The sequence below is a fragment of the Aquabacterium sp. genome (assembly GCF_036279675.1).
Classification (GTDB): domain Bacteria; phylum Pseudomonadota; class Gammaproteobacteria; order Burkholderiales; family Burkholderiaceae_C; genus Aquabacterium.
In genome coordinates this window covers 1-88786 of record NZ_DASUIS010000095.1, presented here as the reverse complement: position 1 = coordinate 88786, position 88786 = coordinate 1, and the positions used below count along the sequence as shown (strand labels likewise).

The following is an 88786-nucleotide window of genomic DNA, read 5'->3' as shown; positions in this document are numbered from 1 at the left end:
AAGCTGACCGCCACTACCGCTTCATGGAGTTCTGCGGCGGGCACACCCACGCGCTGGCACGCTATGGCGTGCTGGACCTGCTGCCGCCACAGGTGCAGATGATCCACGGCCCCGGCTGCCCGGTGTGCGTGCTGCCCATTGGCCGCATCGACATGGCCATCGCACTGACGCAAAGGCCGGGCCTCATCCTGGCCAGCTATGGCGACACCTTGCGCGTGCCGGCATCCAAGGGCCTGAGCCTGATGAAGGCGCGCGCCCTGGGTGCAGATGTGCGCGTGGTCTATGCCGTGGACGATGCCTTGCAACTGGCCCGCCAACACCCTGAACGCGAGGTGGTGTTCTTCGCCATTGGTTTCGAGACCACGACCCCGGCCACGGCCGTCGCGATACAGATCGCCCAGCAGGAAGGCCTGCGCAACTTCAGCGTGTTGTGCAACCACGTGCTCACCCCTGCAGCCATGCACGCCATCCTCGATCAGCCAGAGCCGGTGGCGCTCGATGGCCTGGTGGGGCCGGCCCATGTGTCCACCATCATCGGCTCACAGCCTTACGAGGTCTTTGCCGAGCGTCATCATTTGCCCGTGGTCGTCGCCGGTTTCGAGCCGCTGGACGTGATGCAGGCCATCCTCATGCTGATCAGGCAGATCAACGAGGGCCGCGCCCAGGTCGAGAACCAGTTCACCCGGGCCGTTCGGCGTGAGGGCAATCTGAAAGCCATGCGCCTGGTCAATGAGGTGTTCACCGTGCGCGAGGCCTTCGACTGGCGCGGGTTGGGTGCCATACCGCACAGTGCACTGGCGCTGCGTGAAGCCTTTGCCAGCCTGGATGCCGAACGGCGCTTTGATCTGACGCCCTTGTCGGTGCCTGATCATCCCAAGTGCGAGTGCGGGCCCATCCTGCGAGGGCACAAACGCCCACAGGACTGTGTGCTGTTCGGCAATGTGTGCACGCCGGAACAACCCGTAGGCGCCTGCATGGTGAGCTCGGAAGGCGCCTGCGCGGCGCATTACCAGTATGGGCGCCATCGAATCGCGTACCAGCAGGCCACAGCCAAGGTGACTGCATGAGCGGCAGCAAGCCTGGCTACATTCGCCCGCTCGACTTGCGCCATGGTCGAGTCGACCTCACCCACGGCGCAGGCGGACGCGCCAGCCACCAGTTGATCGAGGCCGTGTTCAAGTCGGCCTTTGCACGCACCTTGCCCGCGGGTCTGCCAGCAGCAAGCGATGACGGCACCGTGCTGCCCAACCCCTTGGCCGCCATGCCAGAGGGCAGACTGGTGATGTCCACCGATGCGCATGTGGTGTCGCCGCTGTTCTTTCCCGGTGGCGACATCGGTTCGCTGGCGGTACATGGCACGGTCAATGATCTGGCCATGATGGGGGCCACGCCGCTGCACCTGAGCGTGAGCTTCATTCTGGAAGAAGGCTTGCCCCTGGCCGACCTGGTGCAGCTGGTGCAGTCGATGACGCAAGCGGCCATGGCGGCCCGTGTGGCCATCGTCACCGGTGACACCAAGGTGGTCGAGCGAGGCAAAGCCGATGGCCTCTACATCAGCACCGCTGGGCTGGGTGTGGCGCCGCCCGGCCTGCACCTGTCCGGCCAGTTGGCCCGCCCAGGCGATGCGATCCTGCTGTCAGGCAGCATCGGCGAGCACGGCATGGCGGTGCTCAGCCAGCGCGAAGGTCTGCGCTTTGAAGCCTCCATCGTGTCCGACTGTGCGGCGCTCAATGGGCTGGTGGCCGACATGCTGGCCACCGGTGCCAGGCTGCGCGTACTGCGCGACCCCACGCGCGGCGGCCTGGCCACCACGCTCAACGAGATCGCCTCGGCATCGCAGGTGGGCATGCAGATCGACGAAGACGCCATTGCTGTACAGCCAGCAGTGGCAGCGGCTTGTGAATTCATGGGGCTGGATCCGCTCTACCTGGCCAACGAAGGCAAGCTCATGGCCATCTGCGACGCAGCCGATGCACCAGCGCTGTTGCAGGCCATGCAGGCCCATCCGCTGGGTCGGCAGGCCAGCCGCATTGGTACGGTGACGGATGACGGCCATGGCTTCGTGCAGATGCGCACCCGCTTTGGTGGCCAACGCATGCTCGATTGGCTGATGGGCGACCCTCTGCCCCGGATTTGTTGACTTGCATCATATTCACGCAGGCCAACGACCTTCAAGCAACACATCAACCGTCACATGAACTCGATACTCTGAAGCATGGACTCCCGCGACGACATCAGCGACATCCTCCAACGCTACCAGGCCGGCCCTGGGGCCTTGCTGCAGGTGCTGCGGCAGATTCAGTCGCGGTTTCAGCACGTGCCCGCCAGCGCCATCGCCACGCTGGTGCAGCAATGGGGCCTGAGCTACGCCGCCGTGCGCAGCGTGGTGAGCTTCTACCATTTCCTGAGTTTCGAGCCCCGCGGCCGCTACACGCTCTACCTGAGCGACAGCGTCACGGACCGCATGCTGGGCAGCGAAGCCGTGCTGCTTCAGCTCTGCCAGCGCCTTGGCGTCGCCATGGAAGAGACGCGACCTGACGGTCTGGTATCGCTCCACCGCACGTCGTGCACCGGCCTGTGTGACCAGGGCCCCGCCGGCCTCCTCAACGGCCGCCCCTTGACGCGCCTGACCTTGCGCCGCGCCGATGAAGTCGCCGATCTGATCCTGGCCGGCTCACCACTGGATCAATGGCCGGCAGACTTCTTCGAAGTCAACAACCCCGTCTGGCGACACCAGCTCACGCTCAGCCACCCGATTGCACCCGGGCAGGCCCTGGCACGCCTGAAGGCCATCGGCCCGGATGCCTTGCTCGGTACGCTGCGCGAAGCAGGCCTGCGCGGCCGTGGTGGCGCGGGCTTTGCAACCTGGCAAAAGTGGGAGGCATGCCGCCAGGCAGCGGGCCCGCGCGCCATCACCTGCAATGCCGATGAAGGCGAGCCCGGCACCTTCAAGGACCGGATGCTCCTGATGCAATGGGCCCATGAAGTGATCGAAGGCATGACGCTGGCCGCCTTGACGGTCGGTGCCGAACAGGGCTTTCTGTATGTGCGGGGCGAGTACGAATTCATCGAGCCCCATCTGCATGAGGTGCTGCAAGCCCGCCGCGTGCAAGGGTTGCTGGGGGCCGATGTACTGGGCACAGGGCAGCGCTTCGATGTCGAGTTGCACATGGGTGCTGGCGCCTATGTGTGCGGCGAAGAGACCGCCTTGATCGAATCGGTGGAAGGCAAACGCGGCATCCCGCGCACGCGCCCGCCTTTCCCTGTTGACCGTGGCTATCTGGGCTTGCCCACCGTGAACAACAACGTCGAGACCTTCGTGCAAGTGGCCCAGATCGCCCTGCATGGGGCCGACTGGTTCAAGGCGCAAGGCACCAGCGCCTCCTGCGGCACCCGCATCCTCAGCGTGGCGGGTGATGTCGCCCGGCCCGGCCTGTATGAAGTACCCTGGGGCGTGACCGTGGCCGAGGTCTTGCGCGACTGCGGTGCGCTTGACGTGCAGGCCGTGCTGGTGGGAGGCCCTTCCGGCAAGCTGATTGACGCCGCGCAGCTGCAACGCCAGATCAGCTTTGAAGACCTGCCCACTGGCGGCGCCTTCACGGTGTTCAACCAGACACGCGACATGGTCGACGTGGCCCGTCAGTACACCCGTTTCTTCGCCCATGAATCCTGCGGTTTCTGTACGCCCTGCCGCGTGGGCTGCGGGCAATTGGTGGAGACGGCCGAGCGGCTCGTTCAAGGCCATGCCAGCCAGCGCGATATCGAGCGTCTGAAGGAAACGGCCGAGCTGATGCGCCACCTGAGCCACTGCGGTCTGGGCCAGACCGCCGCCCACCCCTTGATGGACGTGATCGCCCACTTCCCCGACCAGGTAAACCAGAGACTGGTGCCCGACGAACAAGCCTTCGATCTGAATGACGCCGTGGTTGACATGCACGCCCTCACCCTGCACACGAGCCCGACATGAGTGCGCCCCCCACCTTCAAGCTCGATGGCCGCGAAATCCCCTTCCAGCCTGGGCAGACCATCATGCAGGCCGCGCAGGACGCTGGCGCCTACATCCCGCATCTGTGCCATCACCGGGACTTTGCCCCCATCGGCAGCTGCAAGGTCTGCAGCGTACGCATCAAGGGGCGTACCGTCACCTCGTGCACCATGCCGGCCAGCGAGGGCCTGGAGGTCGAATCGGAAGCCCCCGACATCAACGCCGATCGCCAGCGCCTGATCCAGATGCTGTTCGTGGAAGGCAACCACCACTGCCCTTTCTGCGAAAAAAGCGGCAACTGCCACCTGCAGGCCCTGGGCTACCACCTGGGCATGCACGACACGCACTTCGTGCACGAGTACCCGCAGCACGTGGTCGATGCTTCGCACCCCGATGTGCTGCTGGACCGCAGCCGCTGTGTGCTGTGCGAGTTGTGCGTGCGTGCCAGCCGCGAGGTGGATGGCAAGAACGTGTTCGCCATCGGTGGGCGCGGCCTGAAAACCGAACTGATGATCAACAGCCCCAGCGGGCAACTCAAGGACAGCGCGGTCGCCGCCACTGACCGCGCCGTGTCCATCTGCCCCGTGGGCGCCTTGATGCCCAAGCGACACGGCTTTGTCATCCCCATCGGCCAGCGCCCATACGACCACGCCGACATCGCCCAGAAGCCGGAGGACAGCTGATGAGCGCTGACCAGCAAGAGACAAGCAAGAAGCTGCGCATCGCCACCTGTTCGCTGGCCGGCTGCTTTGGATGCCACATGTCCTTTCTGGATGTGGACGAGGCCCTGGCCGATCTGATCGACCACATCGAGTTCGACCGCAGCCCGCTCACCGACATCAAGCACGTGAGCGAACATGGCGTGGACATCGGCCTGATTGAGGGCGGCCTGTGCAACAGTGAGAACGTCGAGACGCTGCATGAATTCCGCCAGCGCTGCAAGGTATTGGTGGCGGTGGGCGCCTGTGCCATGTATGGTGGTGTGCCGGCCTTGCGCAATGGCATCCCCGTGAGTGAACTCGTCGCCGAGGCCTATCTGGGTGCCGATCTGTACAACCCGCAGGTCCCGCAGGATCCCGAGTTACCCCCCTTGCTCAAAAAGGTGCTGCCTTTGCACGAAGTGGTGGCGATCGACTACACCCTGGCAGGTTGCCCGCCCCCCGCCGAAGCCTTTCGTGAACTCATCATGGCCATGCTGGAAGGCCGCCCGCCCGTTCTGCCCGCCGAGAACCGCCGATTCGATTGAGCCCTGCCTTGCCACCGCGAGCCACCATGCCTCACCCACTTGAAACCGCACCCGACCCCAACGGCCTGAGCCGCGTGGTGATCGAGCCCATGAGCCGCGTGGAAGGCCACGGCAAGGTCACGCTCCTGCTGGATGAACAACGGCGCGTCAAACAGGCCCGCCTGCACATCGTTGAATTCCGCGGCTTCGAGCGTTTCATCCAAGGCCGCCCTTATTGGGAGGTACCGACCCTGGTGCAACGCCTGTGCGGCATCTGCCCGGTGAGCCACCTGCTGGCAGCCAGCAAGGCCTGCGATGCCTTCGTCATTGGCAACGGCAGGGTCACACCCACGGCGGACAAACTGCGGCGCTTGTTGCACCACGCCCAGGTCCTGCAATCCAACGCCCTGCACTTCTTCCACCTGGCCTCACCCGATCTGCTGTTCGGGTTTGATGATGCCGTCGCCCATCGCAACATCGTGGGCGTCTTGCAGGATCAGCGCGAACTCGGCCTGCAAGGCATCCGTATCCGCAAGTACGGCCAGGAGGTGATCCGGCTGCTCACGGGCAAGCGTGTGCATGGCACGGGCTCGGTGCCTGGTGGCTTCAACAAGACCTTGTCTGCCGCTGATCGCAGCGTGATGCTGCAGGACATCGGCCAGATCACCGACTGGTGCGCCAGCGCACTGGTGCTCGCTCGCGACCTGTTTCTGGCGGGGCAGCCTGAACAAGGCGCCTTTGCCAACTTCCCCTCGATGTTCATGTCCCTGGTGAGGCCGGATGGCGCAGGAGATCTGTACGACGGCGCCCTGCGCATCAACGATGAACATGGTGTGCACGTGAAGGACCAGGTGGATGTGCACGACTACCAGCAACTGCTGGGTGAAGAGGTCAAGCCCTGGACGTATATGAAGTTCCCCTTCCTGCGCAGCATCGGCCCCGAACAGGGCTGGTACCGCGTCGGGCCGCTGGCTCGCATCAACAATGCCAGCTACCTGGACACCCCCCGTGCAGAAGCCGCCCGCGAGGAGTTCAAGGCCTGGAACCACGGCAAGCCTGTGGGCGCCTCGCTGGCGCAGCACTGGGCGCGCATGATCGACATGCTGCACTGTGCCGAAACCATCGAGCGCCTGTTGAACGACCCCGACATCATCGGCACCGACCTCATGGCCAAAGGCACCCCCTTGCGTGAAGGCATTGGCGTGATCGAAGCCCCGCGTGGCACGCTCATGCACCACTACCGCATCGGCGAAGACGAGCTCATCAGCTACGCCAACCTGATTGTGTCCACCACGCACAACAACACCGCCATGAACGAGGCCGTGCGCAGGGTGGCCGCGCAGTACTTTGATGGCCGAGAACTCAGCGAAGGCCTGCTCAACCACATCGAGGTGGCGATCCGTGCGTACGACCCCTGCCTGTCGTGTGCCACGCATGCGGTGGGTAAGATGCCATTGAAGCTGGAGTTGCTCGATGCGCAAGGCCAGGCCGTGGGCCTGCTGCTCAAGCACGAAGACGGCCAGATCGAACGCCCTACGCTGCCGGCGTCCGGCCAGGCGAGCAACTGGCCATGAACAAAGCCCCCATCCTGGTACTGGCCGTCGGCAACCCGAGCCGGGGCGATGATGCATTCGGCCCCATGCTGGCCGATCAACTGCTCTCGTGGCTGGACTCGCAAGCCGAAGACGTGCAGGCCTGTGTCGAGCTGATTGCCGATCAGCAACTGATGGTGGAGCACGTGATGGACCTGTCCGAGCGCGAGCAGATCCTGTTTGTGGATGCGGCCATGCAAAGCGATGACGCTGTATCACTGACCAGGCTGGAAGCACTGCCCACCGAACAAGCCGCACAAGCGGTGAACAGCCACAGCTGCACGCCCACCCAATTGCTGGGCCTGTATCAGGCCATGTTGCTTCAACGCCCTCCACCCGCCCAGTTGCTGAGCCTGAGAGGCCACCGTTTCGAGCTGGGCGAGCCCTTGTCACCCCAGGCCCGCGCCCACCTGCCACAGGCCGTGGCCCTCATGCATCAATGGCTGAACGATGCGCTGAACAAGGTGGCGCCCACGATCACGGGGCGCGACCATGCATGAGCTGTCGCTCGCGGTAGAGGTCGTTCACCTGCTGGAAACCCATGCGCACGAACTCCGGCGCATCACCCGCCTGACGCTGGACATCGGCACCCTGAGTTGCGTCGACGAACAGGCCTTGCGCACGGCGCTTGAAACAGCCATGGCAGGCACCCTGGCCGAAGGCGCCGACATCGAGATCCAGACCGTCGAAGCCCTGGCCCGTTGCCAGGACTGCGACCAGACCTTCCACCCGCCAGACCGCATCGAGCCCTGCCCGCATTGCGGCTCGTTCAAAAAGACCTGGCTCAAGGGTGAAGACTTCAAATTGCGCAGTGTGGAAGGCATCCCGGCCTGATCTTTACGGCTTTTTTATGCCGCACATGCCAGAATTTTCGCAAGAGAGATGCGAGGCTGACTAAGCTGAGTCATCCCGGCTTCGATCCAGCCCATGTCCAACCTGAACAGTCCCTCCCCAGCCGTGGTCCATCGTGCCACCTGGCGTGATTACCTGCTGGCCATCACGGCCTGTGGTGCCACCACCGTGCTGACCATCCCGTTGCACGACTGGCTGGAACTCGTCAACACGGTCATGCTGTTCCTGCTGGTTGTCGTGCTGGTTGCGGCACGTCTTGGACGTGGCCCGGCGGTGCTGGCCTCCTTCCTCAGCGTGGGGCTGTTCGATTTCTTCTACGTGCCCCCTCGCTGGTCCTTCGCGGTCAGTGACGCGCAGTACGTGCTGACATTCGCCGTGATGCTGATCGTGGCGCTCATCATCAGCCACCTCACCATCGGCCTGCGCGTGCGGGCGCAGGAAGCGCAGCAGGCTGCAGAACGGTCCAACGCCTTGTACGCCCTGGCCAGCCAGTTGGCTGGCGCGCTGACCATCGAACAGGTGTGCGATGCCACCGAGCACTTTGCACAACGCCAGCTCGGCGCACATGCCAGGCTGCTGCTGCCAGCGCATCAGGATACAGAGGCCACCCCATCTCACGAATCCCTGGTCCCCGCCAGGCCAGAACAATCGCCGCTGGAGCGCACCATCACCCTGCTGGCGCAGACCGCCTTCCAGGCACCAAGAAACCACGGCATGCAACAGGTCGGTGACGACGGCCACTTGTACGCGGTGCTGCCACTGGCAGGTTCCACCCGCTCCCGAGGCGTGCTGATCCTGTCATCCCATCAATCCGGCGCCCGTGAACTTGACGGCCACCGCAGCCTGCTGGACGCACTCGCCACCTTGGTGGCCACCGCACTGGAGCGCCTGCATTTCGTCAACGTCGCCCATCAGGCCCAGCTGGAGATGAACGACGAGCGTCTGCGTGGTTCCATCCTGTCTGCCTTGTCGCACGACATCCGCACGCCGCTGACCTCGCTGTTCGGTCTGGCCGACACCCTGACCCTGATGCAACCGCCCCTGCCCGAGCAAGCCAAGGAGATGGCCGGCGCCATCCGCGACCAGGCCATGCGCCTGCACCGCATGGTCAGCAACCTCCTGGACATGGCCCGGCTTCAGACCGGACAGCAAGCCGGGCAGCTGCCGCTTCGCCTGGAATGGCAACCCATTGAAGAGGTCATCGGCGCCAGCATCCAGTTGCTTGGCCACAGCCTGGACGATCACCCCGTCAAGGTGCACCTGGATGCCGACCTGCCCCTGCTGTCGATCGATGCCGTTCTGATGGAGCGCGTCTTTGGCAACCTGCTGGAAAACGCCGCCAAATACGCCCCACCTCATACCGAGATCCACATCAGCGCTTCACCAGAAGGCTCGCACATGCTGATCAGCGTGCGCAATGAGGGCACAGGCTTTCCGGCCGATCGGCTGCCCAACATCTTCGGCGTGTTCGAAAGAGGGGCCCCTGAATCCAGCATTCCAGGCGTGGGGCTGGGCCTGTCCATCTGCCGCGCCATCGTCTGGGCCCATGGCGGGCGCATCGAGGCCTTGAATCCACCCACCGGCGGTGCAGAAGTACGTTTCATGCTGCCGCTGGGCACGCCCCCCACCATCGAGCCTGAACCCGAGTCAGGTACCAGCCCGGAGGGCCGATCATGAGCGCGAACACCGCCATCCTGGCCCCTACCATCCTGCTGGTTGAAGACGACCCGCACATCCGCCGCTTCGTGCGCTCGGCCCTGGAAGGCGACGGCTGCAAGGTCGCCGAGAGTGACACCATGCAGCAAGGCCTGATCGAAGCAGGCACGCGCAAGCCCGACATGGTGATCCTGGATCTGGGCCTGCCCGACGGTGACGGCGGCCAGTTCGTCAAGGATCTGCGGACCTGGTCCACCATGCCCGTGCTGGTGCTGTCGGCGCGCGCCGCCGAGGTCGACAAGATCGACGTGCTGGATGCCGGCGCAGACGATTACCTGACCAAGCCCTTCTCCGTCGGTGAGTTGCTGGCCCGCGTGCGCGCCATGCTGCGCCGTGCCCGTCGCGGCACCGACATCGAACAACCGATCTGCCTGTTCGGCAACATCGAGGTGGACCTGATCCACCGACAGGTCACCCGTGGCGGCCTGCCCGTGCACCTGACACCGATCGAATACAGGCTGCTGTGCGTCTTGCTCGCCCACACGGGCAAGGTCATGACGCACCGCCAGCTTCTGCGTGAAGTGTGGGGGCCGTCGTATGCCGACAGCAGCCACTACCTGCGCATCTATGTGGGTCATCTCCGCCAGAAGCTGGAAGACGACCCGGCGCAACCCCGCTACTTTCTGACCGAGGTCGGCGTGGGCTATCGCTTTCAACCGGGAAACTGAAGGGATCACGACAATATGTCATCCGACCATCAAGGTGCATCACGTCTGGGTCCACTGACCCTGGCGGCACTGGGTATTGTTTTTGGCGACATCGGCACCAGCCCCTTGTACGCTTTCAAGGAAGCCTTCAATGGCCCGCACGCCCTGGCCATCTCGCCGGAGAACGTGCTGGCGACGTTATCTGCCTTGCTTTGGGCCGTGCTGGTCATCGTGTCCATCAAATATGTGTGGATCGTGCTCAAGTACGACAACGACGGGGAAGGCGGTGTGCTGGCCCTGACGGCACTCGCCCACCGCCTGACGCACGATGCACCGCGGCGCTCCCTGCTCGTGGTCAGCGCCGGCGTCTTTGCCGCCGCGCTGTTTTATGGCGATGCCATCATCACGCCGGCCATCTCGGTCTTGTCTGCGGTGGAGGGCATCAGCGTGGCCACGCCGCGGTTCGAGCATTTCATCGAACCCATCACCATCGGCATCCTGATCGGGCTGTTCTTCATCCAGAAGAAGGGCACAGGCAGCGTGGGCACGCTCTTCGGGCCCATCACGGTGGTGTGGTTCCTCACACTGGGTGCGCTGGGCTTGCACAGCATCGCCCAGACACCCATGGTGCTGCAGGCCATCAACCCCATGCATGCCCTGAACTTCACGATCGACCATCCGGGCAGCGCCTTCATCCTGCTGTCGGCCGTCTTCCTGGCGCTGACCGGTGGCGAGGCCTTGTATGCCGACATGGGCCATTTTGGCGCCAAGGCCGTCCGTCTGGGTTGGTACGGGCTGGTCTTCCCCTGCCTGATCATCAACTACTTCGGCCAGGGTGCCCTGGTATTGCGTGATGCCAGCATGGCAGCCAATCCCTTCTTCCTGATGGCACCACAAGCCCTGCTGATCCCCTTGGTGATCCTGGCCACGGCGGCCACAGTCATCGCCTCACAGGCCACGATTTCCGGCGCCTACTCGATGACCCTGCAGGCCAGCCGCCTGGGCTACCTGCCGCGCGTGCGCATCCTGCACACCTCCGACAAGGAAAAGGGCCAGATCTACATACCCAGCGTGAACTGGCTGATGTTGCTGGCGGTGATCGCGCTGGTGCTGGCCTTCAAGTCCTCCGGTGCGCTGGCCGCTGCGTACGGCATCGCCGTATCGGGCACGATGATCATCACGACCTTGCTGACGGCCTTCGTGACACGCATTCAGGCCCGCACATTGCGTCGCCCCACCCTGATCGCCTTGGGGGCCTTCACGCTGCTGGAGATGGGCTTCTTCATGTCGAACCTGAGCAAACTGGGCGAAGGTGGCTGGTTCCCGCTCACGCTGGGCGCCGCCATCTTCCTGATGCTGACCACCTGGAAGGAAGGCTCCGGCCTGGTGGCCGATCAGCGCCGCAAGATCGACATCCCCATGGATGACTTCATCCACAGCCCACGGCCCGATGTGCCCATGGTGTTCGGCACAGCCGTGTACCTCACCTCGGATCCGACCATCGTGCCCAGCGCGCTGTTCCACAACCTCAAGCACTACAAGGTCATGCACCAGCAGACCGTGTTCCTGCACGTGCTCAATGACAACGCGCCATATATCCACAAGGATGAGCGCGTGACCGTGTCAGAGCTGTCATCGGGGGCCTTCCGTGTCTCGGTGCGCTTTGGCTTCCGCGAAGAGCCAGACATTCCCGAAGCGCTGAAGTTGATCAAGCACCCCACACTGTCGCTGGAGCCCATGAGCACCACCTTCTTCGTGGCCCGCTCCAGCATCGTGGATGGCCCCGGCGCCATGCCAGCCTGGCGCTGCGCGCTCTATGGCTGGATGACGCGGCAAGCGGAAGGTGCCGCCACGTACTACCGCCTGCCTGCCAACCAGGTGGTGGAACTGGGCACGCAAGTGATGCTGTGATGCACGCGATGCGCGATCAGGCTGCGCTCAATCTGCACGCAGCCTGACGCGCATCTTCAAACCGACCGGCACCATGGTCAGCGCCATGTGCTCATCCGCATCCCGGCCATCGGGCGTGTCCACGCCGACGATGTCGAATTGCTGCAGCAGCATGGCCGCCACCAGCTTGATCTCCAGCAAGGCCAGATAGCGCCCCGGGCAGATGCGCGGGCCGGCCCCAAAGGGCATGGAGACCCGCTTGGCATGGTGTGGTGCCAGCTGCGTGGCCTCGTCCAGCCAGCGCTCCGGCATGAAGCGGTTCGCCTGCGGGAAGGTCTCGTCGCTCAAGGTGTCGTGGCGCATGACCATGACCACGGACGTACCGGCCCGGATCTGCACATCCCCCACCACCGTATCCTTGAGGGCCTGCACCACGTTGAAAGGCCCCACCGGCTTGATGCGCATGCTTTCGTGGATGCAGGCTTCGAGGTAATCCAGCTTGCCCAGGTCGTCTGCCGTCCAGTCATTCAGATCGCCCAGGCAGCTGTCCACCTCCTGCCGTGCACGCTGCAGGGTATGCGGGTTGCGGCTCATCAGGTAGATCATCCACGACAGGCTGGTGGCCGTGGTGTCCTCACCCGCCAGCAGCATGGTGAACACATTGCCCACCACATCGTCGTCGCTCATGCCACTGCCAGGCTCGTCGGCGGCCACGATCATGGCTTCGAGCAGGTTGTGCGGAGCGGCCCGCCTGGATGGATCCTGCAATCGCACGCGCGCTTCGGCCATGAAACCACGTATGGCGACGTTCACGGCTTTCACGCTGCGGTCCAGGCGCCGATCGCGCGGCAGCTTGAACCACTTCCAGTAGCGCACGATGGCGTGGGAGCGGCGCCAGATGGTCGGGAAGATCTGGTCCAGATGCCGCTGGATGACGTCGTCGTTGGACTCGATCGTGTTCACCTCCATGCCAAAAGCCAGGCCAGAGATCGCATCCACGGTGAAGCGCATCAGATCGGCCTGCAGATCGATGGGTTGCCTCTGTTCGGCAGCCTGCTCGAAACGATGGCGCAAACGCGCGGCCACCCTCAGCAAGGCAGGCAGGTAGGCCCGCACCTGCCCTGGCGCAAAGCTGGCCATGACCATGCGACGCTGTTTGGCCCAGTGCTCGCCTTCGGCCACGAACACGCCGTCCTGGATGCCCATCTCGGACATGATCTCCTGCATGCGCGAGGGGCGGCGAAAGCCCTCCGGCCGGTCACGCAGCAGCGAGGCGATCACCTCGTGATCGGACACCACCAGCAAGGGAAAGCCGCCCAGGCGCACGTGGATCATGGGCCCGTAGCGCTTGACCCATGACTCGACGTTCTGATGCACCTTGCTCAATTGCACCTGCAAAGCGTTGCCCACCACCGGCCACTGCGGCGGCCCGGGCAGGTCGCGCAAGCGGCGAACACGAGGCGCCGCACCCGGTTCAGGTGGCACGGACTGACGCGAGTGAGGCAGGAATGACAGCTTCATGTGCCGAACTGTGGCCACTTCTGGCCGCCCTGTCATTGACGGCAAACACCAATGGATTGACCCGCGCGCGCAGTGTCGGATGCGGCCCCCGGCAGGTGTCCACTAAACTGGCACCCCGTTTCAGCCATTCAAAGGACTCCCGCCATGGGCGCGCAGTGGAAAGCAAAACACAAGGATCTGGCCGCCAACATCAAAGGCAGGGTGTTCGGCAAGCTGGCCAAGGAAATCATGATCGCGGCGCGCAATGGTGCGGACCCGGCCGCCAACGCGCGCCTGCGCCTGGTGGTAGAACAGGCCCGCAAGGCCTCCATGCCCAAGGACACGCTGGAGCGCGCCATCAAGAAGGGTGCAGGCCTCACGGGTGAGGCGGTGCACTTCGACCACGTGATCTACGAGGGCTTCGCGCCGCACCGCGTGCCGGTCATGGTCGAGTGCCTGACCGACAACGTGAACCGCACGGCCTCGGACATGCGCGTGCTGTTCCGCAAAGGGCAGCAAGGCACATCGGGCTCGGTATCCTGGGATTTCGACCACGTCGGCATGATCGAGGCAGAACCTGCCACGCCTGACGCCGACGCCGAGATGGCGGCCATCGAGGCCGGTGCGCAAGATCTGGAAGCCGGTGACGAGGGTGTCACGCTCTTCCTGACGGACCCGACCGACCTGGATCTGGTCAGCCGCGCCCTGCCCGCGCAAGGCTTCACCGTGCTGTCGGCCAAACTGGGCTACAAGCCCAAAAACCCGGTGGACCCGGCCAGCCTCAGCGCCGAAGCGCTGGAAGAGGTCGAAACCTTCCTGGCGGCCATGGACGCCAACGAAGACGTGCAGAACGTGTTTGCCGGATTGGCAGGTTGAGCTTGAACGACGCCACCAGGGCTGAAGCCCCCGAATTCGAACCCGTGTACGAAGCACGCCTGTGGCGCGACAACGGCTGGACGGCCAAGGTCGTCAAGAACGAGGACGATGACGGCTGGGCCGTCGAGATGATCAGGGATGGCGAGCCCGAACCCGCCCTGGTGGGCCCCTGGACCATGGGCCGCGACAAGAAGAACCCCAAGCCCTTGGACACGGGCGCCTTCAACACCCTGGTCAAGACCGCCTCCGAGGTGATCCGCCGCCACGAGCAGCAGCTGCACGCCATGCTCCACAAGAGCGTGGTGGTGAGCGGGGCATCAGGGCAGATCACCGTCGCGCTGGACATCGTGCCCGATGAGGATGATCCGTATGCGCTGCTGTCCGCAACGGACCAGGCGGGCGATCAGATCGTCCAGGTGCGCGTGGCGCCCCATTTCAAGTTGAACCTCGGCAGCGCCGAAGCCTGGATCGCATCCGACTTCGTCAAGCCCGGTCGGTGACCCTCCCCCCCATGAACCTGCCCACCCCAACCTTGCTCGCCTGGCACTACACGCTGGGCGTGCACCTGCTTCGCATTCTTGAAAACGGCTACATCCTGCCGCAGGACACGCCTGACACGCCCGCCGTGGAATGCCCCGTCGCCTGGTTCTCGCTGAACCAGCAGCACGACCCATCCGCCCTCAAATCCGTCCTCGTCAATGGCGTGGCGCAGCCGCCCACCCTGGCGGTGATGAAGCAGTTGGGCAACGGCGTGTACCGACTTGGCATCAGCCCCCGCAGCCTGCTGGGCGGCGAAGCCTTGCGACGCGAAGCCCGCATCAGCAAGGCGCGCTGGGCCGAGCTGAACAAACAGGCCAAGGCCTGCGGCGCCAACGCAGCGCAATGGTTTGGCGCCATCGACCCCGTTCCCGCATCCGACTGCGTGATCGAGGTGCTCGGGGACGATGGGCAGTGGAAGCGGGTCGCCTCCTGAGCCAGGCGGGGCTCAGTCCTTGAACGTGGGCGTCTGCTTGGCCATGCCGGCCATCATGGCGGCCGTCAGGTCATTGGACATGAGCATGGCGGCGTTCCAGGTGGCGATGTAGTTCAGGCCGTCGGCCACGGAGTGATCACGGCTGTAATTCAGCATTTCCTTGGTGCCACGGATGGACAGTGGCGACTTGGCGGCGATCTGCGCGGCCAGTTCGCGCACACCCGCCTGCAAGGCTTCACGCGAGTCGTACACCTTGTTGACCAGGCCGAGCGACAGCGCCTCGGCGGCATCCACCTTGCGGCCGGTGTAGGCCAGTTCACGCACGATGCCCTGGTTGCCGATGAGCTTGGGCAGGCGCTGCAAGGTGCCGACGTCGGCGGTCATGCCGATGTCGATTTCCTTGATCGTGAAGTAGGCATCGGCCGAGCAATAGCGCATGTCGGTGCAGCAGACCAGGTCCACCCCACCGCCCACGCAGCCGCCGTGGATGGCGGCCAGCACAGGCTTGCGGCAACGCTCCATGCTGGTCAGCGTGTCCTGCATGTCCAGGATGACGCGGCGCAGGTTCTCGCGGGTGCGGCCTTCGCAGTCGTTCTTGATCTGGGGCAGCAGGCCCATCATCATCTGCAGGTCGATGCCGGAGGTGAAGTGCTTGCCTTCACCTTCGATGATGGCCACGCGGGCTTCCACGTTTTCATCGATCCACGTGAAGGCCTTGCGGATGTCCTGCCACATGGTGGCGTTCATCGCGTTGGCTTTCTCGGGGCGGTTCAGGCGAACCACGGCCACATGGTTGTCCAGGCTGACGGTGACGGTGTCGAGTTGCATGATGTGTCTCCTCGGTATCTCTTATTGGTTGTGGTTGGCCTTGTAGGCGGGCAGATAGGCCGCCAGGCGTGCCCCCATCTCGGCGCCCAGTGCCTGCAATGCGTTGAAGGGGCGGACCATGACTTCGAAGTCCACGATCTTGCCCTCTTCATCGAAGCGGATCATGTCGATGCCCTTGAGCGACTTGTCGCCCACGCTGGCGCTGAACTCCAGCACCACGTTGAGCCCATCCTCCGACACCAGCGTGCGGTGGTATTCAAACTGCGTGAAGACCTTCGACACGGTATTGAGGATGAGGTTGACGGCCGCGGCGCTCACATACGGCTTGAAGGCCATGGGCGAGCGGAACACGGCGCCGTCATGCAGGATGGTGGGCAGCCTGCCCAGATCCTGCAGCGACACCATCTCGTGCCACAAAGCCAGCGAGGCCGCCGCAGCGGGCTTGAGTACAGAGGTCGAACTCATGGTGTCACTCCAGGGTTGATCAACGCCAGATCACAACAGGATCAAACAAGCATCACAAGGCCGCGGCCACTTCAGTGCCTTGCTTGATGGCGCGCTTGGCATCCAGCTCGGCCGCCACGTCGGCACCGCCAATCAGGGTCACCTTCTTGCCGGCGGCTTCCAGGCCTGCCTGCAGCGCACGGAAAGGCTCCTGGCCGGCGCACAACACCACGTTGTCCACCGGCAGCACCACGTCCTTGCCACCCACGGTGATATGCAGGCCGGCATCGTCGATCTTGTTGTAGCTGGCGCCCGCAATCATCTCGACATTGCGGTTCTTCAAGGAGGTGCGGTGGATCCACCCCGTGGTCTTGCCCAGGCCATCACCCACCTTGCTGGTCTTGCGCTGCAGCAGGTAGATCTGGCGAGGGGCCTTGTCCAGGTGCGGCTGCTTGATGCCACCGCGCTCGGCGTAGGTCGAGTCGATGCCCCACTCGGCATTGAACTTGGCCAGGTTCAGCGCGGGGCTGTCGCCTTCGTGCGTCAGGAACTCCGACACGTCAAAACCGATGCCACCGGCACCGATCACGGCCACGCTCTTGCCCACGGGCTTCTTGTCGCGCAGCACATCGAGGTAGCTCAGCACCTTGGGGTGGTCCACGCCATCGATGGCGGGGGTACGCGGTGTCACGCCCGTGGCCAGCAGCACTTCGTCGAACTCGCCCTTGACCAGGTCTTCAGCGGTCACGCGTGTGTTGAACTGGGCCTTCACGCCGGTCAGCTTGATCTGGTTGCGGAAGTAGCGCAGGGTTTCATAGAACTCTTCCTTGCCCGGGATCTGCTTGGCGATGTTGAACTGGCCACCCACATCGTCAGCCGCTTCGAACAGGGTCACATCGTGGCCACGTTGTGCGGCGGTGGTGGCAGCAGCCAGGCCAGCGGGGCCTGCGCCGACCACGGCGATGCGCTTCCTGGCGGTGGCGGGTTCGATCTTCAGCTCGGTCTCGTGGCAGGCACGTGGGTTGACCAGGCAGGAGGTGATCTTGCCGCTGAAGGTGTGATCCAGGCAGGCCTGGTTGCAGCCGATACAGGTGTTGATCTGATCGGCCTTGCCGGCGGCCGCCTTGTTGACGAAGTCAGGATCGGCCAGCAGAGGGCGCGCCATGGAGACCATGTCGGCGCAGCCATCGGCCAGGATCTTTTCGCCCACTTCAGGCGTGTTGATGCGGTTGGTCGTGATCAGCGGGATCTTGACCTTGCCCTTCATCTTCTGGGTCACCCACGCAAAGGCACCGCGCGGCACGCTGGTGGCGATCGTGGGGATGCGGGCTTCGTGCCAGCCAATGCCCGTGTTGATGATCGTGGCGCCAGCGGCCTCCACAGCCTGGGCCAGTTGCACCACTTCGTCAAACGTGGAGCCACCTTCCACCAGGTCCAGCATGGACAGGCGGTAGATGATGATGAAGTTGCTGCCCACGCGTTCGCGCACGCGGCGCACGATTTCCACCGGGAAGCGCATGCGGTTCTCGTAAGAACCACCCCACTCGTCGGTACGCTGATTGGTGCGTGCGGCAATGAACTCGTTGATCAGGTAGCCCTCGGAGCCCATCACTTCCACGCCGTCGTAGCCGGCCTTCTGGGCCATGGCGGCGCAGTTCGCGAAGTCTTCAATGGTCTGCTCGACTTCCGCCGTCGTCAGCTCCCGCGGCGGCATGGGCGAGATCGGAGCCTTGATGGGGCTGGGGCCGACCAGGCCGGGGTGGTAGGCGTAGCGGCCAAAGTGCAGGATCTGCATGGCGATCTTGCCGCCGGCTGCATGCACGGCATCGGTCACGATCTTGTGCTGAGCGGCTTCTTCTTCCGTGGCCAGACGGGCACCACCGGGATAGGGGCGGCCAGCGTCGTTCGGGGCAATGCCGCCGGTCACCATCAGGGCCACGCCACCACGTGCACGCTCGGCATAGAAAGCGGCCATGCGCTCGAAGCCATTCTTGGCTTCTTCCAGGCCCACGTGCATCGAGCCCATCAGGACGCGATTGCGCAATGTGGTAAAGCCCAGGTCCAGCGGTTGCAGCAGGTGAGGATAGGCGCTCATAGATGTCTCTCTCGGTGAAGTCGATGGGATCGGCAAGCTGGCGACTATGCAACCAGTTGCATGAACGGAGCGGATATTAGGAGAACTTTGTCGTTTATGCAACTGGTTGCATAGTTGAATGCCACCCCTTAGACTCGGCGCATGTCTTTATCCCATGCCTTGATGACGTCCCTGCTGGAAAAGTCGTCGTCAGGCTACGACCTCGCGCGCCGTTTCGACAAGTCCATCGGCTTCTTCTGGCGCGCCACCCACCAGCAGATCTATCGCGAGCTGGCCCGCATGGAAAAGGCTGGCTGGATCACGTCCGAGGCCGCACCAGACGGAGGCCGCACCCGCAAACGCATCTACCGTGTGCTGGACGCCGGCCGCCAGGAGCTGGAGCGCTGGGTGCGCGAACCCGCCGAACCCCAGGATCAGCGTGACGAACTCATGGTGCGCATGCGCGCCGACGCGGTGATCGGCCCCCTGGGCCTGGAAGCCGAAATCCAGCGCAGAATGGCCCAGCACGCCGTCAAGCTGGAGGCCTATCGCCTGATTGAAGCGCGCGACTTTCCTGCCGATAAGACATTGACCCGTGAAGCCCGCATCCAGCACCTGATCCTCAAGACCGGGATCATGTACGAGCTGGGGTGGTTGAACTGGTCCAAGGAAGCGCTGAAGGTCTTGCAGGAAACCGATCAACCCTCACAAGCAGGCTGAGCCGCCTCCGGCGGGTAGCCTGATCTGCCCTGGTGCCTATGCATTTCCCAATGGCCCTTGCAAGCCGTTTGATCAGACTGGTGTGCATGCTGATGCTGGCTGGCGTCACGCTGCCCGGCTTCAGCGCGCGGGCCGCCACGCCAGGCCAGGCCATCGAGGTCGTGCTGACCGACGATCAAGCCGAAGTGCAACTGGGCCCCAGCATGCAGTCTCGCGAAGACGCCGGCAGTCGGCTGGACGCTCAGGCGGCATGGGCCTCACCTGCAGGGGACTGGCACCGCCAGCACAACGCATCCATCAACTTCGGTTTCTCGACTTCTGCGTGGTGGACCCGGGTGACCTTGCGCAATGCGACGGGACACGATCTGGAACGCATCCTGGATCTGGGCAGTTCCTTGCTGGACCACGTCGACATCCATGTCCTGCGACCGGATGGCGCACAGCTTCAAGGCATGAGCAGTGGCGATCGCCTGCCTTTTGCCAGTCGTGGCGAGAATGTGCGCACGATCGCCATGCGCCTGCACATCCCGGCCGGGCAACAGGTCACCGTGTTGATGCGACTCCAGTCGCACGACGGCCTCAACGAGATCATCACCCCCAGGCTGTACGCCCCCGAAGCCTTCACGGCGCATGTGCAGCTCGAAACACTGGCGTTCGGCGTTTACTACGGGCTGCTGGCCACCGTCCTGCTCTACAACCTGTTCCTGTACGCCTCCACGCGGCAGACGATCTTCGGCGTCTACGCAACCTATGTCGGGTGCTTCCTGCTGTGGGGCCTGGTGTTCCGCGGCTACGCCTTCCAGTACTGGTGGCCCGACTCCCCTGACTTCAACAACCAGGCCCTGGCCATCATCGTGAGCGCGCTCTACATGTCGCTGGGGCTCTTCCTGATGAAGTACCTGGACACCGCAAACTCGGTGTCTCGAAAGATGCACCGGTTCGCCGCCATCAGCACGGCGGCGCAGGGCCTGTGCATCCTGCCCGCCTTCCTGAACCTGTATGCCGCCACCTTCATCATCAACAGCGCGATCGGCAGCCTGGAAATCATGGGGCTGACCGCCATCATCACCGTGCTGGTCGTCAAGAAGAAGTCGAAAGCCGGGCGATACGCTGCAGGTGCCTTTACCACGCTATCGGTCGCCGCGCTGCTCTACTACCTGCGTGTGCTGGGCTTCGTGCCTGCCAACGCCCTGACAGACAACCTGCTGCAGATTGGCTCTGCCGCAGAAGCCCTCTTGCTGGCCTTTGGTCTGGCCGACCAGATGAACACGCTCAAGACCGAAAAGCTGCACGCCGAGCGCCAGGCGCTGGCGGCACAAACCGCCTTGAACACACAACTGGAATCCCTTGTATCCAGCAGAACGGCCGAGCTGGAGATGGCCAACGAACGGCTCGCCAACCTGGCCATCACCGATGAGCTCACGGGCGTCTACAACCGGCGCCAGTTCAACAAGGACCTGGCGGCTGCTGTCGCGCTGCATACCCGTCATCAAACGCCAGCCGCGCTGTGCCTGCTGGATGTGGATCACTTCAAGGCCTACAACGACCGATACGGCCACCCGGCTGGCGACGAGGTGCTGCGCCAGATCGCCACGGCATTGCGCCAGCAACTGCAGCGCGCCAGCGACCACGTCTACCGAGTGGGTGGTGAAGAGTTTGCCATCCTGCTGGACATCAACGAACCGCCGGAGAAGGTCGAGCGCTTCATCATGCAGATGCTCGCCGCGGTACATGGCCTCAACATCCCGCATGAAGGCAGCCCCTTCGGGGCCGTCAGTGTCAGCATGGGGCTGGTGATCCTCAAGGCACGCGGTGCATCACGAACTGCCACAGAGCTGTACAGCGCCGCCGACGCCCTGCTCTATCAGGCCAAGCAGGCCGGTCGCAATCAGGTCATCAGCCAGACACTGGACTGAGCGCGGCCTCGGCACGATTGCGCCCACCGGCCTTGGCGCGATACAGCGCCGCATCAGCCTGCGCGATCAGGCTGTCGATCGAGTCCACCGACGAGGTCAAGGCCGGGCGGACGACCGCCACGCCCAGGCTGATCGTGACACTGCCGCAAGTGGCCGAGCCTTCATGACGCAGACCCAGTTCGCGCACGGCCGCGCACAGGCCCTGCGCCATCTTCATCGCACTGTGCAACTGCGCGCCTGGCAGAACCACGATGAACTCCTCGCCACCCCAACGGGCCACACAGCCCTGTGAAGCGGGCACGCTGCGCTGCAGGACCTGCGCCACGTGCTTCAAACACTGATCACCTGCCGGATGGCCATAACGGTCGTTGTAGGCCTTGAAGTGATCCACATCCATCAACAGCAGCGCCAGGTCACCGTGCGCCTCGCGCAGGTGCGCCCATTGCTGAGTCAGGTAGGCATCGACATGCCGCCGATTGGGCACACCCGTCAGCGGATCATGGCGAGAGAGCTCGTCCAGTCTCGCCTGTGAGGCGCTGAGCTCCTGGTGCAGCGCCTGCGCACGCAGTTGCCACACAAAGCGCCTGCGCTCCTCCAGCTCGAAGCGGTAGTTCATGGCCAGGGTATAGACCGCGATGATCGCCACCAGCAAAGCCAGGGGCACATCGAAGACGTCATAAGGATTGACGCGATCCGATCGCGCCCACACACAGGCCAGGCAGGTGGCCATCACCACCAGCGAAAAGACCAGGGCATACCGAAAACGAAAGCGTTGCACCAGGTTGCCGTAGATCGTGATGGGCACCAGGCCCGCCGTGTACATGCCTGCATAAGGGCTGTGGGAGTGCATGAGCAGCCAGCCCATGTTCAAGGCCGTGATCACCCCGGTCATCATCAAGGTGCCTTCCAGCAGCGGCCTGGGCAGGCGCGCGAGGAGCGCGTTGAACCGCACCCCGATCAACAACAAGAACAAGGCCACCGGCGAGAAAATGAACAGCCGCATGGTCAATGCCTGCGGATAGACGTCAGGGATCATCCGTGCGTCCACCAGCAGAAAGAGGTTGTAGACCAGCAAGGCCAGCAAGCCGCTTGCCACAAAGTGCTGCACACGAGCCGGCCCGCACGCCTCGACGAAACGCGCCTCATCGACGGCATCCATCCGCAAGGATGGCGGGCGCCACCGCATCCAGCGGCGCAGGTCGATGTCCAGCTCCAGTGGCGCCTGATTCAGCATCGCCTGACCTCACTTGCCACCGCAGCATGGGGCATCATGCCCTGCGCTGCATGCATGCGATGGCGGCCCGCATGCTTCGCGCCATACAGCGCCTCATCGACGAGTTGAACCCATTGTGGCCAATCATCCTGCTCGTTCGGATGCACCGAAGCCCAGCCGCCACTGATGGTCACGTGTGCTGCACACAAGGACGCTTCATGGGGCATCTGCAAGGCAGACACCGCCAGCCGCAAACGCGCCGCCGCTGCTTCGGTGGCGTCGACATCGGCATCCAGCAGCACGACGACAAACTCTTCGCCGCCCCAGCGCGCCACCAGATCACCAGGTCGGCGTATGCAGCCCCTCAGCGCCTCGGCCACGGCCACCAGGCAACGGTCACCGGCCTGATGGCCATAACGATCGTTGTAGGGTTTGAAATAATCCACGTCCACCAGGATCAAGGACAGGCTCGTGCCCTGCGCCCTCGCGGCTTGCCAGCACTCGCTCAGGTAGGTCTCGACATAGCGGCGATTGGCCACCTGCGTCAGCGCATCGGTGGTCGCCAGGTGACTCAAACGATCGTGGGCCTCGGTCAGGCTGGCATGAAGTGCCTGCTCCCTGGCTTCAAGCAGAAAGCTCATGCGCTCATCGTGCTCCTGCTTGTAGTTGCCGTACAGCACAAACGCGATGGACGTACCCAACAGCAAGCTGGTGTTGAAGCTCATCATGCCGGTGGCATCCGGCATGGTGGCCACCACATGGCCATGCAGGCCCGCCACGGCCAAAGCCATCATGACGGCCGGCCAGAACCGCGCGATCACGCAGGTGAACACCATGATGATGTTCAACTGGACCACACGCGCAACAGCCCAGTCGGCTTCACCGCGAAGAACGATCGCCACTTCCAGCAAGGCAGCCAGCACGCCCGCCAAGGCAATCATCCACTCGTTGAGCGCTGGCATGCGCAAGCGCCGAAGCAGGTACAAGCCGATGAAGATGGCAGGCGGAAACACGGCCTCCCTGAGCACGGCGGCAAAACGCACCACGCCAGGGCTCAACAGATAGTCGCCAATGATCATGGCGCCAAACAGGCAAACGGCCGCCACGCCTGCCACCACCATCATGTGGAAACGTCTGGCTTCCCCCTCTGTCAGGAATCGGTCTTCCAGTTCTCGTGGGAAAGTGAGCAAGGCAAAACCATCAGCCAGCGTCTTGCTGACCAGCGCAGACTGCCCCGATGCCACCACCTCGGGGGCATCCATCAGCTTCACGCTTGCGATACTTGCCATGTCGTCTGCCACCAGCCACTCCTGCCTGCCTCGCCATGGTGCTCTGTCGAGCAACCATCGCGGGTTATGCGCCAAGTGAATTCTGCCGAGACGGCGATACGTTTGCACACAGGATTTACGCGTCCATGCGCCAGGCTCTCCAAGGGAAGAGCGGCAAATGCACGGGCTATCCCCACCCTATCCGCGGGGTGATCGAAGCCAGTCGATCGGGTTTCCACTCAGGTATCCAAGGTGTCTGCGTCAGGTCATTTCCCTGAACTTGCGGCACGTCAAATCGGGTTAGGCGGGCGTGTCGGGTCCCGGACAGACAGCACCTCGACGGATCGGCACACTCCTTGATCAGTTCGACCCGTTTGCCCCCTTCGTGCGTTTCTCCCCCGCTCCCTCCCACACCATCGTGATCGGTGCCGGTCTTGCCGGCCTGACCACCACGCTGGACCTGCTCGACCAGGGCCACCGCGTCACCTTGCTGGATCGCGACGAGGCGGATCGCCTGGGTGGTCTGGGGCTGCATGCCTTTGGCGGCATGGCCCTGGTGGACACGCCCTTGCAGCGCTTCAACCGCATCCAAGACAGCGCCGAGATTGCCCTGGCCGACTGGCTGGCCTTTGCCGAATTCGAGCCAGATGACATCTGGCCCAGGCGCTGGGCAGAGCACTACGTGCAGCACTGCGTGCCCGAGGTTTACGAATGGCTGCGCAGCCATGGCATCCGCTTCATCCCCGCCGTGCAGTGGGTGGAGCGGGGCTGGATGACGCGTGGCAACACCCTGCCCCGCTATCACGTACTGTGGGGCACCTCGCGCCACATGTTGTTGACCCTGATCGACGCCATGAAGCAACACCCCATGCAGGACCGGTTGACGATCCTGCCCCGGCACCGCGTGGATGGCCTCATCGGCAACCGTGATGGCATCCAGGGATGCCACGGCATGGACGAACGGCACGAACGCCCCTTCGAACTTCACGCCGATGCGGTGGTGGTGGCCACAGGCGGCATCACGGGCGATCTGGCGCGCGTTCGGCAACACTGGCCCCGGGACTGGGGGCAGGCCCCGGCCACCCTGCTCAACGGCTCGCATCCTCATGCAGATGGCCGCATGCACGACGCCATCGCCAAGCTGGGAGGTTCGGTCACCCACCTGGATCAGATGTGGAACTACGCCGCCGGGGTGCGCCACCCACGCCCCCACTTCCCTGGACACGGGCTCAGCCTGATACCAGCCAAGTCAGGGCTCTGGCTGGATCCGCAAGGCCATCGCATCGGCCCCGTGCCCTTCGTCACCGGCTTCGACACCTACGACATGGTCGCGCAGATTGCCCGCTCGCAATGGCCCTGGACCTGGCAGGTGCTCAACCGCCGCATCGCCGACAAGGAACTGGCGGCATCTGGTGCCGAACACAACCAGCACATCCGTGATCGCCGGCCCCTGGCCTTGCTGCTGCAGATGCTCAACGGCAACCGCGAGCTGGTGGACGAGCTCCTGGCGCAATGCCCCGACTTTGTCATGGCCGACAACCTTGTCGACCTGGCCCGCCGCATGAACATGGTGGCCGGCGATGGCCGCATCAGCGCCACGACCTTGCGCGAGCAGATCCAGCCCTACGATGACCAGATCAAGCGCGGCCCCCGCCTGCACAACGACGACCAGTTGCGCCGCATCGAGCAACTGCGGCGCTGGCCAGGTGACCGCTTCCGCACCTGCCACTACCAGGCTATCCTGGATCCATCATCCGGGCCGCTGATCGCGATCCGCTGCCAGTTGCTGACGCGCAAGTCCACAGGCGGCATCCAGACCAATCTGCAAAGCCGCGTGCTGGATCAACAAGGCCAGCCCATCCCTGGCTTGTATGCCGTGGGTGAAGCGGCCGGCTTTGGTGGCGGCGGCGCCAACGGCCGCAAATCCCTCGAGGGCACCTTCCTGTCGGGTTGCATCCTGACCGCCCACGCCGCTGCACGCCACATCCACTGCGCAGCCTGACACCCATACCGATAACGGAGACGACCATGAAGAAGACCGGCGCAGAACTTGTTCGCCATGCCCTCGAGCAACTCGGCATCCGCCATACCTTCGGCATCCCCGGCGTACACAACACGGAGATCTACGACCAGTTGGCCAGCTCCGAGGTGGTCACCCCGATCCGCGTGAACCACGAAGGTGGTGCCGCCTTCATGGCCGATGCCGTGAGCCGCACCAATGACTTCAACGGCGCCTTGCTGATCGTGCCGGCTGCCGGCACAGCCCTGGCCATGGCCGGCATCGGTGAAGCCTTTCTCGATGGCATTCCCATGATCGCGATCTCGGGCGGCACCCGCACCGACACGGGCTACACCTACCAGCTCCATGAAATGGACCAGCTGGCCATGGTCAGGCCCATCACCAAGGGGGCGTGGCGCATCACCGAGCACAAGCAGATCGTGCCCACATTCTTTGAGGCCTGGCACATCGCCAATTCGGGCGAGCCGGGTCCCGTGTTCATCGAGATCCCGGTCAACATCCAGCTTTTCCCTGGCGACGTGGATGAACTGCCCACCTTCGTTCGCCCGGCCCCGCCACAGGCTGCGCTGGACGCCGGCACCCTGGCTACCATCGAGCAGGCCAGCCAACTGCTGCGTCAGGCGCGCAAGCCCGGCCTGTTCATTGGCTGGGGCGCCATGGAGGCCACCGAACTGAGCGTGCAACTGGCCGAGTTGCTGCAGATGCCGGTGGCCACCACCTTGCAAGGCCTCAGCGCCTTCCCCGGCCAGCACCCCCTGCACGTTGGCATGGGCATCGGGCCAGCCGCCGTGCCCGCTGCTGAAAACGCCTTTGCCGATTGCGATGTGCTGCTGGCGATCGGCACGCGCTTTGGCGAGATCGCCACGGGCAGCTTCGGCATCAAGCCAGGCTGGGAGCTCATCCATGTGGACATCAACCCGGCCGTCTTCAACGCCAACTACCCCGCGCGCCTGAGCATCGAAGGGGATGCACGCGTCATCATGCAGGCGCTGCTGGCGCAACTTCAGGCCACCCCGCCCAATGCCGCCACCGTGCAGGCTCGAGGCATGCACACCCGCCAACAGATCGCCCATGACAAGCATGCCTACATGGCTGAATGGCTGGGCCACGACAGCGGCCAGCGCGTCAACCCGGGGCGCTTCTTCCAGGCCCTGCGCAGCAAACTGCCGGATGACGGCTACCTCGTCACCGACGACGGCAACCACACCTTTCTCGTGGCCGAGTTGTTCGAGCCCCGCCAGAGCCGGCACGTGATCACGCCCACCGACTTCAACTGCATGGGCTATTGCGTGCCTGCCACCGTGGGCATCAAGCTCACCCACCCTGACAAGCAGGTGGTGGGCGTGGTGGGCGATGGCGCCTTCCTCATGACCGGGCTGGAGCTGCTCACGGCCACCGAGAACAAGCTGGGCGTGGTCTGCTATGTGTTCAACGATGGCGAGCTCTCGCAGATCTCGCAAGCTCAAAAGCTGCCCTACAACCGCAAGGCCTGCACCGTGCTGCCGGAGGTCCGCTTCAAGGGCATCGCCGACGCGGTGGGGGCCCACTACCTGCGCATGGCCGGCGATGCGGACATCGCCGCCGTGATCGACCAGGCACAGACCTTGTCCGCACAAGGCGTACCGGTGATCGTGGATGTGCTGATCGACTACAGCAAGCAGACGCGCTTCACCAAGGGCATCCTGCGCACCAACCTGATGCGCATGGACCTGGGCAACAAGCTGCGCATGATCGGCAGGGCAGCCTGGCGACGCGTGGCCACCCCCATCTGACACACGTGACACACCCGCCCCTTCAGTCTGCGCCCCAACAAGCCGAAAACCACCTCCAGATCAATGCACTTCACTGGAGGCGGCCCATGGGCGCAGATCATCACGTGGCCATCCTTGGCCAAGGCTACGCCGTACCCGACATCGTCCGGGGCAATGACGCCCCGATTTTCGACTGGCTGAAAAAGCACTCGCCGTCCGGCACGGACTTGTTCAACGGCCTCAAGTACCGGCGGGTGCTGCCGACGGCCGATGGCGTCATCGACATCATGACCGAAGCCTGCAAGCAGGCCATGGAGCGCGCGCGCATCAAGGCAGAAGATGTGGACATGATCCTGGGCGCAGGCTCGGTCAGTAGCTACATCGCCCCCAATGACCTGGCGGTAGTGCACAACCAGCTCGGCTTGAGCCCACATTGCCGCGTGATGCCGCTCAACACGGATTACTCCACCTTCCAGGATGGCCTGCGCCTGGGCACGGACCTGATCCGCAGCAACACGCTGCGCCATGCGCTCGTGGTCTGCGGCAACAACTGGACCCACTTCGTGGACTACCACGAGCCCGTCTCGCTGGCGGCCTCGGATGGTGCGGGCGCCGTGGTGCTGGGCTACAGCAGCAACCCACGCCACTTCCGCCTGATCGATTGGGAAAACGAAACACAGAGCCGCTGGTACGGCGCCTTCCGCATGGCGCCTCGCCCCACAGCCGAACACGGACATTTCACCAAGCCCTTGATGAAGCTGGATGACAAGACAGGGGAAGAAGCCTTCAAACAATTCGGCCTGAAGGTACCCGGGCCGCTGGTGCAACGCCTGCTGAGTCGTCATGGCCTGACCGGTCAGGACATCACCCTGATTGCCCACCAGACCTCCAAGATGGTCCAGGATGCCTGGCAGGCCGCCATCCAGCCCCGGCACTACATCAGCACGCTGGAAGAGTTCGGCGACATGGTGTCCTCATCCGTGCCCGTCAACCTGGCCAAATGCCATGCCGAGATCCACACCAGGCACCTGGTCCTGCTGGGCATCGGCATGGAAATGCACGCCACGGCCTTGCTGCTCGAAAGAAGCTGAAGGCCGCGGCGCAGGCGCTCGTGCGCCGTGGTCAGATCTGGTCAGCCCTGATAAGGCGGAGGCTGCAAGCCCAGGTGGTTTTGCAGCATGTCTTCAGCCGTGGCCAGCGCACCTTCCACCCAGCCTTGCGCATGTGAGTAGGCCTCGCCGCAGATATAGACCGGCTTGCCCTTCACAGGCTGCACGATGCGCTTGCTCACGTGCTGGCTGTCCACGTACTGAGGCCAGAAGTTGGCACCGCCACCGAAGGGGTCATCACCCCAATCGCGGTAGGCCGCCGCATACGGGCGGCGCTCTGGCGTGTCTTCCAGGCCATGCATCTCCAGCAACTGGCGGTGCGCCTCCTGCACCATGAGCTTGGGCGCGGGGTTTTCCTTCCACTCCACGGCGGGGTCGTTGCTGTCGGTCCCATCTTCATTGGGGAAGCCTTCCGGGTCGTTGCGCAGACCGGCCCAGTACGCCAGGTCCAGCCCATCGTTGTAGATCAGGATGGCGCCCGCCTTGGTGTCATCGCCCACTGGCCAGTAGTAGCACTGGCGGATCGGCAGATCGGTAACGGACTGGCCTTGCGTGATGCCCAGTTCCTCCCACCAACGCGTGCGGTAGCACAGGGCCAGCTTGAACAGCGGAATCGGCACCACGGACTGGATCAGCTTGTGCACCTCGTGGTGCTCCTTGCCCAGCACCGATCCCGTCTGATCCAGCAACTCCAGCGAACGACGCGGCATGGCCAGAATCAGCTTGCGTGCGCGCACCACCTTGTGATGCCCTGCGTGCACCAGATGCAGCTCCACGCCTTCACTGCCATCGTCGAACCGGACGGTATCGAAGCGCTGCAGGCGATGCTCGAAGTGCACCTTGCCCCCCACCGACTCGAAGCGTTGGTGCAAGGTCTTGGGCAACATCTCGTAGCCCTCTTTCAGGCGGCTGTACTGGATGCTGGCGCCATAGTCGCCGATGTTCCAGGGGAAGCCATCTGCCGCATTCCAGGTGAAGAAGATGGAGTCATAGCCGCTGGTGTCTTCGGCAAACTGGAAGGACTCGTGGCTGACCGACCGGTTGTAGATGTAGCGCATGGTCAGGTCACGCACGCTGTGGCCTTCGTAGCGGCCAGTTTCGGCCACCTTGTCCCAGTCCACGGTCTTGAGGTCCACATGCTTGCGGTGGAGCACTTCTTCCAGGTAGCGCTCGGCGGCCAGGGCCGTGAAGCCTTTGGTGAAGCCCTCGTAGTCCGACTTCGGGATGTCGTAAGGCACCTTGGCCGGATCCGACAGATCCCTGGTGCGCAGATGGCGCCCACGCAGATAGGCCATGTTCGGGTCCTGAGCCACCACAAAGGGCACGGTCTCCAGCTTGAGATAGGACACCAGCGACGACACCATGGTCTGCGCACTGGTATAGCGCATGCCACCCAGCTCGACACGCCCCTCGGGCATGCCCGGAGGCTGCGCCGACATCAATCGCCCGCCGACACGGTGACTCAACTCGAAGGCCTCGACACGTGTGCCCTTGCCTTGCGCGCTGGTCAACCACCGCCAGCCGCTGTAAAGCCCTGACACGCCCGCGCCGACGATGGCGACATCAAGAACCGGGTTCAAAGCATCTGTTTTCACGATATAGCCCTGTGGTTGTGGAGGGCACATTTTTGACACCCGCCGCCCACACCAATCGGGCGATGTGCAAGCCATGTCTGGCCTATTTGCCAGACCACATTCCATGCCCAATCCAGGAGTTCGTCGAACATGTCGTCCAATGTCCCCGCGCCTTCTCCCACCGCCTACGGCACCGTGGCCCAACTGCTGCTCGACTACCTGCGGGCAGAGGGGGTCGACAAGGTCTTCGGCATCCCCGGCGGTGCCGCCGTGTGGTTGATGAACGAGCTCAAGAAGAAATCACAGCAGATCGAATATGTGATCTGTCGACACGAAACCGGTGCGGCCTACATCGCAGACGGCTACGCGCGCGTCAAGGGCGGCCTGGGCGTGGTGCTGACCACCTCGGGCCCCGGTGCCACCAACGCCCTGACGGGTGCCATGAACGCGCAGGCCAGCAACTCGCCCGTGCTGGTGATCACCGGCGAAGTGCCCGAGGCCTATTACGGCAAGGGCTATCTGCAGGAAGGCACGGACGCCAAACTGGACGTGCACAACATCTTCCAGAACGCCCTGGCATCGAGTGCCATCATCTCCAGCCCGCTGAACTTCCAGACCTTGTTCCAGCAGGCCCTGCGCAATGCCCTGTCGCTGCCCAGACAGGCCGTTCACATCAGCCTGCCCAATGACATCGCAGGCGAATGTGCGCCCAACTACCCTGCCAACATCAGGCCGCCCACCTACCGGCCCGTCACGGCCTGCACGGACCCCAAGGCCGTGGCCGACACCCTGCATGAACTGGTCCACGCCACGCGCCCGTTGATCTTTCTCGGCAACGGCAGCCGCGATGCACTGGCCAGCCCGGAGCGCCTCAAGGCCTTCACCGAGTTCGTGGACCGTTTCGGCATCGCCGTGATGACCACGCCGGATGCCAAGGGGATCTTCCCCGAGGCACATGCCCTGTCACTGCGCAACTACGGCATCTGCGGGTGCGCCTGGCCCAGCCTGTACATGCACCCTGCCGACAAGGCCGATCAGTTCGACACCTTGCTGGTGCTGGGCTCCAGTCTGGGCGAACTGTCCACATCCGTCACCGCGTCAGCGCTCTACAGCCCGGCGCTCGAACCCACACGGCACTTCATCCAGGTGGACCTGAGCGCCGCCGTCATCGGCCGCGACTTCCCCATCACACGCGGCGTGGTGGCCGAGATCGCGACCACGCTGGATGTGATGCTCGACAAGGCACGCCACCTGCAGCCAGACCAGGCCAAGGTCGATGCACGCAAGGCGGTGATCAAACAGATCAAGCTGGACCATGCCCCCTGGGCTGACCCTGCCGGTCGCGACAGCGAAGCCGCACCCGTTCACCCCGCCGCCATGATGCGTGTGGTCGATGAACTCGTGCACCAGGGCCACATCTTCATTGACGCAGGCAACTGCGTGGGATGGTCACTCAACAACCTGGTGATCAACCCGCCTGTGCGCTATCACAGCGCCCTGGCCATGGGTCCCATGGGCTTTGCCGTGGGCGCCGTGGTGGGCGGCAAGATGGCGGCCCCTGATCTGCCCAATGTGGCCATCGTCGGCGATGGCGCCTTCATGATGCACGGGGCCGAGATCTCCACGGCCGCGCAGCACCGCGTGGGTGCCATCTGGATCGTGCTGGACGACAACGACCTGGCCATGGTCAGCCAGGGCATGGCACAACTGCTGCCCCCGGCTGCGCAATGGGATGACTACTACCAGTTGGGTCGCCCCGACCTGGCCCGATTCGCCGAGGGCCTGGGCGCCCGTGCCGTGACCATTGCCAGAGATCAAGGCACGCAGGCATTCCGAGATGCCCTGAAGCACGCGCTGGCAGATGCTGACCAGCACCATCGCCCCCAGGTGATCGTGGTGCGCATCAACACCCAGGTGGCGCCGCCCTATGGCTGGCCCGTGCTCACCCCGGCAGACTGCAGCCCAGGCAAGCCTTGTTGCGGCAAGGCCTGAGGTCCGGCGATTCAGTGCGCGCGCTGCTTGAGGAAGGTCAGATTGAAGGGCACGCTCAGGCTGGCGCGATCAATGGTGAGCGGGAACGGCTCGATCGGTGACAGCAGACTGAACGCGGTCTGACTGCTCATGTGGGCCGTCACCACACCCTTGACGTGAGGCTGCACCGTGAACACCGTGTCGATGGGGATGTGGAGGCTGGGCGGCAGCTCGCCGCTGATGGCCACATCCAGGTCCACCGGCACGTCCGTCTTGACCGGCACGGTCATCTTCAAAGGCACATTGAGCGTGACGGGCACCGACACCGCCATGCTCGGCAGCCAGGATCGCAAGGCCACCTGCATGTTCAGCGTGGTCTTCACGGGCACCAACTGCTCAACCGTGACCGAGGTGTCCACAGGCAGCGTGGTCTTGATGTGCGCCATGGCGTTCAGGTGATCCGGCATCTGCACCGACATGGTCTGCTTGATCGGGATCCGCACCACAGGCCGCATGTCGATGCGCGTCTGCAGCGGTGAACTGACCTCGGCCATGGCCACCATGCCTTCAGGCAAACGCAGTTGCACCGGCTGCTTGAGCAAGGTCAGGCGGGCCTCCCAATGCTCGTAGAAATACCAGACCGATATGCTCATCAGCACCAGCCAGATCAGCAGGACGGCGCCTCCCACCACGATCAGGGCGACGGGCTTGATGGGTCGGTTCCAGCCCCATGGGACGGGCTGAGCAGCGGTCGGGCTCGGGTTGCGGGTCATGGCGATGCGGCACCCTGGTGATTCAAGGTGCGGGCGCCTTGCGACGGGTCGCCAGCGTCACATCCTCGAATGGCACGGTCAAGTCCAGCAAGGACAGCCCAGCCCTGACCTTCTGCTGCGGAAACGTCAGGCTGGCACTGACTGGTGCCGTCAAGGGCAGCGACATCGCGCCATGCAGCGGCAAGCGCGTCTCGATCACCGTGTCCAGCGTGGTGTGCAGCGGTTCGCTGAAGCGTACTGTCACGGGCGTGACCAGCACCAGCGGCAGATCCTTGTGAATCGGGATCACCATGTCCACCGGTACGTCAGCCTTGACCGGGATCTTGCCCTGGATGGGCAGGGTCAGCGGAATGCCCAGGATGCGCGTCTTGACCTGCGTGTCCAGGTCCACCACCTGGTCCACCTTGAGCACATGCTTGATCGGCACCTCGATATTGACGGGCACCACCGTGTCCAGGCTGACCTTGATCGGAATGGCGTCATTGAGCGGAATGCTCAGATCCTGGTGAATGGGCACGCGCACAGGCAGCGACTGGTTGTCCAGGCTGATCTTGACCTTCTGCGTGACAGCGGCCTTCACAGCCAGCTCTTGAGGCAGCAGGATGTCGGCCTGCTGCTCCTTGAGCACCACCTGAGCGGCCAGGTTGTGCCAGGCCCACCAGGCCGCTGCCGCAGCCGCCGCCCCCATCAGGATCAGCAACAGGCCCGCCGTGAGGATCAGGTGCTTCCAGGTCACGGTGCGGCCGTAGATGGCCAGCATGGGGCCGGACAGCGGCGCTTCAGGCGAAAGAGAATCAGGTGCAGCTTGTGTCACACGGGGACTATGCCACGGCCAGCATCGCTAAGATGCAGGGTTTTCAAGACGCCACAGGCCTTTTCCGACCCCGGCCAGCCCCAAGATGGACTTTCCTTTGACCGATCTCAATGCCGTCCGTGCGATGTTCGACACCCTGCAAAGCCGGGCCAGCGCACAAGGGATCAGCCTGCGGCAGCCCCCGGATGAGCCCACCACCTGCTGCGGCAGAGGCTGCAACGGGTGCGTGTGGGAGGGCTTTTATGCCGCGGCAACCTACTGGCGTGACGAAGCGCTACTGATCCTCAGCGATTGAGAATGCAACTGGGCACCTGCCCGCCCCGGCGCGATCAACTCACCTTGAACTTGAACTCACCGTTCTTGCCCGCGCTGACCTTGATCTTGCTGATCGGCTGACCTTCGGCCATGCGCGCCAGCACGCTGTCGGCCACCTCGGGCAACAGGCTGCCGTTGAGGATGTGGTCCACGGCGCGGGCGCCGGTGTCCACCTCGGTGCAACGGGCCAGCACCGTGTCGATCAAGGCGTCGTCGTACTCCAGCACCGCCTGGTGATTGGCCATCACGCGCGCTGCGATGCGATCCAGCTTGAGTGTGATCACGTTAGCCAGCACATCGTCGCTCAAGGGGTAGTACGGGACCACCTTCGTGCGGCCGATGAAGGCCGGCTTGAAGGTCTTGTACAGCGTGGGGCGCAGGGCCTCGGCCAGCTCGTCAGCGGCCGGCAGCTCGTCGGCAGACTTCATCACCGTGCCACCCGCCTCTTCATCGTGCTTGAAGCAAGCCTGCATGATGCCTTGCGAGCCCGCGTTGGAGGTCAGGATGATGACCGTGTTGCGGAAATCGATCTCGCGGCCTTCGGCGTCATCCATCAGACCCTTGTCGAACACCTGGAAGAACATCTCCAGCACATCCGGGTGCGCCTTTTCGACCTCGTCGAGCAAAACCACGCTGTAAGGTTTGCGGCGCACGGCCTCGGTCAACACGCCACCTTCGCCATAGCCTACATAACCCGGGGGCGAGCCCTTGAGGCCACTCACGCTGTGCGCCTCCTGGTACTCGCTCATGTTGATGGTGATCAGGTTGCGCTCGCCACCATACAGGATGTCTGCCAGGGCCAGGGCCGTCTCGGTCTTGCCCACGCCGGAAGGCCCCACAAACAGGAACACACCCTTGGGCTTGTTGGGATCTTCCAGCCCAGCACGCGCCGTGCGCACGCGCTGCGCAATCGCGGCCAAAGCGTGGTCCTGCCCGATCACACGCTCCTGCAGCGTGGCCTGCAGATTGCGAACGGTCTTGATCTCGTCCTTGACCATCTTGCCCAAGGGGATGCCCGTCCAGGCTGCCACGATCTCGGCCACCACATGACCATCGACCTGCATGGGCACCAGTGGCGCCTCTCCTTGCAGCGCAGCCAACTCGGCCTGTTTCATCGCCAGCAACTCGTGATCGGGGCTGGCGTGGGTGATGGTGGCCTTCTTGCTCCTGGCCTTGCTGCTCGGTGCGCTGGTGCCTGCCTTGGTTTCAGTGCCTGCGCCTGCTGCTGCTTGGCCCACACCGGCTTCGGCGCTCGACAGGCCACCAGCCTGGTGTTCCAACTTCGTGCGCAGTTCGCGGATGTCCTGGACCAGCTGCTGCTCGAACGTCCAGCGTTCCTCGTCTGCCTTCAAGGTCGCCACAATGCCATCCCGCTCGGCCTTCAAGGCATCCAGGCGATCACCATGGCGCGCGCCGGCTGCAGCCTCGCGTGTCAAGGCCGCGCTTTCCGCATCCAGCCGCTCCAGGCGCTTGCGCGCGTCTTCAATGCGCGCGGGCGTGGCGCTCTGGCCCAACGCGACCTTGGCACAAGCGGTGTCCAGCACACTGATGGCCTTGTCGGGCAACTGCCGGCCACTGATGTAGCGGGCAGACAGGCGCACCGCCTCGGCGATGGCTTCGTCAAACAGGCGCACGCCGAAGTGCTTTTCCATCAAGGGCGCCATGCCCCGCAACATCGCGCAGGCCAGCTCTTCGGAAGGCTCCTCCACCTTGATCACCTGGAAGCGGCGAGCCAGTGCGGCGTCCTTTTCGAAGTATTTCTTGTACTCGCCCCAGGTGGTGGCCGCGATCGTGCGCAGCTCGCCACGCGCCAGCGCAGGCTTGAGCAGATTGGCCGCATCGTTCTGCCCTGCCTGACCGCCCGCACCGATCATGGTGTGTGCCTCGTCGATGAACAGGATGATGGGATGCGGGCTCTTCTTGACCTCGTCGATCACATTCTTCAGACGGTTCTCGAACTCGCCCTTGACCGACGCACCGGCTTGCAGCAAGCCCATGTCCAGCACGTGAATGGCCACACCCTGCAAGGGCGTGGGCACATCGCCCAGCGCCACGCGCAAGGCCAGGCCCTCCACCACGGCGGTCTTGCCCACGCCGGCCTCACCCGTGAGGATGGGGTTGTTCTGGCGGCGACGCATCAGGATGTCGATGGCCTGGCGGATCTCGACATCACGGCCGATCACCGGATCCACCTTGCCGTCCAGCGCACGTTGCGTCAGGTTGGTGGTGAACTGGTCCAGCGCGGGCGTCTTGCCGCTCAGGCGGTCGCTGGCACGGGCTTCATCGGCCTGCGTCTCGTCACCATCGGCGGGCGCATCGGCATCACGCACGGCTTGCGTGGCCTCTTGCGAACCACGCGTCACCTCGACCATCTTGTGCTTGAGCTCATCGAGCTTGAAGCGCGCAAACAAGCTGGACGAACGCAAGGCCAGCTGGCTCAGCGTTGGCTCGGTCAGCAAGGCCAGCACGATGTGCGCGCCACGAATGCGCGCCGTGTGTGATTCCAGCGAGGCGATCAGCCAGGCATGTTCGAGTAGAACGGGCAAATGGCTGGAGAACACGGGCGTGCGGCTGTTGCCGGTCTTGAAGCGGCTCAACTCGGCTTCCAGATCACGCTGCAGCTCGGTGCCCGACACGCCGAAGCGCTGGCACAAAACCACCAGGTCACTTTGGGGCTGCTCCAGCAAGGCAAGCATGAAGTGCTCCAGATCCACCTCGTAGTGGCCACGCGCCATGCACAGACTGGCAGCGCGCTCGGCGGCACGACGTGTGGTGTCGTTGAGCTTGGAGATCAGGGTCTTGAGGTTCTGGCTCATGGTGATGACAGCTTGAAATGTATTTTTGTTGAATGGGGTGGCGCTATAGGCATCAGGCTCGCCACTCAGGCGGCGGCATGGATGTCATAGCGCACGTCGACCCGGTCCTCGTTGGCAGATCTTGTCTGCAGGAAAGTGTCCCAACCCAGCCGGAAGGCGGTAGCCGGGCGGCTTGAATCCAAGGTGCAACCCTGTACGTCGTCCCGCTGCAATTGCAGGTTGATTTCGTACTCCAGGCTGATGCCGCCCAACATGGTCAGCATCTCCTTGAGCGCCAGCGCCCCCTTGCCGCCGGGCAGGAAGCGCCGGAACTTCGCATGCGGCAAAGGCCCCAGGACCACCCGCATGCGCAGGTCCCGTTGCCACACACGCTCACCCAGCATGGCGGAACGTCCCAGCACCCCGTTGACGGGCGCCGCGCCCGCACGGCTGGAGCCGCTCAGGCCCAGGTAGGCTCGGCCCGAAGCAGGGATCTGGTACCAGCGCCCCACGAATTGCTCCAGGCGCACGGGCACATTGAGGTAGTCGCGCAAGACCTGCTGCAACTGGCTGGCCGACAAGGTGCGTTGCTGCAACGTGCCGGCGTAATACGCCAGCGCCTCATCGGCGACGGCGCCCCGGTCGCCGCCCAGCCGATCGCGCAGCCCCCTCTGCCCCAACCCGGCCAGGGACAAGGCCAGGGGCAGAAAACGGCTGCGCCGATCTGCCTCGAACTGGATGGGCATGCGGTGCTTGCGCCAGGCCTCGTAAAACAGCGACACCGCACGGTGGCTGAACAGGTCCATGAAGGCACGCCCGGCATAGTCCTTCTGGTACAGCTCACGCTGGGACAGCATCTCCGTGTAGAACAACGGCAACGTGCCATTGACACCCAGCAGGCCCATGAAGGCCGGTGTCATGTCGATGCTGTCGATGTGCTGGGCCAGGGGCGCCGTGGCGGAGGAGGCCGTCACAGCGGCGTCTCGCTCATCATCCGAGGCTCTCAGGTGCACCTTCAAGGATTCGATCTGGCTGGGCGGAAAGGACAGAGACAGCGAGTTGCGGAAGTTCAGGCGAGACAAGCCCTTGCCATCCGGCGAAGCCAGCCCCATCCAGCGGTCCAGCAAGCGGACGGCCTGGAAGAAATCGAACTGCTGCGGCGCCTGCAGCAGTTGATCGATCACACCAACGTCATGTCGCCGTTGCGAGGGGGGCATGAGAGCACCTCTTCCTGGGTCCGGGCCGACACCAGCGTCAATCGCGTGAAGCTGTTGGCATGAACGTACAAACCAAAGAAACGATCCAGCACCGAAGCAAACAGCCCCAGGCCGGCGCCGACAAAACTGTCCTCGTCCACCGTCAGACGCACTTCCGTGCCACGCACGAAGGTAGCGTAAGGCTCACCTGGCAGCCAGGCCGTGGCGGGCTTGAATTCGACGCGAAGCACCCCATCAATCTGCCGGCGATTGGAGGCACTGCGAGGCAGGTCATACAGGCGCAACATCTCCTTGAGTGCATCAATGCCACCACCCGACAGCGACAGGTGGTTCAAGGACAAGTGCGAAATCAGACGCCACAGCGCACCACGACCACGCTCGAACCTCAGGCTCGGCGTGGGTTTGCGCAGCAGACGAACCTCCTTGGCCAGACCACCGCCCTCGAGGAAGAGATCGCCACCCGCCACACCAAAGGGCAACAAGGTCGGTAGATCCCGGTTTGTCGCGGTCACGGTCAAGGAGAGCGTCTCGGTCTGAGGCAAGGCAGGGTTGAAGTCCACATCCACGATGGACATGGCCATCTCGTAGCCAGGGCTGTCAGCAGCCAGGTCCTCATCGCGCTGCGCAGACCAGTAGCGCCCGCCAGCTCGCGCAGCATCGCTTCGCTCCTGCGCAGAGCGAATCAACCGTTGCGCCGCCATCGTGGGGGCCGCGTTGATGTCGTCCTCGTCCAGATCCGCCCCCAGCAGATCGTCGTGCTGCAGCGAGAAGAACGGCTTGAACTCCTGAACGGACTCACCTTGCGCCGTCTTCTTGACACGGAACACCCGGTCAATCGAGTAGACCTCATAGCCATAGGCGCGCCGACCATCCACCACCACAGGGTAGGAACTGGCCGCATGCGTGACGCGAATGGGATCAGCAGGCTGCTTGAACAGATTCACCACCGGTGCACACCCCAACAGCAGACTGCGCACATTCAAGGACTCCAACAGGCGGGACTCGTCCGAATCTGCCCTTACGCCAGACAAAAGCAGATGGACAGTCAAGCTGCGGCGCGTACTGCTTGCCCCTTCCTGCTCTTGCCCGGCCGCACTGCCAGCCTTGCGCAAGGCAGCGGGAATGGGTACAGGCACATCCACAAAGTTGAACTTTTCAGGGAAGGCGAAGTACTCGGTCAACAGGCGATAGGCTGGATGAGACCGCGCATCAAACTCGATCATGGCCTCATCGTCCGCGAAGCCTGCCAGGGCGGGCCTGGGCAGTTCGCCAGACAAGGACGCCGCGGGCGCATGCCAAGGCTGATGCGCCTGCGTTTGCACCATGATGCCCTGTACCTTGTGACACAAGGCCTCGCGCAGTGCGCTCACCTGCGAGGGCTCTCCATCGAGGTAGAAGCGCAATGGTTGGTCTGCCAGCATGGCCCAACTGGCTTGAGGCGACAGCAGATCCAGGGTGATCGAAATGAGCGAGGTCACGCCTGCGGGCAAGCGAGTCCCCTCCGGCGCCGAGATCGCGTTGCGGTAACCGACGTCGGCCACACGCAGCGGCAGCAACTGCACAGCCTGCGTGGTTCTGAACTTGCAAGGCACGCCCTTGACGGGCCGCGTGGACATCATGGTGCCACGCTCGATCGTCGCCGGCTTGCTCATCTGACCAGCTGCTGCCCCCAGGTCGAACTGCGCGATCGACGCGCTGGGGAATGGTCGCAGATAGTGCGGATACAGCACTTCCAGCAGCGACTCGGTGAACAGCGGGAAATCGTCATCGAGCCGTTTGTTGACGCGTGCCGTCAGCAAGGCAAAGGACTCGATCATGCGTTCGACGTGCGGGTCCTTCGCTTCGTCGGAACCCAGCTGCAATTGCCCGGCGATACGCGGATAGGCCTGTGCAAACGACTGCCCTCGACGTCGAAGGAAAGTCAGTTCGTTCTCGAAATAAGGCAGCAAGGCCCGCATGTCAGTGGCTCACCTGGTAATACATGCCCGCAGAATCAAACTGCGCGCCAAAGCTCACGGCATCCTGAAACCCTGTCACGCGCAGCATGGCGTGGATGTCGAAGGCCAGACGGTGCACTTCTGACTGGGTATCCCTCAAACGCACCATCACGTTGCGCAGGCGCGGGTCATAGCGTTCAATCGCTTTGGCCATGGCCTGGCAGATCTGATCCCTGTCGACACCACTGGACAAGCTCTTCGCAGAAAAATCAGGAATGCCAAAATTGAAGATAGAAGACCCTGTCAAGGGAAAGCCGGCGAAGTCTTCATCGTCATAGCAGCGCCGCGTGTTCAGCAAACGCTCCAGATCGCGCGCTACCTGGGCCTTCAGCTGATTCAGGTCGACACCCAAGTACACATCAGCACGCGGCGTATCCGAAACCAGCAGGCGATCCCAAAGGGAAGACTGAAAGCGCATGGGTACAGCGAAAAAAAAGGCCGCCGCAGCGGCCTTCATAACAGAGACGATCAGGCGGCAACCTTGTTGAGCGCCAGATCCCAACCACCGATGTGTTGCCCCACGTTGGCCGAACCGTCAGTCTTCGAGCCGCTATAGGTCCACACCACCTTGGCGTACTTGATACCCATGGTTTCGGTGGGCAGGCCCTCGGACTTCACGGTGGGGTTCACACTGGACACCACGGCGTTGTAGAGCTTGATCGTGAGGTATTGCGTACGTGTGCTGCCTTGCGCACGGAAAAACTGGATTTCCACGTCATAGGCATAACCGGCCGAGCAAGCTTCCCAGATGTAGGGGCTGGACGTGTCGATGTCCTTCGTGAACAGCATTTCGCCATGCTCGCAGCGTTCAGCGGTGTGACCACCTGCGGTCGACGAAGTCGCAGACTTGGGCTGACGCAGCACATGCTCCCATGCCTCGATCTCCATCCACAGGCCATCCTTGTGCTTGTCGTCGAGCGACTCGCCAGGGATCTTCTTGGAGTTCTGCTTGGGCGTGAACTTGAGGTAAATATCTTTCATTTTCTTCCTCCTAACCTTTGTGAGTTAGAGTCGTTGAGAAACACTGCCTTGCAGGCTTTTTAGGCCCCGCCGGGCAGTTCAGCAACCAGCCGAAGCGAAACAGACAACTCGTCCAGCTGGAAGTGTGGACGCAGGAACGACACGGCACGGTACACGCCAGGGCGGCCCGGTACCTCTTGCACCTGCACTGTGGCTTCTCGCAAGGGGTGCTTGGCCTTTTGCTCTTGAGACGCATCATCAGAACTGATCACATACTGGTTGATCCAGGTGTTCAGATATGTCTCGATGGACTCGGCCGAAGCAAAGCTGCCGACTTTGTCGCGCAGCATGGACTTCAGGTAATGCGAGATGCGGCACACAGCAAACATGTACTGCAACTGAGCTGACAAGCGTGCGTTGGCGTTGGCCGCATCGCTGTCGTATTTCTTGACCTTCTGGACTGACTGCGCACCAAAAAACGCGGCGTAATCCGTGTTCTTGCAATGCACCAGCGGAATGAACCCCAGGTCATTGAGTTCTTTCTCACGACGGTCCGTGATGGCGATTTCGGTGGGGCACTTGAGCGCCACTTCGCCGTCATCGGTCTTGAAGGTGTGGGTGGGCAGATCCTCCACCAGGCCACCACCTTCCACACCGCGGATCGCAGCACACCAGCCGTATTGCTCGAACGCATTGGTCAGGCGCGTTGCAAAGGCATAGGAAGCGTTCACCCACAGGTACTTGCTGTGATCGGTGCCGTCCGTGTTCTCGACAAAGTTGAAGCCTTCGCAGGTCACGCCATCCTTTGGATCAAAGGGCTGGCGGCCCAGGAAACGAGGCAGCGTCATGCCCACATAGCGGGCATCCTCCGACTCGCGGAAGGACTTCCACTTGGTGTACTCCACGGTATCGAAGACCTTGGACATGTCGCGAGGCTTGCCCAGATCGGTGTAGCTCTCCAGACCGAACAACTCGGGCGATGCGGCCGTGATGAACGGCGCATGGGCGGCGGCCGCCACATGCGACATTTGCTCGACGAAGTACATGTCTTCAGCACCACGATCGATCTCGAAGTCGCCGATGATGGTGGCAAAGGGTGCGCCGCCGAAGGTGCCGAACTCTTCTTCGTAGATCTTCTTGAACAGCGTGGACTGGTCGAAGTCGATCGAGGTCTTGAAGTCCTTGACCAGTTCCTTCTTGGTGGTGTTGAGCACCTTGATCTTCATCTGCTCGCCCGTCGAGGTCTGCTTGCAGAGGTACTGCAGGCCGGTCCACGAGGATTCGAGCTTCTGGAACTCGGCGCCGTGCATCACTTCGCTGAGCTGATCGGAGATCAGTTGATCGATCTCGGCAATGCGGGCATCGATGTTGGCAGACAGGTTGTCCGAGACCACCACCGTGCCATCCAGCACTTCCTTGACCAGCTCGCCAATGATGTCCTTGGCGCGGGCGTGTTCGGTCTCGGTCTTGGCGACCTTGCTCCTGGCAACGATGTCATCCAGCAGGCTGACGCTTTCGGCCAGTGCACCGGTCTGAGCTTGCAATTGGGCGCTCATGGTCTCACTCCTGGTCTTGCTGAGCTTGGGCGCCCAGCGTCTTGAGGTGTTCGGTGTTGCTCAGCACCTGGCCAAGCAGATCTTCCAGCTTCTCGTTGCCGGCCAGCTTGTTACGCAGGTCGGACAACTTCGTGCGGGCCTCCAGCAGCTTGCGCAGTGGCTCGACTTGCTCGACCACGGACTCGGGGCGGAAGTCGTCCATCTTCTTGAACTCGAGGTTCACGGCGAACTCACCACCTTCGGGGCTGAGCTTGTTCTTCACACGGTAGCTGGCGCGAGGGGCCATGCCTGCCAGGACTTCATCGAAGTTGTCCATGTCGACGTTGACGAACTTGCGGTCCTTCAACTTGGTTGCAGGCTTGTCAGGATCTGGCTGCCCGGTGAAATCGCCCATCACCCCCATCACGAAGGGGAGCTCCTTTTGCTCGATGGCGTCGCCGATCTCGACGTCATACGTGAGCTGAACACGCGGTGGGCGCACGCGCTCCAGACGTTTTTGAACGCTGTCTTTCTTGGCCATGGAAAGGCTCCTTCCTTGAACTGTTTACTGCAAAGCACCAAAGGGGTTGTTGCGGCCGCCCGAAGCCGAACCAGCTCGCGCCGTGTTCGTTTGCGAGGGGGACTTGACCGGCTGCGTCAGCGCTGGTGCGGCAACTGGCGCGGTGTTGGAACGGGGGGCGGTGGACACACCGGAAGCTGCGGCAGCCACTGGCTTGGCTTGAGCCTTGCTGGCAACCTTGGCCTTCACCGGCTCGGACGCGCCGGCAGCCGGCGGCGGCACCAGAATGGGCTCACCCAATGCCTCGCGGATCAGCCTGGCCACGCTTTCTGCTTCGCTGCGTGTAGAACCATTGACTTCGTTGGCCTTGCGCAATTGCTCCAACGCCAGCGCGCTTACCCGCAGGCCACTCACGGCCAGGATGCTCTTGGCAGTCAGATCATTCACATCGCGCTGCAGGACTTCCTGCGCTTCGGTGATCGCCGGCCCGTATTGACGTGCATCGAAATGAATCTGCGCCTTCTTCAACCAGGGCGCCTTGGATGAGGGGTCTGCCTTGATCGCCAGATCAAGCTGCACCATGGCCTGTTCGGTGTTGCCCTGCTTCTGAGCCTTGTCCGCCGCAGCCAGGTTTTCATTGACCTGCTCCTGCACAGCCAACCTGGCAGCCACATCGTCTTTCTTGGGTGTGGACGAACATGCTGTCATCGCAGACAACACCGACACCATCACCGCGCAGCACATGCCGCGGCGTACGTATACCAGACTCAATCGAGTACTCCCTGTTTGATCTTTATCGTTGCCGTGAAAGCCTTTTGGCATCAGGCGACAGGCCGGATTAAAGCCGAATTCGAATTGACTGCCTGCCCCCATAGGGGGGTGATTTACAGACTCTTTCACTTGGTTGCAAATCACACCCCCTCCGGTGGGGGAGCCCTGTTCATCGGGCCTTCAGAGCTTCTTAAACTACGCGCCTGCGATGGGCACATGCAGCCCCGCTCAAGAAGTATGAACACAAGAAAAAGGGAGAGGCATGGCATGCGCATCAGCAGTCTGATGGCCGCATCCCTGCTCGTGTTGAGCGGTTGCGCATCAACGCCTTCGGCGCCATCAATGCCATCCTTGCCCGCTACGCCCACCGCGCCAACGCCGCCAGCCGACGAAGGTCTGATGGGCATGATCAGCAGCGCGACCGATGCCGCACTGGCAGCCGTCGGCTTGAAGAAGCCGGAAGTCCCCGCGGTTCCGGAAGTGCCCGACAGCGCACTGCCCGATTACAAGGTGAACTGGCGCATCTACGCCAGCGAGTCCCTCAACGTCGATGAACAGGGACGGGCACTGCCCCTGGTGGTGCGCATCTACAAGCTCAAGAGCCCGGATGCCTTCCTGCAGGCGCCTTCAGACACCTTCGGTGATGCGACCAAAGAGAAAGCGGCGCTGGGTGAAGATCTCATCGGCGCGCGCGAGATTCAGCTGGTCCCCAATCAGCACCACGAAGCCACGGACAAGGTACCTCGTGAGGCGCGCTACATCGGCATCGTCGCGCTGTACAGGCACGCGTTGACCGGCCGCTGGCGCTATGCCTTCAGCACGGCAGCCGCCGACAAGACCGGCCTGACCATTGGCGCCCATGCTTGCGCCATGAGCGTCCAGGTTGGTGAAGCCATCGGTCAGGCGGCCAGCACGGTGCGCTCGGTCGCCATGCCCTGCCCCTGACACACAAGAAAGAAGCACACGTGATCCAGTCACCCAAGATCCTCTGGGGCGAAGGTTTGTTCCTCAGGCCTCAGCATTTTCAGCAGCAAGACGCGTATCACGAATGGCGCCTGGCCCAGATGTCTCGCCTGCTTCATCCCTATGCATGGGGCGTGCGCCACATCAAGGTCGATCCCGACGCCTTGCAGACAGGCCTGCTGCGCATCCTCGAGTTGCAGGTGGTCTTCCCTGACGGAGAGTTGTTCAATGCCCCGATGGAAGACGAGTTGCCGCCGCCCGTGTCTTTGGTCGCGCTCGACGAAACCAGCAAGCAGGCGGGCACGGACACGGTCTTTCACCTGGCCCTGGCACCACTGCGCAGCAATGGCACCAATATGGCGGCCACCAGAGAAGAGGCGGACACCGCAGCGCGCTACTACCGCAGCCCCATCCAGGCCGCAGATGCCTATACCGATGCCGTGGCAGCCGAACTGGTGGTACTGCGCAAGTCCGCGCGCTTGCTGTCGGATACCGAGCCCCGCGGCCATCTGGTCAGCCTGCCCTTGCTGCGCCTGAAGAAGACCTCGACGGGCGGCTATGAGCTCGACGGCCGCTTCATGCCGCCCTGCCTGAACATCCAGGCCTCGCCGACACTCTTCCTGCATCTGCGCCGCCTGCTCGACGTGATGCAAGCCAAGGTGGATGCGCTCTATGGCCTGCACCGCGAGCCCAGCAAGAACGTCATCGAGTTCCGCTCGGGCGATGTGGCCTCGTTCTGGTTGCTGCACACCGCCAGCGCAGCCTTTGCGGGCCTGTCGCATCTGGCGCGTCACCCCGCATTGCATCCCGAGCGCCTGTTCGAGCGCCTGCTGGAACTGGCCGGCGCCCTGATGACATTCTCCAAGACCTTCACCCTGGCCGACCTGCCCACCTACGACCACCTGAACCCCGGCCCTGCATTCAATCGGCTGGACCAGATTGTTCGCGAGTTGCTGGAGACGGTGATCTCGACACGCTACTTCGCGATCAACCTGCAGGAAAACATCCCGTCCTTCCACCAAGGCAGGCTGGATTCCGAACAGATCTCGCCATCGACGCAGCTCTATCTGGGTGTATCGGCGGCCATGCCGCCTGCAGAACTGGTGGACGTGGTGCCTGCACGCTTCAAGCTCGGCGCACCTGATGATGTGGACAAGCTCGTGCTGTCTGCCATGCCTGGCGTCAAGCTGGTGCACGCCCCCCAGGTGCCGGCTGCGGTGCCTGTGCGCCCGGGCAGCTACTACTTCACGCTGGAGCCTCGCGGCACCTTGTATGAACGCATGATGCAGGCGCAGGCACTGAGCATCTATGTGCCCTCCGGCATCCAGGATCTGCGCCTGGAACTGATCGCCGTGAATGCGTGATGTCTGCCTGATGATGGAGCAACCGACATGAGCCCCGCTGCCAACGCCCCTCGCCTGTTCGCCGATCAGATCGGCACAGGCCGCCATCCCACGCACCTGCGCGTCGTGGCCTCCACCGACAAGGATGCCTCGTCATTGCTGGATCTGATGTATGACGGCTTCTACCTGCTGTTCCTGCTCAAGGGCAAGCACGCCCCCATGGATGCCGACGTGTTCCGTGACCGCATCAAGCAGTTCCTGACCGCATTCGAACGCGGCGCCACGCGCATGCAGGCGTCTGTCGAAGACATCTACCTGTGCAAGTACGCGTTCTGCGCCACGGTGGATGAAGCGGTGCTGATGTCGGGCTTCAAGGCGCGCGAGGCCTGGATTCGCCTGCCCTTGCAGATGCAGTTCTTCGGCGAACAACTGGCGGGCGAACAGTTCTTTGAAAAGCTCGAAGACCTGCGCCGGCAAGGCGCACCGCGCGTGCAGGCGCTGGAGGTCTTCCACATGTGCCTGCTGCTGGGTTTTCAAGGCAAGTACCTGCTGGAGGGCACGGAAAAACTCGGCTACCTGACCGCACGCCTGGGAGACGAGATTGCGCGCATCAAGGGGCATGGCGCGGGCTTCGCGCCGCATTGGTCGGCACCCGATCGGGTTCAGCACCAACTCAAGAATGAAGTGCCTTTGTGGGTGATCGGTTCGGTGTTCGGGCTCATCGCGCTGCTGGGCTTTCTGGGCTTGCGCTGGCAACTCACCGAGCAGACCAAGCATGCCCTGGGGGCACACCACCACATCGTTCAACTGGCGCCACAAGTGGCCAACATCACGATCACGCTGCCCTGATCAGCTGCCTTTGGCCTCGTCGTCCAGCTTGCGCAGGAAAGCCATCTTGTCGGCGATCTTGGCTTCCAGGCCACGCGGCACCGGCTGATACCACTGAGGGTCAGCCATGCCGTCAGGCAGATAGGTTTCGCCTGCGGCATAGGCATGCGGCTCGTCATGGGCATAGCGGTATTCATGCCCATAGCCCAGCTCTTTCATGAGCTTGGTCGGTGCATTGCGCAGATGCACCGGCACTTCGCGTGACTTGTCCTGCTTCACGAATGCGCGTGCCTGGTTGTAGGCCTTGTAGCCCGCATTGCTCTTGGCCGCCACGGCCAGATAGATCACGGCCTGCCCCAATGCCAGCTCACCTTCAGGCGCCCCCAGGCGCTCGAAGGTCTCGGCGGCATCGTTGGCGATCTGCATCGCACGCGGATCAGCCAGACCAATGTCTTCCCAGGCCATGCGCACGATACGTCGCGCCAGATAGCGAGGATCAGCCCCGCCATCCAGCATGCGACACAACCAATACAGCGCGCCGTCCGGGTTCGAGCCCCGCACGGACTTGTGCAAGGCCGAGATCTGGTCGTAGAAGTTGTCGCCACCCTTGTCAAAGCGACGGGCATTGAGTGTCAGCGCGTTCTGGATGAAGGCCGCATCGATGTGCGTGGTGCCGGCGGCGCCCGCTGCCGTGTTGCACTGCTCCAGCAAATTCAGGAAGCGGCGCGCATCGCCATCGGCATAGCCGACCAGCGTGTCCACCGCGAGCTCGTCGAACTGCAGGTGCGACAAGGCCTTGGCTTGCGCACGCGACAGCAACTGCTTGAGCTCTTCATCGGTCAGGGACTTCAGCACATAGACCTGTGCACGCGACAGCAAGGCCGAGTTCACTTCGAACGACGGGTTCTCCGTGGTGGCCCCGATGAAGGTCACCAGGCCGGATTCGGCATACGGCAACAAGGCATCCTGCTGAGACTTGTTGAAGCGGTGAATTTCATCGACGAACAGGATGGTGTGTTTGCCCCGAGACAGGTTCTGCTCGGCCTGCTCCATCGCCGCACGGATGTCCTTCACGCCCGAGAACACCGCCGACAAGGCAATGAACTCGCAATCGAAAGACTGGGCCGTCAGACGAGCCAGGGTGGTCTTGCCCACACCCGGCGGGCCCCACAGGATCATCGAATGCGGTCTACCCGACTGGAACGCCAACCTCAGCGGCCTGCCCTCGCCGAGCAGGTGCGTCTGCCCGATCACATCGGACAGCTGATGGGGACGAAGCGCCTCGGCCAGCGGCGGTGCCGGCTCCAGTTTGAACAGATCGGACATGGCGCCATTGTCGCAGGCGCCGACATGCGTGTTCAGGCACAGGAACAATAGGCAGAAATGTGACGATTTGATGAAGGTTTCTACTGATTTGCAGATCGCGACACGGGCGCATGCTGTCAAAACAGTCCCGGCGCTTGTTCCAGGTCGGCCCCAGACAAAAAACGTTCGTCAAGAAGAAAGCTGAGGTGCCCCATGTTGACCCTTGCCATCGTCTGCCTCGTTCTGATCCCCATTGGCGTGGACATCGCCCTGCGCGGACGGCATCAGACCATCGAACTGTCCATGACCCGCCAGAAGTGATTTGCGCCGGGTACTAGACAAAACCCTGAGGGGATGTCACAATGCTTGTCTTCGCTGCCAGAAATGGCGTGAAGTTTAAAGATCATCCCCTCTGACCTTTTTCAAGCCGGGTTGTTCACCGCACAAGGTTTCGGAAGCTCTCTTTCAAGAGAAGCCTTTCAAAACGTGCAGGCTGACAACCATGAGCGTGTCTTGAGTTCCGGTTGGCGGCGATGCCGTCGCTTTCACCGACTCACCGTGGCCACTTGAGGCTGAAGCCTTCGCCGGATGACCGAGCCAACTTGCTCGATCAGTTTGTGCGCTTGTCACGAAGTACGGACACGAATCCATAGCGACCCCACCTTGGCTCAGGCCGTCTGACGATTTGTCAACGCCTGACCGTGGCGTTTTGTTGCTTGCCTTTTTCGGCAAGCGGCAGCGCTTTGTCTTGCTTGAAAGAAGTTATGTCACAAGAAAATCAATTGCCCGTTAACGACCAAGTTAGTGACCAGATCCAAGCTTCCGTGGACGAGTCGCGTGTCGACGCCCACAGCGCTTCCCTGATCGATGCCCTGGCGCGCCGCCTGCAAGCCGAAGAATTCGGAGAAGACGCAGACGAGGCCGTGGAAGGCGAAGAGATCGCTGCCGAAGCCGCTTACGAAGGCCCTCGCTTCGAAGAACTGGGCCTGAGCCCCATGCTGTGCCGTTCGCTGGTTGACTCCGGCTACACGCAGCCTACGTCGGTTCAAATCGAAGCCATCCCCGCCGCCCTGAAGGGTGCCGACCTGCGCGTGGCCTCCAGCACCGGTAGCGGCAAGACTGCCGCCTTCATGCTGCCCTCGCTGGAACGCATCATTGCCGCTCGTGGCGACAACACCAAGCGCCGCGAAAAGGGCAAGACCTACGGTCCTCGCGTCCTGGTTCTGGCGCCTACACGTGAACTGGCCATGCAGGTGGCCAAGGCTGCCGACACCTACGGTCGTCACATGCAAGGTCTGCGTGTGGCCACCATCGTGGGCGGCGTGCCTTACGCCGCCCAGCTCAAGGCCCTGCGTGGCCCGCTGGACGTGCTGATCGCCACCCCTGGCCGTCTGCTCGACCACCTGGGTACCGGCGCTTGCGTGCTGTCCAACCTGGAAGTGCTGATCCTGGACGAAGCCGACCGCATGCTGGACATGGGCTTCATCGAAGACATCGAAGCCATCGCCGACCAGACGCCTGAAAACCGTCAGACCATGATGTTCAGCGCGACCTTCGCCGGTCACGTGGGCCAGCTGGCTCAGCGCCTGACCCGCGATGCCGTGAGCATCGAAGTCTCGTCGCACACGGACAGCCATGACAACATCGAGCAACGCCTGCACCTGGCCGACTCGCTGTCGCACAAGAATGAACTGCTGGACCACCTGCTGACCTCCAAGGAAGTCGACCAGGCCGTGATCTTCACCAGCACCCAGCGCGATGCCGACATCCTGGCTGACCGCCTGGCTGACATGGGTCACGCCGTGGCCGCCCTTCACGGTGGCATGCCCCAAGGCCGTCGCAACCGCGTGCTGCAGGCTCTGCGCTCGCGTCAACTGCGCGTGCTGGTGGCCACCGACGTAGCCGCCCGTGGCATCGACGTGCCCACGATCACCCACGTGATCAACTACGGCATGCCCATGAAGGCGGAAGACTACGTTCACCGTATCGGCCGTACCGGTCGTGCCGGCCGCAGCGGTCTGGCTGTGACCCTGTGCGAGCGTCGTGACATCGGCATGATGCGTCGCATCGAGCGTTTCACCACGCAACGCATTCCTGAATCCGTCATCGAAGGCCTGGAGCCAAAGATGAAGTCCGGCGGCGACAGCCGTGGTCCTCGTATGGGCAAGCCCATGCCTGGTCATCGCAACCGTGAAGACCGTGGCGCACCGCGCTTTGGCGCCAACCGCGAAGGCGGTTTCGGTGACCGTGGCGGTTTCAACGACCGTGGCGGTGATCGCGGCGGCTTCGGCGGCGACCGTCCTGCTTTCGGCGGCAAGCGCGAAGGTGGCTTCGGTGGCGATCGCCCTGCATTCGCTGGCAAGCGTGAAGGCGGCTTCGGCGGCGCGCCTCGCGGCGATTTCGGTGGTGACCGTGGCCCTCGCTTCAACAGCGAAGACCGTGGTGGTGATCGCGGTGGCTTTGGTGGCGACCGTGGTGGTTTCAACAAGGGTGGCTTCAACGCCGACCGTGGTGACCGCAAGCCTTTCGGCGGCGACCGTCCTGCCTTCGGTGACCGCCCACGTGGTGACCGTCCTGCCTTTGGTGGCGATCGCCCTGCTTTCGGTGACCGTCCTCGTGGCGATCGTCCGTTTGGTGACCGTCCTGCTTTCGGTGATCGCCCCCAAGGTGACCGTCCGTTCGGCAAGCCAGCCGGCAAATCCTTCGGTGACAAGTCGGGTGGCAAGTCGTTTGGCGACAAGCCTGGCTTCGGTGGCAAGCCTTTCGGTGCCAAGCCTGGCTTCAAGTCGGGCCCCAAGCCTGGCTTTGGCGGCAAGCGCCCAGGCTTTGGCAAGCGCGAAGGCTGATCCCAGCTTCTGACGTCAGACTTTTCTGACGTCATGCACTGAAAGATGTTCAGGCCCGCAGCGTATGGGCCTGAACCTCAACCAATACCGGGAAGACACCGTCGGCATGCAAGCTGATTCACAGCGGCATCCAACACCCATTCCAATGGGTCAACCTGTCTGGGGCTGCGCCGTGTGGCGCGCCAGTCATCAAGGTTGATTCAACACATCTGCCCCAGCGGGCGGAATGAACTGAAACCGGGTGGTCGGGAAGACCACCTTGGACTCGAATTGCGCAAAGTCCAGGCGTGAGCGTTGGCCAAAGCTGTCCAGGATCTCCAGGGCAGCCAATTGCCCGTTCTTGGTGAAGCCAACGCGCACGGACTGGAACTGCCCGTCTTTGTGGCGCGGCAAGGCCTCCACCCATTCGAGAGATGACGTTGCCTGTGAAGGCGTCGAGGTCGCGGTCGCCGCACTCGACGAGCCAGCAGTCACAGCGACAGCTTTCAGGGTGAAGTCCTTGTCCAGCGACCCACCTGCCAGCAAGGCCGCAGGTGAAGCGCCAATGGTGGCACTCATGGGCCGCACGGTCACCTGATTGAGGTCGGTGTCGTACAGCCAGACCTTCTTGCCATCGCCCACGATCAACTGCTCGGTCGGGCCCGCATAAGCAAACCGGAACTTGTCAGGACGCTGGAATTCCAGCGTGCCCGTTGACTTGCGTGTCTTCTTGCCATCTGGTGAGGTCACGACCTGCGTGAAATTCGCGCGCGCCGTCTGCACGTCCTTGACGAAGTTGCGCAGCATGGCCACGGCGTCCGCGGCGTGGGCCACGTTGACCACGCTCATCGCGCCCCACAAACTTGCCGCCAGCGCGCTCGACGCAGCCAGGCGCCAGTTCGAATTCATCTTCATGTTCTGTTTGTTTTCTGCCTGGATCAGGCGTCCCAGGGCGCCGCGGTGGCACCCCCTTCCCCACCGCGTGCCGGTGTGATGATCTCGCGGTTGCCGTTGGTGGACATGGACGAGACCAGGCCGGACTTTTCCATCTGCTCCAGCAAGCGGGCCGCACGGTTGTAGCCAATGCGCAGGTGGCGCTGCACCAGCGAGATCGAAGCCTTGCGGTGCTGCAGCACGATGGAGACCGCGTTGTCGTACATCGGGTCCTGCTCGCCATCGCCGCCGCCTGATGGCGAGCCATCCAGGTTGCTGCCTTCGTCGCTCAGGTTGCCACCTTCCAGGATGCCCTCGATGTAGTTGGGCTCGCCCTGTGTCTTGAGGTACTCGACCACGCGGTGGACTTCCTCGTCGCTCACAAAGGCGCCGTGCACCCGCACAGGCAGCCCCGTGCCGGAGGGCAGATACAGCATGTCGCCCTGCCCCAGCAAGGCTTCGGCGCCCATCTGATCCAGAATCGTGCGGCTGTCGATCTTGCTGCTGACCTGGAAGGAAATGCGCGTGGGGATGTTGGCCTTGATCAGGCCTGTGATCACGTCCACCGAGGGGCGCTGTGTAGCCAGGATCAAGTGGATGCCGGCAGCACGGGCCTTCTGGGCCAGGCGCGCGATCAGCTCTTCGATCTTCTTGCCCACCACCATCATCAGGTCGGCCAGCTCGTCGATCACGATCACGACATGGGGCAGGCGGTCCAGCGGCTCGGGTTCATCCGGCGTGAGGCTGAACGGATTGGGGATCAGCTCGCCACGCGCCTTGGCGTCGTCCATCTTCTTGTTGTAGCCGGCCAGATTGCGCACGCCCATCTTGGACATGAGCTTGTAGCGGCGCTCCATCTCACCCACTGCCCAGTTCAGCGCGTTGCCGGCGAGCTTCATGTCGGTCACGACCGGGCACAGCAGGTGCGGGATGCCTTCGTAGACGCTCATTTCCAGCATCTTCGGGTCGATCAGGATCAGGCGCACATCGCGTGCTTCGGCCTTGTACAGCAGGCTCAGGATCGTCGCGTTGATGCCCACCGATTTACCGGAGCCCGTGGTACCGGCCACCAGGCAGTGCGGCATCTTGGCCAGGTCGGCCACCACGGGCGCGCCCACGATGTCCTTGCCCAGGCCAATGGTCAGCATGGACTGGGCCTCATGGTAGATCTGCGAGCCCAGGATCTCGGTCAGGCGGATCATCTGGCGCTTGGCATTGGGCAGCTCCAGCGCCATCAGGTTCTTGCCGGGGATGGTCTCCACCACCCGGATCGACACCAGGGACAGCGAACGGGCCAGGTCCTTCGCCAGATTCACGATCTGCGAACCCTTCACGCCCGTGGCGGGTTCGATCTCATAGCGCGTGATCACCGGGCCCGGCGAGGCCGCCACCACCCGTACTTCCACGCCAAAGTCCTTGAGCTTCTTCTCGATCAGGCGAGAGGTCATCTCCAGCGTTTCGGAGGTGATGGTCTCCATGCGGCCTGTGGCGCTGTCCAGCAGATCGATCTGGGGCAGCTTGTTGTCGCCCATCTCGGCGAACAAGGGCTTTTGCTTTTCCTTGACCACACGCTCGGATTTGGGCACCTCGACCACAGGCTGCTCGATGATCAGCGGGATGGGATCGGCCGGCGCCTCGTGGCGCACCTCTTCGACCACGCGCTCGCGCTCGATGGCCGCCTTCTCGCCGATGCGGATGTCCTGCGCCACTTCGCGCTTGGTTTCGCGCGTCTCGCGCAGGCGATCCACCAGTGAGCCAATGCGCTCGGCCAGATCCAGCCAGGAGAACTGCAAGGCCATGGAAGCGCCCGCCACCAGCAGCGCGATCCACAGCACACCCGAGCCGTTGAAGCCCAGCCACTTGCTGCTCAACTGCCCGAGCGTCAGGCCCAGGATGCCGCCGGCATGCTCGCCGGCCAGGCTCAGCTCATGGCGATACAGTCGCGTCCACTCCAGGGCGCAACTGGCCGACATCAGCAGGATCACGCCCAGCCACAAACGCCAGGGCGCGAATTCATGGCCATGATCGAAAGGTGCCGGGTTGGCGCCCACGGTCACGCTGACGGCCGAGTCGCGGCGCAACCAGCGCGCCAGGCCGCCCAGCAGGATGCGCGCGCCCACCAGCAACAACCACCAGGCCGATTGACCGAAGAGGAATTGCGCCAGATCCGAGCCATACGCACCCGCGTGCCCGACCCAGTTGCTGGGCTCCAGGTGCTGCCCGGACGTGGTGAAAGCGGGATCCAGCCGGTTGTGGCTGAGCATGGACAGCAGCGCCAGCAGCCAGAACACGCCGCCCAGCAGGAGGCCAGCCTGGAAACGCAGGGTGTTTTCCAGTGGTGCAGCCGGCTCGACCACGGGCGTGGCGGGCACACGGTGCAAACGACCACTCACACGCACACCCGGAGCCGAATCGGCCCGACCACGATCGCTGCCCTTGCCAGGCGCAGCGCCCTCAGAACGGAGAGAACCCAGGGGAAATGTCATGCCCGCATTGTGGGGGAATTTCGCCCATGAAAAACGCCCCTCGCGAGAGCCGCGAGAGGCGTTTACATAGAGAAACTGCGGGGCAATCAGGCGGTGGCGGCCAGGCGATCCTTGAGCACCACGCTGCCGGTGTCCTGGGTCTCGATCAGGCCACGCTCTTCCAGGTCCTTCATCACACGCGACACCATCTCGCGCGAGGCACCCACGTGCTTGGCCAGATCCTGGCGCGACACCTTGCCGCGGATGACCTTCTCGCCGGCATCTTCGTCGGCCATGTCCAGCAGGGCGCGGGCCACGCGGCCATACACGTCCAGCAGGGCCAGGGATTCGATCTGGCGGTCGGCATTACGCAGACGCTGCACCAGGCCACGCAGGATGGCGTAGGACAGCGAGGAGTTTTCAGGCAGGCAGCGGGCAAATTCGGCACGGCCCAGCACCAGCACATCGGTCTGCACTTCGGCGCGGACGGTGGCGGAATGGGGTTCGTTGTCGATCAGGCTCATTTCACCCAGGTAATCGCCGGCTTCCAGCACGGCCAGGATGACTTCGCGACCGCGCTCGTCCGAGGCCACCACACGGGCACGGCCCGTCAGCAGAATGAACAGGGAATTGGTCTTGCGACCGCGCTCGACGATCAGTTCGCCTCGGCGATAACGACGCTTGACCACGCCTTCGGCGATGGACTCGGCTTGCGCCTGGGTCAGCATCGAAAACAGCGGTACGCGACGGATCAGATCGAGATTGGACAACATGGCCATGGCAGCTCCTCTATGTTCAGACGGGATGGGCCTGTCAAGAAAATTTGAATTTCAGGTGAGACTTTTCACCTGTACGTGGTGTGACAAACAACCTGTCTCTACAATTTTCGGCAGTGGTTCGGAAATATTGAGCACTTTATGCAGCGACACTCTCGCCCCAAGGGCAAATGAGCGCCGTGAAGACCGCACAGTTCCGCACCGGCTAAGCTTCGACCTACGACATCACCGAGAGAAAGACCGCCATGAGCGCCGAACAACACAGCAACGTCCTGATCCTGGGCTCGGGCCCCGCCGGCTACACGGCCGCCATTTATGCAGCTCGCGCCAACCTCAAGCCCACCCTGGTGACCGGCATGGCCCAGGGCGGCCAGTTGATGACCACCACCGAAGTGGACAACTGGCCCGCTGACGTACATGGTGTGCAGGGTCCGGACCTGATGCAGCGCTTTCAGCAACATGCTGAACGTTTCAACGCCAATATGGTGTTCGACCACATCAATGAAGTGGACTTGTCCAAGCGCCCCTTCACGCTCAAGGGCGACGCCGGCACCTACACCACCGACGCGCTGATCATCGCCACTGGCGCCTCGGCCAAGTACCTGGGCCTGCCCTCTGAAGAAGCTTTCATGGGCCGCGGCGTGAGCGGTTGCGCCACCTGCGACGGCTTTTTCTACCGCGAGCAGGAGGTCTGCGTGGTTGGCGGCGGCAACACGGCCGTGGAAGAAGCGCTCTACCTGTCGAACATCGCCAGCAAGGTGCACCTGATCCACCGCCGCGACAAGTTCCGCGCCGAACCCATCATGATCGACAAGGTTCACGAGAAAGTGGCCGCCGGCAAGATCGAGCTGCACCTGTTCAACACGTTGGACGAAGTCCTGGGCGACCAGTCCGGCGTGACCGGCGTGCGCGTCAAGAACGTCAACGACGGCTCGACCAAGGAAATCAAGCTCCAGGGCTGCTTCATTGCCATCGGCCACCAGCCCAATACCGACATCTTCAAGGGCCAGCTGGAGATGAAGGACGGCTACATCCTGACCAAGGGCGGCAGCGAAGGTTTCGCCACCCAGACCAGCGTGCCGGGCGTTTTTGCCGCCGGCGACGTGCAGGATCACGTCTACCGCCAGGCCATCACCAGCGCCGGCACAGGCTGCATGGCGGCCCTGGATGCCCAGCGTTTCCTCGACAAGTAAGCCCTCGTGCAAGCAAAACTGGCCAGGACTTTGCCAAGTGCAAAGAATCTGGCTATAATCTCGGTTTTGCCGAAATTCGTCCCGGAGTGGGTAGCCCTTGCCAGGTTGGTCAGCTTGATCAAACCGAAGCGTGTGAGGGTTTGAAGCTTCCGGAAGGGCGCTTACCAGGGCCAACAAAGCCCTGCTCTGAGCACCGAGACCGCAACACCAGCGCTTTCAAGCGCTTTTAATGTGAACGGAGAAGCGTCATGGCACGCGTCTGTCAAGTCACGGGCAAGGGCCCGATGGTGGGAAACAATGTTTCTCACGCCAACAACAAAACCAAGCGTCGTTTCCTGCCTAACCTGCAGTACCGTCGTTTCTGGGTCGAGAGCGAAAACCGCTGGGTGCGTCTGCGCATCAGCACCGCCGCTCTGCGTCTGATCGACAAAGTGGGCATCGATCAGGTCCTGGTTGACCTGCGTGCCCGCGGCGAACTGTAATCAGGAGACTGCATCATGGCTGCAAAAGGCGGACGCGAAAAGATCAAGCTGGAATCCACTGCGGGTACCGGCCACTTCTACACCACCAGCAAGAACAAGAAGACCACGCCTGAAAAGCTGGAATTCATGAAGTTCGACCCCAAGGCACGCAAGCACGTTGCCTACAAGGAAGTGAAGCTGAAGTAATTCAGCGCACTCCGGCAAGCTCAGGCTTGCTTGTCAAAGACCCGCCCTGCGCAAGCCTGGCGGGTTTTTTGTTCATGAGCCCATGGCGCCTGGCCTTGCGATCAGTCAAACGACTGACTTGCCACCGCCGCAGAATGCAGCCATGACTGCACCATCCATCAACGGACAAGCGCTGGCCGGCAAAAAAGCGCTCATCGTCGGCATCGCCAACGAATCCTCCATCGCTTACGGTTGCGCCAAGGCGTTCAAGGCACTGGGGGCCGAGGTCGCCATCACCTACCAGAATGACAAGGCCCGCCCTTTTGTCGAGCCCGTGGCGCAGGAACTGGGCGCCGAGATCTTCGCGCCGCTGGACGTGACCCAGCCCGATCAGATCAAGGCGCTGTTCGACACCCTCACCCAACGCTGGGGCAAGCTGGACCTGCTGGTGCACTCGATCGCGTTTGCGCCCAAGGCCGATCTGCAAAATGGCCTGCTCAACAGCTCGCCTGAAGGCTTTGCCAAGGCGATGGACATCTCCTGCCACTCCTTCCTGAGGTTGGCGCGAGAGGCGGTGCCCTTGATGACCGATGGTGGCTGCCTGTTCGCCATGAGCTATCACGGCGCCAACAAGGTCGTGCCCAACTACAACCTGATGGGCCCGGTCAAAGCTGCACTGGAGTCGGCCTGCCGCTACCTGGCCTATGAGCTGGGACCAAAAAAAATCCGGGTGCATGCGATATCACCCGGACCGATCCAGACGCGCGCGGCGTCCGGCCTGAAGGAATTCGATGTGCTGCTGGCACATGCCGTCAGCACGGCGCCCATCGGCGAACTGGTCGACGTGATGGACGTCGGGATGACCTGTGCTTACCTGGCCAGCCCGTTTGCACGCCACCTGACGGGCTCGACCGTCTATGTCGATGGCGGCATCAACATCATGGCTTGACGCGACCCGAAGCCTTATTCGGCCAGCTTCTTGAAGGTGGCGATGACGGCGTCACCCTTGAAGGGCTTGACGATCCAGCCCTTGATGCCAGCAGCCTTGCCGCGCTCTTTCATGATGGGCGTGTTTTCCGTGGTCAGCATGATGATGTTGACCGACGCATTGCCCAGCTCGCCGCGGATCTTCTCGGCCATGGTCAGGCCATCCATATTGGGCATGTTGACGTCACTGACCACCAGCTTCACGCGGGGATCGGCCTTGAGCTTGGCCAGACCATCGCGACCGTCGACGGCCGTGATCACGTCCAGGCCAGCCTTCTTCAGAAAATCACCGACTTCATTGCGGACGGTAGCGGAGTCATCAACCACAAGTACTTGTGCCATGTTTGTTCACCTCATTGAGAAAATAATCAGAAGAGCTCCAGCTCACCCGAGTCAAACAGATCTTCGACCAGTGCTTCGTTTTCCTTGAACTTGTCTGGCGACCAGCTCAGGTTGAACACGAAACGTTGATACAGAACCAGGTTGGGACCATTGCCGCTCTTGTCCGACAGCGTGTACTTGAAGCACAGTTGCGGATCCTCCGAACCGAAGGAGATGTAGCGATGCAGGTGGTTCACGATGATGGGCACCTGCGACGAGCGGCCTTCCAGCGGCTCATACGAGATGAAGCGGTTCTTGAACGAACCCCACACCAGGTTGGTGACCTCGCCCAGCACGTGGTTGATGTCGCGGAAGTTGACGAAGTCCGTGGCGATGTGGGTCTTCTCCGACTCCACGAACTTCACCAGCGGCTGCTCTTCGGTCTGCAGCATCATGTAGCCGCGGCACCAGTTGCTCTCCAGCGGGATCAGCGTGAACAGCTCGCCGTAGATGATGCGGTCGCGCACGATGTAGGGTGCTTCGCTGCTGACGTCCACGTCCTTGAACTGGCTTTCCAGCGCGGCCTTGGTGATCTCGGTGATGCCGCGCACCAGCGCATTGGGGTACACCAGGCTGAAGATCGTCTCATCGATCACCGGGCCCAGCTTGTCGATGTTGTCAATGGTGTAGGCCTGGCTGAACAGACCGCGGTCTGCCTCGTCGAACGAGTCCAGATCATCCGAGCCTTCGCGGCGCAGGAAGATGGGCAACTCGGGGCGCACCACGTGGATCTCGCGCACCAGCGGGAGGCCACCTTCGGCACCGCCATAGCCTTCGCTGAGGAAGATGGCACCAAGGTCCACGTTGGACTTCAGCACGCCCATGACGTTCTCTGCCTGGGCCTTCACGCCCACCAGATGGTTATCGTCACAAAACGCCTTGATACGGGCTGCTGCGTCCTGGGAATCTTCCAGCACGAGCACTTTGCTGACCAGCTCTGCTTTTTCAACCATGGTCCTAATCCTTCTGGGATGAAGATGACGACTAGAAGAGTTCCAGTTCGCCGTTGTTCTCTTCGGTCTGAGTCATATCGACCGTAAAGTCGATATCTGCAAACTCACAGACACACAGGCTGGCGTGCATCGTGAAATTTTCATTGATCGAGATTTTGAAATGCTGGGTGTAGCCCGCATCCAGCTCGGTCAGGTAGTCCACACACTCGCGATCCAGCACATTGGGGGTGGACATGCCAAGGTGAGGAAAGTGGTTGCCCAACTCACGGTTGAGCGCACCGCAAAAGATGTTGCCGCACTCGCAGATCACGTCCAGGAAGTCGGACTCGTTCATGGACTCAACCTCGGAGCGGTTGATGGCCGCGAAGTGCGCCTTGGTTTCCCTGTTGAGCGTGAAGTACAGCATCGTCATCACACGGAAGGTGTAGGACGACACCGTGAGCAAGACGACCTTCTTTTCTTTGGCTTCCTTGACATCAGCAATCACGGAGACCTCGCACGGCCCCTCCGATGAAGCACACAAGGCGTTCTTGAGCGCACCGGTGACGATGTAGTCGAACGCGTCTTTGGCTTGCTGGCTGATCATGGTGCTCAGATGGCTTCTGCGACCAAGGCATCCTTGGTCTTGGTGTTGATCATCTGGAGCTCGGTCACCGCGCCAATGATCATCTTGCCGCCCGCCTGCAGGTCCTGGAAGGTGGTCGTGGTGATCAGGTCGTTCTTGTAGAGGTTGTTGCGGTAGTCATTGGACAGTGCCTCGGCCCGATTGGCCAGTGTCCGCACTTCGTTGGCCACCACGGCAAAGCCCTTGCCCATTTCACCCGCACGCGCGGCTTCGATGGACGCATTGAGCGCCACGATCACCACTTGTCGAACGATGGCGGCGAACTCGTCATTGCGATCGTGCATCTCGCGGTTGTGCGTGATCAGCACGTTCATGTCGGCATGCCAGCGCTCGAAGGTCTTGATCAAGGTGAGCAGCTTGTCGATGGAGTCTGCCAGGCGATTGCAGTTGACCAGCGTCTGCTCCTTGCTGCCAGCAGCCACGCCCTGCACCTCGCTGAGCTCACGCTCCAGAGACTGGCGCAACTGGCTGAGCTCGGACTGCGCGGCAGACTGCTCGCTCTGCAGCTGATGCTGCTGTTGATCCAGTTCGTGGCGCAGCTCTTCAACGGTGCGCTGCAAGGCCTCTTCACGTGCACGAGCCTCAGGGGCCGACACGAGTTCACCTCTCAGCTTGAGCGCACGTTGATGGTGAAACCAGGCACCGAATGCGCCAATCAAGCATCCCGACAGAAACAGAATCGAGTAGAGCAGCATGTTCAAACCTTGCGGTGATCAGGCAGCCCCCAACATGAACCATGTCAAGAACTGCAGTATTACCTGAGCTTATCGGCGGATGCTGTCCGTCATAAAGTCGCACAGGCGTCCAAATTGCACGCTTTTCACACCTTGACTTGCGGTCAACAAAAAAGCCCTGCCAGCGTCTACCGGCAGGGCTTTGCTTATCGGGTCAGCCTTGCTCAGGCCTTGACGGCGAACTTGTCCGGCAGCGTGATCTGCAACTCGAAAGCACGCTGGTCGGAATCCACCTTGTCATCCGTGAAGTGGATGGCCACATCACCACCTTCATTGCGCAGGAAGCCTCTCACGGCATCCATGCCCACACCACGTCCGGACACCTCGGTCACCTTATCGGCGGTCGAGAAGCCCGAGGCGAAGATCAGATTGGCAACGGTCTCCGGTGGCGTGTTGTCGCCAGCCTGGATGAGGCCACTGTCAATGGCTTTCTGACGGATGCGGCCGACGGCCAGCCCCTTGCCATCGTCATACAACTTCAGCTTCAGCTGGCCATCTGCCAGATCCACATCCAGCTTGATGTGACCGACCGGGTTCTTGCCCGCTGCGTGGCGCACGTCGCCTGTCTCCAGGCCATGGTCCATCGAATTGCGGAACAAGTGGGTGAAGACGTTCTTGAGCAAGCCGATCGCCTGTGTGCGCACCACGATGCCGTTGTCGGCAATGGTGATCACTGGCGGCTCCTTGCCGAGCTCCTTCGCCAGCGAAGGCATGGACTCGACGATGCCGCTCAGCACGGACTCGATCTTCTCGGTGCCGATCAGGCGCAGCGTGCGCTCGACATCGGCCAACGCTGCACGCATGGCCTCTGCATCGTTGGAACCCACGTTCCTGATCAGCTCGAGCGTACGGCCAACCTGGTCCTTGTCGACCATCAGGAAGCGCTCGACGTTGCCGCGACGGCCCGGCCCCTTGCGGCCCAGCTTGACGTCGTTGATGCGGTGGTAGTCGTCGACCAGGGCATGCACTTGCGCCAGTTGATTGAGCAAGGCGTCCTGATCCCAGACCTTCTCTTCGTCCTTGCGCAGCTCGTCGTATTCCTGCTCGGTCTCGTGCACGACGTTGGTCATGTTCAGCAGGCCATAGGTACGGGCGTTGCCCTTGATCGTGTGCATGTTGCGGAACAACAGGCCCACCACTTCCAGATCCTTCTGGGGCGTCTTGCGGATGAGCTCTTCGTTCTCGGCCACGAACTTGTAGGACGACTCGATGAAGTCCTGGAACTTCTCCTGGCTGACAGCCAGGATCTCGCCAATGATGTCCAGTTCGCGCTTTTGCGCACCAGCCTCGCTGGCCAGCTTCTTGAACTCGGTCACATCGCGCACGCACAGCATGAGCTTTTCGACCACGTCATTGTCATCTGCAATGGGCGACCAGCTCAGCTCCAGGCTCTTGACGGAGCCGGTGGGCAAGGTGATGTCGAATTCGGTGACCAGCAGGTGCGAGTTGAACTCGTAGTTCATCAGGTCTTCGCCGATACAGGAACCCGCAGCGGCATCCACCTGAGACAGGTCGTTCGAACCCAGGCTGGTGTTGGTGAACACCAGATCCATGAAGTTCTTGCCGGCAATGTCCTTGGTCTCGAAGATCGTTTCCATGTAAGCCGAGTACTCGGGGTGAATCACACCACCGGGCAGCACGGTCAACACACCTTGAGGCATGTTCTGCAACATGGCCTGGATGTCGTGCGTCTTCTGACGCAACTGGGAAGTGCGCTCTGCCACGCGACGCTCCAGAGAAGCGTTCTGCTCGGCGATCACGGCCATCATCGCCACGTTGTTGCGGATGAAGAAGACCAGCACGCCCATGAAGATCAAGTTCATGACGCCCAGCGCCATGCCCATGTACAGGTTGAGCTTGACGGTCTGCTGCGACTGGGCCAGCGTCTTGACGAAGTTGTTGTAGCTGGACTCGCGGAATTTCTTGATCGACCCACGCAGATCATTGAGCGTCTTGTTCATCCGCTTGGTCTGCTCGGGCATGTTGCCCACCTTGTTGGCGAGGAAGTCCTCCGCCGTCTTCAAGGCCATGTCGTTGTACTGCTTGTTTTCGACACGCAGCGCCTGAATGTCCTTGGCACGCTCGGGATAGATCTTCTCCATCTCGACAAAGGACTGGTCTGCCTTCTGGAAGAAGTCTTCCGCCTCGTCGAGCGGGTCATGCTCGCCCAGCATCACCGAGCGCATGAACAGCTCTTCCATCTTGTCCAGACGGACGATGTTGGCATCGATCTGTTGCAGCACCGGGAAGTACAAGTCCTTGATCGCAGACAGCTGATCGCTGCTCTGGAAGGATTTGCGCACGCTGTAGCTGGTCACAGCCAGGAACACCACGATGGCCACGCCGACCATGAAGATGATCTTGCGCATCGGATTGCCGCTGGCAGGCGCCTGCGCCCCCCCGGCCGCCTCAGTGGCTTGCTTGCTGACCGTATCGACTGGACTCTGCATGGTGTGTTCCATTGCCGTCAACCTTGTAAATGATCCGGTGTCGAGCGCAGCATCTTGATCATTCAAGCTCACGCTCTGACCCGATATTCACCAACCAAAAAATTCAGGATGGCGAAATCAGAATACGAAATACCGGACAGGTTTACGGCAGGAAAAGCGTCCACTTAAGGCGCCAGTAAGCGTTTTTTCACATTGATGTGAGAAATGATCGATGCGAGCGAGCAAAAAAAAGCGTACCTCAAGGGTACGCTTTCCCGTTCAAAAGCCAGCCTGGCTGGCCTTTGATCGATCAGGCATGAGCCGCACGCAATTTGCGCGAGAAGTCCTGCAAGGCGGCAATGCCGCTGGCTTCAGCGCGCTGGCACCAGGCCTGCAGCTCGACCACGAGTTGCTCGGCAGAGACGTTCGTCCTCGTCCACAGGGTACGCAGCTCTTCGCGCATGGCCAGCAGTTTGTCCAGTTGAGGATTGGCTGCGCGAGCCTGATCCACCTCCTGCTGCATGCCGGCTGGCAGCTTGTCGGCATCACGGTGCATCCACTTGCGCGCGCGTTGCAGCTGGTTGGCAGCAGACACTTGACCGTTGGCCTTCAGCCGGGCCACTTCAGCCGAACAAGCCTGGCGAACTTCGCTGGCATAGCGAGCCATCAGCTCGTAGCGGTTGGCCACAATGGCTTCCAGCGTCTTGGCGTCGGCCACGGGCTTGACGTCACCCAGGGTGAGGCGCGGCGGGGTCTTGCGAACCTTTGCCAGGCCCAGCAATTCCAGACCACGGATGTAGCCCCAGCCAATGTCGAACTCGTAGGACTTGACCGACAGCTTGGCCGACGTGGGATAGGTATGGTGATTGTTGTGCAGCTCTTCGCCACCGATGAGGATGCCCCAGGGGAAGATATTCGTGGAGGCGTCAGGTGCCTCGAAGTTGCGGTAGCCCCAGAAGTGACCGATCCCGTTGATCACGCCAGCGGCCATGATGGGGATCCACAGCATCTGAACAGCCCACACGGTGATGCCGATGGCGCCAAACAGGGCCAGGTCGATCAGCAGCATGGCGATGGGGCCCCAGTTATTGCGTGGGGTGTACAGATTGCGCTCCAGCCAGTCATCGGGCGTGCCGTGGCCATACTTCTTGAGCGTCTCGGCCTTCATGGACTCGTCGCGATACAGCTCGCGACCTTCCAGCAGCACTTTCTTGATGCCGCGGGTCACCGGGCTGTGAGGGTCTTCTTCGGTTTCGCACTTGGCGTGGTGCTTGCGGTGCACCGACACCCACTGCTTGGTGACCGTGCTGGTGGTCAGCCACAGCCAGAATCGAAAGAAGTGGGAAGGAATCGCGTGGAGTTCCAGCGCACGATGCGCCTGAGCACGATGCAGGAAGATCGTGACAGAAGCGATGGTGATATGCGTTAGAACCAGGGTATAGGCAACAATTTGCCACCAGCTGGCATCTGTCAGACCTTGGATCGCCCATTGCACGAATGCATCATGCAGCGACCCGAAAAACTCGGAAGAAAACATCAGGGACCTTTCAACGGGACGCGAGATTGTAGAGGTCCCCAGGAATTTGTCTTTGTCCAGAAACAATAAAGGGTTGCCACACGAGCAATCGCGTGACAACCCTCGTCTGGAGAGACTTATTCCACGGTCAGAACAACTTTGACCGTGCTATCCACAGCGGACTTTTCGATGTAGCCGATGGCATCCGGGTTGGAAGCCACATGCTTCTTCACGTCAGCAGCAGTCGGCACTTCCTTGGGCGGCGTGGCCTTACCGGAGAAGGTCAGACGTGCCCAGGTGGCTTTCACCTGCGCAGACGACTTGCCCGCAGCCTTGCTGTAGAACATATCGCGTGCAGCGGTCGATTCCGGCAGGTCCGCAGGAACGGCAGTCTGACCAGTCGGCAACGTCGAGGTTTTGCCCAGGAAGATGGCGGCGGCCTGCTCTGGCGTCATGGATGCCAGCGGGCTCTTGGGGTTGACGATCACAGCGACCTGGGCGCTGGCTGCTTGGGCCAGGGTCAGGAGTGCAACTGCGGCGGCGGCTTGAAGGGTATGCTTGATTTTCATGTCTTGCTCCCTTCCGATCAGAACACAAAGTCCATCGACACGGTCAACACGTTGACCTTGCGACGACTATTGAGGAAGGATTGAGCTTCAGCTGTGCTGGGGTCCTTCGTGAAGAACAGCCCATACGAATCCGCAGGCTTGTGAACCTGATCCCATTGAGCTTTCAAAGCCACGTTGGGCATCACGTCCCAGCGCGTCCCCACAGTGATGGTGCGCTGAGCCAGTTTTTGGACATCCAGATAGCCTTGCAGACCGCTATTGGCCGACGTTTGCACGCTCGTGGTGACACCGTTGACCGCCAAAGGCGTCACTGGTGTGAACGACACGTTGGCACTGTTCACGGTGAGTCGTGACAAACCAACGTAAGGCGTGAATTTGGCGACTCGATAGCCCACCAAACCATACCAGCCTGTCGTGTCGGCCACGAAGTTGTCGCTGCGACGCTTGGTGTACTCGCCCGACACAATCCAGTTGTCCTGATCGTAGCTGAACCCGAAGCCGGTAAACGAGACGTTCCCGTTTTGCACTGCAAGCCCATTGGCAGCCGTAGCAATCTGGGAGCCCATGTCATTCAGAACTGCTGCCAACCCACCACTGATACTGCCCGCAGGAAACGGTGCCACTGCGGCGCACGGGTCAGAACCAGCGGAAATAGCCCGCAGGCAAGTTGCCGACAATTGCAACCGATCAATCGAATCCGAATTGATGTTGATTTTGGATCTGGAATACCCGCCACGCAGCGTCAGACCATTGTCCATTTCTGCCGTGATGTTGATACCCTTGGTTTTCTTCAGCTGGAAACTGGAAGGCGCAATACTGAGCGCCCCCTTTCTGAAGGCCGATGTGTAGTCAGCGTTGGCGTCACCCGCAAAGAAGGTAGCGTTGATCGTGGTAGAGCCCAGCACATGCTGGAAGGTTACGTCGCCACCTTCCAACTGATCAACAGGCACCTGGCCGTACACATCCAGGTTGGGGCGCACCGTGGTATTGGCATAACCCACGTTGCGGAAGTCGGAAATCATGAAGTTCGGGGCAACCAGTCGACCACCACGAACGGTCAAGGCCGGGGTAACTTGCCACTTCGCAAACAGCCAGTCGACTGTCGGTACGTATTGGGAGTTCGCGTCATACCGCGTCATGATCTGGGCGGTACCCGAGAAAGTCGGCGTGAACTTGTAGGAGCCCTGCACAGCCAGCTTGCTGTCCGGGCTCATGCTGGGTGTGGTGCCCGCGCCGCCACCCTGACCCGGGTAGTTGAAGTCAACGTCATTGGTGCTGGTGTGCACGGCACCCAACGTACCAAAACCAGACAATCGGAAGTTGCCATCAGGCGACTGGTAGTCAGCCTGGGCGCTCATACAGGCGACCAAAGCTGCGGCCGCCAATGGTAGGCGCCGAAGTTTTTTCTCTGACATAGGAGGGACTCCTCAACAGGGTTGACGGGACGCCAATTCGGACTGTTCCACCTGATGCTTTTGGTATCGGCTGTATGTCCGAATGCGCGACCACTTTGCCTAAGGGCTTGGCGGTTGTCGTCAGAGTAGTGTTACCACTTGACACCTATCCCCTGAATAAGGTGTATCGCAACGTGCAATTTTTCACTAATGCGCGAATTAGTGATTCAAACGCTGAAGCGTTTCCGACACCTGGGCCTGTAACAGCTCGGCCAGAGCACGTCTGTCAGCGTGCGTCACCGCCTGCAAAGGCAGGATCCGGGCGTGCACGCAAAGGCCCCTGGCGGTGACCACCCACCACAAGGATTGCATCAGCGTGGTGTCGCCCACATAGGCTGCAATCGGGCTGACGGCATGCCGAGGGTCGCTATAACGCAACACAACAGGCTGCACCGGTGCCGGCGCATCGATGGCCGCTTGTAACAAGTTGGCGTGGAAATGCATCACGTCGTGCCCGTCACCCGTCGTGCCTTCAGGGAAGACAGCCACGGTGTGCCCCTCCCGCATGGCCTGGGACATCAGCCCCAGAACGCGCATGGCATCCCTGCGGCGCTCCCGCACCAGATACAGGGTGCCGGCGGCCGTCACCAGCCGCCCCACCAAAGGCCATTTGGCCACTTCGGCCTTGGAGACAAAGCGCGAGGGCACGACGGAGTTGATGGCCACAATGTCCAGCCAGGACACGTGGTTGGCCACCACCAGCTTGGCGCCTGGCCTGGCCTGGCCCTGCACCTCCAGGCGAATCCCCAGAATGTGCAGCAACTGGCGGGACCAGTTGATGGTCTCCGCATGCCAGCCGTGCTCATCCAGCCCTGGCCAGATCACGTAAGAGCGCACGTAGCCCACCAGCACGTGCAAGAGCACACGCAGCAGCCGCCAGGCGGCCAAGGGCACAGCCAGGATCAAGCCCAGCCCGGAGGGGCCAGGCGGGCGCTCCTCCAGGGCGGCGCTCATGCAGCGGCGCTTTGGCGTTCTGCCTCGTGGGCCACCTGCCCTGCCACCAGGGTCAGTTGCACGCGCCCCACCAGCTCGAACCCGGTCGAGCTGAAGGCAAAGGGCGTGTGCTTGCCCTGGCTGACCAGCGCGGCAGGCTCGACGATCCAGCGGGCAGCCGGATCAAACACCACCACGTCGGCGACACCACCGGCCACCAGGCGGCCCGCGCTGGACGACAGCGAACCCAGCGCGTCACCCAGCACCTTGACGGGGCCTTGCGTGACCACGGACAGCGCGCGGCGCAGCTTGTCGGGCGCGGGCTTGTCACCCTGATCGGCGCCGGACCACTTGAGGGCCAGGCTCAACAACAGCTCCAGCCCTGTGGCGCCAGGTTCGGCTTCGCCGAAAGGCAGGGTCTTTTCGTCTTCGTCCACGGGCGTGTGGTCGGACACCAGCGCGTCCAGCGTGCCGTCGAGCAGGCCTGCCTGCAGGGCATCGCGGTCGCGGCCCTGGCGCAGCGGCGGCGTCAGGCGCATGGCAGAGTTGAAGTAGCCAATGTCGACATCGGTCAGCAGCAGGGAGTTGATGCTCACGTCCGCCGTGATGGGCAGGCCCTGGGCCTTCGCCTGGCGAATCAGCTCGACACCCTGTGCGCTGGAAATGCGGCAGATGTGCACGCGCGCACCGGTGGCACGCACCAGTTCGATGATCGTGTTGAGGGCAATGGTTTCAGCGGCAACTGGCACGCCGGAGAGGCCCAGCCGTGTGGCCACGGGGCCACTGGCCGCCACACCCTTGCCCAGCCAGGCATCCTGCGGGCGCAGCCACACGGTGTAGCCGAAGGTGCCCGCGTATTGCAGTGCACGTTGCAGCACCTGTGTGTCCTTGATGGGCACCTCGGCCTGCGAGTAACCCACGCAACCGGCTTCGTGCAACTCGGCCATCTCGGTGAGCGTTTCGCCCTTGAGGCCACGCGTGAGTGCACCCAGCGGGAACAGACGGCAGCGGCTGAGCTTGCGGGCACGCAACTTGAGCATCTCCACCAGGCCGGGTTCGTCCAGGGTGGGGTCCGTATCGGGCAGGCAGACCACGCTGGTCACACCACCAGCCGCAGCAGCGGCCAGTTCGGACTCCAGCATGCCTTCGTGCTCGTGGCCGGGCTCCTTGAGACGCGCCGCCAGGTCCACCAGACCTGGCGCCACGATCATGTTGGTGGCATCGATGACGCGGTCAGGGGCGAAGTCGCTGTTGACGTTGCCGATGGCACTGATGCGCCCGGATGTGATGGCCAGGTCACCCACCTGGTCGAAGCCAGATGCGGGGTCTACCAGGCGGCCGTTCTTGATCAGGATTTTCATGCTTCATTCCCCGCGATGATGGACATGACGGCCATGCGGACCGCGATACCGAAGGTCACCTGGGGCAGGATCACGCTTTGCTTGCCGTCCGCCACCGCCGAGTCGATCTCGACGCCACGGTTGATCGGGCCCGGGTGCATCACGATGGCATCGGGCTTGGCCAGGGCCAGCTTGGATTCGGTCAGGCCGAACTCCTTGAAGAACTCGCCGGCGCTGGGCAGCATGCCACCGCTCATGCGCTCGTTTTGCAGGCGCAGCATGATGATGACGTCCGCACCGCGAATGCCCTCCTCCATGCTGTGGCACACGCGCACGCCCATCTCACGCAGGTCGCCGGGCACCAGGGTGCGCGGGCCCACCACACGCACTTCGGGCACGCCCAAGGTGGTCAGCGCGTGGATGTTGGAGCGGGCCACGCGCGAGTGCACGATGTCGCCCACGATGGCCACGGTCAGGTTGCTGAAGTCCTTCTTGAAGTGCCGGATCGTGTACATGTCCAGCAGGGCCTGCGTGGGGTGCGCGTGGCGCCCGTCACCGGCATTGACCACGTGCACATGCGGGGCCACGTGCTGCGCGATCAGGTAAGGCGCCCCCGATTCGGAATGGCGCACGATGAACATGTCGGCCTGCATCGCACTCAGGTTGGCGATGGTGTCCAGCAGGCTTTCGCCTTTGGAAGCCGATGAACGCGCGATGTCGAGGTTGATCACGTCGGCGCTCAGGCGCTTGGCGGCGATCTCGAAGGTGGTGCGGGTGCGGGTGCTGTTCTCGAAGAACAGGTTGAATACGCTCTTGCCACGCAGCAAGGGCACCTTCTTGACTTCACGCTCGTTGACGCTCAGAAACTGCTCGGCCGTATCCAGGATCTGGTGGATGTTGGCCTTGGGCAGCCCTTCGGTGGACAGCAGGTGGATCAGCTCGCCATGCTTGTTGAGCTGGGGGTTGTTCTTGTACATCAAACCCTCTCGAAATGAAATTGGAAACGGCCTTCCGGCGTGCGGTCCAGCGAAACGCGCTCGTTGGCTGGCAGCGTGATGCGGGCGGCAGACAAGGCAGGCTCGATCGGCAACTGGCGGCCACCACGGTCCACCAGCACGGCCAGGGTCACGCTGGCGGGGCGACCAAAGTCGAACAGTTCGTTGATGACGGCGCGCGTGGTGCGGCCGGTGTAGAGCACATCGTCGATCAGCAGGATGTGGCGGCCTTCCACCTCGAAAGGCAGGTGGGTGGCGTCCTTGGTGGCGCTCATGCCCCGCGAGCTGTAGTCGTCGCGATGCAGGGCCGACGAGATCACACCATGCGGCGTCTTCAGGCCCAGATCCGTGATGAGGCGCTCGGCCAGCCAGGCGCCACCCGACCAGACGCCGACCAGCGTGGTCTCGGGCGTGACGATGCGGCGGATGCCCACCAGCAGGCTGTCGTACAAGGCCTCGGCATCGAGGTGCAGGGTATGGGTGTCGCTCACGGGGGCCTCTCAGCTTTCGGATGGCTCGGGATGATCGTTGAAATATTGTTGCAGCAAGATGGCAGCCGAAGCCGCGTCCAGGTCACGCGCCCCCAGGGCGATGGCTTCGGTGGTCGAGTAGCGCTCGTCCACCTCGTGCACAGGCAGATGGAATCGCCCGCGCAACTGGCCGCCGAACTTGCGCGCCCGCACGGTATTGTCGTGCTCCGCGCCGTCCGGGTGAAAGGGCACGCCGATGACCAGGGCGTCCGGGCGCCATTCGGCAATCAGCTGGCCGATCTGCTCGAAACGGGGCTTGCCCTCGGCTGCGATCGTGCGCAGCGGCTGAGCCTGGCGCGTGAGGCTGTTGCCCGTGGCGACGCCCACTCGCTTGAGACCGTAGTCAAAGGCGAGATAAGTCAGGACAGGGCCGCTCATGCGTGCCCGGCCTCGCCCATCAGGAAGTTGCGATCGATGCCAAGCAGAGACAAAGCCTTGTCATAGCGTTGTTCGACCGGCGTGTTGAAGATGATCTCGGGCTCGGCGTCTACATTGAGCCACCCGTTGCGACCGAGTTCTTCTTCCAGCTGCCCCGCACTCCAGCCCGAGTAGCCCAGGGTGATGAACACCTTGCGCGGGCCGGCGCCGTTGGACAGCGCTTCCAGCACGTCGCGGGAGGTGGTCATCTCCAGGCCATCCGTGATCTTCAGGGTGGAGTTGTAATGGCCACCTTCGGCATCCAGGCTTTCATGCAGCACGAAACCACGCTCGGTCTGAACCGGGCCACCGAAAAACACCGGCCGCGTGGCCAGATCCGGGCGCTCCAGGCTCAGATCGACCTTCTCGAAGAGGTTGCGCAGGTTGATGTCGATCGGCTTGTTGATGACCAGGCCGAGCGCGCCCTTGTCGTTGTGCTCGCACATATAGACCACCGTGCCGGCAAAATTGCCGTCTTTCATCCCCGGCATGGCGATGAGGAACTGGTTGGTCAGATTGATGGGAGTGGGCGCGCCTGTAGACATCCCTCGATTTTAGACGCCCCGGCCCCGCACGTTCATGCAGATTCCCGCATTTACCTGCTCGCAACCCGTGCTTGCTGACAAAGTGATACTGCCGACATGACACAGACATTCGATTCCGCCCTGGTCTGGTTTCGACGCGATCTGCGCAGCACGGATCACGCGGCGCTTTATCACGCCCTGAAAAATGCCCGCAAGGTCTGGTGCGCCTTCGTGTTCGACACGGACATCCTGGATGAATTGCCCCGTTTTGACCGGCGCGTGGACTTCATCCACCGCAGCGTGATCGAACTGGATCAGGCGCTGGAAACCCTGGGGCAACAGCACCCGCTGGCGCAACTCACGTCGTCGGCCGCCAGCGGCGCCACCGCCGGGCTGATCGTGCGCCACGGCTCTGCCAGGGTCGAGATTCCCAAGCTGGCAGCCCAGCTCGGGGTGCAGGCCGTGTACGCCAACCACGATGACGAGCCCGCCGCCCTGGAGCGCGATGCCCACGTGCGCGGCCCCTTGAGCAACATCGGCGTGGCCCTCTTCACCTCCAAGGACCACGTGATCTTCGAGCGCAACGAGGTGCTCACCGGCAACGACTCGCCCTATGGCGTGTTCACGCCCTACAAGAACGCCTGGCTCAAGAAGATCGAGCCTTTTTACGTCAAACCTTATCCCGTTGAACGCTTCAGCTCGCAACTGGCGCCAATTCCAGCCAAAGTGCAGCCCATCGGTCAAGCCCGGGTGCCCACGCTGAAGGCCCTCGGATTCGAGGAGGTTGGCTCGCTGAAAGTCCCCGCTGGCATGAGCGGCGCCCATTCGCTGCTGGACGACTTCCTGCACCGCATCGACCGCTACGACGAAACGCGCAACTTCCCCGGCATCAAGGGCCCCAGTTACCTGTCCACCCATCTGCGTTTTGGCACCGTGTCGATCCGCCAGTTGGCCGGCCTGGCCTGGGACCGTGCCAAGGCAGGCTCCACGGGTGCGCAGACCTGGCTGTCCGAGCTGATCTGGCGCGATTTCTATCACCAGATCCTCTTTCACCACCCGCATGTGGTGGGCCAGGCCTACAAGCGCGAATACGATCTGATCAAGTGGGCGCACGGCGCCAAGGCCGAGGCGCACTTTCAAGCCTGGTGCGAAGGCCGCACGGGCTACCCGCTGGTGGACGCGGCCATGCGCCAGCTCAACCAGACCGGCTACATGCACAACCGCTTGCGCATGGTGGTGGCCAGCTTCCTGATCAAGGACCTGGGCATAGACTGGCGCCGCGGCGAGGCTTACTTCGCCGAGAAGCTGCTGGACTTCGATCTGGCGGCCAACAACGGTGGCTGGCAGTGGGCGGCCTCCAGCGGCTGCGACGCCCAACCCTGGTTCCGCATCTTCAACCCGATCAACCAGAGCGAGAAGTTCGACCCGCAGGGCAAGTTCATCCGCCGCTACGTGCCGGAACTGGCCGCCCTGCCCGATCAGGCGCTGCACGCGCCATGGTTGGCCCGACCTGCCGATCTGGCCTGCGCAGAAGATGTGGTGATCGGGCGAGACTACCCGCAACCCATCGTGATGCACGACGTGGCCCGGCAGGAAACACTGGACCGCTACGCCGTGGTCAAAACCGTGACCGACAAGGACATCCAGAAGCTGGCACGCAAGAAGGCTCCCCGCAAGACAGCAGCCAAGGCCGCATCGAAGCAGCCCGGCAAAGCCTGACCGCGTGCAACAGGATCAGAGAATCAGAACAGCTCGACGTCGCCGACGTGCGTGTCTTCGGACTTCAGCACGCCTTCGCGCACCAGCGCCTCGAAGCACAGTACCTGATTGCGCCCCTGATGCTTGGCCTGGTAGACGCCCTGGTCAGCACGCGAAAAGGACACATTGGGCGTGTCCTTGTGCTGGATCTCGGTGAAGCCCACACTCACCGTCACCCGGTTGATCTGCGGGAAAGGATAGGACTCGACGTTCTTGCGGAAACGCTCGAACGCACCCATGGCATCGGCTTCGGTGCCACCCCGCAACAGGATCACGAACTCTTCACCACCGAAACGGTAGAGCCGATCGTAGTGGCGGAAGGACTGGCGCATGATGCGCGCTACCAGCACCAGCACTTCATCGCCGATCAGGTGGCCAAAACCATCGTTGACCTTCTTGAAGTGGTCGATGTCCACCACACCCAACCAGTAGCCCGTGGCAGGAATGGCGCGACGCTCACCCGCTGGCACCTGATAGGTATCGGCATTGACCGGCATCGACGCCTTCAGGAAGGTGGCATCGAAGGTCTGGCGATTGAGCAAGCCGGTCAAGGCATCACGCTGGCTGGACTCCAGCAGGTTCTGGAAGTTGCCAAATACCTTGAGCAGGGTCTGGATCGGGCGCAGGGCCTGCAGCGACAGTGGCTTTTCAGACCAGACTTCCAGCACGCCAGGCAGGCCGACTTCGACCAGCAAAGGCAGCACCGTCACATGGCGCAGGGCAGGCTCGGACACTTCTTCGCTCAACTCGGCCTGCTCCAGCATGCGCGAGTCCAGCACGGAAGCGCGCATCGGATAGGCGGCCAGCGGCGGCAGGGATTCCAGATCCACCCACGGTGGATCACTCACGGTCAACTGACCACGTCGGGCCAGGCCGCTGCACAACCAGTGCCGAGGCTCCTCGTCACGACCAACCAGGCGGTACACGCCCACGCTGGTCACTGACAGCAACTCCAACACGCCTTGCGCCAATGAGACGTCCAGCATCTCCCGATCCCGCTGCGCGGTCAGCGCCGCCAGGTGGGAGATGGCATCCTCCACGACCGGCTGAGCGGTCGGGTGGCTGCTTGGGTGTGGAGCGGTTTTGGCCAACAAGTCGGTACTGCAGGAAATCAGACCGCCACCTCGTTGAGAGCAGCGTACCGGCCAACCAGGGCCAGCAACTCCTCTTCACCATACGGCTTGCCCAGGTAGTGGTTCACACCCAGTTCGGTCGCATAGTCACGATGCTTTTGAGCAATACGTGAGGTGATCATGATGACGGGCAGATCAGACAATTTCTGATCCGCACGGATGTTGCGAACGAGGTCGAAGCCATCCATGCGGGGCATTTCAATGTCCGACAGTATCACTGCGGGGCGCTCCTGTGCCAGCAATTCGAGGGCTTCCAACCCATCTTTTGCGAGCATCACGCGATAACCTTCACGAGCCAGCAGACGTTGGGTCACCTTGCGCACGGTCAAGGAGTCGTCAACCACCAGCACCAGAGGGGTCTGCGCCTCCGTGGATTCCGTCACGGTCTTCGCAGATTGCTTGCTGTTGGCCTGCAACCAGCCATCGAGGTCCGGGCCGGCAGCGGCCAGCGCCTGGGCCGTCTGGGCCTGGGCACGATCGCCGTACACCGTGGCCAGGGCCACCGGGTTGTAGATCAGTGACACGGCGCCCGACGCGAGCAGCGTCATCCCGGCCAGGCCAGGCAGACGCGCCAGTTGCGGCCCCAGGTTCTTGACGACCACTTCCTGGTTGCCCAGCACTTCGTCCACGTGCAGCGCAATGCGTTGCTGAGCCGAACGCACGATCACCACAGGCAGACTGCGCCCGCCTTCCATGCCGCGCGGGCTGAAGTCCAGCAACGAACCCAGCCAGTAGAACGGCAGGACCAGATCGGCGAAACCGTAGCTGCCTTGTTTGTAGGCCAGCTCCACCTCTTGCGGACGGGCGCGACGCACCATCTCGATCAGGTGAGTCGGCACGGCGACGTTGATGGCGCCACAGCGCAGCATCACCACCTTGGTGACAGCGGTGGTCAAAGGCAGGATCAGCGTGAAACTGGTGCCCTTGCCGGCCGTGGTGGCCGTCTCGATGCGGCCGCCCATGGCGTTCACTTCGGAGCGAACCACGTCCATGCCGATGCCACGACCGGCCAGCTCGGTGACCGATTCGGCCGTCGAGAAACCGGAGGTGAAGATCAGTTGGGACAGCTCGGCTTCGCTGGGTGTGTCATCAGGCAGCAGCAGGCCCATGGCCACTGCGCGCTTGCGAATGCGCTCCAGGTTCAGGCCGGCGCCATCGTCACGGAACTCGATGGCCACTTCGTTGCCTTCATGGCGCAGCGCCACGATGACCTGACCGGCGGCATCCTTGCCAGAGGCGGTACGGGTGGCGGCATCTTCGATACCGTGGGTGATGCAGTTGCGCAGCAAGTGCTCGAACGAGCCCGTCATGCGCTCCAGCACGCCACGGTCGATTTCGGTGGAACCGCCAACGATGTCCAGACGCACCTGCTTGCCGGTTTCCTTGGCCGCTTGACGCACCACGCGGTACAGGCGATCGGACAGGCCGTCGAACTCCACCATGCGGGTACGCAGGAGATCGTCCTGCAGGTCGCGGGTCAGGCGCGCCTGGGCCGCCAGCTGGTCTTCCGCCGTTTCCAGATTGCGCTGGAGCGTACGCTGCACCGTGGCCACGTCGTTCACCGACTCGGCCATCATGCGGGTGAGCTCCTGGAAGCGCGTGTAGCGGTCGAACTCGAGCGGGTCGAAGTTCTGGCTCTGGGCGCGCGCCGCTTCCATGCGGGTGCTGAGCTGGGTTTCGGCTTGCAGTTCGATGTCGCGCAGTTGCTGGCGCAGACGCTCCAGGTTGTCCGTCAGGTCGGTCAGGGAGCCACGGATCTGGCCCACCTGCGATTGCAGACGGGTGCGCGTGATACTGACCTCGCCGGCGTGGTTGACCAGACGGTCAAGCAACTGTGGACGCACGCGGACCACGGCCTGGGATGGCGCGTGGGCATGTTCGCGATCCAGACGGGCCGTCGGGCCCTGAGCCGCCCGAGGCAAGGTGCCCCAGTCGATCGGCTCGAGCTTGACCTCGGTTTGCTGGCGAGCGGTGATGGGCGACACCACGGCGGGCACCGCATCGGACGTGTCGGCTTCATCTGCGGGCACGACATGCTCGATGGGCGCAGCGGGTTCGATCAAGGGCGTCGCAGCCTCGACACGTTCCGGCACCACGACCACCGGCTCGGCGGGCGGCAGTTCGCGGTTGACCTGCTCGTCATAGCTTTGCGCATCGTTTGCACGCAAGGCTTCGAAGACCTCGACCAGACGGTCAACGCGGCCTTCCAGCGGCGCGATGTCGGCATGCGTGATCTGATCGGACGCCAGCAGGCGCTCGATCGTCGATTCCATGCGGTGCGCCAGTTCACCCAGACGCATGGCGCCGGCCAGACGCGCGCCACCCTTGAAGGTGTGCAGCGTGCGCATGCAGGCCGCGGCAGCCGCAGGGTGATCCGGCATCTCCAGCCACTGACGGGTCTGGCTGGACAGTTGAGGCAGCAACTCCTGCGCTTCTTCTTCGAAGATCGGGAACAGATCAGGGTCGACGTTGTCCTGCGCATCGATGTCGGACTCGTCGTCCCAATGCACGGGGCCTGCGCCGGTCAAGGCTTGTGCTGTGGAGCCACCAGACTGCAGCGGATCGGTGTCTGGCGACAGGGGCGTCAGCTCACGGAACTCGGCCACACCCAGCGGTGCGGGCTGCGTGGACTCCACCTCTTCGGCGGAGTGGACCAGGCGCAGATGAGGACGCGACTCTTCGACAGGCAGATCACCCAGCTTCGAGTCACTCAGGACGATCGTTTCGGCATCCTGGGCGAAGGGATCGGCATGAGCGTCACGGCCGGACTCCTCGTCCAGATCGCTCACCAGACTGCGAGCCTCGATGCGACGCGACGCATCGTGGTCGTACCACTCCAGGCGTCGCATCAACTCATCAGACGGCGTCTTGAGGAAACCGGCAGCAAATTGATGCAGCAGGCGGCGGATCTCGTCAGCAGCCTCGTTGAACAAGGCCACGGCCTCGGTCTCGCCGCCACCCAGTGTCTGGGAGCGCATCAAGGCGTGCTCCAGCAGGCGGGCCAGTTGCGACAGCTCGGTATAGCCCACCGTGCCGGAATTGCCGGCCAGCGAGTGCGCCAGCGCAATGGCCTCATCGCTCACCGGACGGTGCAACTCCAGTGCCCACTCGCCCAGCGAGGTGGACAGGCGGCGCGATTGCTCGTCGGCTTCATTGAGGTAGATGTTGAACAGCGGGATGCTGATGCGCAGCGGGCCCACAACCTTCACCTGCTCGTCGGCGTTGTCGCCTTCGGACTCCGGCACAGCAGCCTCCGTGACGTCTGCAGGTGCCGATGCCTCCACAGCGTCAACCGTCTCGACAGGCTCGGTGGGGATCACCACATCGAGATCGGCCGCTTGCGTCGGGTCGTCATCATCGAGGATGACCACTTCCTTGGGATCGGTCAGCTCGACTTCGCCCAACGGAGCTTCTTCCGGCTGCTCATGCTCGGAATAAAGGGCAGCTGGCCTGGATGGCGCATGGATGGTTTCGACCTCGATGGGCGCTGCCTCATCCTGATGCGAAACGCCATCGGCAGGTGCATCGAGATCCAGCACGATCAACTCATGATCGGGCACGGGCTCGGGCATCAGATCCTGAGGCTGCGTATCGACCTCGGGCAAGGCATCGAGGTCGAGCACCGTGTCGGACTCAGGCGTCTCGATGTCCAGCAGGGTGATGTCGGCGGCAGATACCTCTTCCACCGCAGGTACGGCGAGCTCCGGCAGATCCAGGTCATCAAATGACAAGGACTCGACCACCGGCAACGGCTCGGCCTTGACCTCTTCAACAGCCTGATCCAGAGAAGGCAGCTCCCAGTCCGGCTCGGTGAACACGGGGCGGGGCTCGGCCAGCAGTTCGGGCGCCGGTGAGGCGTCTTCCACCACAGGCAGTTCGGGCAAGGCAGGTTCGGCCAGAACCTCGATGACAGGCTCAGGCGGTTCTTCTGGCTGGCTCTCAGCCTCGGCAGCCGGCGCCGAACGCGCATCGGAAATGGCACGGCGCTCACCGCGCAGACGCAACGCATCGGCCACGTCGATCACCGGTTGTGCAGACCAGCCTCTGTCCTGCCTGGCAGAGATGGCGTCCGTCCACAAGGCGAAGTGGCCCAGCACATCGGCCGTCACGGCTTGCAGATCGGCGCTGGCAGGCGTTTGCGATGCCAGCCAGGCGTTGTACATCTGCTCGCAGGCCCAGGCGGCTTCGCCGTATTCCTTGAGCCCGACCATGCGCGAACTGCCCTTGAGCGTGTGGAAGCCACGGCGCACAGCCGTGAGCGAGCCCACATCGTCGGGTTGCGAGGCCAGGTGAACCAGGGCCTGCTGGGCGTTGTCGATGACCTCGCGCGCTTCCTCCAGGAAGATGTCGCGCATCTCGTCGTCTTCTTCCAGGCCGGTCTCTTCAGGTGCAGCGGCGGCTGGTGTCAAGGACAGCGGTGCCTGTGGCGGGAACTGCGGCTCGGCCTGCAGGGTTTCCGCGTCAGACACCGATTGGGTGAAATCGCTCAAGACCTGCGAGACCTGCTCGCGTGCGGCGGCCAGGGCGGATTCATCTTCGCTGGCCTGCGCCGATTCGAGTGCAGCTTGCGCCGCAGCCACGCTCTCAGCCAGCTCGGCCTGCTCCTGCACGTGGGGCGTATCGGCCAGCTTCTGCAGTTGCTCGGAGACCTCGGTCAGCGAGACGTCGTCACGCTCCAGCACCTCGGCCACCTCTTCGGCCACCGCGTGTGCTTCTTCCTGTTGCACATGCTGCGCAACGAACTCTACCGGGTCAGCCTGGGTTTTTTTTTCCCGCCCCATCACCGGCGCGAGCACCCCGGTGGTCTCATCCATGGTGAACAGGGACTTGGCCAGCGCGGGCTGCACGCCCATCATGTCGATGAGGAAGCCCAATGCGCCCAGGTTGGTGGCCAGGCGATCGAAGACACCCTCCTGCGCGGCCTGATCCAGATCGGCACCCGGCACCAGCAAGTGATCCACTGCTTCGCGCATCCGCACGGTGGCATGTGCTGCCACATCCAGCCCCAGCACGGCCAGCACGCCGCGCATGGACTGCAGCTGCGACGGCACGTTGACCAGCGGGGTCACGTCCTTGGGGTCACGGAAGAACTGGTCGATGTGCTTTTCGCAATCGGTCAGGGTCGAACGCAGTTCCTGCACCACGCTGCCGATCGTCTGGCGATCGGACACGCGGCGGTACAGCGCTTCCATCCAGGATTCGAGCGGCTGGGCTTCGTGGCCCTCGCTGATGGCCTGAATGCGTTGCGCCAGACGCTGCACGCGTTGCTGTTGATCAGGATGGTCGAACTCGCCGTCTTCCAGCGAGGCTTCCAGATACAACAGGCTGGTGGCCACTTCCATGGCCAGCGCAGGTGTTGGGGCCTGCGAGGCCTGCACGGTCGCCTGCACGGCATGGGTCAGGGCATCGGCCAGCACCTGGCCATCGGGGAAGAGGCGACGCAGTGAATCGCTGACCAGAGAGAACTGCTCGTTCAGCCCGCCCAGACGCAAGAGCTCGCCTGCGGCCACCGCCGACCAGCCATCCTTGGCACCGGCCACGCGCTTGATGGCTTGCGCCACCCAGGCGGGGTCGTACTTGCCCAGCGAGGATGCCTGCAGATCGACCGGTTTGTGGCGCTCCAGCCCAAAGGTGCGGCGCACGCGGGCCAGCACCGAGTTATCGGCAGCCGGCACGTCAGAGGCCTGCGCACAGAAGAACAGCAGTTCATTGGCCAGGCGATCGGATGGTGTGGCATTGCCCTTGACCAGCACGCGCAACTGGCTGAGCAGTTGCGACAGCACGCGCTTGGCATGCACGGTCAGCGGTACGTGGGCGCCTGCGAGGCCTTCCAGGAAGCCGCTCGCCAGCATCCAGGTGGCAGATTCGCGGTGAGCGGCACGCTGCACGGCACCGCTGGCCAGAGACGCGCACAGATCAGCCAGTGCCACGGCATCGGCCGGCTGGTTGCGCTTGAGCAGGTTCAGCAGGCCGGTCTCGAAATCATCGACCGTGCCTGCATCGGCGGCGCGTGGTGTCACGTTGTCAGGCGGTGCCAGCGGCGCTTCCAGCGACAGATCAGGCCAGTCCTGCGACCACAGGTCCGTCGGGCGCGGCAAGACACTGCCCACACGGGCCATCAGGGCCTCGTACTGGGGGAACAAAGCCATGGCCGACACCGGCTTGCCGGCCAGCCTGCGGCTGACGTAATCCAGCAGGGCAAACGAGGCCTTCTCGACATCGCGCACCGCCTCTTCCGTGATGGACTGCGGGCGGTTGACGAACTTCTGCACCACCGCTTCGGCGGCGCGCAACAGCGTGGCACCAGCCGGCACACCGGCCAGCTCCAGCGCACCCACACCCTGGTGGATCTGCTGGCGGGCCGTGCGCAGGATCGCAGGGTCCATGGCGTCCATGTCGGACAGCCCGGCTGATGTCACATCCTTGAGGCAACGGTGCAGCGCCTTGTGTGCCGAGTCCAGCGACTTGCGCAGTTCCTCATGCACCCAGGCCAGTGCACTGAGGTCGTCAGATGGCGAGGGATCGTCGTGGTGCAAGCTGTCCATGGGTCATTCGCTCTATCAGGAAGCGATCTTGAATCGGGCCACCGATTGCTGAAGTTCGTTGGCGGTACGGGACAACTCACGCACCAGTTGCGTGGTCGAACGGGTACCTTCACCGGTCTGCTCGGTCACGGCAAAAATGTGCTGGATGTTGGCCACCACCACGTTTGCCGATTCGGCTTCACGCAAGGCTTGCGACGAGATCTGCTCAATCAGTTCAGCGAGTCGGCGTGACACGCGGTCGATGTCGCCCAGCGCAGAACCGGCGGCGTCGGACAGTCGGGCCCCTTCAACCACACCCTGCGTGGAGCGCTCCATGGCGCCGACAGCATCTTGCGTGTCGGTCTGAATGGTGCGCACCAGGGCGGCAATTTCACGGGTCGCATCAGCCGAGCGTTCAGCCAGACGCTGCACTTCTTCGGCCACCACCGAGAAGCCGCGGCCGGCTTCACCAGCGGAGGCTGCCTGAATGGCGGCGTTCAAGGCCAGCACGTTGGTCTGTTCGGTAATGTCGGAAATCAGTTCGGTGATTTCGCCGATTTCCTGAGACGACTCACCCAGTCGCTTGATGCGCTTGGAGGTTTCCTGGATCTGCTCGCGGATGGTGTTCATACCGCCGATGGCGTTCTGCACGGCCTGCAGACCGGAGTCAGCAGCAGCCAGCGATTGACGGGCCACCTCGGCGGAGTGCTGGGCCTGTGCGGACACTTCGTTAATCCGGCCGGCCATCTGCAGCACCGATTCGCCGGTTTCACGAATCTCGCGCAGTTGCTCGTCGGAGGCGGCCAGCAGTTCAGTCGACGTGGCCTCCACCTCGCCGGTGGTTTCCGTCACCCGTTGCACCGTGCCTTGCACCTGGGCCACCAGGTTGCGCAGCTCTTCCACCGTGAAGTTCACCGAGTCGGCGATGGCGCCGGTGATGTCTTCCGTCACCGTGGCTTGTTGCGTCAAGTCACCTTCAGCGACGAGTTGCAGTTCGTTCATCAGTCGCAGAATGGCCGCCTGGTTGGCGTCGTTCACGCGCTTGGCTTCACGCTCCATGCGTTCGGCTTCCTGACGCTGTTGTTCAGCGATCTGACGGCGGTGCGTCTGGTCGGTCACGAACACGCGGAACAGGCCGTAGGCCGATGCCACGGTCACCAGCAGCGAGACCAGGATCATGGCCACGTTCAGGCCACCGATGCCGGCGCCTTCAGTCAGCTTCTGCTGCACGGTTTCCAGACCCTTGCGCAGTGGCTCGGAGTCATCGATCACGGCCACCTGGGCATCACGCGCGGCCACCAGGCCTTGCAGCGAACCCAGGATGAAGGTCGATTGCGTGCGGGTGCGCTCGAAAATCTTCAGCAGGGCTTCCAGCTGCTCACGCACGGCCGGGTCCTTGGAGGCAACCAGCTTCAGTTCGGCGTTGCCGTTGAGCATGCCTTCGGCGATTTCCTTGAAGGCGTTCAGGTCCTTGCCCAGCAGGAACACGGCCTCGGTCGACACGCCTTCCACCGTCAGGAATTCATTGGCCGACTTGCCGATACGCTGCGTCAGCATCACCAGCTGGTTGAGCGAGGACATCTCGGCTGCGGACACCCCACCCTTTTCAATCTTGGTGGAGGCAATGCCTTCTGCCAGATCCAGCAGTTCGGACGACTGGCTGTTGACTTCACGCAGGGCCTGACTCACCTGGGTCAGCGTCTGCTTCTGCTTGAGCACGTAGTCGGCGTTCTTTTCAGCGCGGTCCACCAGGGGCAGCAGCTTGCTCAGCTCTTCCTTGGCACCACCGTGCACTTCACTGAGACCCAGCTTGGCATCGCCCTTGTCCAGACCGCGCACGTTGCTGGCCAGCACCTTGGAGCTGTCGGCCACTTCACCGAAAGCCTGCGCACGACCGATCAAGGCCTGCGACACCGACTTCGCCAGACGTTGCGACTGCATCAGCGCCTGACCGGTGGCACCGGTCTGGGCCGCACGGCGGTCTGCAGAGGTCACCGACAGGAAGGCCGACAGCAGCAGGCCCACCATGCCGACACCCAAGGCGCCACCGATGAAGCGTTGCTGCTTGTCCAGACGCCATTGACCGATCACGGGCAAGCCGGTCTGGGGTTCCAGCACCGAGTTGGTGGTGTCGGCCACCTCACCCTTGAGGCGATTGTCGTGATAGTCGGGCGGGAACTCCGAAGGCGCCGCCTCCGAAATGATCGAGTCCGAGGTGATCGTACTGCCTGGCTGGATGGTCGAAGGCGAAGCCTGCGTGTCCACAGACTGGGCGCCGGAGGACGTGACCATCCCCTCGGTGCTCAATGCTTCCGACTGGACCTCCTCGTCGTCCTGTGTTTTGCCCAGGTCCTTGATTCGACTCAGGAAACTCATGTCCTTATGCTCCAAACAGTCAGCTGTGACAGCCAGACGGGGTTGAACCCGTCAAACATCTATTTTCAAAAAGGCCTCGTCAGCCACCAGGCTGGCCAGGTCGAGTTCGTACCAGGTGCGCCCTTGCGCGTCGTTGAGTTGCTGGCCGATGAAGTGGGGTTTGGGCGCACCGCCCGTGTCTTCAGCGGGCGTCAACGCGCTGGCATTGCGCAAGCCCATCAGGCGATCGATCAGCAAGGCCGCATTCATCTGCAGCCCCGAATTGAAGGCGATCAGACGACCGGCATCGCGTGCGGCCACTTCGGCCAGATTGCGGGTCTGACGCTGGGGCAAGCCCAGGAATGCCGCCATGTCGACCACACCGTGCAGTTGCCCGCGCAGGTTGGCCACACCCAGGAACCAGCCCTGGCTGTGTGGCACGGGCTGAATCGGTGAGAGCGGGAAAATTTCGCCTGCCTGATCCAGGGACAGCAGGAAGCCATGGCCGGCGATCTCGACGGCCAGCCAGCTGCGAGCAGGCGCCTGCTGGCGCACCATCTGCAGACGATCTGCCAGACGCTGCTGCAACTCCCTCAAGGCTTCTTTATTGGCCATCTGGATGCGCCCTCTTGTTCTTTCTTGTCTGCTCAGCCGAAGGCTTTGATCTTGGACAGCAGCTCGTCAGGATTGACCGGCTTGACCACATAGTCACGCGCGCCCTGGCGCATGCCCCAGACGCGGTCGGTTTCCTGATTCTTGCTGGTGCAGATGATGACCGGCACATTGGCAAACGACGGATCGCGCGTGATGGCGCGGGTCAGCTGGAAGCCGTTCTGGCCAGGCATGACCACATCCATCAGGATCAAGTCAGGCTTTTCTTCCTGCAGGCGGCGCATGGCCTCTTCGCCGTTCTCGGCCGTTTTCACCTGGTAGCCCTTTTTCGTGAGCAACTCGGACAGCACGTGCAGTTCGGTCTTGGAATCGTCAACCAGCAATATTTTCTGAATAGGCATATCAACTCCTCAGTGCACGCTCGCCTCGGTTTTTGAAACCAGCCGGCGCACACGCATTATTCACCTTGTCGGACAAACAACTGACAGGCTCTGTTGCACTCAACCGGCGCTGTATTGCGCCACGGCCTGCAGCAGTTGGTCTTTGGTAAAAGGCTTGGTCAGGTAATCCTGCGACCCCACCATGCGCCCGCGTGCCTTGTCGAACAGGCCGTCCTTGGAGGACAGCATGATCACAGGGGTATTGGTGAACCGCGGGTTTCTTTTGATGATGGCGCAGGTCTGATACCCGTCCAGACGGGGCATCAGAATGTCACAAAAAATAACATCTGGATTGTGGTCATTGACCTTCGAGAGCGCGTCAAAACCGTCCTCGGCCAGCACGACTTCATATCCGCCCTGTTTCAGGAAGATTTCCGCACTGCGACGAATGGTATTGCTGTCGTCGATGACGAGCACTTTGGTTGCCGCCTTCACTTCGGGGCTATCTGCATCAGACACGGACGCGTTCCTCCAGACTGCCAGCGCCTCGTGAGGCCCTGGACCAATTCAGTTCGATCAAGGAATCAGACCTGGACCATTTCGAAGTCGTCCTTGCGTGCGCCGCACTCGGGACAGACCCAGTTCATCGGAACGTCTTCCCAGCGGGTGCCGGGCGCGATACCCTCTTCAGGTAATCCGGCGGCTTCGTCATAAATCCAGCCGCAAATCAGGCACATCCAGGTACGAAACTCGTTCACGTCGGTCCAAACCAGCTTGAATACAATGAACTGATTGTAGCCATCAGCCGCTCCTGCAAATCCGAGGGTTTGTGGGCACGGGCTCACCTTCTAGACAATACTGCACACGCATGAACGCCCCCCAGACAGGTCAAACCGACCACACCGCCCCCGATGACCAGGACGCGGGCTCGCCAGCATGCGTCATGAGTTTCAATGCCAATGACGCCAGTGGCGCCTCCGGCATTGGTGCTGACATCGCCACCATTTCCGCCATGGGCGCGCACGCGCTGCCCGTGGTCACCAGCCTGCTGATTCGTGACTCCGCCGAGGTGTTCGAGTCGCACGAGATCGATTCCGACGCCATCGTCGACCAGGCGCGCAGCGTGCTGGAAGACGTCACGATCGCCTCATGGAAGGTCGGCTTCCTGGGCAGCGCCGACGGCATCAGCGCCGTCGCCGAGATCCTGTCCGATTACACGGACACCCCGCTGGTGTCCTATCTTCCCAACCTGTCGTGGCTGGAAGAGGACGCCCAGATGGCCTACCTGGAGGCCTTCCGAGAATTAATTCTGCCGGCCAGCCACGTGTTGGTGGGAAACCACAAGACATTGACCGATTTCCTGCTGCCCGAGTGGGATGCCGAGCGCGCACCCTCCGCCCGAGAGCTGGCCGTGGCCGCCGCCGAGCATGGCTGCGGCTATGTGCTGGTCACCGGGGTGCAACTGCCCGACCAGTTCATCGATAACGTGCTGGCTTCGCCTCAAGGTGCGGTTGCCGGCGAGCGATTCGAGCGTTTCGAAGCCAGTTTCGTGGGCGCAGGCGACACCCTGTCGGCTGCGCTGGCCGCCATCCTGGCCAGCGGCACCGAGCTGGATGTGGCCGTCTCGGAAGCCTTGAGCTTCCTGGACCAGGCCCTGGATTCGGGCTTCCGACCTGGCATGGGCGGCGTGGTGCCCGATCGCTTCTTCTGGGCTTTGCCCCCTGGCGAACAGCCTCCCGAGGGCGTGGCGACGGACGAATCCACCCACCCTGAGATGGACGACGCCAACATCCCGCCTCCGCACGCACGCAACGTGCACTGACCGATTTCAAGCAGTCTGCATGACCACGAACGCCTCGCTTTTTGAACGCGCCCAGCGCGTCATCCCTGGCGGCGTCAACTCGCCCGTGCGCGCCTTCCGCGCCGTGGGCGGTACGCCCCGTTTCATCACCCGTGCCCAGGGCGCCTACATCTGGGACGCCGAAGACCAGCGCTACTTTGACTACATCGGATCCTGGGGCCCGATGATCCTGGGCCATGGCCACCCTGAAGTGGTCGAAGCCGTGCAGAAGGCGGTGCTGGACGGTTTCTCCTTCGGTGCCCCCACCGAGCGCGAGATCGAACTGGCCGAAGAGATCCTGAAGATCGTGCCCAGCGCCGAGCAGGTGCGCCTGGTGAGCTCGGGCACCGAGGCCGGCATGAGCGCCATCCGCCTGGCGCGCGGCTTCACGGGCCGCAGCAAGCTGATCAAGTTCGAAGGCTGCTATCACGGCCATGCCGATGCGCTGCTGGTCAAGGCTGGCTCCGGCCTGGCCACCTTCGGCCACCCCACCAGCGCGGGCGTGCCACCTGAAGTGGTCCAGCACACCCTCGTGCTGGAATACAACAACATCGCGCAGATCGAAGAAGCCTTTGCCACGCAAGGCGCCGACATCGCCTGCGTGATGATCGAGCCGATCGCCGGCAACATGAACTTCGTGCGCGCCAGCGTGCCCTTCATCCAGCGCATCCGCGAACTGTGCGACCAGCACGGCGCCCTGTTCGTGTTCGACGAGGTGATGAGCGGCTTCCGCGTGGCCCTGGGCAGCGCGCAAAGCATCTATGCCAAGGCCCTGCCCGGCTTCAAACCGGACATCAGCGTGTTCGGCAAAGTGATCGGTGGCGGCATGCCACTGGCCGCGTTTGCAGCCTCCAAAGAGATCATGGCCAAGCTGGCCCCGCTGGGCCCGGTCTACCAGGCCGGCACCCTGTCGGGCAACCCGGTGGCCACGGCTTGTGGCCTGGCCACGCTCAAGCTGATTCAACGCCCGGGCTTCTTCGAAGCCCTGTCTGCCTCCACCCGCAGCCTGATGGCGGGCTTCGAAGCCGAGGCCAAGGCAGCCGGCGTCGAGCTGACCACCGATTGCGAAGGCGGCATGTTCGGCTTCTTCTTTGCCGACCACCTGCCCCAGCATTACCAGGCGGTGATGGCCAAGGGCACGGACAAGTTCAACAAGTTCTTCCACCTCATGCTGGACCAGGGCGTGTACCTGGCACCGGCCATGTATGAGGCCGGCTTCGTGAGCGCGGCGCACACGGCCGATGACATCGCCCAAACCGTGGCGGCAGCCGGCCAGGCCTTCCGCCAACTCTGAGCATTCCATGCACATTCACATTCTTGGCATTTGCGGCACCTTCATGGGTGGCGTGGCGGCCCTGGCCCGCGAAGCCGGCCACCGCGTGACCGGCTGTGACGCCGGCGTCTACCCGCCCATGAGCGACCAACTCCGCGCCCTGGGCATCGACTTGATCGAGGGCTACGGCGTCGATCAGATCGACCTCAAGCCGGATCTGTTCGTGATCGGCAACGTGGTGTCGCGCGGCAACCCGCTGATGGAAGCCATCCTCAACGCCGGCCTGCCCTACACCAGTGGCCCCCAATGGCTGAGCGAGAACGTCCTGCAAGGCCGCCACGTGCTGGCTGTGGCCGGCACGCACGGCAAGACCACGACCACGTCCATGCTGACCTGGATCCTGGCGTTCGCCGGCAAGCAGCCGGGCTTTCTGGTGGGCGGCGTGCCACAGAACTTCGGCGTGTCTGCCCGCCTGGGTGACATCGCCGCTGACACGCGCCCTGCATCCGGCCACCCCTTCGTCATTGAAGCGGATGAATACGACACCGCCTTCTTCGACAAGCGCAGCAAGTTCGTGCACTACCGCCCGCGCACGGCCATCCTCAACAACCTCGAGTTTGACCACGCCGACATCTTTGCCGACCTGGCCGCCATCGAGACGCAGTTCCACCACCTGGTGCGCACCGTGCCCGGCACGGGCCGGCTCGTGGTGAACGCCCGAGAGGAATCGCTGGACCGCGTCCTGGCCCGCGGCTGCTGGAGCGACGTCGCCCGTTTTGGCGTGCGTGGCGACACCCCAGGCTTTCGCGCCCGTGGCGAGCCCCATTCGTTTGACGTGCTCAAGGCCGGCGTGCTGGTGGGCCGTGTGGAATGGGCGCTGCAAGGCGAACACAACCAGATGAACGCCCTGGCCGCCATTGCGGCAGCCGAGCACGTCGGGGTGACGCCGCAACAGGCTTGCGAAGCCCTGGGCCAGTTTGCCAACGTGAAGCGCCGCATGGAGGTCAAGGGCGAGGTCCGAGGCATCACCGTGTACGACGACTTTGCCCACCACCCCACGGCCATCCGCACGACGGTGGACGGCCTGCGCCGCAAGCTGGCGCCGGGCACGCGCATCCTGGCCGTGTTCGAGCCTCGCTCCAACACCATGAAGCTGGGCACCATGAAGGCCCTGCTGCCCTGGTCCCTGGAAGAAGCCGATCTGGCCTTCTGCCACAGCGGCGGCCTGGGTTGGGACGCCAATGAGGCGCTGGTGGAGATGGGTGAGCGCGCCATCGTGGCCGACACCATCGACACCCTGGTGGCCAAAGTGGTCAAGCACGCGAAACCCGGCGACCAGATCCTGTGCATGAGCAACGGTGGTTTCGGCGGCGTGCACGACAAACTGCTCAAGGCCCTGGCCTGA

75 protein-coding genes are annotated in these 88786 nt (G+C 62.8%); 33 read left to right on the top strand and 42 right to left on the bottom strand.

The annotated features are described in order from the left end of the window. The 11 genes from hypD to VFW93_RS11705 form a co-directional block, all read left to right on the top strand. A partial coding sequence (gene hypD, locus VFW93_RS11755) for a hydrogenase formation protein HypD (protein ID WP_329694177.1) occupies positions 1–1067 on the top strand: 1067 nt, incomplete at its 5' end. Beyond that, positions 1064–2140 carry a hydrogenase expression/formation protein HypE gene (gene hypE, locus VFW93_RS11750; RefSeq protein WP_329694176.1) on the top strand — a complete coding sequence of 359 codons (1077 nt, stop codon included), beginning with the start codon at positions 1064–1066 and terminating at the stop codon, positions 2138–2140. The genes hypD and hypE, both read left to right, overlap by 4 nt. A gap of 75 nt (positions 2141–2215) precedes the next feature. Then, positions 2216–3967: an NAD(P)H-dependent oxidoreductase subunit E gene (locus VFW93_RS11745; RefSeq protein WP_329694175.1), complete on the top strand. Its 1752-nt coding sequence runs from the start codon at positions 2216–2218 to the stop codon at positions 3965–3967. Beyond that, positions 3964–4668: a 2Fe-2S iron-sulfur cluster-binding protein gene (locus tag VFW93_RS11740; RefSeq protein WP_329694174.1), complete on the top strand. Its 705-nt coding sequence runs from the start codon at positions 3964–3966 to the stop codon at positions 4666–4668. The genes VFW93_RS11745 and VFW93_RS11740 overlap by 4 nt, the downstream gene beginning before the upstream one ends. Then, positions 4668–5231, top strand: a complete 564-nt coding sequence (locus tag VFW93_RS11735) for an NADP oxidoreductase (protein ID WP_329694173.1) — start codon at positions 4668–4670, stop codon at positions 5229–5231. The genes VFW93_RS11740 and VFW93_RS11735 overlap by 1 nt, the downstream gene beginning before the upstream one ends. A 26-nt stretch (positions 5232–5257) precedes the next feature. After that, on the top strand, positions 5258–6784 hold the full coding sequence (locus VFW93_RS11730; RefSeq protein WP_329694172.1) for a Ni/Fe hydrogenase subunit alpha: 1527 nt from the start codon (positions 5258–5260) through the stop codon (positions 6782–6784). Further along, positions 6781–7302 carry a hydrogenase maturation protease gene (locus VFW93_RS11725; protein WP_329694171.1) on the top strand — a complete coding sequence of 174 codons (522 nt, stop codon included), beginning with the start codon at positions 6781–6783 and terminating at the stop codon, positions 7300–7302. Before VFW93_RS11730 ends, VFW93_RS11725 begins: the two co-directional genes overlap by 4 nt. Next, positions 7295–7636, top strand: a complete 342-nt coding sequence (gene hypA, locus VFW93_RS11720; protein ID WP_329694170.1) for a hydrogenase maturation nickel metallochaperone HypA — start codon at positions 7295–7297, stop codon at positions 7634–7636. The genes VFW93_RS11725 and hypA overlap by 8 nt, the downstream gene beginning before the upstream one ends. Positions 7637–7729: 93 nt before the next feature. Further along, positions 7730–9331: a DUF4118 domain-containing protein gene (locus tag VFW93_RS11715; protein WP_329694169.1), complete on the top strand. Its 1602-nt coding sequence runs from the start codon at positions 7730–7732 to the stop codon at positions 9329–9331. Beyond that, a complete protein-coding gene (gene kdpE, locus VFW93_RS11710; RefSeq protein ID WP_329694168.1) occupies positions 9328–10038 on the top strand; it encodes a two-component system response regulator KdpE in 711 nt (236 codons plus the stop codon). Before VFW93_RS11715 ends, kdpE begins: the two co-directional genes overlap by 4 nt. 15 nt (positions 10039–10053) lie before the next feature. Next, on the top strand, positions 10054–11928 hold the full coding sequence (locus tag VFW93_RS11705) for a potassium transporter Kup (RefSeq protein ID WP_329694167.1): 1875 nt from the start codon (positions 10054–10056) through the stop codon (positions 11926–11928). Positions 11929–11955: 27 nt separating this feature from the next. On the opposite strand, the gene VFW93_RS11700 is transcribed toward VFW93_RS11705, so the two are convergent. Beyond that, entirely contained in the window at positions 11956–13428 is a 1473-nt protein-coding gene (locus VFW93_RS11700) for a cytochrome P450 (protein WP_329694166.1), read from the bottom strand. Positions 13429–13572: 144 nt separating this feature from the next. Here VFW93_RS11700 and VFW93_RS11695 point away from each other — a divergent pair, with 144 nt between their 5' ends. The 3 genes from VFW93_RS11695 to VFW93_RS11685 are packed head-to-tail and all read left to right on the top strand — an operon-like array spanning position 13573 to position 15256. Next, entirely contained in the window at positions 13573–14283 is a 711-nt protein-coding gene (locus VFW93_RS11695; protein WP_329694165.1) for a YebC/PmpR family DNA-binding transcriptional regulator, read from the top strand. 2 nt (positions 14284–14285) lie between these two features. Then, positions 14286–14783, top strand: a complete 498-nt coding sequence (locus VFW93_RS11690; protein WP_329694164.1) for a hypothetical protein — start codon at positions 14286–14288, stop codon at positions 14781–14783. An 11-nt stretch (positions 14784–14794) separates the two neighbouring features. Next, entirely contained in the window at positions 14795–15256 is a 462-nt protein-coding gene (locus VFW93_RS11685; RefSeq protein ID WP_329694163.1) for a hypothetical protein, read from the top strand. Positions 15257–15268: 12 nt separating this feature from the next. Here the strand turns inward: VFW93_RS11685 and VFW93_RS11680 are convergent, their stop codons facing one another. Genes VFW93_RS11680 through VFW93_RS11670 form a run of 3 tightly spaced genes read right to left on the bottom strand, consistent with a single transcriptional unit; the run spans position 15269 to position 18623 of the window. Next, positions 15269–16084, bottom strand: a complete 816-nt coding sequence (locus VFW93_RS11680) for a crotonase/enoyl-CoA hydratase family protein (protein WP_329694162.1) — start codon at positions 16082–16084, stop codon at positions 15269–15271. 21 nt (positions 16085–16105) lie between these two features. Continuing rightward, positions 16106–16549, bottom strand: coding sequence for a nuclear transport factor 2 family protein (locus tag VFW93_RS11675; RefSeq protein WP_290677566.1), 444 nt, complete (start codon positions 16547–16549; stop codon positions 16106–16108). A 52-nt stretch (positions 16550–16601) separates the two neighbouring features. Then, complete coding sequence (locus VFW93_RS11670) at positions 16602–18623, bottom strand: NADPH-dependent 2,4-dienoyl-CoA reductase (protein ID WP_329694161.1); 2022 nt, start codon at positions 18621–18623, stop codon at positions 16602–16604. A gap of 141 nt (positions 18624–18764) precedes the next feature. On the opposite strand from VFW93_RS11670, the gene VFW93_RS11665 reads away from it, so the two are divergent. Together VFW93_RS11665 and VFW93_RS11660 are read left to right on the top strand one after the other, a co-directional pair. Beyond that, positions 18765–19322: a PadR family transcriptional regulator gene (locus tag VFW93_RS11665; protein ID WP_329694160.1), complete on the top strand. Its 558-nt coding sequence runs from the start codon at positions 18765–18767 to the stop codon at positions 19320–19322. 50 nt (positions 19323–19372) lie between these two features. Continuing rightward, positions 19373–21238 carry a diguanylate cyclase gene (locus VFW93_RS11660; protein ID WP_329694159.1) on the top strand — a complete coding sequence of 622 codons (1866 nt, stop codon included), beginning with the start codon at positions 19373–19375 and terminating at the stop codon, positions 21236–21238. Here VFW93_RS11660 and VFW93_RS11655 read toward each other — a convergent pair. Both VFW93_RS11655 and VFW93_RS11650 read right to left on the bottom strand, forming a co-directional pair. Next, positions 21219–22472, bottom strand: coding sequence for a GGDEF domain-containing protein (locus VFW93_RS11655; protein ID WP_329694158.1), 1254 nt, complete (start codon positions 22470–22472; stop codon positions 21219–21221). The two genes, VFW93_RS11660 and VFW93_RS11655, sit on opposite strands and share 20 nt — an antisense overlap. Further along, the gene (locus tag VFW93_RS11650; protein ID WP_329694157.1) at positions 22466–23740 is read right to left on the bottom strand and encodes a diguanylate cyclase; all 1275 of its coding nucleotides are present in this window, start codon (positions 23738–23740) and stop codon (positions 22466–22468) included. Before VFW93_RS11650 ends, VFW93_RS11655 begins: the two co-directional genes overlap by 7 nt. Before the next feature lie 364 nt (positions 23741–24104). On the opposite strand from VFW93_RS11650, the gene VFW93_RS11645 reads away from it, so the two are divergent. From VFW93_RS11645 to VFW93_RS11635, 3 genes are all read left to right on the top strand, one after another. Then, positions 24105–25721, top strand: coding sequence for an FAD-binding dehydrogenase (locus tag VFW93_RS11645; RefSeq protein ID WP_329694156.1), 1617 nt, complete (start codon positions 24105–24107; stop codon positions 25719–25721). Positions 25722–25747: 26 nt separating this feature from the next. Continuing rightward, positions 25748–27511: a thiamine pyrophosphate-binding protein gene (locus tag VFW93_RS11640; protein ID WP_329694155.1), complete on the top strand. Its 1764-nt coding sequence runs from the start codon at positions 25748–25750 to the stop codon at positions 27509–27511. 86 nt (positions 27512–27597) lie between these two features. Further along, a complete protein-coding gene (locus VFW93_RS11635; RefSeq protein WP_329694154.1) occupies positions 27598–28581 on the top strand; it encodes a hypothetical protein in 984 nt (327 codons plus the stop codon). 41 nt (positions 28582–28622) lie between these two features. Here VFW93_RS11635 and VFW93_RS11630 read toward each other — a convergent pair whose 3' ends face one another. Next, a complete protein-coding gene (locus VFW93_RS11630; RefSeq protein WP_329694153.1) occupies positions 28623–30194 on the bottom strand; it encodes a flavin monoamine oxidase family protein in 1572 nt (523 codons plus the stop codon). Between the two features lie 129 nt (positions 30195–30323). On the opposite strand from VFW93_RS11630, the gene VFW93_RS11625 reads away from it, so the two are divergent. Then, positions 30324–32165: a thiamine pyrophosphate-binding protein gene (locus tag VFW93_RS11625; RefSeq protein ID WP_329694152.1), complete on the top strand. Its 1842-nt coding sequence runs from the start codon at positions 30324–30326 to the stop codon at positions 32163–32165. An 11-nt stretch (positions 32166–32176) separates the two neighbouring features. Here VFW93_RS11625 and VFW93_RS11620 read toward each other — a convergent pair whose 3' ends face one another. Then, positions 32177–32917, bottom strand: a complete 741-nt coding sequence (locus VFW93_RS11620) for a hypothetical protein (protein ID WP_329694151.1) — start codon at positions 32915–32917, stop codon at positions 32177–32179. 22 nt (positions 32918–32939) lie between these two features. After that, a complete protein-coding gene (locus tag VFW93_RS11615) occupies positions 32940–33677 on the bottom strand; it encodes a hypothetical protein (RefSeq protein WP_329694150.1) in 738 nt (245 codons plus the stop codon). Positions 33678–33816: 139 nt separating this feature from the next. Between VFW93_RS11615 and VFW93_RS11610 the strand changes: the two genes are divergently transcribed. Continuing rightward, entirely contained in the window at positions 33817–34026 is a 210-nt protein-coding gene (locus tag VFW93_RS11610; protein WP_329694149.1) for an oxidoreductase-like domain-containing protein, read from the top strand. A 34-nt stretch (positions 34027–34060) separates the two neighbouring features. Here VFW93_RS11610 and tssH read toward each other — a convergent pair whose 3' ends face one another. From tssH to VFW93_RS11570, 8 genes are all read right to left on the bottom strand, one after another. Beyond that, the gene (gene tssH / locus VFW93_RS11605; protein ID WP_329694148.1) at positions 34061–36862 is read right to left on the bottom strand and encodes a type VI secretion system ATPase TssH; all 2802 of its coding nucleotides are present in this window, start codon (positions 36860–36862) and stop codon (positions 34061–34063) included. 65 nt (positions 36863–36927) lie between these two features. After that, the gene (gene tssG, locus VFW93_RS11600; protein WP_329694147.1) at positions 36928–38058 is read right to left on the bottom strand and encodes a type VI secretion system baseplate subunit TssG; all 1131 of its coding nucleotides are present in this window, start codon (positions 38056–38058) and stop codon (positions 36928–36930) included. After that, positions 38022–40016: a type VI secretion system baseplate subunit TssF gene (tssF, locus tag VFW93_RS11595; protein ID WP_329694146.1), complete on the bottom strand. Its 1995-nt coding sequence runs from the start codon at positions 40014–40016 to the stop codon at positions 38022–38024. The genes tssG and tssF overlap by 37 nt, the downstream gene beginning before the upstream one ends. Before the next feature lies 1 nt (position 40017). Beyond that, a complete protein-coding gene (gene tssE, locus VFW93_RS11590) occupies positions 40018–40473 on the bottom strand; it encodes a type VI secretion system baseplate subunit TssE (RefSeq protein WP_329694145.1) in 456 nt (151 codons plus the stop codon). 50 nt (positions 40474–40523) lie between these two features. Then, positions 40524–41036 carry a type VI secretion system tube protein Hcp gene (locus VFW93_RS11585; RefSeq protein WP_329694144.1) on the bottom strand — a complete coding sequence of 171 codons (513 nt, stop codon included), beginning with the start codon at positions 41034–41036 and terminating at the stop codon, positions 40524–40526. A gap of 59 nt (positions 41037–41095) precedes the next feature. Then, the gene (gene tssC, locus VFW93_RS11580; protein ID WP_329694143.1) at positions 41096–42571 is read right to left on the bottom strand and encodes a type VI secretion system contractile sheath large subunit; all 1476 of its coding nucleotides are present in this window, start codon (positions 42569–42571) and stop codon (positions 41096–41098) included. Between the two features lie 4 nt (positions 42572–42575). Further along, positions 42576–43091 carry a type VI secretion system contractile sheath small subunit gene (tssB, locus tag VFW93_RS11575; RefSeq protein ID WP_329694142.1) on the bottom strand — a complete coding sequence of 172 codons (516 nt, stop codon included), beginning with the start codon at positions 43089–43091 and terminating at the stop codon, positions 42576–42578. A gap of 24 nt (positions 43092–43115) precedes the next feature. Further along, positions 43116–43841: a hypothetical protein gene (locus VFW93_RS11570; RefSeq protein ID WP_329694141.1), complete on the bottom strand. Its 726-nt coding sequence runs from the start codon at positions 43839–43841 to the stop codon at positions 43116–43118. Positions 43842–44108: 267 nt separating this feature from the next. On the opposite strand from VFW93_RS11570, the gene tssJ reads away from it, so the two are divergent. From tssJ to icmH, 3 genes are read left to right on the top strand one after another with little or no spacing between them, the layout of a single operon-like run. Further along, on the top strand, positions 44109–44786 hold the full coding sequence (gene tssJ / locus VFW93_RS11565) for a type VI secretion system lipoprotein TssJ (RefSeq protein ID WP_329694140.1): 678 nt from the start codon (positions 44109–44111) through the stop codon (positions 44784–44786). A gap of 20 nt (positions 44787–44806) precedes the next feature. Further along, on the top strand, positions 44807–46168 hold the full coding sequence (gene tssK, locus VFW93_RS11560; RefSeq protein ID WP_329694139.1) for a type VI secretion system baseplate subunit TssK: 1362 nt from the start codon (positions 44807–44809) through the stop codon (positions 46166–46168). A 27-nt stretch (positions 46169–46195) separates the two neighbouring features. Beyond that, entirely contained in the window at positions 46196–46996 is an 801-nt protein-coding gene (icmH, locus tag VFW93_RS11555) for a type IVB secretion system protein IcmH/DotU (RefSeq protein WP_329694138.1), read from the top strand. On the opposite strand, the gene VFW93_RS11550 is transcribed toward icmH, so the two are convergent. Beyond that, positions 46997–48301: a replication-associated recombination protein A gene (locus VFW93_RS11550; protein WP_329694137.1), complete on the bottom strand. Its 1305-nt coding sequence runs from the start codon at positions 48299–48301 to the stop codon at positions 46997–46999. It lies immediately after the preceding gene. A gap of 974 nt (positions 48302–49275) precedes the next feature. Between VFW93_RS11550 and VFW93_RS11545 the strand changes: the two genes are divergently transcribed. Further along, on the top strand, positions 49276–51126 hold the full coding sequence (locus tag VFW93_RS11545; protein ID WP_414639665.1) for a DEAD/DEAH box helicase: 1851 nt from the start codon (positions 49276–49278) through the stop codon (positions 51124–51126). A gap of 189 nt (positions 51127–51315) precedes the next feature. On the opposite strand, the gene lolA is transcribed toward VFW93_RS11545, so the two are convergent. The 3 genes from lolA to VFW93_RS11530 all read right to left on the bottom strand — a co-directional run bounded on the left by lolA (position 51316) and on the right by VFW93_RS11530 (position 55282). After that, positions 51316–51954, bottom strand: coding sequence for an outer membrane lipoprotein chaperone LolA (gene lolA / locus VFW93_RS11540; protein ID WP_414639664.1), 639 nt, complete (start codon positions 51952–51954; stop codon positions 51316–51318). An 89-nt stretch (positions 51955–52043) separates the two neighbouring features. After that, a complete protein-coding gene (locus VFW93_RS11535) occupies positions 52044–54524 on the bottom strand; it encodes a DNA translocase FtsK (RefSeq protein WP_329694134.1) in 2481 nt (826 codons plus the stop codon). 86 nt (positions 54525–54610) lie between these two features. Continuing rightward, on the bottom strand, positions 54611–55282 hold the full coding sequence (locus VFW93_RS11530; protein ID WP_035039440.1) for a Crp/Fnr family transcriptional regulator: 672 nt from the start codon (positions 55280–55282) through the stop codon (positions 54611–54613). A gap of 242 nt (positions 55283–55524) precedes the next feature. On the opposite strand from VFW93_RS11530, the gene trxB reads away from it, so the two are divergent. The 4 genes from trxB (at position 55525) to fabI (ending at position 58068) form a co-directional block, all read left to right on the top strand. After that, positions 55525–56472, top strand: coding sequence for a thioredoxin-disulfide reductase (gene trxB, locus VFW93_RS11525; RefSeq protein WP_329694133.1), 948 nt, complete (start codon positions 55525–55527; stop codon positions 56470–56472). A 248-nt stretch (positions 56473–56720) separates the two neighbouring features. Continuing rightward, a complete protein-coding gene (rpmB, locus tag VFW93_RS11520; RefSeq protein WP_290645379.1) occupies positions 56721–56954 on the top strand; it encodes a 50S ribosomal protein L28 in 234 nt (77 codons plus the stop codon). Between the two features lie 15 nt (positions 56955–56969). Beyond that, complete coding sequence (gene rpmG, locus VFW93_RS11515) at positions 56970–57140, top strand: 50S ribosomal protein L33 (protein WP_058087945.1); 171 nt, start codon at positions 56970–56972, stop codon at positions 57138–57140. A 142-nt stretch (positions 57141–57282) separates the two neighbouring features. Further along, a complete protein-coding gene (fabI, locus tag VFW93_RS11510) occupies positions 57283–58068 on the top strand; it encodes an enoyl-ACP reductase FabI (protein ID WP_329694132.1) in 786 nt (261 codons plus the stop codon). Between the two features lie 14 nt (positions 58069–58082). On the opposite strand, the gene VFW93_RS11505 is transcribed toward fabI, so the two are convergent. From VFW93_RS11505 to VFW93_RS11440, 14 genes are all read right to left on the bottom strand, one after another. After that, on the bottom strand, positions 58083–58448 hold the full coding sequence (locus VFW93_RS11505) for a response regulator (RefSeq protein ID WP_329694131.1): 366 nt from the start codon (positions 58446–58448) through the stop codon (positions 58083–58085). Between the two features lie 26 nt (positions 58449–58474). Continuing rightward, positions 58475–59440, bottom strand: coding sequence for a chemotaxis protein CheX (locus tag VFW93_RS11500; protein ID WP_329694130.1), 966 nt, complete (start codon positions 59438–59440; stop codon positions 58475–58477). Between the two features lie 31 nt (positions 59441–59471). Further along, complete coding sequence (locus VFW93_RS11495; RefSeq protein ID WP_329694129.1) at positions 59472–60026, bottom strand: hypothetical protein; 555 nt, start codon at positions 60024–60026, stop codon at positions 59472–59474. Positions 60027–60031: 5 nt separating this feature from the next. Further along, entirely contained in the window at positions 60032–60757 is a 726-nt protein-coding gene (locus VFW93_RS11490; RefSeq protein WP_414639663.1) for a methyl-accepting chemotaxis protein, read from the bottom strand. Positions 60758–60963: 206 nt separating this feature from the next. Next, entirely contained in the window at positions 60964–63249 is a 2286-nt protein-coding gene (locus VFW93_RS11485; protein WP_329694127.1) for an ATP-binding protein, read from the bottom strand. Between the two features lie 289 nt (positions 63250–63538). Next, on the bottom strand, positions 63539–64765 hold the full coding sequence (locus VFW93_RS11480) for a DesA family fatty acid desaturase (protein WP_329694126.1): 1227 nt from the start codon (positions 64763–64765) through the stop codon (positions 63539–63541). A 116-nt stretch (positions 64766–64881) separates the two neighbouring features. Beyond that, positions 64882–65313 (bottom strand): hypothetical protein, encoded by a 432-nt coding sequence (locus VFW93_RS11475; RefSeq protein WP_329694125.1) that lies wholly within the window; start codon positions 65311–65313, stop codon positions 64882–64884. A gap of 17 nt (positions 65314–65330) precedes the next feature. Further along, on the bottom strand, positions 65331–66599 hold the full coding sequence (locus VFW93_RS11470; protein WP_329694124.1) for a hypothetical protein: 1269 nt from the start codon (positions 66597–66599) through the stop codon (positions 65331–65333). A gap of 327 nt (positions 66600–66926) precedes the next feature. After that, positions 66927–67721 carry a lysophospholipid acyltransferase family protein gene (locus VFW93_RS11465; RefSeq protein ID WP_329694123.1) on the bottom strand — a complete coding sequence of 265 codons (795 nt, stop codon included), beginning with the start codon at positions 67719–67721 and terminating at the stop codon, positions 66927–66929. Then, on the bottom strand, positions 67718–69061 hold the full coding sequence (locus tag VFW93_RS11460) for a dihydroorotase (RefSeq protein WP_329694122.1): 1344 nt from the start codon (positions 69059–69061) through the stop codon (positions 67718–67720). The genes VFW93_RS11465 and VFW93_RS11460 overlap by 4 nt, the downstream gene beginning before the upstream one ends. Further along, on the bottom strand, positions 69058–70020 hold the full coding sequence (locus tag VFW93_RS11455) for an aspartate carbamoyltransferase catalytic subunit (protein WP_290677459.1): 963 nt from the start codon (positions 70018–70020) through the stop codon (positions 69058–69060). Before VFW93_RS11455 ends, VFW93_RS11460 begins: the two co-directional genes overlap by 4 nt. Beyond that, positions 70017–70526 (bottom strand): bifunctional pyr operon transcriptional regulator/uracil phosphoribosyltransferase PyrR, encoded by a 510-nt coding sequence (pyrR, locus tag VFW93_RS11450; RefSeq protein WP_329694121.1) that lies wholly within the window; start codon positions 70524–70526, stop codon positions 70017–70019. Before pyrR ends, VFW93_RS11455 begins: the two co-directional genes overlap by 4 nt. Positions 70527–70535: 9 nt before the next feature. After that, complete coding sequence (gene ruvX, locus VFW93_RS11445) at positions 70536–70943, bottom strand: Holliday junction resolvase RuvX (protein WP_329694120.1); 408 nt, start codon at positions 70941–70943, stop codon at positions 70536–70538. After that, a complete protein-coding gene (locus VFW93_RS11440; protein WP_329694119.1) occupies positions 70940–71527 on the bottom strand; it encodes a YqgE/AlgH family protein in 588 nt (195 codons plus the stop codon). The genes ruvX and VFW93_RS11440 overlap by 4 nt, the downstream gene beginning before the upstream one ends. Before the next feature lie 96 nt (positions 71528–71623). Here VFW93_RS11440 and VFW93_RS11435 point away from each other — a divergent pair, with 96 nt between their 5' ends. Beyond that, positions 71624–73225, top strand: coding sequence for a deoxyribodipyrimidine photo-lyase (locus tag VFW93_RS11435; protein ID WP_329694118.1), 1602 nt, complete (start codon positions 71624–71626; stop codon positions 73223–73225). Between the two features lie 23 nt (positions 73226–73248). Here the strand turns inward: VFW93_RS11435 and VFW93_RS11430 are convergent, their stop codons facing one another. The 7 genes from VFW93_RS11430 to VFW93_RS11400 form a co-directional block, all read right to left on the bottom strand. After that, positions 73249–74358 carry a GGDEF domain-containing protein gene (locus VFW93_RS11430; RefSeq protein ID WP_329694117.1) on the bottom strand — a complete coding sequence of 370 codons (1110 nt, stop codon included), beginning with the start codon at positions 74356–74358 and terminating at the stop codon, positions 73249–73251. A gap of 17 nt (positions 74359–74375) precedes the next feature. Next, positions 74376–80942: an Hpt domain-containing protein gene (locus tag VFW93_RS11425; protein ID WP_329694116.1), complete on the bottom strand. Its 6567-nt coding sequence runs from the start codon at positions 80940–80942 to the stop codon at positions 74376–74378. A gap of 15 nt (positions 80943–80957) precedes the next feature. Then, positions 80958–83297, bottom strand: a complete 2340-nt coding sequence (locus VFW93_RS11420) for a methyl-accepting chemotaxis protein (protein ID WP_329694115.1) — start codon at positions 83295–83297, stop codon at positions 80958–80960. Between the two features lie 51 nt (positions 83298–83348). Then, positions 83349–83891 (bottom strand): chemotaxis protein CheW, encoded by a 543-nt coding sequence (locus VFW93_RS11415; protein ID WP_329694114.1) that lies wholly within the window; start codon positions 83889–83891, stop codon positions 83349–83351. Between the two features lie 32 nt (positions 83892–83923). Further along, entirely contained in the window at positions 83924–84289 is a 366-nt protein-coding gene (locus VFW93_RS11410) for a response regulator (RefSeq protein WP_290677433.1), read from the bottom strand. A gap of 99 nt (positions 84290–84388) precedes the next feature. Next, positions 84389–84787, bottom strand: a complete 399-nt coding sequence (locus tag VFW93_RS11405) for a response regulator (protein WP_329694113.1) — start codon at positions 84785–84787, stop codon at positions 84389–84391. 65 nt (positions 84788–84852) lie between these two features. Beyond that, positions 84853–85005 (bottom strand): rubredoxin, encoded by a 153-nt coding sequence (locus VFW93_RS11400; protein ID WP_290645506.1) that lies wholly within the window; start codon positions 85003–85005, stop codon positions 84853–84855. A 206-nt stretch (positions 85006–85211) separates the two neighbouring features. On the opposite strand from VFW93_RS11400, the gene thiD reads away from it, so the two are divergent. From thiD to mpl, 3 genes are read left to right on the top strand one after another with little or no spacing between them, the layout of a single operon-like run. Next, the gene (gene thiD / locus VFW93_RS11395; protein ID WP_329694112.1) at positions 85212–86090 is read left to right on the top strand and encodes a bifunctional hydroxymethylpyrimidine kinase/phosphomethylpyrimidine kinase; all 879 of its coding nucleotides are present in this window, start codon (positions 85212–85214) and stop codon (positions 86088–86090) included. 19 nt (positions 86091–86109) lie between these two features. Further along, on the top strand, positions 86110–87402 hold the full coding sequence (gene hemL, locus VFW93_RS11390; protein ID WP_329694111.1) for a glutamate-1-semialdehyde 2,1-aminomutase: 1293 nt from the start codon (positions 86110–86112) through the stop codon (positions 87400–87402). 7 nt (positions 87403–87409) lie between these two features. After that, positions 87410–88786, top strand: coding sequence for a UDP-N-acetylmuramate:L-alanyl-gamma-D-glutamyl-meso-diaminopimelate ligase (gene mpl, locus VFW93_RS11385; protein ID WP_329694110.1), 1377 nt, complete (start codon positions 87410–87412; stop codon positions 88784–88786).

Bases quoted from the DNA above. Each gene is read 5' to 3' on its own strand.
- hypE (WP_329694176.1), top strand. From the start codon at position 1,064: ATGAGCGGCAGCAAGCCTGGCTACATTCGCCCGCTCGACTTGCGCCAT.
- VFW93_RS11745 (WP_329694175.1), top strand. From the start codon at position 2,216: ATGGACTCCCGCGACGACATCAGCGACATCCTCCAACGCTACCAGGCC.
- VFW93_RS11740 (WP_329694174.1), top strand. From the start codon at position 3,964: ATGAGTGCGCCCCCCACCTTCAAGCTCGATGGCCGCGAAATCCCCTTC.
- VFW93_RS11735 (WP_329694173.1), top strand. From the start codon at position 4,668: ATGAGCGCTGACCAGCAAGAGACAAGCAAGAAGCTGCGCATCGCCACC.
- VFW93_RS11730 (WP_329694172.1), top strand. From the start codon at position 5,258: ATGCCTCACCCACTTGAAACCGCACCCGACCCCAACGGCCTGAGCCGC.
- VFW93_RS11725 (WP_329694171.1), top strand. From the start codon at position 6,781: ATGAACAAAGCCCCCATCCTGGTACTGGCCGTCGGCAACCCGAGCCGG.
- hypA (WP_329694170.1), top strand. From the start codon at position 7,295: ATGCATGAGCTGTCGCTCGCGGTAGAGGTCGTTCACCTGCTGGAAACC.
- VFW93_RS11715 (WP_329694169.1), top strand. From the start codon at position 7,730: ATGTCCAACCTGAACAGTCCCTCCCCAGCCGTGGTCCATCGTGCCACC.
- kdpE (WP_329694168.1), top strand. From the start codon at position 9,328: ATGAGCGCGAACACCGCCATCCTGGCCCCTACCATCCTGCTGGTTGAA.
- VFW93_RS11705 (WP_329694167.1), top strand. From the start codon at position 10,054: ATGTCATCCGACCATCAAGGTGCATCACGTCTGGGTCCACTGACCCTG.
- VFW93_RS11700 (WP_329694166.1), bottom strand. From the start codon at position 13,428: ATGAAGCTGTCATTCCTGCCTCACTCGCGTCAGTCCGTGCCACCTGAA.
- VFW93_RS11695 (WP_329694165.1), top strand. From the start codon at position 13,573: ATGGGCGCGCAGTGGAAAGCAAAACACAAGGATCTGGCCGCCAACATC.
- VFW93_RS11685 (WP_329694163.1), top strand. From the start codon at position 14,795: ATGAACCTGCCCACCCCAACCTTGCTCGCCTGGCACTACACGCTGGGC.
- VFW93_RS11680 (WP_329694162.1), bottom strand. From the start codon at position 16,084: ATGCAACTCGACACCGTCACCGTCAGCCTGGACAACCATGTGGCCGTG.
- VFW93_RS11675 (WP_290677566.1), bottom strand. From the start codon at position 16,549: ATGAGTTCGACCTCTGTACTCAAGCCCGCTGCGGCGGCCTCGCTGGCT.
- VFW93_RS11670 (WP_329694161.1), bottom strand. From the start codon at position 18,623: ATGAGCGCCTATCCTCACCTGCTGCAACCGCTGGACCTGGGCTTTACC.
- VFW93_RS11665 (WP_329694160.1), top strand. From the start codon at position 18,765: ATGTCTTTATCCCATGCCTTGATGACGTCCCTGCTGGAAAAGTCGTCG.
- VFW93_RS11660 (WP_329694159.1), top strand. From the start codon at position 19,373: ATGGCCCTTGCAAGCCGTTTGATCAGACTGGTGTGCATGCTGATGCTG.
- VFW93_RS11655 (WP_329694158.1), bottom strand. From the start codon at position 22,472: ATGCTGAATCAGGCGCCACTGGAGCTGGACATCGACCTGCGCCGCTGG.
- VFW93_RS11650 (WP_329694157.1), bottom strand. From the start codon at position 23,740: ATGGCAAGTATCGCAAGCGTGAAGCTGATGGATGCCCCCGAGGTGGTG.
- VFW93_RS11640 (WP_329694155.1), top strand. From the start codon at position 25,748: ATGAAGAAGACCGGCGCAGAACTTGTTCGCCATGCCCTCGAGCAACTC.
- VFW93_RS11635 (WP_329694154.1), top strand. From the start codon at position 27,598: ATGGGCGCAGATCATCACGTGGCCATCCTTGGCCAAGGCTACGCCGTA.
- VFW93_RS11625 (WP_329694152.1), top strand. From the start codon at position 30,324: ATGTCGTCCAATGTCCCCGCGCCTTCTCCCACCGCCTACGGCACCGTG.
- VFW93_RS11620 (WP_329694151.1), bottom strand. From the start codon at position 32,917: ATGACCCGCAACCCGAGCCCGACCGCTGCTCAGCCCGTCCCATGGGGC.
- VFW93_RS11615 (WP_329694150.1), bottom strand. From the start codon at position 33,677: ATGCTGGCCATCTACGGCCGCACCGTGACCTGGAAGCACCTGATCCTC.
- VFW93_RS11610 (WP_329694149.1), top strand. From the start codon at position 33,817: ATGGACTTTCCTTTGACCGATCTCAATGCCGTCCGTGCGATGTTCGAC.
- tssH (WP_329694148.1), bottom strand. From the start codon at position 36,862: ATGAGCCAGAACCTCAAGACCCTGATCTCCAAGCTCAACGACACCACA.
- tssG (WP_329694147.1), bottom strand. From the start codon at position 38,058: ATGCCCCCCTCGCAACGGCGACATGACGTTGGTGTGATCGATCAACTG.
- tssF (WP_329694146.1), bottom strand. From the start codon at position 40,016: ATGCGGGCCTTGCTGCCTTATTTCGAGAACGAACTGACTTTCCTTCGA.
- tssE (WP_329694145.1), bottom strand. From the start codon at position 40,473: ATGCGCTTTCAGTCTTCCCTTTGGGATCGCCTGCTGGTTTCGGATACG.
- VFW93_RS11585 (WP_329694144.1), bottom strand. From the start codon at position 41,036: ATGAAAGATATTTACCTCAAGTTCACGCCCAAGCAGAACTCCAAGAAG.
- tssC (WP_329694143.1), bottom strand. From the start codon at position 42,571: ATGAGCGCCCAATTGCAAGCTCAGACCGGTGCACTGGCCGAAAGCGTC.
- tssB (WP_329694142.1), bottom strand. From the start codon at position 43,091: ATGGCCAAGAAAGACAGCGTTCAAAAACGTCTGGAGCGCGTGCGCCCA.
- tssJ (WP_329694140.1), top strand. From the start codon at position 44,109: ATGCGCATCAGCAGTCTGATGGCCGCATCCCTGCTCGTGTTGAGCGGT.
- icmH (WP_329694138.1), top strand. From the start codon at position 46,196: ATGAGCCCCGCTGCCAACGCCCCTCGCCTGTTCGCCGATCAGATCGGC.
- VFW93_RS11550 (WP_329694137.1), bottom strand. From the start codon at position 48,301: ATGTCCGATCTGTTCAAACTGGAGCCGGCACCGCCGCTGGCCGAGGCG.
- VFW93_RS11545 (WP_414639665.1), top strand. From the start codon at position 49,276: ATGCTGTGCCGTTCGCTGGTTGACTCCGGCTACACGCAGCCTACGTCG.
- lolA (WP_414639664.1), bottom strand. From the start codon at position 51,954: ATGAGCGTGGTCAACGTGGCCCACGCCGCGGACGCCGTGGCCATGCTG.
- VFW93_RS11535 (WP_329694134.1), bottom strand. From the start codon at position 54,524: ATGACATTTCCCCTGGGTTCTCTCCGTTCTGAGGGCGCTGCGCCTGGC.
- VFW93_RS11530 (WP_035039440.1), bottom strand. From the start codon at position 55,282: ATGGCCATGTTGTCCAATCTCGATCTGATCCGTCGCGTACCGCTGTTT.
- trxB (WP_329694133.1), top strand. From the start codon at position 55,525: ATGAGCGCCGAACAACACAGCAACGTCCTGATCCTGGGCTCGGGCCCC.
- rpmB (WP_290645379.1), top strand. From the start codon at position 56,721: ATGGCACGCGTCTGTCAAGTCACGGGCAAGGGCCCGATGGTGGGAAAC.
- rpmG (WP_058087945.1), top strand. From the start codon at position 56,970: ATGGCTGCAAAAGGCGGACGCGAAAAGATCAAGCTGGAATCCACTGCG.
- fabI (WP_329694132.1), top strand. From the start codon at position 57,283: ATGACTGCACCATCCATCAACGGACAAGCGCTGGCCGGCAAAAAAGCG.
- VFW93_RS11505 (WP_329694131.1), bottom strand. From the start codon at position 58,448: ATGGCACAAGTACTTGTGGTTGATGACTCCGCTACCGTCCGCAATGAA.
- VFW93_RS11500 (WP_329694130.1), bottom strand. From the start codon at position 59,440: ATGGTTGAAAAAGCAGAGCTGGTCAGCAAAGTGCTCGTGCTGGAAGAT.
- VFW93_RS11495 (WP_329694129.1), bottom strand. From the start codon at position 60,026: ATGATCAGCCAGCAAGCCAAAGACGCGTTCGACTACATCGTCACCGGT.
- VFW93_RS11485 (WP_329694127.1), bottom strand. From the start codon at position 63,249: ATGCAGAGTCCAGTCGATACGGTCAGCAAGCAAGCCACTGAGGCGGCC.
- VFW93_RS11480 (WP_329694126.1), bottom strand. From the start codon at position 64,765: ATGTTTTCTTCCGAGTTTTTCGGGTCGCTGCATGATGCATTCGTGCAA.
- VFW93_RS11475 (WP_329694125.1), bottom strand. From the start codon at position 65,313: ATGAAAATCAAGCATACCCTTCAAGCCGCCGCCGCAGTTGCACTCCTG.
- VFW93_RS11465 (WP_329694123.1), bottom strand. From the start codon at position 67,721: ATGAGCGCCGCCCTGGAGGAGCGCCCGCCTGGCCCCTCCGGGCTGGGC.
- VFW93_RS11460 (WP_329694122.1), bottom strand. From the start codon at position 69,061: ATGAAAATCCTGATCAAGAACGGCCGCCTGGTAGACCCCGCATCTGGC.
- ruvX (WP_329694120.1), bottom strand. From the start codon at position 70,943: ATGAGCGGCCCTGTCCTGACTTATCTCGCCTTTGACTACGGTCTCAAG.
- VFW93_RS11440 (WP_329694119.1), bottom strand. From the start codon at position 71,527: ATGTCTACAGGCGCGCCCACTCCCATCAATCTGACCAACCAGTTCCTC.
- VFW93_RS11435 (WP_329694118.1), top strand. From the start codon at position 71,624: ATGACACAGACATTCGATTCCGCCCTGGTCTGGTTTCGACGCGATCTG.
- VFW93_RS11425 (WP_329694116.1), bottom strand. From the start codon at position 80,942: ATGGACAGCTTGCACCACGACGATCCCTCGCCATCTGACGACCTCAGT.
- VFW93_RS11420 (WP_329694115.1), bottom strand. From the start codon at position 83,297: ATGAGTTTCCTGAGTCGAATCAAGGACCTGGGCAAAACACAGGACGAC.
- VFW93_RS11415 (WP_329694114.1), bottom strand. From the start codon at position 83,891: ATGGCCAATAAAGAAGCCTTGAGGGAGTTGCAGCAGCGTCTGGCAGAT.
- VFW93_RS11410 (WP_290677433.1), bottom strand. From the start codon at position 84,289: ATGCCTATTCAGAAAATATTGCTGGTTGACGATTCCAAGACCGAACTG.
- VFW93_RS11400 (WP_290645506.1), bottom strand. From the start codon at position 85,005: ATGTGCCTGATTTGCGGCTGGATTTATGACGAAGCCGCCGGATTACCT.
- thiD (WP_329694112.1), top strand. From the start codon at position 85,212: ATGAGTTTCAATGCCAATGACGCCAGTGGCGCCTCCGGCATTGGTGCT.
- hemL (WP_329694111.1), top strand. From the start codon at position 86,110: ATGACCACGAACGCCTCGCTTTTTGAACGCGCCCAGCGCGTCATCCCT.
- mpl (WP_329694110.1), top strand. From the start codon at position 87,410: ATGCACATTCACATTCTTGGCATTTGCGGCACCTTCATGGGTGGCGTG.